At 72.9% G+C, this 111028-nt stretch carries 111 protein-coding genes, 1 tRNA gene, 2 pseudogenes and 1 riboswitch (2 of these 115 only partly in view); of the genes and pseudogenes, 46 read left to right on the top strand and 68 right to left on the bottom strand.

Annotated elements, in window-relative coordinates; genetic code table 11:
- Both GQ466_RS14310 and GQ466_RS14305 read left to right on the top strand, forming a co-directional pair.
- A protein-coding gene (locus GQ466_RS14310) for a hypothetical protein (protein WP_202420427.1) crosses the window boundary here: on the top strand, positions 1 to 647 show its 3' portion. Its footprint begins 40 nt before the window's first position; only the last 647 of its 687 coding nucleotides appear in the window; the start codon falls outside the window, past its left edge; its stop codon occupies positions 645 to 647.
- A gap of 139 nt (positions 648 to 786) precedes the next feature.
- On the top strand, positions 787 to 2100 hold the full coding sequence (locus tag GQ466_RS14305) for an esterase-like activity of phytase family protein (protein WP_161103333.1): 1314 nt from the start codon (positions 787 to 789) through the stop codon (positions 2098 to 2100).
- A gap of 183 nt (positions 2101 to 2283) precedes the next feature.
- On the opposite strand, the pseudogene GQ466_RS31580 reads toward GQ466_RS14305, so the two are convergent.
- The 3 genes and pseudogenes from GQ466_RS31580 to GQ466_RS14290 form a co-directional block, all read right to left on the bottom strand.
- Positions 2284 to 2463, bottom strand: a pseudogene (locus tag GQ466_RS31580) (helix-turn-helix domain-containing protein); the annotation flags it as partial.
- Between the two features lie 172 nt (positions 2464 to 2635).
- Positions 2636 to 3034, bottom strand: coding sequence for a hypothetical protein (locus GQ466_RS14295; RefSeq protein ID WP_161103331.1), 399 nt, complete (start codon positions 3032 to 3034; stop codon positions 2636 to 2638).
- 5 nt (positions 3035 to 3039) lie between these two features.
- Positions 3040 to 3390 (bottom strand): hypothetical protein, encoded by a 351-nt coding sequence (locus GQ466_RS14290; protein WP_161103330.1) that lies wholly within the window; start codon positions 3388 to 3390, stop codon positions 3040 to 3042.
- 151 nt (positions 3391 to 3541) lie between these two features.
- Between GQ466_RS14290 and GQ466_RS14285 the strand changes: the two genes are divergently transcribed.
- From GQ466_RS14285 to GQ466_RS14275, 3 genes are all read left to right on the top strand, one after another.
- A complete protein-coding gene (locus GQ466_RS14285; RefSeq protein WP_337193467.1) occupies positions 3542 to 4360 on the top strand; it encodes a helix-turn-helix domain-containing protein in 819 nt (272 codons plus the stop codon).
- Positions 4357 to 4557 carry a DUF397 domain-containing protein gene (locus GQ466_RS14280; protein WP_161103329.1) on the top strand — a complete coding sequence of 67 codons (201 nt, stop codon included), beginning with the start codon at positions 4357 to 4359 and terminating at the stop codon, positions 4555 to 4557. Before GQ466_RS14285 ends, GQ466_RS14280 begins: the two co-directional genes overlap by 4 nt.
- A gap of 85 nt (positions 4558 to 4642) precedes the next feature.
- Positions 4643 to 4831, top strand: coding sequence for a DUF397 domain-containing protein (locus GQ466_RS14275; protein ID WP_161103328.1), 189 nt, complete (start codon positions 4643 to 4645; stop codon positions 4829 to 4831).
- 12 nt (positions 4832 to 4843) lie between these two features.
- Here the strand turns inward: GQ466_RS14275 and GQ466_RS14270 are convergent, their stop codons facing one another.
- The 3 genes from GQ466_RS14270 to sigE form a co-directional block, all read right to left on the bottom strand.
- A complete protein-coding gene (locus GQ466_RS14270; protein ID WP_161103327.1) occupies positions 4844 to 5989 on the bottom strand; it encodes a methyltransferase domain-containing protein in 1146 nt (381 codons plus the stop codon).
- Positions 5990 to 6190: 201 nt separating this feature from the next.
- Positions 6191 to 7048 carry a Scr1 family TA system antitoxin-like transcriptional regulator gene (locus GQ466_RS14265; protein WP_337193466.1) on the bottom strand — a complete coding sequence of 286 codons (858 nt, stop codon included), beginning with the start codon at positions 7046 to 7048 and terminating at the stop codon, positions 6191 to 6193.
- Positions 7049 to 7316: 268 nt separating this feature from the next.
- Positions 7317 to 7850 (bottom strand): RNA polymerase sigma factor SigE, encoded by a 534-nt coding sequence (sigE, locus tag GQ466_RS14260; protein ID WP_161103902.1) that lies wholly within the window; start codon positions 7848 to 7850, stop codon positions 7317 to 7319.
- Positions 7851 to 8091: 241 nt separating this feature from the next.
- Here sigE and GQ466_RS14255 point away from each other — a divergent pair, with 241 nt between their 5' ends.
- Both GQ466_RS14255 and GQ466_RS14250 read left to right on the top strand, forming a co-directional pair.
- A complete protein-coding gene (locus tag GQ466_RS14255) occupies positions 8092 to 9669 on the top strand; it encodes an acyl-CoA synthetase (RefSeq protein ID WP_161103325.1) in 1578 nt (525 codons plus the stop codon).
- Between the two features lie 64 nt (positions 9670 to 9733).
- On the top strand, positions 9734 to 11176 hold the full coding sequence (locus GQ466_RS14250; RefSeq protein ID WP_272917985.1) for a serine/threonine-protein kinase: 1443 nt from the start codon (positions 9734 to 9736) through the stop codon (positions 11174 to 11176).
- A 4-nt stretch (positions 11177 to 11180) separates the two neighbouring features.
- On the opposite strand, the pseudogene rho reads toward GQ466_RS14250, so the two are convergent.
- A pseudogene (rho, locus tag GQ466_RS14245) lies at positions 11181 to 12353 on the bottom strand (transcription termination factor Rho); the annotation flags it as partial.
- 435 nt (positions 12354 to 12788) lie between these two features.
- On the opposite strand from rho, the gene GQ466_RS14240 reads away from it, so the two are divergent.
- Complete coding sequence (locus GQ466_RS14240) at positions 12789 to 13565, top strand: enoyl-CoA hydratase/isomerase family protein (RefSeq protein WP_161103323.1); 777 nt, start codon at positions 12789 to 12791, stop codon at positions 13563 to 13565.
- Positions 13566 to 13610: 45 nt separating this feature from the next.
- Here the strand turns inward: GQ466_RS14240 and GQ466_RS14235 are convergent, their stop codons facing one another.
- The 4 genes from GQ466_RS14235 to GQ466_RS14220 form a co-directional block, all read right to left on the bottom strand.
- A complete protein-coding gene (locus GQ466_RS14235; protein WP_161103322.1) occupies positions 13611 to 14480 on the bottom strand; it encodes a hypothetical protein in 870 nt (289 codons plus the stop codon).
- Positions 14481 to 14615: 135 nt separating this feature from the next.
- The gene (locus GQ466_RS14230; protein ID WP_161103321.1) at positions 14616 to 15260 is read right to left on the bottom strand and encodes a response regulator transcription factor; all 645 of its coding nucleotides are present in this window, start codon (positions 15258 to 15260) and stop codon (positions 14616 to 14618) included.
- Positions 15261 to 15264: 4 nt separating this feature from the next.
- Positions 15265 to 16596: a sensor histidine kinase gene (locus GQ466_RS14225; RefSeq protein ID WP_337193465.1), complete on the bottom strand. Its 1332-nt coding sequence runs from the start codon at positions 16594 to 16596 to the stop codon at positions 15265 to 15267.
- Positions 16597 to 16641: 45 nt separating this feature from the next.
- The gene (locus GQ466_RS14220) at positions 16642 to 17481 is read right to left on the bottom strand and encodes a polysaccharide deacetylase family protein (protein WP_337193464.1); all 840 of its coding nucleotides are present in this window, start codon (positions 17479 to 17481) and stop codon (positions 16642 to 16644) included.
- A 141-nt stretch (positions 17482 to 17622) separates the two neighbouring features.
- On the opposite strand from GQ466_RS14220, the gene GQ466_RS14215 reads away from it, so the two are divergent.
- Positions 17623 to 18324, top strand: coding sequence for an SDR family oxidoreductase (locus GQ466_RS14215; protein ID WP_161103319.1), 702 nt, complete (start codon positions 17623 to 17625; stop codon positions 18322 to 18324).
- A gap of 97 nt (positions 18325 to 18421) precedes the next feature.
- On the opposite strand, the gene GQ466_RS14210 is transcribed toward GQ466_RS14215, so the two are convergent.
- The gene (locus GQ466_RS14210) at positions 18422 to 19039 is read right to left on the bottom strand and encodes a TetR family transcriptional regulator (RefSeq protein WP_161103318.1); all 618 of its coding nucleotides are present in this window, start codon (positions 19037 to 19039) and stop codon (positions 18422 to 18424) included.
- Between the two features lie 199 nt (positions 19040 to 19238).
- A complete protein-coding gene (locus GQ466_RS14205; protein ID WP_161103317.1) occupies positions 19239 to 19955 on the bottom strand; it encodes a TetR/AcrR family transcriptional regulator in 717 nt (238 codons plus the stop codon).
- Positions 19956 to 20060: 105 nt separating this feature from the next.
- On the opposite strand from GQ466_RS14205, the gene GQ466_RS14200 reads away from it, so the two are divergent.
- Positions 20061 to 20801 (top strand): SDR family oxidoreductase, encoded by a 741-nt coding sequence (locus GQ466_RS14200; protein ID WP_337193463.1) that lies wholly within the window; start codon positions 20061 to 20063, stop codon positions 20799 to 20801.
- Between the two features lie 61 nt (positions 20802 to 20862).
- Here GQ466_RS14200 and GQ466_RS14195 read toward each other — a convergent pair whose 3' ends face one another.
- The 5 genes from GQ466_RS14195 to GQ466_RS14175 all read right to left on the bottom strand — a co-directional run bounded on the left by GQ466_RS14195 (position 20863) and on the right by GQ466_RS14175 (position 24474).
- The gene (locus tag GQ466_RS14195) at positions 20863 to 21336 is read right to left on the bottom strand and encodes an NUDIX domain-containing protein (RefSeq protein ID WP_202420425.1); all 474 of its coding nucleotides are present in this window, start codon (positions 21334 to 21336) and stop codon (positions 20863 to 20865) included.
- A 134-nt stretch (positions 21337 to 21470) separates the two neighbouring features.
- On the bottom strand, positions 21471 to 22382 hold the full coding sequence (locus GQ466_RS14190; protein ID WP_337193462.1) for an SGNH/GDSL hydrolase family protein: 912 nt from the start codon (positions 22380 to 22382) through the stop codon (positions 21471 to 21473).
- Between the two features lie 245 nt (positions 22383 to 22627).
- Positions 22628 to 23149 carry a copper resistance CopC family protein gene (locus GQ466_RS14185; RefSeq protein WP_161103316.1) on the bottom strand — a complete coding sequence of 174 codons (522 nt, stop codon included), beginning with the start codon at positions 23147 to 23149 and terminating at the stop codon, positions 22628 to 22630.
- A complete protein-coding gene (locus tag GQ466_RS14180) occupies positions 23146 to 23826 on the bottom strand; it encodes a YcnI family copper-binding membrane protein (RefSeq protein ID WP_161103315.1) in 681 nt (226 codons plus the stop codon). The genes GQ466_RS14185 and GQ466_RS14180 overlap by 4 nt, the downstream gene beginning before the upstream one ends.
- A 72-nt stretch (positions 23827 to 23898) precedes the next feature.
- On the bottom strand, positions 23899 to 24474 hold the full coding sequence (locus GQ466_RS14175; protein WP_161103314.1) for a hypothetical protein: 576 nt from the start codon (positions 24472 to 24474) through the stop codon (positions 23899 to 23901).
- A 97-nt stretch (positions 24475 to 24571) separates the two neighbouring features.
- Positions 24572 to 24792, top strand: a riboswitch (cobalamin riboswitch).
- A gap of 70 nt (positions 24793 to 24862) precedes the next feature.
- Between GQ466_RS14175 and GQ466_RS14170 the strand changes: the two genes are divergently transcribed.
- Together GQ466_RS14170 and GQ466_RS14165 are read left to right on the top strand one after the other, a co-directional pair.
- Positions 24863 to 27112 carry a ribonucleoside-diphosphate reductase subunit alpha gene (locus tag GQ466_RS14170; RefSeq protein WP_161103313.1) on the top strand — a complete coding sequence of 750 codons (2250 nt, stop codon included), beginning with the start codon at positions 24863 to 24865 and terminating at the stop codon, positions 27110 to 27112.
- Complete coding sequence (locus GQ466_RS14165; protein ID WP_337193461.1) at positions 27109 to 28119, top strand: ribonucleotide-diphosphate reductase subunit beta; 1011 nt, start codon at positions 27109 to 27111, stop codon at positions 28117 to 28119. The genes GQ466_RS14170 and GQ466_RS14165 overlap by 4 nt, the downstream gene beginning before the upstream one ends.
- On the opposite strand, the gene GQ466_RS14160 is transcribed toward GQ466_RS14165, so the two are convergent.
- From GQ466_RS14160 to GQ466_RS14130, 7 genes are read right to left on the bottom strand one after another with little or no spacing between them, the layout of a single operon-like run.
- Complete coding sequence (locus tag GQ466_RS14160) at positions 28116 to 28940, bottom strand: patatin-like phospholipase family protein (RefSeq protein WP_161103312.1); 825 nt, start codon at positions 28938 to 28940, stop codon at positions 28116 to 28118. The genes GQ466_RS14165 and GQ466_RS14160 overlap by 4 nt on opposite strands.
- Positions 28940 to 29764: a patatin-like phospholipase family protein gene (locus tag GQ466_RS14155; protein ID WP_161103311.1), complete on the bottom strand. Its 825-nt coding sequence runs from the start codon at positions 29762 to 29764 to the stop codon at positions 28940 to 28942. Before GQ466_RS14155 ends, GQ466_RS14160 begins: the two co-directional genes overlap by 1 nt.
- Complete coding sequence (locus tag GQ466_RS14150) at positions 29764 to 30594, bottom strand: patatin-like phospholipase family protein (RefSeq protein ID WP_161103310.1); 831 nt, start codon at positions 30592 to 30594, stop codon at positions 29764 to 29766. Before GQ466_RS14150 ends, GQ466_RS14155 begins: the two co-directional genes overlap by 1 nt.
- On the bottom strand, positions 30591 to 31403 hold the full coding sequence (locus GQ466_RS31575; protein WP_161103309.1) for a patatin-like phospholipase family protein: 813 nt from the start codon (positions 31401 to 31403) through the stop codon (positions 30591 to 30593). Before GQ466_RS31575 ends, GQ466_RS14150 begins: the two co-directional genes overlap by 4 nt.
- Complete coding sequence (locus GQ466_RS31570) at positions 31400 to 32251, bottom strand: patatin-like phospholipase family protein (protein WP_161103308.1); 852 nt, start codon at positions 32249 to 32251, stop codon at positions 31400 to 31402. The genes GQ466_RS31575 and GQ466_RS31570 overlap by 4 nt, the downstream gene beginning before the upstream one ends.
- A gap of 17 nt (positions 32252 to 32268) precedes the next feature.
- Positions 32269 to 33099, bottom strand: coding sequence for a patatin-like phospholipase family protein (locus tag GQ466_RS14135; RefSeq protein ID WP_161103307.1), 831 nt, complete (start codon positions 33097 to 33099; stop codon positions 32269 to 32271).
- 33 nt (positions 33100 to 33132) lie between these two features.
- Complete coding sequence (locus GQ466_RS14130) at positions 33133 to 33963, bottom strand: patatin-like phospholipase family protein (protein ID WP_161103306.1); 831 nt, start codon at positions 33961 to 33963, stop codon at positions 33133 to 33135.
- A 107-nt stretch (positions 33964 to 34070) separates the two neighbouring features.
- On the opposite strand from GQ466_RS14130, the gene GQ466_RS14125 reads away from it, so the two are divergent.
- The 3 genes from GQ466_RS14125 (at position 34071) to GQ466_RS14115 (ending at position 36374) form a co-directional block, all read left to right on the top strand.
- Complete coding sequence (locus tag GQ466_RS14125) at positions 34071 to 34673, top strand: superoxide dismutase (RefSeq protein ID WP_161103305.1); 603 nt, start codon at positions 34071 to 34073, stop codon at positions 34671 to 34673.
- Positions 34674 to 34839: 166 nt separating this feature from the next.
- Positions 34840 to 35253 (top strand): acyl-CoA thioesterase, encoded by a 414-nt coding sequence (locus tag GQ466_RS14120; RefSeq protein WP_161103304.1) that lies wholly within the window; start codon positions 34840 to 34842, stop codon positions 35251 to 35253.
- Entirely contained in the window at positions 35250 to 36374 is a 1125-nt protein-coding gene (locus GQ466_RS14115; RefSeq protein WP_161103303.1) for a zinc-binding dehydrogenase, read from the top strand. The genes GQ466_RS14120 and GQ466_RS14115 overlap by 4 nt, the downstream gene beginning before the upstream one ends.
- On the opposite strand, the gene GQ466_RS14110 is transcribed toward GQ466_RS14115, so the two are convergent.
- The 3 genes from GQ466_RS14110 to GQ466_RS14100 form a co-directional block, all read right to left on the bottom strand.
- Entirely contained in the window at positions 36364 to 37809 is a 1446-nt protein-coding gene (locus GQ466_RS14110) for an amino acid permease (RefSeq protein WP_161103302.1), read from the bottom strand. The genes GQ466_RS14115 and GQ466_RS14110 overlap by 11 nt on opposite strands.
- A 131-nt stretch (positions 37810 to 37940) precedes the next feature.
- Entirely contained in the window at positions 37941 to 39062 is a 1122-nt protein-coding gene (locus GQ466_RS14105; RefSeq protein WP_161103301.1) for a CU044_5270 family protein, read from the bottom strand.
- Positions 39059 to 39589 (bottom strand): RNA polymerase sigma factor, encoded by a 531-nt coding sequence (locus GQ466_RS14100; RefSeq protein WP_337193460.1) that lies wholly within the window; start codon positions 39587 to 39589, stop codon positions 39059 to 39061. Before GQ466_RS14100 ends, GQ466_RS14105 begins: the two co-directional genes overlap by 4 nt.
- 421 nt (positions 39590 to 40010) lie before the next feature.
- Between GQ466_RS14100 and GQ466_RS14095 the strand changes: the two genes are divergently transcribed.
- The 5 genes from GQ466_RS14095 to GQ466_RS14075 all read left to right on the top strand — a co-directional run bounded on the left by GQ466_RS14095 (position 40011) and on the right by GQ466_RS14075 (position 44935).
- Positions 40011 to 41261: a cytochrome P450 gene (locus tag GQ466_RS14095; protein WP_161103300.1), complete on the top strand. Its 1251-nt coding sequence runs from the start codon at positions 40011 to 40013 to the stop codon at positions 41259 to 41261.
- 2 nt (positions 41262 to 41263) lie between these two features.
- Entirely contained in the window at positions 41264 to 42370 is a 1107-nt protein-coding gene (locus tag GQ466_RS14090) for an NAD(P)-dependent alcohol dehydrogenase (RefSeq protein ID WP_161103894.1), read from the top strand.
- Positions 42371 to 42488: 118 nt separating this feature from the next.
- Positions 42489 to 42920 carry a DUF4334 domain-containing protein gene (locus tag GQ466_RS14085; RefSeq protein ID WP_161103299.1) on the top strand — a complete coding sequence of 144 codons (432 nt, stop codon included), beginning with the start codon at positions 42489 to 42491 and terminating at the stop codon, positions 42918 to 42920.
- A 97-nt stretch (positions 42921 to 43017) separates the two neighbouring features.
- Entirely contained in the window at positions 43018 to 44022 is a 1005-nt protein-coding gene (locus GQ466_RS14080) for a nitronate monooxygenase (protein WP_337193459.1), read from the top strand.
- An 82-nt stretch (positions 44023 to 44104) separates the two neighbouring features.
- A complete protein-coding gene (locus tag GQ466_RS14075) occupies positions 44105 to 44935 on the top strand; it encodes a polysaccharide deacetylase family protein (protein WP_161103298.1) in 831 nt (276 codons plus the stop codon).
- Here the strand turns inward: GQ466_RS14075 and GQ466_RS14070 are convergent.
- Positions 44917 to 45834 (bottom strand): YihY/virulence factor BrkB family protein, encoded by a 918-nt coding sequence (locus tag GQ466_RS14070; RefSeq protein WP_161103297.1) that lies wholly within the window; start codon positions 45832 to 45834, stop codon positions 44917 to 44919. The genes GQ466_RS14075 and GQ466_RS14070 overlap by 19 nt on opposite strands.
- 141 nt (positions 45835 to 45975) lie before the next feature.
- Between GQ466_RS14070 and GQ466_RS14065 the strand changes: the two genes are divergently transcribed.
- Positions 45976 to 46734 carry an MgtC/SapB family protein gene (locus GQ466_RS14065; protein ID WP_161103296.1) on the top strand — a complete coding sequence of 253 codons (759 nt, stop codon included), beginning with the start codon at positions 45976 to 45978 and terminating at the stop codon, positions 46732 to 46734.
- Between the two features lie 31 nt (positions 46735 to 46765).
- On the top strand, positions 46766 to 47362 hold the full coding sequence (locus tag GQ466_RS14060) for an HD domain-containing protein (RefSeq protein ID WP_161103295.1): 597 nt from the start codon (positions 46766 to 46768) through the stop codon (positions 47360 to 47362).
- A 45-nt stretch (positions 47363 to 47407) separates the two neighbouring features.
- Here GQ466_RS14060 and GQ466_RS14055 read toward each other — a convergent pair whose 3' ends face one another.
- Positions 47408 to 48826, bottom strand: coding sequence for a sensor histidine kinase (locus GQ466_RS14055; RefSeq protein WP_161103294.1), 1419 nt, complete (start codon positions 48824 to 48826; stop codon positions 47408 to 47410).
- A gap of 105 nt (positions 48827 to 48931) precedes the next feature.
- Positions 48932 to 49372 (bottom strand): nitroreductase/quinone reductase family protein, encoded by a 441-nt coding sequence (locus GQ466_RS14050; RefSeq protein WP_161103293.1) that lies wholly within the window; start codon positions 49370 to 49372, stop codon positions 48932 to 48934.
- 123 nt (positions 49373 to 49495) lie between these two features.
- Between GQ466_RS14050 and GQ466_RS14045 the strand changes: the two genes are divergently transcribed.
- The 3 genes from GQ466_RS14045 to GQ466_RS14035 are packed head-to-tail and all read left to right on the top strand — an operon-like array spanning position 49496 to position 51500.
- A complete protein-coding gene (locus GQ466_RS14045; RefSeq protein WP_161103292.1) occupies positions 49496 to 50203 on the top strand; it encodes a TetR/AcrR family transcriptional regulator in 708 nt (235 codons plus the stop codon).
- A gap of 60 nt (positions 50204 to 50263) precedes the next feature.
- Entirely contained in the window at positions 50264 to 50977 is a 714-nt protein-coding gene (locus GQ466_RS14040; protein ID WP_161103291.1) for a DUF5995 family protein, read from the top strand.
- A gap of 22 nt (positions 50978 to 50999) precedes the next feature.
- On the top strand, positions 51000 to 51500 hold the full coding sequence (locus GQ466_RS14035; protein WP_161103290.1) for an ATP-binding protein: 501 nt from the start codon (positions 51000 to 51002) through the stop codon (positions 51498 to 51500).
- Here GQ466_RS14035 and GQ466_RS14030 read toward each other — a convergent pair.
- Positions 51484 to 51651, bottom strand: a complete 168-nt coding sequence (locus GQ466_RS14030; protein WP_161103289.1) for a hypothetical protein — start codon at positions 51649 to 51651, stop codon at positions 51484 to 51486. The genes GQ466_RS14035 and GQ466_RS14030 overlap by 17 nt on opposite strands.
- 129 nt (positions 51652 to 51780) lie before the next feature.
- Entirely contained in the window at positions 51781 to 52794 is a 1014-nt protein-coding gene (locus GQ466_RS14025) for a GlxA family transcriptional regulator (protein WP_237417868.1), read from the bottom strand.
- A gap of 89 nt (positions 52795 to 52883) precedes the next feature.
- Between GQ466_RS14025 and GQ466_RS14020 the strand changes: the two genes are divergently transcribed.
- Positions 52884 to 53639, top strand: a complete 756-nt coding sequence (locus GQ466_RS14020) for an NAD(P)H-dependent oxidoreductase (RefSeq protein WP_161103287.1) — start codon at positions 52884 to 52886, stop codon at positions 53637 to 53639.
- On the opposite strand, the gene def is transcribed toward GQ466_RS14020, so the two are convergent.
- Complete coding sequence (def, locus tag GQ466_RS14015) at positions 53640 to 54167, bottom strand: peptide deformylase (RefSeq protein ID WP_161103286.1); 528 nt, start codon at positions 54165 to 54167, stop codon at positions 53640 to 53642. It abuts the gene before it with no gap.
- 131 nt (positions 54168 to 54298) lie between these two features.
- On the opposite strand from def, the gene GQ466_RS14010 reads away from it, so the two are divergent.
- On the top strand, positions 54299 to 55330 hold the full coding sequence (locus tag GQ466_RS14010) for a cytochrome P450 (protein WP_161103285.1): 1032 nt from the start codon (positions 54299 to 54301) through the stop codon (positions 55328 to 55330).
- 115 nt (positions 55331 to 55445) lie between these two features.
- Here GQ466_RS14010 and GQ466_RS14005 read toward each other — a convergent pair whose 3' ends face one another.
- Both GQ466_RS14005 and GQ466_RS14000 read right to left on the bottom strand, forming a co-directional pair.
- On the bottom strand, positions 55446 to 56519 hold the full coding sequence (locus GQ466_RS14005) for an ImmA/IrrE family metallo-endopeptidase (protein WP_161103284.1): 1074 nt from the start codon (positions 56517 to 56519) through the stop codon (positions 55446 to 55448).
- Positions 56516 to 57181, bottom strand: coding sequence for a hypothetical protein (locus GQ466_RS14000; protein ID WP_161103283.1), 666 nt, complete (start codon positions 57179 to 57181; stop codon positions 56516 to 56518). Before GQ466_RS14000 ends, GQ466_RS14005 begins: the two co-directional genes overlap by 4 nt.
- Before the next feature lie 96 nt (positions 57182 to 57277).
- On the opposite strand from GQ466_RS14000, the gene GQ466_RS13995 reads away from it, so the two are divergent.
- Positions 57278 to 59740: a DUF2157 domain-containing protein gene (locus tag GQ466_RS13995; RefSeq protein ID WP_161103282.1), complete on the top strand. Its 2463-nt coding sequence runs from the start codon at positions 57278 to 57280 to the stop codon at positions 59738 to 59740.
- Here GQ466_RS13995 and GQ466_RS13990 read toward each other — a convergent pair.
- Complete coding sequence (locus GQ466_RS13990; RefSeq protein ID WP_161103281.1) at positions 59737 to 60150, bottom strand: hypothetical protein; 414 nt, start codon at positions 60148 to 60150, stop codon at positions 59737 to 59739. The two genes, GQ466_RS13995 and GQ466_RS13990, sit on opposite strands and share 4 nt — an antisense overlap.
- A gap of 63 nt (positions 60151 to 60213) precedes the next feature.
- Here GQ466_RS13990 and GQ466_RS13985 point away from each other — a divergent pair, with 63 nt between their 5' ends.
- From GQ466_RS13985 to GQ466_RS13970, 4 genes are all read left to right on the top strand, one after another.
- Positions 60214 to 60504 (top strand): hypothetical protein, encoded by a 291-nt coding sequence (locus GQ466_RS13985; RefSeq protein WP_161103280.1) that lies wholly within the window; start codon positions 60214 to 60216, stop codon positions 60502 to 60504.
- 80 nt (positions 60505 to 60584) lie between these two features.
- Positions 60585 to 61757 (top strand): DUF6745 domain-containing protein, encoded by a 1173-nt coding sequence (locus GQ466_RS13980; protein ID WP_202420424.1) that lies wholly within the window; start codon positions 60585 to 60587, stop codon positions 61755 to 61757.
- 18 nt (positions 61758 to 61775) lie between these two features.
- Positions 61776 to 62234, top strand: a complete 459-nt coding sequence (locus tag GQ466_RS13975; protein WP_237417867.1) for a hypothetical protein — start codon at positions 61776 to 61778, stop codon at positions 62232 to 62234.
- A gap of 78 nt (positions 62235 to 62312) precedes the next feature.
- On the top strand, positions 62313 to 62822 hold the full coding sequence (locus tag GQ466_RS13970; protein WP_161103278.1) for a DUF6985 domain-containing protein: 510 nt from the start codon (positions 62313 to 62315) through the stop codon (positions 62820 to 62822).
- Between the two features lie 4 nt (positions 62823 to 62826).
- Here GQ466_RS13970 and GQ466_RS13965 read toward each other — a convergent pair whose 3' ends face one another.
- The 3 genes from GQ466_RS13965 to GQ466_RS13955 all read right to left on the bottom strand — a co-directional run bounded on the left by GQ466_RS13965 (position 62827) and on the right by GQ466_RS13955 (position 64957).
- Positions 62827 to 62985, bottom strand: coding sequence for a hypothetical protein (locus tag GQ466_RS13965; RefSeq protein WP_161103277.1), 159 nt, complete (start codon positions 62983 to 62985; stop codon positions 62827 to 62829).
- A gap of 83 nt (positions 62986 to 63068) precedes the next feature.
- Positions 63069 to 64169: an o-succinylbenzoate synthase gene (menC, locus tag GQ466_RS13960; protein WP_161103276.1), complete on the bottom strand. Its 1101-nt coding sequence runs from the start codon at positions 64167 to 64169 to the stop codon at positions 63069 to 63071.
- Positions 64166 to 64957 carry a GNAT family N-acetyltransferase gene (locus tag GQ466_RS13955; RefSeq protein ID WP_337193458.1) on the bottom strand — a complete coding sequence of 264 codons (792 nt, stop codon included), beginning with the start codon at positions 64955 to 64957 and terminating at the stop codon, positions 64166 to 64168. Before GQ466_RS13955 ends, menC begins: the two co-directional genes overlap by 4 nt.
- Positions 64958 to 65020: 63 nt before the next feature.
- Here GQ466_RS13955 and GQ466_RS13950 point away from each other — a divergent pair, with 63 nt between their 5' ends.
- On the top strand, positions 65021 to 65866 hold the full coding sequence (locus tag GQ466_RS13950; RefSeq protein ID WP_161103275.1) for a 3-methyladenine DNA glycosylase: 846 nt from the start codon (positions 65021 to 65023) through the stop codon (positions 65864 to 65866).
- Here GQ466_RS13950 and GQ466_RS13945 read toward each other — a convergent pair.
- The 5 genes from GQ466_RS13945 to GQ466_RS13925 all read right to left on the bottom strand — a co-directional run bounded on the left by GQ466_RS13945 (position 65859) and on the right by GQ466_RS13925 (position 72083).
- Positions 65859 to 67037, bottom strand: coding sequence for an RNA polymerase sigma factor (locus GQ466_RS13945; protein WP_474078563.1), 1179 nt, complete (start codon positions 67035 to 67037; stop codon positions 65859 to 65861). The two genes, GQ466_RS13950 and GQ466_RS13945, sit on opposite strands and share 8 nt — an antisense overlap.
- A gap of 31 nt (positions 67038 to 67068) precedes the next feature.
- Entirely contained in the window at positions 67069 to 67464 is a 396-nt protein-coding gene (locus GQ466_RS13940) for a YciI family protein (protein WP_161103274.1), read from the bottom strand.
- 94 nt (positions 67465 to 67558) lie between these two features.
- Complete coding sequence (locus tag GQ466_RS13935) at positions 67559 to 68143, bottom strand: tetratricopeptide repeat protein (protein ID WP_235828242.1); 585 nt, start codon at positions 68141 to 68143, stop codon at positions 67559 to 67561.
- Between the two features lie 89 nt (positions 68144 to 68232).
- A complete protein-coding gene (locus GQ466_RS13930; RefSeq protein ID WP_161103273.1) occupies positions 68233 to 69486 on the bottom strand; it encodes an NYN domain-containing protein in 1254 nt (417 codons plus the stop codon).
- A 152-nt stretch (positions 69487 to 69638) separates the two neighbouring features.
- The gene (locus GQ466_RS13925; RefSeq protein ID WP_161103272.1) at positions 69639 to 72083 is read right to left on the bottom strand and encodes a sigma-70 family RNA polymerase sigma factor; all 2445 of its coding nucleotides are present in this window, start codon (positions 72081 to 72083) and stop codon (positions 69639 to 69641) included.
- A gap of 135 nt (positions 72084 to 72218) precedes the next feature.
- On the opposite strand from GQ466_RS13925, the gene GQ466_RS13920 reads away from it, so the two are divergent.
- Entirely contained in the window at positions 72219 to 73055 is an 837-nt protein-coding gene (locus GQ466_RS13920; protein ID WP_161103271.1) for a nucleotidyl cyclase domain-containing protein, read from the top strand.
- Between the two features lie 129 nt (positions 73056 to 73184).
- Here GQ466_RS13920 and GQ466_RS13915 read toward each other — a convergent pair whose 3' ends face one another.
- Both GQ466_RS13915 and GQ466_RS13910 read right to left on the bottom strand, forming a co-directional pair.
- Positions 73185 to 74801, bottom strand: a complete 1617-nt coding sequence (locus tag GQ466_RS13915; protein WP_161103270.1) for a DUF7800 domain-containing protein — start codon at positions 74799 to 74801, stop codon at positions 73185 to 73187.
- Between the two features lie 116 nt (positions 74802 to 74917).
- Positions 74918 to 75379, bottom strand: a complete 462-nt coding sequence (locus GQ466_RS13910; protein WP_161103269.1) for a patatin-like phospholipase family protein — start codon at positions 75377 to 75379, stop codon at positions 74918 to 74920.
- Positions 75380 to 75435: 56 nt separating this feature from the next.
- Here GQ466_RS13910 and GQ466_RS13905 point away from each other — a divergent pair, with 56 nt between their 5' ends.
- Positions 75436 to 75792, top strand: a complete 357-nt coding sequence (locus GQ466_RS13905) for a bleomycin resistance protein (RefSeq protein WP_161103268.1) — start codon at positions 75436 to 75438, stop codon at positions 75790 to 75792.
- Positions 75793 to 76160: 368 nt separating this feature from the next.
- On the opposite strand, the gene GQ466_RS32335 is transcribed toward GQ466_RS13905, so the two are convergent.
- The 4 genes from GQ466_RS32335 to GQ466_RS13890 all read right to left on the bottom strand — a co-directional run bounded on the left by GQ466_RS32335 (position 76161) and on the right by GQ466_RS13890 (position 77709).
- Positions 76161 to 76289 (bottom strand): hypothetical protein, encoded by a 129-nt coding sequence (locus GQ466_RS32335; RefSeq protein ID WP_272917984.1) that lies wholly within the window; start codon positions 76287 to 76289, stop codon positions 76161 to 76163.
- A gap of 167 nt (positions 76290 to 76456) precedes the next feature.
- Positions 76457 to 76714, bottom strand: a complete 258-nt coding sequence (locus GQ466_RS13900; RefSeq protein WP_161103267.1) for a DUF397 domain-containing protein — start codon at positions 76712 to 76714, stop codon at positions 76457 to 76459.
- Positions 76715 to 76747: 33 nt separating this feature from the next.
- Complete coding sequence (locus GQ466_RS13895; RefSeq protein WP_161103266.1) at positions 76748 to 76933, bottom strand: DUF397 domain-containing protein; 186 nt, start codon at positions 76931 to 76933, stop codon at positions 76748 to 76750.
- Positions 76924 to 77709, bottom strand: a complete 786-nt coding sequence (locus GQ466_RS13890; protein WP_161103265.1) for a helix-turn-helix domain-containing protein — start codon at positions 77707 to 77709, stop codon at positions 76924 to 76926. The genes GQ466_RS13895 and GQ466_RS13890 overlap by 10 nt, the downstream gene beginning before the upstream one ends.
- A gap of 284 nt (positions 77710 to 77993) precedes the next feature.
- Between GQ466_RS13890 and GQ466_RS13885 the strand changes: the two genes are divergently transcribed.
- The 4 genes from GQ466_RS13885 to GQ466_RS13870 all read left to right on the top strand — a co-directional run bounded on the left by GQ466_RS13885 (position 77994) and on the right by GQ466_RS13870 (position 83870).
- Positions 77994 to 78203 (top strand): methyltransferase domain-containing protein, encoded by a 210-nt coding sequence (locus GQ466_RS13885; protein ID WP_161103264.1) that lies wholly within the window; start codon positions 77994 to 77996, stop codon positions 78201 to 78203.
- A 424-nt stretch (positions 78204 to 78627) separates the two neighbouring features.
- Positions 78628 to 80214 carry a heparinase II/III domain-containing protein gene (locus GQ466_RS32770; RefSeq protein WP_161103263.1) on the top strand — a complete coding sequence of 529 codons (1587 nt, stop codon included), beginning with the start codon at positions 78628 to 78630 and terminating at the stop codon, positions 80212 to 80214.
- 147 nt (positions 80215 to 80361) lie between these two features.
- On the top strand, positions 80362 to 82137 hold the full coding sequence (locus GQ466_RS13875) for an ABC transporter ATP-binding protein (protein WP_337193457.1): 1776 nt from the start codon (positions 80362 to 80364) through the stop codon (positions 82135 to 82137).
- A complete protein-coding gene (locus tag GQ466_RS13870) occupies positions 82134 to 83870 on the top strand; it encodes an ABC transporter ATP-binding protein (protein WP_161103262.1) in 1737 nt (578 codons plus the stop codon). Before GQ466_RS13875 ends, GQ466_RS13870 begins: the two co-directional genes overlap by 4 nt.
- Before the next feature lie 59 nt (positions 83871 to 83929).
- On the opposite strand, the gene GQ466_RS13865 is transcribed toward GQ466_RS13870, so the two are convergent.
- Positions 83930 to 84343 carry a hypothetical protein gene (locus tag GQ466_RS13865; protein ID WP_161103261.1) on the bottom strand — a complete coding sequence of 138 codons (414 nt, stop codon included), beginning with the start codon at positions 84341 to 84343 and terminating at the stop codon, positions 83930 to 83932.
- 113 nt (positions 84344 to 84456) lie between these two features.
- Positions 84457 to 85083: a TetR/AcrR family transcriptional regulator gene (locus GQ466_RS13860; RefSeq protein WP_161103260.1), complete on the bottom strand. Its 627-nt coding sequence runs from the start codon at positions 85081 to 85083 to the stop codon at positions 84457 to 84459.
- Between the two features lie 150 nt (positions 85084 to 85233).
- On the opposite strand from GQ466_RS13860, the gene GQ466_RS32330 reads away from it, so the two are divergent.
- A complete protein-coding gene (locus GQ466_RS32330) occupies positions 85234 to 85356 on the top strand; it encodes a hypothetical protein (RefSeq protein WP_272917983.1) in 123 nt (40 codons plus the stop codon).
- Positions 85357 to 86156: 800 nt separating this feature from the next.
- Here the strand turns inward: GQ466_RS32330 and GQ466_RS13855 are convergent.
- From GQ466_RS13855 to GQ466_RS13820, 8 genes are all read right to left on the bottom strand, one after another.
- Positions 86157 to 86546 (bottom strand): VOC family protein, encoded by a 390-nt coding sequence (locus tag GQ466_RS13855; RefSeq protein WP_161103259.1) that lies wholly within the window; start codon positions 86544 to 86546, stop codon positions 86157 to 86159.
- A 106-nt stretch (positions 86547 to 86652) separates the two neighbouring features.
- Positions 86653 to 89247: an ATP-dependent chaperone ClpB gene (clpB, locus tag GQ466_RS13850; protein ID WP_161103258.1), complete on the bottom strand. Its 2595-nt coding sequence runs from the start codon at positions 89245 to 89247 to the stop codon at positions 86653 to 86655.
- A 12-nt stretch (positions 89248 to 89259) separates the two neighbouring features.
- The gene (locus GQ466_RS13845; protein WP_161103257.1) at positions 89260 to 89718 is read right to left on the bottom strand and encodes a heat shock protein transcriptional repressor HspR; all 459 of its coding nucleotides are present in this window, start codon (positions 89716 to 89718) and stop codon (positions 89260 to 89262) included.
- Between the two features lie 9 nt (positions 89719 to 89727).
- Positions 89728 to 90879: a molecular chaperone DnaJ gene (gene dnaJ, locus GQ466_RS13840; RefSeq protein WP_161103256.1), complete on the bottom strand. Its 1152-nt coding sequence runs from the start codon at positions 90877 to 90879 to the stop codon at positions 89728 to 89730.
- A gap of 78 nt (positions 90880 to 90957) precedes the next feature.
- The gene (grpE, locus tag GQ466_RS13835; protein WP_161103255.1) at positions 90958 to 91557 is read right to left on the bottom strand and encodes a nucleotide exchange factor GrpE; all 600 of its coding nucleotides are present in this window, start codon (positions 91555 to 91557) and stop codon (positions 90958 to 90960) included.
- Entirely contained in the window at positions 91554 to 93398 is a 1845-nt protein-coding gene (gene dnaK / locus GQ466_RS13830; protein WP_161103254.1) for a molecular chaperone DnaK, read from the bottom strand. Before dnaK ends, grpE begins: the two co-directional genes overlap by 4 nt.
- A gap of 309 nt (positions 93399 to 93707) precedes the next feature.
- A complete protein-coding gene (locus GQ466_RS13825; RefSeq protein WP_161103253.1) occupies positions 93708 to 95249 on the bottom strand; it encodes a 3-hydroxyacyl-CoA dehydrogenase in 1542 nt (513 codons plus the stop codon).
- 56 nt (positions 95250 to 95305) lie between these two features.
- Positions 95306 to 95863 carry a TIGR03086 family metal-binding protein gene (locus tag GQ466_RS13820; RefSeq protein ID WP_161103252.1) on the bottom strand — a complete coding sequence of 186 codons (558 nt, stop codon included), beginning with the start codon at positions 95861 to 95863 and terminating at the stop codon, positions 95306 to 95308.
- Between the two features lie 375 nt (positions 95864 to 96238).
- On the opposite strand from GQ466_RS13820, the gene GQ466_RS13815 reads away from it, so the two are divergent.
- Complete coding sequence (locus GQ466_RS13815; RefSeq protein WP_161103251.1) at positions 96239 to 98371, top strand: heterodisulfide reductase-related iron-sulfur binding cluster; 2133 nt, start codon at positions 96239 to 96241, stop codon at positions 98369 to 98371.
- A gap of 132 nt (positions 98372 to 98503) precedes the next feature.
- On the opposite strand, the gene GQ466_RS13810 is transcribed toward GQ466_RS13815, so the two are convergent.
- Entirely contained in the window at positions 98504 to 99541 is a 1038-nt protein-coding gene (locus GQ466_RS13810) for an aldo/keto reductase (protein WP_337193456.1), read from the bottom strand.
- Positions 99542 to 99652: 111 nt separating this feature from the next.
- Here GQ466_RS13810 and GQ466_RS13805 point away from each other — a divergent pair, with 111 nt between their 5' ends.
- Positions 99653 to 100492 carry a helix-turn-helix transcriptional regulator gene (locus GQ466_RS13805; protein WP_161103250.1) on the top strand — a complete coding sequence of 280 codons (840 nt, stop codon included), beginning with the start codon at positions 99653 to 99655 and terminating at the stop codon, positions 100490 to 100492.
- On the opposite strand, the gene GQ466_RS13800 is transcribed toward GQ466_RS13805, so the two are convergent.
- From GQ466_RS13800 to dcd, 3 genes are all read right to left on the bottom strand, one after another.
- Positions 100493 to 101293 (bottom strand): SAM-dependent methyltransferase, encoded by an 801-nt coding sequence (locus tag GQ466_RS13800; protein ID WP_161103249.1) that lies wholly within the window; start codon positions 101291 to 101293, stop codon positions 100493 to 100495. It abuts the gene before it with no gap.
- Positions 101274 to 101987, bottom strand: a complete 714-nt coding sequence (locus GQ466_RS13795) for a proline/glycine betaine ABC transporter permease (RefSeq protein WP_337193455.1) — start codon at positions 101985 to 101987, stop codon at positions 101274 to 101276. The genes GQ466_RS13800 and GQ466_RS13795 overlap by 20 nt, the downstream gene beginning before the upstream one ends.
- Before the next feature lie 173 nt (positions 101988 to 102160).
- The gene (gene dcd / locus GQ466_RS13790; protein WP_161103248.1) at positions 102161 to 102736 is read right to left on the bottom strand and encodes a dCTP deaminase; all 576 of its coding nucleotides are present in this window, start codon (positions 102734 to 102736) and stop codon (positions 102161 to 102163) included.
- A gap of 161 nt (positions 102737 to 102897) precedes the next feature.
- Between dcd and GQ466_RS13785 the strand changes: the two genes are divergently transcribed.
- Positions 102898 to 102971 (top strand) — tRNA-Gly (locus GQ466_RS13785).
- Between the two features lie 317 nt (positions 102972 to 103288).
- On the opposite strand, the gene GQ466_RS13780 is transcribed toward GQ466_RS13785, so the two are convergent.
- Positions 103289 to 103573, bottom strand: a complete 285-nt coding sequence (locus GQ466_RS13780; protein ID WP_161103247.1) for a hypothetical protein — start codon at positions 103571 to 103573, stop codon at positions 103289 to 103291.
- A gap of 2841 nt (positions 103574 to 106414) precedes the next feature.
- Complete coding sequence (locus GQ466_RS13770) at positions 106415 to 106762, bottom strand: hypothetical protein (protein WP_161103245.1); 348 nt, start codon at positions 106760 to 106762, stop codon at positions 106415 to 106417.
- A gap of 290 nt (positions 106763 to 107052) precedes the next feature.
- Between GQ466_RS13770 and GQ466_RS13765 the strand changes: the two genes are divergently transcribed.
- From GQ466_RS13765 to hisC, 3 genes are all read left to right on the top strand, one after another.
- A complete protein-coding gene (locus GQ466_RS13765) occupies positions 107053 to 107406 on the top strand; it encodes a hypothetical protein (RefSeq protein WP_161103244.1) in 354 nt (117 codons plus the stop codon).
- A 966-nt stretch (positions 107407 to 108372) separates the two neighbouring features.
- Positions 108373 to 108651, top strand: coding sequence for a DUF6401 family natural product biosynthesis protein (locus tag GQ466_RS13760; protein WP_161103243.1), 279 nt, complete (start codon positions 108373 to 108375; stop codon positions 108649 to 108651).
- Between the two features lie 87 nt (positions 108652 to 108738).
- Positions 108739 to 109818, top strand: a complete 1080-nt coding sequence (hisC, locus tag GQ466_RS13755; RefSeq protein ID WP_161103242.1) for a histidinol-phosphate transaminase — start codon at positions 108739 to 108741, stop codon at positions 109816 to 109818.
- A gap of 13 nt (positions 109819 to 109831) precedes the next feature.
- On the opposite strand, the gene GQ466_RS13750 is transcribed toward hisC, so the two are convergent.
- Positions 109832 to 111028, bottom strand: partial view of a transcriptional regulator gene (locus GQ466_RS13750; RefSeq protein ID WP_161103886.1) — the 3' portion only. Its footprint extends 60 nt past the window's final position; only the last 1197 of its 1257 coding nucleotides appear in the window; its start codon lies beyond the right edge, outside the window — the gene reads right to left on this strand; its stop codon occupies positions 109832 to 109834.

The following is a 111028-nucleotide window of genomic DNA, read 5'->3' as shown; positions in this document are numbered from 1 at the left end:
ACGCGCGGTCGTACGCGTACTACGACACGAACCCGTTGGAGCTGAACGGCGAAGGCTGGGACGTCCGGCTGCGCCACAAGTCGGGCAAGTCGTTCGAGGAGACGTACAAGAAGCGCTGGCCCATCACCGGCGGCGACATCAACGGCGCGCTGACGACCGCCAACAATGACGGTTTCGACAGCAGCGACACCAACTACGACTGCGAGGTCGACTGGGGCTACGCCAAGCAGACGCTGAGCTGCGCGACCGAAAAAAGCCACAGCTCCAGCGGCTACTCGGGCACCGCGCTGCCGACGAGCGACACCGGACGGACCTGGCTCGTCAACGACATTCCGGGCAAGCTGACGGACTGGTCGTCCACCGGCTGGGGCAAGACGATCCTCAAGGCGTCGCGGGCGCACGGCCCGGTCACGTCGAAGGTCTACGGCGGCGCGTGGGGCGCGTCCGACGACGCGAGCATCGAGGTCGTGCCGGTCGTCGGCGCGGACGGGACCGGCACCGAGTACATCGTCGAACTGTCCTTCAAGACGGACAACTACAACGACGCCGCCACCCTGCACAGCGACGCCATCGCCGTGGCGGACGCGCACGGCTGGCTCTACCACGGCGACATTCTGAAGACGCAGCTCGTCCTCGGCCGCTACTGACGACCTGCGGGGTTCCGGTCGCCGCCGACAGGTGTTCCGGACGCGGCGGATCAGGGTTCACGACGATGTCAGCGCCGGTTCACGCGTGCCGTGGACCGTCTCGGAAGAATCTTCACGTCTGGCCGAGGAGCACATCGTCATGGCACGACCCATCCGCCGCGGGATCACCGTCGCGGCGACCGCCGCCGCGCTGCTGGCCCCGGCCGCCGCCCACGCGGCGCCGCCCCCCGGGACCGTCACCGGCACGGCGACCCTCCCGGACATCCCCCTCGGCGAGTTCTCCAACGCGCTGCTCCCCGGGACCGTCGCCGACGACCGCGGCGTCGACCTCGGCGGCATCGGCAGCGACCTCTACCCGGCCGGACGCCCCGGCGAGTTCTGGACCGTCACCGACCGCGGCCCGAACGGCCAGATCAAGGTGGACGGCGACAACCGCCGCACGTTCCCCGTCCCCGGCTTCGACCCGGCGATCGTCAGGGTCCGCGTGCACGGCAAGCGCCTCGACGTCGTCAAGGCGATCCCGATCACGACCGCGCACGGCAAGCCGGTGACGGGCCTGTCCAACCAGCCGGTGCGCGACGAGACGCCGTACAACTACAACGCGACCGCCAAGCTGGACCTGAACCCGAACGGCCTGGACACCGAGGGCGTCGTCCCGGCGCACGACGGCACGTTCTGGCTGGTGGACGAGTACGGCCCGTCCCTGGTCCACGTCTCGGCGAAGGGCCGGGTGCTCGCCCGGTACGTCCCGAAGGGCCTGTCCCTGACCGGCGCGGACTACCCGGTGATCGAGGCGCTGCCGTCGATCTTCCTCACCCGCAAGGGCAACCGCGGCTTCGAGGGCCTGACGGCGCTGCCCGGCGGCGACCTGGTGATCGCGCTCCAGAGCCCGCTGCTCAACCCGACGAAGGCGGTCGGCAACGCGTCCCGCACGACGCGCCTGCTGCGCTTCTCGCCGCGCCTCAACAAGGTGACGGCCGAGTACGCCTACCGCTTCGACCCGGTGAACGTGGTGGACCCGTCCGCGACCGACACCAGCGACCTGAAGATCTCCGCACTGGCGGCGATCGGCCCGGAAACGCTGCTCGTCCAAGAGCGCACCGACAACACCTTCCGCCTGCACCGCGTAACCCTGACCCGCAAAGCGAACATCCTCAACACCCCCTGGAACGCGCCCACCACGACTCCGTCCCTGGAGGCCCTGCCCGACCCGGCCGCCGCCGGCGTCCCGGTCCTCTCCAAGCGCCTGGCGATCGACTTCACGAAGGTCCCCGGCACCCCGAAGAAGGTCGAGGGCATCGCCGTCCTCAACCCGTGGACGATCGCCCTCATCAACGACAACGACTTCGGCATGACCGACGGCCCCGCCGCCTTCGACGCGAACGGCCGCCTGGTCGACAGCGGCGTCCAGACCACCCTGGTCACCGTCCGCCTGACCACCCCCCTGCGCTGACCGCGAGAACACGGCCGGACGCCCGACGGCGTCCGGCCGTGCCCCGGTTCAGGACTTCCGCAGGAACCGCACCACGGCGGCGGGGTCGCCGCCGAAGTAGTCGCGGATCACGCCGTGCAGGACGGCCAGCGCACGCGCGCTCGGCTCCGGCTCCGGCTCGGGCTGCTCGTCGACCGGGACGTTGAGCAGCCGGTGGATCTCGTCCGCGCGGTACCGGCGGTGGCCGGACGGCAGCATGACCGGGGTCAGCGTGCCCGTCCTGGCCCACCGGGTGACGGTCTTGGGATCGACGCGGAAGAAGTTCGCGACCTCGGCCGGCGTGTAGAGGGTCTGCCGCTGCGGCTCTTCGGGCTTCTTGGTCATCATCGTGGATTCTGTGCGGGACGGCGGAGCGCCGTCGGTCGGGCGGTGGAACCTCCGGGCCGCGCGGGGCTGATCGCCGGGCGCCGTGCGCACGACACTCGCGCGGCCCGGAGGGCTTCGCGGGACGCGCCGCTCGGGGCGGCGCGCCTGGGGCCGCGCCGGTTCCGGTCCGTCAGGCGGGACGGAACCGGCGCGACCGCCGCCACAGCCGCGCCCGGGCGCGCTGGCGGCGGTGGCCGGGCCGGTGCGCTCCCCTCCTGGACGCGGTCGTGGCGGGTTCGGACTGCGGTCCCGTGCCCGTGGCCGCGGGGTGATCCACGGGCACGGGACCCTCGCCCGGCGGCACGGCACGGCCCGCCGCCGGGACGTTCATCGCATCCGCCGCAGGGAGGACGGGGGAGCGTTCGGCCGCGCGGATCGCGGCCGAGAGGGCGGCGACGGTGGCGGCCTCCACGAGCAGCGGCGCGGGCGACCAGGCCGCCCAGGCGGTGTAGGCGCGGCGGTAGGCGCCCCACACCACGACCCAGCCCGGGTGCCGGGCCTCGGCCCGGCGCGCGAGTTCCGTCGCCATCGCCGTCACATCCGGGGGTCGAGGACGCGGGCGACCGCGCGGGCCGCCGCACCGGCGTCGCCGCGCCCGGCGATGTCGTCGCCCCAGGACCAGACGAAGGCGATCGTCCCGTCGTCGGCGACGCGGGCGCGGACGGTCTCGCTGAGATTGGCCCGCCCTTCCCCGACTCCGGTGACGACGAGGAACGGCATTCCCGTGGCGTGCGGAGCGGACATCTTCCAACGCATTCCGCCGAGCCCGCCGAGGGCGTCGGCGAGACGGTTCAGCGCGACGCGCAGCCGCGCATTACGGACGCCGTCCAGTGCCGGGGATTCGGCGGACGTACCACTGCGGTGATCAGTGGATGAGATTCTCACCGGGCCGCGCCCGGGCGGGGTCGATTTCACCGATCACTCGCCTTCGTCCTCGATCTCCGCCCTTTCTCGGGAGATCCGTCACGGACAAGCGTGTCCGATGTACCCTCCCGTCAGGAAGGCCGAAGACGTGCCGCGAGACAGGAGCAAAAACGTGGCCCGCCCCCCGAAGAAGCTCAGCCCGAACAGGACATATGCCGAACACTACGGGGCTAAGATCCGGACAAACAGGGAGAAAAAAGGCTGGATTCAAGAGGAGCTCGCGCAAAAACTCATCTGCGATACCGCCCAGGTCAGCCGCTACGAGCACGGTCGGCTGATCCCCGACGAGAAGACCGCGAAGATCATCGACATGCTCTTCGAGACGGACTACTTCACCGAGCACCGCGAGGTCGCCGCCGCCAGCCGCATCCCGCCGAACGCCCTGGAACTCGCGAAGTACGAGGCTGAAGCCGGGATGATCCGGGCTTTCTCGCCCTCGGCCGTCATCGGCCTGCTCCAGACTCCGGCCTATGTCAGGGCGCTGGCGAAGGATGCCCTGACCCCGCAGCTCGCCGACGAGGTCGTCGAGGAGCGCGACCGGCGGCAGGAGATTCTCGACGGCGATAATGCCGTCAAGCTCCAGGCGATCATGAGCGAGAGCCTCATTCGCAACCTCGCCCGCGACCCGGATCTGGGTCCGGTACAGATCCAGATGATCCTCGATCGCGCGGATCAGTGGAATGTGCAAGTGCAGCTCGTGGAGCAGTCCAACATCACTTACATCGGACTTGAGTGCGGAATCCACCTCATCGAGCCTCGGAAAAAGGGACCGCTCGTCGCCTGGCAAGACGGAATCGGCAAGTCGGGTCGGATCATCGAGGACGAGGCCGTGATCAAAGATCTGGTCGACGGCTATGATCTCGTCAGGTCAGCGGCGATGCCCGTGACCGACAGCTATCAACTGCTGAAGAAGATCCAGGAGTCCGCGTGACCGAGATCAACCCCCGCAACTGGCGCAAGTCCACCCGCTCCGGCGGCCAGCACGGCAACTGCGTGGAAGCCGGGTCCGACAGCGGCAAGGTGGCGATCCGCGACACGGCCGCCCGCGAAGCAGGCGCGATCACCCTCCCGGCAGCCCACTTCGCCACCCTCCTGGCAGCGGCCCGCACCGGCGCCCTCACCCTCTGACCCCCGGAACACGAACCCCCGCCCCGGCGGGGGTTTCCCCATTCCACCCCCCGGGCACGCCCACCACGACCCGAGGGGAGCCCCCATGCCCACCAACTGGCGCAAATCCACCCACTCCGGCACCGAACACCTCAACTGCGTAGAAGCGGCCTCAATCCCCGGCAAGGTCCACATCCGAGACACCGCAGCCCGCGAAGCAGGCACCATCACCCTCCCCAAAGCCCACTTCGCCACCCTCCTGGCAGCCGCCCGCACCAACGCCCTGACCCCCTGACCGCAATCGGCGCTAGTCGATGGGGTTGCTCTCGTCATCGAGCCAGACGTGTTGTCCTTCGCGGGACACGGTCAGGCCCCAGCGGTCGGCGGTCGGCCGGTCAAGGCGGTCCCACCAGCGATAGGCGGCCTCCACCTCGTCCCACAGGTCCCGGTCGCCCTGCTGGCGGACCTCGAACTTCGCGGCACCGGCCTCGTGGGCGAGGCCGGCCCACGAACCCGACCACGGGTCGATCAGCCACACCGTGTACGAGCCTTCGGCACGGTGCTCGATCACCGGCTTGCACCGGGCCACCCGCAAGCCGACCGCCAGGGACGCGTCGTACTCGCCCATCACGTCATAGGGATGCAGGTCGGTGAACGTGCGACGCGCCCCCGCCGCGTCCCGCACGTCCCGGGCAAGCGACGCCCGTATTCCGCGCTGCTCACGCAACCGCATGAACGCCACGTTCCCGACGATGCGACCCCGCATGACGCCGCCGTGCGCGACCGTGAACGCGACGAGCGCGCCGTTGTGGAAGTCGGTCGCCCACGGCACCAGCACCCGCCCGCCCGGCCGCGTCTGCTCCGCCCAGGCGCACGGCACCTGCTGGGCCGCGACGGTGGCGATCACCCGGTCATAGGGCGCACTCGGCGGATGCCCCGACGCGCCGTCGCCGGTGACCACCGCAACGGGGTGTCCGGTGGCCTCGAGCACCGCACGCGCGCGGTCGGCGACCGCCGGGTCCACCTCCACGCTGGTGACGTTCGCAGCCCCGAGACGTTCGGCCAGCAGCGCGGCGTTCCATCCCGTCCCGGTGCCGATCTCCAGCACCCGCATCCCCGGTTCGGCCTCCAGCCGAGCCAGCATCGACGTCACCACGCCCGGGCGGCTCGCCGAACTGGTGATCTCGTGGCCCACCAGCCCGGGTCCGTCCGGATCGCCGTCGTCCACCTGAGTGATGACCGGCTCGTTGGCATAGCACAGACCCAACCAGGCGTCCTCATCGTCGGCACGGTGGACCGGGACGAGCCGATCGCCGTCCTCCTTCCACACCGTGTCCGGGATGAACAGGTGCCGGGGCACGGCGGACACCGCACCCTGCCATCCAGGTGACAGATCACCGACGCGGACCAGCTCGTCCACCAGACCCGCAAGCCGAGCGGACGCGCTGATCATTCCTTGTCGCCCTTCTCGTGCCGACCGCCGCCGGGCGGGTTCTCGGGGTTCTTGGGCGGGACCGGCCGATCCCACTGCCCGTCACTTTCCTTCTTCTCATCGTGCTTGCCCATGCGACCCTCTCTCCGCCGGAACGACCCGCGACGCGGTGACGGTATGAACGTCCCGGGCCGCGACGGAAGGGAACTTGCTCGAACTTGCTCACGCGTCCAGGGTGGTGAGCGCGTCGGCGATCAGGGCGCGGGCCTCGGCTCCGAACGCCGCGATGGCGGCCAGTTCCTCGAAGGTCTGCACATAAAGCCGCACTTCGTGGAAATCCACGATGTTGAGCTGCGCGGACACCGTCTCGACGAGCACCTCGGCGTCGTCGTAGATCCAGAAGCCTTCGACGGGGTAGAGCGGGCGCTCGGCGTTCATGGGAATGACGCCGAACGTGATGTTGGGCTGGACGGCGATGGTCAGGAGGTGCCCCAGTTGCTCGGCCATCATCTCCGGGGCGCCGATACGCGACCGAAGCGCCGTTTCCTCGACCAGGAACGCGAACCGGCGACCGTGCTCGGCGAGCAGGCGTGTCCGCTCCGCGCGAGCGGCGGCGGCCTCCTCGACGTCCGCGGCGAGCCGGTAGAAGCGGGCCACCACGTCCAAGATCGCTTTTCCGTACGCCGCGGTCTGGCACAGGCCGGGGATGACGCCGGGTTCGTAGACCTTGAAGTGCCGCGTGCGCGACCACAACGGCGTGAAGGAGTCCTGCACGTTGGTCAGGCCGCCGCGCATGGCCCGGCGCCACTCGACGTAGGACTTGTCGGCGCGACGGTTCAGCCGGATCACGCCGTCGGCCTGTTCCTCCGTCCCGCACACGCGGCACCAGGCGCGGATGTCGTCGTCGGAGACGCCCTGCTTCCCTGCTTCGATCTTGGAGACCTTGGACTCGTGCCAGCCGCAGGCCGAGGCGAGCGCGCGTGCGGTCAGCCGGGGAACGACATCGAGCCGCATGTCGCGCAGCCGTCCGGCGACGGCCTCACGCGCCGCCTGAACCGACGATGATGGATGGGCGGCCACTTAGACGTGGTCAGGTGGAACGAGCCCGGACGACATCGATCGCCTCCATGATCTTCGCCATGAGGTGCGGAGTCACCCGCACGGACCCGATGAAGATTAGGCCCACGGCGGCCACTTCCGCGTCGAGTGTGCGCGAACATGCGCACACGGGCGTCACCTCGCTCGCTCCCACCGAACGGCGGCCGGATCGTCGTGTCACCTCGACCGGCCAAAGAGTCGCGTTCGAGGCGTGACGTCGTCCCTCTGCCCGGCGCTTCCGCGCGGTCGGTTAGGGGAGGGGGGCGGGTTCTTGAGGGCGGCGGTGTTCTAGGGCCTCGCGGAGGTGGGCGCGGCCTCGGTGGATGCGGGAGCGGACGGTGCCCATTTTGACGCCGAGGGTTGCCGCGATCTCTTCGTAGGAGAGGCCCTCGATGTCGCAGAGGACGACGGCGGCGCGGTATTCGGGGGCGAGGGAGGCGAGGGCGCGTTCGATGTCGGCGTCTAGGTGGGTCTCGTCGTAGACCTGGGCGGGGGACGGTTCGCGTCCGCGCAGGCGGTCGTCGGCGTCCTCGGCGAGGGCGTCGAAGCGGATCCGCTGGCGGCGGCGGGCGCGGTCGAGGAAGAGGTTCGTGGTGATGCGGTGCAGCCAGCCCTCGAAGGTGCCGGGGGAGTAGGACGCGAGCGAGCGGAAGACCCGGATGAAGACGTCCTGGGTCAGGTCCTCGGCGTCGTGCCGGTCGCCGGTCAGGCGGTACGCCAGCCGGAACACCCGTGTGGAGTGCTCGCGGACGATCTCCTCCCAGGAAGGAGGCGTCCACGCCATCGCGCCTGCGCTCACCGCTACCCCCGTCTGATGCCGAATCGTTACCGCACAGCATGGCGTCTCGTGGATAAGACCGGTGTAAGCGTCCCGGGTTTCCCGGGCATCCCGACGGTTCACGTGGGGTAGTCGAGCTGTGACCCATCTCACGAAGTTGAACTGGACGAGTAATTGAATACATACCGACCGGTATGGATGAATCGGGGGAATCTCGTACTCCACCCCAGATCGCGAGGGCGTTGGCATGGCGTTCAGTTACAACCTGGCCGACCTTCTGGAGATCCTGGCCCACGCGGGTCCCGAGCGTCCGGCACTGGTGGCCGGGAAGGAGCGCCGCACCTACCGCGAGCTGGACGAGCGCGCGAGCCGCGTCGGCCACCACCTGGCGGAGGCCGGGGTGGCGCCGGGCGAGCACGTCGCGATCCTGTCCTACAACCGGGCGGAGTGGCTGGAGGCGATGATCGGGATCTTCAAGATCCGCGCCGTCCCGATCCCGGTGAACTACCGCTACGTGGCGGCCGAGCTGCACCACGTCCTGTCCGACTCGGACGCGGTGGCGCTCGTCGGCGAGCGCTCGCTCCTGGCCCGCGTCGAAGAGATCCGGGACGACCTGCCGAAGCTGCGGCACGTCGTGGTCGTCGAGGACGGCGACAAAACCGACATCGAAGGCGCCGTGGAGTACGAGGCGGCCCTCGCCCAAGCCTCCCCCGAGAACGACTTCCCGCAGCGGTCCAGCGACGACCGCTACATCATGTACACCGGCGGTACGACCGGCTACCCCAAGGGCGTCGAGTGGCGCTGCGAGGACATCTTCTTCGGCGCGCTCGGCGGCGGGAACGTCCTCGGCGACCCGATCGGCAGCCCCGAGGAGATCGCGAAGAACGCCGAGCAGCCCGCGATGGCCGTCCTGGACTGCGCGCCGGTCATGCACGGCGCGGGCCAGTGGGTCGCGTTCATGGGCCTGCTCAGCGGCGCGAAGGTCGTCCTGTACACCGAGCACGCGTTCGACCCGAAAGTGGCGCTGGACCTGCTGGCGCAAGAGCAGGCGAACGTCCTGATGGTCGTCGGGGACGTCATGGCGCGCCCGATCGCCAAGGAACTGGCGAAGGGCGGATACGACACGTCGTCGCTGTTCGCGATCGCGTCCGGCGGCGCCCCGCTCACCGCCGCCGCGAAGGACGCGCTGCAGGCCCACCTGCCGAACGTGATGTTCCTCGACAACTACGGCGCGTCCGAGACGGGCACGACCGGCCCGTCCGTCGGCGGCGCGGAAGGAACCGCCCGGTTCCAGATGAAGCCGGACACGACCGTCCTGGACGACGACCTCAACGCCGTCAAGCCCGGCGAGATCGGCAAACTCGCCCGCAGCGGACACATCCCGCTCGGCTACTACAACGACCCGGTCAAGACGGCGTCAACGTTCTTCACGGACGCCTCCGGCAAGCGCTGGTCGATCCCCGGCGACTTCGCCACGCTGGAGGCGGACGGCACGATCACCCTCCTCGGCCGCGGCTCCCTGATGATCAACACCGGCGGCGAGAAGGTCTACCCCGAAGAGGTCGAGGTCGCGCTGAAGGACCACCCGGACGTCTACGACGCCGTGGTCGTCGGCCTCCCCGACGAGCGGTTCGGGCAGCGCGTCGCGGCCGTCGTCGCGCCCCGCCCCGGCACCAGCCCGACCTTGGACGAGCTGACCGAGCACTGCCGCGGCAGGCTCGCCGGCTACAAACTGCCCCGCCAGATCGTCCTGGTGGACGAGGTGCAGCGCACGGCCGTGGGCAAGTCCGACTACAAATGGGCGCGATCGGTGTTCGCCGGATAGACCGTCAAAAAAGGATTACGCCGGTCAGGACATCCGCCGCCCCCAAGTCGTGCATATAAGGCTCATGGGGGATGAAGGGTCGATACCGCTCGCCCGGCGGTATCGCCTGCTCTCCGTGGTCGGACGCGGAGGCATGGGCACGGTCTGGCGTGCGCACGACGAGATGCTGGACCGCGAGGTCGCCCTCAAAGAGGTGCGGCTGCCCGGCAGGCTCACCGCGGGCGAACGCCGGCTGCTGTGCCGCCGGCTGCTCGGCGAGGCGCGCGCGACGGCGGCGCTCCGCCATCCCGGCGTGGTCGCGATCCACGACGTCGTCATCGAGGACGGACGGCCGTGGATCGTCATGGAGTTCGTCCACGCCCGGTCCCTGCACGAGATCGTCCGGACGGAGGGGCCGCTCCACCCCGTCCGCGCGGCGAAGATCGGCCGGGCCGTCCTGTCGGTGCTGCGCGCCGCGCACGGGGCGGGCATCCTGCACCGCGACGTGAAGCCGAGCAACGTCCTCGTCGGCGACGACGGCCGCGTCTACCTCACCGACTTCGGCCTGGCCACCGACGCGCGCGGCGGCCCGAGCACCGACGAGACGATCGTCGCCGGCATCGAGGGGTCGCCCGCGTTCCTCGCCCCCGAGCGGATCCGCGGCGAGGACGCCGGGGCGGCGGCGGACCTGTGGTCGCTCGGGGTCATGCTCTACACGGCGGTCGAGGGCGTCTCGCCGTACGCACGGCCGCACGCGCTCGCGACGATGGTCGCGGTCCTGCTCGGCGAGCACGCGCCGCCGCGCCGCGCGGGCGCGCTCACCCCGGTGCTCGCGGCGCTCATGTGCCAGGACCCCGCCGACCGGCTGCCCGCGCACGACGTCGACCGGCTGCTCGCGGACGTGGCCCGTCCGCCGCGCCTGGACCCACCCGTCTCGTGGCAGCAGCGGATGCACGTCGGGCTGTCGGCGCGGCGCCCGAGGGCCGGCGCGCTCGCGACCGTCGCAATGTTCGCGGTGCTGGCCGTCGTGCTCGGCGCGTGGACGGCGCGGTGGGACGCGGTGGGGCAGGGCGACGCGGCGCTTCAGTCCGTCCCGGGCGTGACGGGACGCGCGGCGACCTACCACGAGGACGCCGGGTACACGATCGACGTCCCGGCGGGCTGGGAACGGCGCGTGTCCGGCGGCGCGGTCGAGTGGACGGACCGGGCGCACGCGCGGACGCTGCGGATCGTCCCGGCGCGCGGCGACGCCCTCGCGGGACTGCGCCGGGCCGAGCATGCGGCGCTGGCGTCGGGCGGGCTGCCCGGCTACCGGCGGCTGCGCATGACGGCCGTCCCCGGCCTCGGCGGCGCGGCGGCGGCCTGGGAGTTCACCTGGCGCGGACGCGCCGGCGGCACTCCGCCGCTGCACAGCCTGCACAGCCGGATGCCGGGCTACGAGTTCGCCTTCACCGCGCCGGACGACCGGTGGACGCCGGGTCAGCGCGTGTACGACGGGATCCTGCGGACGTTCCGCGCCCGGAACTGAACGGTCAGGTCGTCTGCTGCACGCGCAGCAGGAACTCGGCGTTGGACTTCGTGCCCTTCATCTTCTCCAGGAGCTGCTCGACGGCCTGCTGCCGGTCCAGCCCGGACAGCGCGCGGCGCAGCCGCCAGTTCAGCGCCAGTTCCTCGGGCGTCATGAGCAGTTCCTCGCGGCGGGTGCCGGACGCCTCCAGGTCCACGGCGGGGAACACGCGGCGGTCGGCGAGGCTCCGGTCGAGCTTCAGCTCCATGTTGCCGGTGCCCTTGAACTCCTCGAAGAACACCTCGTCCATGCGGGAGCCGGTCTCGACCAGCGCGGTCGCGAGGATCGTGAGGGAGCCGCCGTTCTCGATGTTGCGGGCGGCGCCGAAGAACTTCTTCGGCGGGTACAGCGCGGTCGTCGCGACGCCGCCCGCGAGGATGCGGCTGCTGGACGGCGCGGCGAGGTTGTACGCGCGGCCGAGCCGGGTGATCGAGTCGAGCAGCATGACCACGTCGTGGCCCTGCTCCACGAGCCGCTTGGCGCGCTCGACGGCCAGCTCGGCGAGGGCGGTGTGCTCCTCGGCCGGACGGTCGAACGTGGAGTGGATGACCTCGCCGTCCACCGTGCGGCGCATGTCGGTGACCTCTTCGGGCCGCTCGTCGATGAGCACGACCATGAGGTGGACGTCCGGCTCGGCCAGCGTGATCGCGGCGGCGAGGGACTGGAGGATCATCGTCTTGCCGACCTTGGGCGGCGACACGATGAGGCCGCGCTGGCCCTTGCCGATCGGCGCCATGAGGTCGATGACGCGGGTCGCGAGCGGCCCGGTGTCCAGGCGCAGCCGCTCGTTGGGGAACAGCGGCGTCAGCGACCCGAACTCGGGACGGTTGGCGGCCTCGCGGGCGGGCAGCCCGTTGACGGTCGTGACGTCGACGAGCGCGTTGACCTTCTCGCGGTTGCCGCGCGGCGGCCGGGCCGTGCCCGCGACGGCGTCGCCGGGACGCAGGTGCGCGGCCTTGACCTGGGCGAGGGAGACGTACACGTCGTCGGGTCCGGGCAGGTAGCCGGACGTCCGGACGAACGCGTGCTTGTCGTGGACGGACAGGATCCCGGTGAACGGGACGACCGGATCGGCGTCGCCGGACGACGCGGCGGGGCGGGCGGTCTGCCGGGGCACCTGCGCGGGCAGGTCCCGCCGGGCGGACACGGTGCGTTCGGGGGAGATGGTGCTGGGCAATGAAGGTCCCTTCTCGGGCGGGAACGGCGTTTCACGTCCCTCCCGGATTCCTTCCCGGATACGGCCGGGTGACCCCCGGCTGTCGGTGGGATGACGATGCGTTGCGCGGCCCGCCGGGTGCGCGGGCGAGCGATGGGGCCGGGTACGCGGATCGCGCGTCGACCGGTACGGGCGCGCAAGGAGAACGGTTCACCGGGCGCTCAGATGGCCCGGACGGGGAAGACGCCTGCGCCGCGCATCCGCGGAAGAACGAAGGCGTCACCTTGACAGTACAGCACGGAACCGGCCCGGTGCATTCCCCGCGCGGTGTGAGATGACCGTCCCGGGGCGGGCGGCGGACGGGCCGGGGCCGCGATCTACGATGGCCGCGAGGGCGTCGTGCACAAGGGGGCGGACATGACCGGTGGGCTGCTGCGCTGTGCCGTGGCCGACGGCGTCGCGACGATCACGATCGACCGGCCGGACAAGCGCAACGCGATGACCGCCGCGATGTGGCGCGAGCTGCCGGGTCTGCTCGCGGTGCTCGCCGCCGACCCCGACGTCCGGGTGCTCGTGCTCACCGGCGCGGGCGGGAACTTCTGCGCGGGCGCCGACATCGCCGAGCTGCCCACGATCAACAAGGGCGAGGGCGCGCACCTGTCCACCCGGGCCGAAGAGGCGCTGGCGGCGTTCCCGAAGCCGACGATCGCCGCGATCGACGGGTACTGCGTGGGCGGCGGCTGCCAGCTCGCCGCGGCCTGCGACCTGCGGTTCGGCACCGGCGACGCCCGGTTCGGCATCACGCCCGCGCGCCTCGGGATCGTCTACCCGGGGACGGCGACGGCGCGGATCGTCCGGCTCATCGGCCCGTCCGCGGCCAAGTACCTGCTCTACTCGGCCGACCTCGTCGACGCCCGGCACGCCCTGCGGATCGGGCTGCTGGACGAGATCGTCCCGGCCGAGGGCCTGACGGCGCGGATCACGGCGTTCGCCGGCACGCTGACGACCCGCTCCCTGCTCACCCAGCGGGCCACGAAGGAGATCGTGGACGCCGTCGCCGCCGGCGAGCCGTTCGGCGACCGCGTCGCGTACTGGCACGACGAGGCCCAGGCGGGCGCCGACGCCCCCGAGGGCGTCGCGGCCTTCCTCGACCGCCGCGCGCCCCGCTTCACCTGGACGTCCCCCCGCGCCTGACCCCCGCCCTCGCGTCCCGCGCCGGGACTGCTGTGCGGGCCGGTGTCAGGCGCGGTCGGCGGCGAGGCCGGGCGCGGCGTCGATGTCCTCGTCCGGCTCGGCGCCGGGGTCCGGGACGGGCCCGGGCGGCAGGTCGCGGAAGCGGGCGGCGGGCAGGCGGTGCAGCCGGGCCGCCGCGTCCTTGGGGTCGGCGAGCGGGTCGGCGGCGTCGTCGCGGCTCAGCTCGGCCAGCGGCAGGACGCCCGCGACGAACTCCTCCGGCGTCCGCGCGACGAGGAACGGGCCGATCTGCGCGCCGCCGGGACCGGCGTCGCGCAGCAGCGCGAGCAGTTCGTGGACCGGGTCGTCGGCGTCGGCGGCGTTCAGCGCGCCGAGCAGCTCGATGAACTCGGCCTCCAGCGCGCGCGGGCTGCGGCCGACCAGGTAGCTGCGGACGTGCCACACGCCGTCCCCGGCCGTGTCGACGGGCGGCAGCGTCAGCTCGGCGCGCAGCCCGTGCCGCAGCGCCAGCCGGTCGAACGCGCGGGTCAGCGCGGGCCGCGCCGGGCCGTCGCCGGACGCGAGCCCGCCCGCGACCGTGTCCGGGGCGTCCGCGCCGAGCGACGCGGCGACCGCGAGGTCCAGGCGCCGCGCCAGGTGCTCGCGGACGGCCGCCATCTCGTCGGTCAGCACGTCCAGCCGCTGTTCGGCCACGACCAGCCGCGCCTCGTCGCTCGCCCGGACGGCCGCGCGCCCGTTGAGGTCGTCGGCGTGGAAGCGCCGCAGCTCGGCGATCTCCTCGGTCGCGAGCGTGAGCCGGCGGCCCAGCTCGGCGACCTCGGGACCGGCCGGGCCGCGCGCCTGCTTCCGGTCGAACGCCAGGTACAGCTCCCTGCCCGCGATGGCCAGGCAGAGCAAAGCCAGGATCACCGTCATCGTGCGCCCTCCCCTGGGCCGCCTCGCCGAACACGGCCCGTTCCCATCGTGCGCCCTCAGCAGCGGAAAGTGGCCCCGAAGCGAGGTGTTGATGTCCTTCGCCGAGCCCCCCGCGCCCGTCGATCCTTGACCGGCTCAGCGGTTCAGGTAGGCGAGCACCGCGAGCACACGGCGGTTGTCGTCGTCCGACACCGCGAGACCCAGCTTGCCGAAGATGTTCGCCGTGTGCTTGGCGACGGCCCGTTCGGTCACGACGAGTTGCTGCGCGATGGCCGCGTTGGAGCGTCCCTGCGCCATCAGCTCCAGCACCTCCAGCTCGCGCGGGGTGAGCCGCGCGACGGGCGTGTCGCGGGTGCCGCGGGCGACGAGCCGGGCGATGACCTCGGGGTCCATCGCGGTGCCGCCGCCCGCGACGCGCCGGACGGCGTCCACGAACTGCGCGGCGTCGAACACGCGGTCCTTGAGGAGGTAGCCGACGGCCCCGGTGCCGTCGGCGAGCAGTTCGCGGGCGTACAGCTGCTCGACGTACTGGGACAGGACGAGCACGGGCAGCCCCGGAATCCGCCGCCGCGCCTCCAGGGCGGCCTGGAGGCCCTCGTCGGTGAAGGACGGCGGCAGCCGCACGTCCACCACCGCGACGTCCGGACGGTGCTCGACCAGCGCCTTCAGCAGCGACGGCCCGTTGTCCACGGCGGCGAGGATCGTGCAGCCGTGCGCTTCGAGCAGGCTGACCAGGCCCTCCCGCAGGAGGGCCAGGTCTTCGGCGAGGACGACGCGCATCAGGTCAGGCGAGGGTGCTCAGGCCGCACGGCAGCTCCAGGGTGACGACGGTCGGACCGCCGGGCGGGGAGTTCAGGGCGAGCACGCCGTCGAAGGCGCCGATGCGGCGCTCGATGCCGCGCAGCCCGGTCCCGCCGTCGAGGGACGCGCCGCCGTGCCCGTCGTCGGTCACCGAGATCCGCAGCGCGCCGCCGGTGTGCCGCAGGTCGATCCAGACGCGGGACGCGCCGGAGTGCTTGGCGGCGTTCGTCAGGATCTCCGCGACGGCGAAGTACGCGGCCGACTCGACCGGCGCGTCGGGCCGTCCGGGCAGGTCGGCGGTCACCTCCACGCTCAGCGGGTGGTCCAGGGCGAGGGCGCGGACGGCGTCGGCGACGCCCCGGTCGGCGAGCACCGGCGGGTGGATGCCGCGCACGAGGTCGCGCAGCTCGGCGAGCGCCTGCGCCGAGGACTCGCGGGTGCGGGCCAGCAGCTGCCGCGCCTTTTCCGGGTCCCGGTCGAGCAGGTGCTCGATCGCGCCGAGGCTCATGCCCATCGCGACGAGCCGGGCCTGCGCGCCGTCGTGCAGGTCGCGCTCGATGCGGCGGAGTTCGGCGGCGGACGCGTCCACGGCGTCCGACCGGGTCTCGGTGAGCTGCTTGACGCGGAGCTTGAGCTTCGACGCCTCGGTCGGGCCGAGCAGCGCGGCGCCCCAGCGGCCGTAGGCGCGCAGCAGTGCCGGACCGAACGCGAAGCCGAGCACGATGAGGACGGTACCGAGCGTGGCCGTACCGATCCGCAGCGCCGAGTCGTCGCCGAACCCGTCGGTGACGTGGATGAACAGGTACCAGTCGTTGCCGCCGTACCGGGTGAGGAGGTCCCCGGCGAAGCCCGCGAGCAGCCAGCCCCAGACGCCCTCGATGATCAGCAGGCCGGGGAGCCCGGCGGTGAAGATGGCCACGATCGGGTCGGCGGCCATCCACAGCACGTCCCGCCACGTCGCCGGGTCCTGGAGCAGACGGAGGAAACGCCGGGGGATCGGTTCACCGGGCGCGTCCGGCAGGTACGGACGTTCGATGGCGGTGCCCGTGACGGCGGAGATCCGACGTCGGTACACGTCCATCAGGCCGCGCACCGCGATCGTCAGCGGCGGGACGAGCAGCACGCCGAGCCCGAGGCCCGTGAGCCCGAGCGCCGTCAGGTACGCGCAGTAGAGCAGGCACGTCGGCACGCCCAGGAGCAGGAACCCGAGCCCCTGCCAGGGCGCGCGCAGCCGGGTGAGCGGGCGCTCGATGTCCACTTCGTCCTCCTGGAGCTTGACTATAGGTCCAGTTTTGAGGACGTCGACGGAACGCACAGTGCGCCCGCACCCCGAACCGGGGGTGTACCTAGATGCACCCTTCTAGAGGGTGGTGAACACGAGCCCGCGCTTCTTCAGCTTGGGGATGACCGTCTTCAGCGCGGACAGCGTCTGCGAGCGGTCGCCGCCGCCGTCGTGGCAGAGCAGGATGCTGTTCGCCTTGGCGCTGAGCAGCGTCCTGCGGATGTGCCCGACGCCCGGACGGGACCAGTCGCGCGGGTCCACCGACCAGTCGAGCGGCAGCATGTCGTACTCGGCGATCATCTCGTAGACCGCCTTGGACCAGCCGCCGCCGGGCGCGCGGAACACCGTCGGCACGATCCCGGCGACCTGCGCGATCTTGTCGTGCGTGTGGGCGATCTCCCGGCGGAGCCGCTTCTCCGGCAGGCCGGGAAGGTTGGGGTGCGTCCAGGTGTGGTTGCAGATCTGGTGCCCGGCCGCCGCGACCCGCTGGACGATCTTCGGGTACTCGTCCACCTGCTCGCCGATCATGCAGAAGCTCGCCTTGACGTCGTGCTCGGCGAGCAGGTCGAGCACGCGCGGCGTCCAGGACGGGTGCGGGCCGTCGTCGATCGACAGCGCGATCGAGTTGGGCGGCGGCGCCGGGGTGAGCTGGTTCAGGTAGTAGACCGGGCGCTGCGTCGTGGTGAGGGGTGTGGACGTCCACGACGCCGGACGCGGCTTCGGCACCGGTTTGGGCTTGGGCGTCGAGGACGGGTGCAGGACCGGACGCGGACGCGGTCCCGGCACGAGCGGCGGCGCGGCGATGCGCCCGGCGTTCACGCGCGCGGCGTCGGCGCCGAAGGCGGCCAGCCCCGCGGCGCCGCCCAGCAGCAGCAGCGCGCGGCGCCGGGTCGGACGGTTGTGCTCACTTTCCCCCACAGCCCCCACGGTAGTGGGGTTCGCCGGGGTTGCGGAGCCTAAAACCCGCCCCATTCGACATGTGTGCAGGTTGAAGGCCCTCGATAGCCATAAATATGACGACTTGACCTGGAGTCGGCTCCAGCTCCTACCGTGGGACGGATGAGCGAAGCACCCGTCACCCTCATCACCGGCGGCTCGGCCGGCATCGGCGCGAGCATCGCCCGGAGCCTGCTGGACCGCGGCCACCGCGTCGCCGTCACGGGGCGCGGCGCCGAGCGCCTGGAGCGGTTCGCGAAGGACGCCGGGTCGCCGGACGCGCTGCTGACCCTCCCGGGCGACGCCGCCGACCACACCGCCGTCCGCGCGGCCGTCGACACGACTCTTGAACGGTTCGGACGGCTCGACAACGCCGTCGCGAACGCCGGGTTCTCCGTCGAGGGGAACCTCGCGACCGGCGATCCGGCCACCTGGGAGGCGATGGTCCTGACCAACGTCCTCGGCCCGATGCTGCTGGTCAACGCGGCCCTGCCCGCGCTTAAGTCCACGCGCGGCCGGATCGTGCTCGTGGGGAGCGTCGCCGGGTACACGAATCGTCCGGGCAATGTGTACGGCGCCACCAAGTGGGCGATCACCGGGCTGGCCGAGAACACGCGCCGCCTGGTCACCGGCGACGGCGTCGGCGTCACGCACATCGCGCCCGGCCGCGTGGACACCGACTTCTGGACGGCCGCCGGCGGCGCCCCCGAAGGCGCGTACCTGTCCGCGCAGCAGATCGCGGACGCCGTCGTGTGGGCGCTCGCGCAGCCCGCGGGCGTGGACGTCAACACGGTCGTGATCCGCCCGATCGGCCAGGACGTCTAGCCCCGCGCGCGCCGACCGGCCGGACGCCCGCGCCGCCGGGCGGTGACCGGGCGCCCGCGCCGCAGGGCGGTGACCGGACGCCCGCGCGGACGGCCGTCTAGCCGTGGACCAGCGAGCGGACGTGCGCGGTGATCGGCCGGTGCAGTTCGGGGAGGGCGGCGTACCGGCCGGTCGCGACGCGGGCGCTGACCAGGCTCGCGATGCCGCCGATCAGCATCCGGCACGCGAACGCCGGGTCGGGCAGGCCGCGCCACCGCTCGTCGGCGAGCAAGACCGGCGACACCAGCGCCACGAACTGGCCCTGCACCACCGACCGGCGCGCGGCGGCGGCCGGCCCGGCGGCCTGCACTTCCACCAGGTAGACGCGGGCGCGCGGCCCGTCCTCGGCCAGTTCCGCCAGGTACGCGGCGAGCGCGCGGTCGAAGCGGTCGAGCGGGGGGCCGTCGGCGGCGACGGCGTGGGCGACGACGTCCAGGATCCGGTCGGCGGCCCGCTGGTAGGCGGCCAGGAAGCACGCCTGCTTGTCGGCGAAGTGCTCGTAGAACGTCTCGCGCGACACGCGGGCGCGCTTCAGCACCTCGGCGACCGAGCACGCCGCGTACCCCTTCTCGGCGACGATCTCCGTCATGCCCTGGAAGAGGCGTTCGCGCTGGGACTCCGCGACCTGCGCACGGGTCAGGTGGTGCCGCCCGCGCGGCAGCGGCCCGTAGTCCACGGCGCACAACGTACCAACCGGCGGGTGCCGTCTCCCACATTGCGAACACCGATGTACGCAGAAGTGTTACGGTCGACGCGCGCGGACGGGCCCGGCGCGGCGGGCGAGCGGTCCGGCGGTACGCCACGGGGGCCGAGCCGTCCGGCGACTCGCGCGCCGACCCCGCCGCCGGGCCACATCCCCCGGCGCGCCGGTCATGTCATGACTTCTCCGGCGGGTGCCCGCGCCGTTCGGCGAGCGCGTCCAGCCACTGCTGGAGCAGCGCCGTCTCGGCCGAGCTGAGGGCGCCGGACGGTTCGGCGCGGAGCAGGGCGCCGAGCGTCGTCGCGACGGACGGCACCGGGGATTCGGGCGCGTCGTGCACCGGCGCGTCCGCCGGCCGGGTGACGGCGTCGATGACGGCGTCGCGGACGAGGTCGGAGAACGCCGGGTCGGGATAGAACGCGGGCCGGGCGATCAACGACAGCGCGACCCCGGTGTTCGCCGACATGATCACCTGGGTGGCCGTCGCGGGGGCGACGCGGAGCCGTCCGGCCGCCGCGCAGCGCTCGACCGTCGCGCGGAGCAGCCCGAACGCCTCGGCGGCGGCTCCGGGCGGCACGGTCAGGCCGGGCGAGTACATCAGCCGGTACTGGTTGGGGTTCTCCAGCGCGTACTGGACGTGGTTCGTCCATCCGTCGCGCAGGTCCTGCACGGGGTCGTCGCTCGGCCGCGTCGCGCGCTTGGCGGCGAGGTAGTCCTCGAACCCGTGGTCCACGACGGCGGCCAGGAGGCCGGCCTTGTCGCCGAACAGCCGGTACAGCATGGGCGCGCCGACGCCGGCCGCCTCGCAGACGGCGCGGGTGGACACGTCCGCGTCCGGCGACGCGACGAGCAGGTCCGTCGCCGCCTGCAAGATCCGTTCCCGCACGTCCATGCCCCCATCGTAGCGATGTTCCCGATCGTCCGCTAGCGATGCTACGGTTTCGGTGTTACTCTCGCTTACATCAGAGTGTTAGCGGCGATTTCGAAGGAGATCATCGTGGCTGTGGAGACCACGCGCGCGGCCGTCGTCACCGGCGGATCGCGCGGCATCGGGCGCGCCGTGGCGCGGCGGCTCGCGGCGGACGGCCTCGCGGTCGCCGTCGGCTACACGAGCCGGGAGGACGCGGCGGCGTCGGCGGTCGCGGAGATCCGCGCGGCCGGGGGCGCGGCGGTCGCCGTCCGCGCCGACGTGGCCGAAGAAGAGCAGGTCGCGGCGCTGTTCGACACGGCCGAGCGCGAGTTCGGGGGCGTGGACGTCGTCGTCAACGCGGCGGGCCGGATGGTCCTGGCGCCCGTCGCCGAACTGGACCTCGACGCGCTCGACGCCCTGCACCGGACCAACATCCGCGGCGCGTTCGTCGTGAGTCAACAGGGGGCGCGCCGCGTCCGGACGGGCGGGACGATCGTCAACTTCTCGACGTCCGTGCTCGGCCTCTCGACACCGGGCTACGGCGCCTACGCGGCGAGCAAGGGCGCCGTCGAGGCGCTGACGCTGATCCTCGCCCGCGAACTGCGCGGACGCGACGTGACCGTCAACACGGTCGCGCCCGGCCCGACCGCCACCGACCTGTTCCTCGACGGCAAGGACGACAGGACGATCGCCGCACTCGCGGCCCTGTCCCCGCAGGACCGCCTGGGAACACCGGAGGACATCGCCGCGGTGGTCGCCTTCCTGGCCGGTCCCGACGGCCGCTGGGTGAACGGCCAGGTGCTCCGCGCCAACGGCGCCGTCGTCTGACCGGCCGCGGACACCGGCCTCTCGACCCCCGGAAGGTTCGACCGTCCAGAAAGGAGGTCCGCTACGGGCGCGGAAGGTAGGCGGTGCGCCGGTGGGCGCGTGCTGCCATCAGGTGGGGCAGCCGGTGGGCGTGGCGGGGGTGCATGCGGCGTTCGGCCTCGGCGGCGTTCAGGAAGGAGTAGTCGGCGATCTCGTCGGCCTGCGGGGTGATGGAGTCCGGGTCGAGGACGGTGCCGCCGTCGAAGACCAGGTAGAGCATGGTGCGCAGCCGAGTCTCGTCGGCGGGGACGAAGTCGAGCAGCAGCAGGTCCCCGGCGCGGCGGTCCAGGCCCAGTTCCTCGGCGATCTCGCGTTCGCACGTCCGGTGCGGAGGTTCGCCCTCCTCGGCGACGCCGCCCGGCAGGCCCCAGTCGGCGCGGTAGTGCGTCTTGACCAGCAGGATCCGGTCGCGGGCGTCGGTGAGGAGCATCCCGGCCGCCAGATAACAGTTCGGCAGTTCGGCGTACCACTGGGCGGGATCGACCCAGGCGCTCATGCGAGTGGTCCGTGGAGCGGGGCTGCCGGCTGCGGCGTGAGATCGGCGCGGTGATCGACCATGTCCTCTGTCTTAGAACAGAACCCGCTCCGGCGGGGTGGTACCGGAGCGGGTGGTCGGGGTGCGGCGGGGACTCAGCGGTTCTTGGCGGCGGTGGTCGTCAGTTTCGGGAGGAAGGTGTTCGCGATGACCTGGTGACCGGCCGGGTTGGCGTGGATGTCGCGGTAGCTCGTGCACATCCACGTCCACTGGCAGATCCGCGCGACGTTGCGCGGCACCGTGCCGAGGCCCGGGAGCGCCACGGCGTCGCCGAAGTCGTTGTTGGCGAAGGCCGTCGCGACGTCGGCCGTCGCGAAGCCCGTCGCGTCGTCGTCTCCGGTGATCACGGCGCTGAGGACGTTGTTGAGCACGGCCGATCCGGCGGCGACGGCCTGCGTCGTCCCGCCCTGGAGCCAGCCCGCCAGCATCGGGTCGTAGTAGGTCATGCCGACGTAGCGCGGCGCGGCGCCGCCCGCGTCGTGCAGCGCGCGGTTGATCGTCAGGATGTCCGAGCCGAGGGAGAAGATGCCCGAGACCAGGCACATGAGGTCCAGGCCGCCGGACGGCAGGCACCTGTCGACATTGTTGGCGCCGATGTCCTCGGTGACGTACCTGACCTGGCCGGGGTGGGCGCGCAGGAACTTCACGGCCGCGTCGAGCTGGGACGTCGCGCCGTCGTAGGCGCAGATCCCGCCCTTGATCATGCTCTGCGTGGTCTCGCCGCTGCACCCCAGCCGGATGTGCTGCAGGTTCGGGTCGGACTTCTTGAGCGTCGCGTACAGCAGGTCGGTGTAGGAGACGTTCACGTCCGTGCGGACGTCCGGCTGGTAGCCCGCCGCGAGCGAGTCGCCGAGCGACACGTAGTACGTCGGCTCGGCCGCCGACGCAGCCGAGGCGCCGGCGGTGACCAGCGTGCACGCGGTGAGCGCGGCCCCGGCGGCGCGCGTCAGACGGCGGAGGACCGAAGGCCCGACGCGGTCTGAAGGGGAACGCTGGAGACGCGGCACGCGGGTCCCTTTCGGTCAAACGTGAAGGTGTTGCACGTTGTCTTGTACTCTCCCGCCCGCTCCCCGGCAACCCCCCGTGCACGGTTGCGCCACATTTCTGTCACCTTGGTCGCTCTCCGTCACGGCGGTGACGAGAACGAGTGGTCGCCGCACGCCCGGCCAGCTCATCCGCGCGTCCCGCGTGCGTCCGCCGGAGTGATGTCGGGGTCGGCGGCGGAGTCGAGGCTCCGCCGCCGACCCCCTTTTCAGGCGCGGCGGGAGCGGCGTAGGTAGGTCGCGCCTGCGGCGAGGGCCGCGAGGACGGCTGCGCCGAGGCCGATCCAGAGCCAGCCGGCCGAACTCGTCCCCTGCCGCGCGGCCGTGGACGGCGTCGCGGCGGGGGCGGAGGTCGGCGCCGCGCCGGAACCGCTCACCCGGAACGTGAAGGAGCCGCTGATCGGGTGGCCGTCGGGAGAGACGACGCGCCAGCCGACCGTGTAGACCCCGCCGGGCAGTCCGGTGCGGACCGCCTGCGTGACCGTCGCGTCGACGGCGTGCGGCGGCCCCACCTGGACGCGGACGCCGTCCGGGCCGGTCACGACCACGCGCGGGACCAGGATCGGGTCCGCGTAGGTGAGGGTGACCCGGCCCGGGTCGGCGACGGTCGCGCCGGCGCGCGGGCTCGTCGACCGCAGCGCCGTGTGCGCCGACGCGGGGGTCGCCGGAACCGCGAGCAGCACGCCGCCCGCCGCGACCAACGCGGCGATCCGTGAGCGGACGGTCGTCATGCCCGGCTCCGCGACCGGGTCAGCGCGAACACGCCCGTGCCGACGCCGAGCACCCCGGCGACGAGCCCGAGGCCGCCGAGCAGACGCGCCGTGTCATCGTCCGTCCCGTCGTCGGAGTCGGACGGCGTCGCGGCGGCGGCGGGCGTCGCCGAGCCCTGGGCGACGAGCGTCACCGAGGGCGCCGGATGCTCGGGCTCGGCGGCCCCGCCGGGCGTCTGGTCCCACTTCACGACCTCGCCGCCCGTGTACGTCTGCTCGGACGGGAACAGCAGGCGGTCGGTGTCGGTGGGCAGCGGCCCGAGCGAGACGTCGAACTCCTCGAACTGCCCGGGGTCGATCTTGCCGCCCGTCCAGGTGATGGTCGAGGGAGCCTTCGTGAGCTGCGTCCCCTCGACGGTGACGGGCTTGGGCAGCGGGGCCTCCTCGACCTTCGCCGTCCAGCCCGGGACGGGACGCACCGACACCGACGTGATCGGGTGGTCCTGCGGCAGGTGGACGACGAGCTTGACGGTCGACGCGTCGTCCCGCTCGTTCGGCACCCGGAAGCTGATCTTGGTGTAGCCGCCCTTGTCGGCGGTGCGGGGGTTGGCGGTGACGTGCGCGGACGCGGCCGGGCCGAGGCCGAGCACGGCGACGGCGGCGAGCCCCGCCACAAGGGTGATCCGGCGAACCGGCATGGTGTTGCTCCGTTTCGAGACGTGCGAAGAAAGCCCGGCGCCGAAAGCGGCCCCGGGTGACGTGAACGGCGCTCAGCCGAGCGCCCTCGAAACGGACGGCGGTCCCCGCCGGACCACCTCGTGCCGCAGCACGTGCACCGCCGGACGCGGCCGGACGGCCGGAACCGGACGCGCGACCACCGGACCCACCGGGCGCGGAAGCACGAGGAGCAGCCGCGCGGGCCGTCCCGCGAGCCGCCGCGCGAGGCCCCACACGGCGCGTTCGCCCCGCCGCAGCCACCACGCCGCCACGAGCGCCGCGCCGACGTGCGCGAACGTCATCCACGAACCGGAGTGGTGCTCGACGGGAACCGGGACGGTCGCCGGATGATGCATCAGCATTCCCGGCTGCGACGACCCGCTGAACAGGCAGTGCAGCAAGTACTGCCCGCCGAGCAGCACGCCGGTGATCGTCACGAGCGACCGCTCGCGTCCGGCCAGCGCGAACCCGAGCAGCAGCGACCCGCCGAACCCCGCCAGGACCGCCGCGACGGGCACCGCGCACGCCGACGCGAGCGCGTGCCCGCAGACCGCGAGCGCCGTGCACACGGTCGCGAAGACGACCGCGCGGGCGGCGCGCGACGACGGGACGGCGGCGGACGGACTCATCTCGCCGACCATCGTAGAGCCGCCGCCCACGACGTGACGCACCCCCCAACACTCCCTACATGTGGGACGTATGCAAAGCCGATCAACTAGATGTAGGGTCGTGGCCCGTGCTGGTTCGTCCCCGGCCGGAAACGGCCGGGGACGTCGCAAGAGGGAACCCGGTGTGATTCCGGGACTGCCCCGCAGCGGTGAGCGGGAACGACCGCCGTCACAGAGCACTGGACCCCGCTCGGGGGCCGGGAAGCGACGGCCACTAGGCCGCACCGAACAGGTGCGACGCCCGCGAGTCCGAAGACCTGCCAGTACGACGGGAACGTCCAGGCTTCGCGGGAGGGCCGGGCGCGGCGACGCCGCGTGCCCTTCCGCGTCCGCGAGGGGAAGAGGGCACGTGACACAGGAACTCATCGCGCCGCCGGGGCCGGCCGCCGAGGTGGAGCGCGCGTGCGCCGGGCTGGACGGCGTCGACCCGGCCCGGGTGCTCGCCAACGGCGACGACCGCGAGCAGGCGGTCCGCGAGGCCGCCGCGCTGGTCGCGGTGGAGCCCGCGTACTCGCGCGTCGCGGCGCGGCTGCTGGCCGGGCTGATCGCGGACGAGGCCGCCGCCGAGGGCGTCACGACGTTCGCCGGCTCGGTGGCCGCCGCGCACGCGCAGGGCCTGCTCAACGAGCGCACCGCCACGTTCGTCGCCCGCAACGCCGCCGCCCTCGACGCGCTGATCGACGACGCGAACGACGAGAGGTTCGAGTACTTCGGCCTGCGGACCCTCTACGACCGGTACCTGCTGCGGCACCCGTCCACGCGCCGCGTCCTGGAGCGTCCGCAGCACTTCTGGCTGCGCGTCGCGGCGGGCCTGGCCGACACGGTCGAAGAGGCCGCCGAGCTGTACGCGCTGCTCGGCAGGCTCGCCTACCTGCCCAGCTCGCCGACGCTGTTCAACTCCGGCGCGCGCCGCCCGCAGCTCTCGTCCTGCTTCCTGCTGGACGCGCCGCGCGACGAGCTGGAGTCCATCTACGAGCGGTACGCGCAGGTCGCGCGGCTCAGCAAGTACGCGGGCGGCATCGGGATCTCGTGGACGCGCGTCCGGTCGCGCGGCTCGCTGATCCGGGGGACGAACGGGCACTCCAACGGCATCGTCCCGTGGCTGCGGACGCTGGACAGCTCCGTCGCGGCCGTCAACCAGGGCGGACGCCGCAAGGGCGCGGCCTGCGTCTACCTGGAGCCGTGGCACGCCGACGTCGAGGAGTTCCTGGAGCTGCGCGACAACACCGGCGAGGACGCGCGCCGCACCCACAACCTCAACCTCGCCAACTGGATCCCGGACGAGTTCATGCGCCGGGTCGAGGCCGACGAGGACTGGTCGCTGTTCGACCCCAAAGAGGTCCCCGAGCTGACGGACCTGTGGGGCGACGCGTTCGACACGGCCTACCGGGCGGCCGAGCAGGCGGGACGGTTCGTCCGGCAGATCCCGGCGCGCCGCCTGTACGGCCGGATGATGCGGACGCTCGCCGAGACGGGCAACGGGTGGATGACGTTCAAGGACGCCGCCAACCGCGCCTGCAACCAGACCGCCGAGCCGGGCAACGTCGTCCACCTGTCCAACCTGTGCACGGAGATCCTGGAGGTCACGTCCGACGGCGAGACGGCCGTCTGCAACCTCGGCTCGGTCAACCTCGCGGAGCACACGAACGACGACGGCGTCGACTGGGAGCGGCTGCGCGCGACCGTCCGGACCGCCGTCCGCTTCCTGGACCGGACGATCGACCGCGGCTTCTACCCCACCGAGGAGGCCGCCGCCGCGAACCGCAAGTGGCGGCCGATGGGCCTCGGCGTGATGGGCCTCGCGGACGTGTTCTTCAAGCTCCGCCTCCCGTTCGACTCAGGCGAGGCCCGCGCGCTGTCCACCCGGATCGCCGAGGAGATCGCGCTCGCGGCCTACCACGCGTCCGCCGACCTGGCCGAACTGCACGGCCCGCTGCCCGCCTACGCGCAGACGCGGACGGCGCGCGGCCAGCTCCACCCGGACCACTTCCCGCACGCGACGCCCGCCGCCGAGTGGGAGAAGCTGCGCGAGCGCGTCAAAACGGTCGGCCTGCGCAACTCGCTGCTGATCGCCATCGCGCCGACCGCGACGATCGCGTCCATCGCGGGCTGCTACGAGTGCGTCGAGCCGCAGGTGTCCAACCTGTTCAAGCGCGAGACGCTGTCGGGCGAGTTCCTGCAGATCAACGGCTACCTCGTCGCGGACCTCAAGCGCCTCGGGCTGTGGACGCCGGCCGTCCGCGACGCGATCAAGCGGGCGAACGGCTCCGTCCAGGGCATCACCGACCTGCCGGACGAGCTGCGCGCGCTCTACCGGACCGCCTGGGAACTCCCGCAGCGCGCGCTGATCGACCTGGCCGCCGCCCGCACCCCGTACATCGACCAGGCGCACTCGCTGAACCTGTTCCTGGAGACGCCGACGATCGGGAAGCTGTCCTCGATGTACCTGTACGCGTGGAAGCAGGGCCTGAAGACGACGTACTACCTGCGCTCGCGCCCCGCGACCCGCATCGCGCAGACGACCGTGACCGCGACCCCCGACCCGGACGCCGTCGCCTGCTCCCTGGAGAACCCCGAGGCCTGCGAGGCGTGCCAGTGACCCACAAGCCGACGCTGCTCGACCCCGGCATGGACCTCACGCTGCGGCCGATGCGCTACCCCGACTTCTACGAGCGCTACCGCGCCGCGATCCGCAACACCTGGACGGTCGAGGAGGTCGATCTCGGCTCCGACCTGCCCGACCTCGCCCGCCTGACGCCCGAGGAACGGCATCTGGTGAACCGGCTGGTGGCGTTCTTCGCCACCGGCGACTCGATCGTGGCGAACAACCTGGTGCTGAACCTCTACAAGCACCTGAACGCGCCCGAGGCGCGGCTGTACCTGTCGCGGCAGCTGTTCGAGGAGGCCGTCCACGTCCAGTTCTATCTGACGCTGCTCGACACCTACCTGCCCGACGCCGACGAGCGCGCCCGCGCCTTCGCGGCGATCGAGCACATCCCGTCGATCCGCGCGAAGGCCGAGTTCTGCTTCCGGTGGATCGGTTCCATCGACACGCTCGACCGGCTGGACGGCCCGAAGGACCGGCGCGCGTTCCTGCTCAACCTCATCTGCTTCGCGGCGTGCATCGAGGGCCTGTTCTTCTACGGCGCCTTCGCGTACGTGTACTGGTTGCGGTCGCGCGGGCTGCTGAACGGGCTCGCGTCCGGCACCAACTGGGTCTTCCGCGACGAGTCCATGCACATGAGCTTCGCCTTCGCCGTCGTCGACACCGTCCGCGAAGAGGAGCCCGAACTCTTCGACGCCGACCTCGCGCACGACGTCACGCGGATGTTGGAAGAGGCCGTCGACGTCGAGCTGGCGTTCGCCCGCGACCTGTGCGGCGACGGCCTGCCCGGCATGAGCGCGGACGCGATGCGCCGCTACCTGGAGTACGTCGCCGACCAGCGGCTCGCGCGGCTCGGGATGCCCGTCCGGTACGGCGCGGAGAACCCGTTCGCGTTCATGGACCTCCAGGACGTCCAGGAACTGTCGAACTTCTTCGAGCGCCGCGTGTCGGCGTACCAGATCGGCGTCGCGGGCAGCGTCGCGTTCGACGAGGCGTTCTAGTCGTTCCAGGCCCCGGCCAGCGCCGGGGCCTGCTCGGCGGCCTGCCGCAGCCCGGCCTCGAACGTCGAGTTCGGCAGGTCGGGGTCGAAGGTGGTCAGCGCGAACAGCTCGCCGGTGGCGGCGTCCGGCGCGACCACCTCGACCCGCTCCGGGCCGAGCGCGGCCAGCTCGCGCTCCAGCGTCGGGACGAACGCCAGCTCCAGCAGCGGCGCGATGACGACGACCCGGTCGCAGCCGACGGCGAGGTCGGCGTTCGTGGTCGAGTAGAGGCCGCCGTCCATGTACCGGTTCCCGGCGATCTCGACCGGCGGGTCCAGCGTCGGCGCGGCGAGCGACGCCCGGACGGCCTGGTCGAGCGTCGCGTCCCCGCCGCGCTCGAACACGACGCGCGCGCCGGTGGCCGCGTCCACGACGGGGATCCGCAGTTGCCGCTCGGGCCACTCCGGGGACCGCAGGCCGCACAGCCGGACGATGTCCGTGGACGTGTGGGGCCGGGCCTCCAGCGCCATCCGGCCGAGGCGCCGCCGCCGCTCGTCCGGCGGGACGGACGTGTCCGACAGCACCTCCAGGATCCGCTGGTACCCCTCCGGGATCACCCCGGCGGCCCGCAGCCGCTGGTCCTCGGCGGCCATGTCCGGCACGGCGTCCGCCGGGTCGCCGCCGCCGGCCAGCAGCGCCGCGAAAATCGCGCCGGTCGCGGTGCCGACGAACACGTCGGCTTCACCGAGGTCCGTCCCGGCGCGGCGCAGCCCCACGATGATCCCGGCCTGCCACGGCGCGCGGATGAGTCCGCCGAGGCCCAGCACCAGTGCGCGCGCCATCAGTCCTCCCAGGTCGCGTTGATCTTCTCCGCCTCGTCGGCGGCCTGCCGCAGGCCCGCCTCGAACGTCGAGTTCGGCAGGTCGGGGTCGAAGGTGGTCAGCGCGAACAGCTCGTTGGTGGCGGCGTCCGGTGCGACCACCTCGACCCGCTGCCGGCCGAGCGCGGCCAGTTCGCGTTCCAGCGTCGGGACGAACGCCAGCTCCAGCAGCGGCGCGATGAGGACGACCCGGTCGCAGCCGGCGGCGAGGTCGGCGTTCGTGGGAGAGTAGTTTCCGCCGTTCATGTACTGGTTCCCGGCGATCTCGACCGGCGGGTCGAGCGTCGGCGCGGCGAGCGACGCCCGGACGGCCTGGTCGAGCGTCGCGTCGCCGCCGCGCTCGAACACGACGCGCGCGCCGGTGGCGGTGTCCACCGCGGGGATCCGCAGCTGCCGCTCGGGCCAGTCCGGTGACCGCAGGCCGCACAGCAGGGCCACGTTCACGGACTCGGCGGGCCGGGCCTCCAGCGCCATCCGGCCGAGGCGCCGCCGCCGCTCGTCCAGCGGAACGGACGGGTCCGACAGCACCGCCAGAACCCTCTGGTACCCCTGCGGGATCACCCCGGCGGCCCGCAGCCGCTCGTCCTCGGCGACGATGTCCGGGACGGCGTCCGCCGGGTCGCCGCCGCCGGCCAGCAGCGCCGCGAAGATCGCGCCGGTGCCGGTGCCGACGAACACGTCGGCGTCGCCGAGGTCCGTCCCGGCGTGGCGCAGCCCCGCGATGATCCCGGCCTGCCACGGCGCGCGGATGTGTCCGCCGAGGCCCAGCACCAGTGCGCGCGCCATCAGTCCTCCCAGGTCGCGTTGATCTTCTCGGCCTCGTCGGCGGCCTGCCGCAGCCCCGCCTCGTACGCGCTCTCGGGGATGTTCGGCTCGCTCAGCGTGAGCGTGAACAGGTCGACGGTGATCTGGTCGGGCCCGATGACGGTGACGTCGACGTCGCCGAGGGACGCGAGCTCCCGGTCCAGCGTCCGGGCCGGGACGACGTGCCGCATCGGCGACAGCACGACCAGCCGGTCGCAGCCGTGCGCGAGGTCGGCGTTGGTCGCCGAGAACATGCCGCCGTCCATGTACCGGCGGCCGTCGATCTCGGTGGGCGGGAACTCGCTCGGCCACGACGCCGACGCCCGGACGGCCGGCGCCAGCGGCACCCCGCTGTGGCGGTCCCACACGACGCGGTCGCCGCTGTCGGCGTCCACCGCCGCGAGGCGCAGCGGACGGACCGGCCACTCCCGGACGGGCAGGCAGTCGATGATCAGGTCGAGCCGGTGCGCCCTGGCGACGACCTCGGGCCGCCTGGTGATCTCCCCGATGCGCTGGCGGCGCGTCCGGCGCGGGACGGACCGGTCCGACAGCAGCCGCAGCACCTTGTCCAGCAGCAGGTCGTTCCCGGCGGGCCCGCGTTGCGCGCGGTCGGCGGCGAAGACGTCGTCCATCGCGCGGTTCAGGTCGGCGCCGGCGGCGAGGCAGGCGCCGACGAACGAGCCCCAGGCCGTCCCGACGATGAGGTCGGCGGTGCCGAGGTCGGTCCCGGCCCGCCGGAACCCCTCGATCAGGCCCGCTTCCCAGGGCGCGGCGATGCCCGCGCCGCCGCCCAGCACCAGCGCCCGCGTCATGACCCGCTCCAGGCGCGCGCGACGGCGGGGGCCTGGACGGCGGCCTGCCGCAGGCCCGCCTCGTAGGAGGCCATCCCGGGGAACTGGTCGAACAGTTCGATGTCGAAGACCTCGGCGGCCTCGGCGTCCGGGCCGACGACGGTCGCCGCGGCGCTCCCGGCGTCGGACTGGAGCTGCCGCATCGGCGCGAGGACGACCACGCGCTCGTGCCCGGCGGCGAGGTCGGCGTGGGTGTGCGAGTAGACGGCGCCGTCCATGTAGCGGCGTCCGGCGATCTCGACCGGCGGGAACATGGTCGGCGTGGCGACGGCCGCGCGGAGGGCCGGCTCGAACGGCGCCGCCCCGCCGCGCCGCCAGACGACCCGGTCGCCGCTCGCCACGTCGACCGCGGGGAGCAGCAGCGGCCGGTCCGGCCAGTCGCGGGCGGGCAGCCGGTCGATCAGGCCGTTGATCCGGGCGGTCCCGTCGGCGGTGTCGGCGCGCACGGCCGCCGCCCCGACGCGTCGCCGCCGCTCCCCGGGCGGGAAGGAGTCGTCGGCGAGGACGCCGAGCGTGTCGTAGAGCCGGGCGAGCCGGTCCACCTGGCCGGAGTCCTCGTGCGGCGGGCGCGCGGCGGCGAGGTCGGCGACGACGCGCGGCAGGTCGGCGCCGTGGGCGAGCAGCGCGGCGACATAGGCGCCCGCCGAGCAGCCGGTGACGAGGTCGGCGGCGCCGAGGTCGGTCCCGGCGCGGCGCAGTCCCTCGACCATGCCCGCCTGCCACAGCGCGCCCGCGACGGCGCCGGAGCCGAGGACGAGCGCGCGCCTCACGACCACACCTCCGCGACGTCGGCCGCGTACGCTTCGGCGTCGCGCAGCCCGGCGTGGAACGGCGCGGTGCCGGTCACGGTGTCGATGACGCCGACGGCGAAGATCTCGCGGCTCGCGCCGCCGGGACCGACCACCAGGCTGCGCGCCGCGCCCAGCCCGCCGATCTCCTCGGCGAGCAGGGCGCCGCCCAGCACGTGCCGCAGCGGCGCGAGGACGACCACGCGGTCGTGCCCGGCGGCGAGGTCGGCGTGGGTCTGCGAGTAGACGATGCCGTTCATGTGGTGGCGTCCGCCGATCTCGACGGGCGGGAAGACGGTCGGCAGCGCGTCGGACGCCCGGAACGCCTCGGCGAGCGTGGCCGCGCCGTCGCGTCCCCACACGGCGCGTGCGCCGCTCTCGACGTCGACGGTCGGGACGAGCAGCCGGTCCGGCCAGTCGCCGGACGGGAGCACCGCGAGGACGTCGTCCATCCGGTGGGCCGCCGCCGTGTGCGAGCCCCGCGCCATCCGGCCGACGCGCTGCCGCCGCTCGTCCGCCGGGACGGACGGGTCGGCGAGCACGTCGATCACGTGGAGCAGCCGGTCGGCCTCGACGTCGGCGGACGGGCCCGCCAGCAGCACCGCGACGACCTCTCTGATGGAACGTTCCAAGTCAAGGTCGGACAGCACCAGCGCCCCGGTCACCGGGCTCGCGCCCGTGGCGACGACCAGGTCGGCGTCGCCGAGGTCGGTCCCGGCCCGCCGGAACCCCTCGACCAGCCCCGCCTGCCACAGGGCGCCCGCGGTGCCGCCCGCACCCAGGATCAGTGCCCGTGCCATGCGGACGACGTACCCCGTCACGTCCGTCATGACACGGAATCCGCAGGTCAGCCGGTCCAGACCGCCGCGACCTCGGCCGCGTGCTCGGCCGCGCGCGCCAGCCCCGCCGCGTACGCGGGCCGGACCATGTGCGGGTCGAACAGCAGCAGATCGAACATCTCGCTCGCCGCCGGGCCGGCGTCGACCACGGCCGTCCGGCGCGGGGCGACGGCGGCGAGGTCGGCCGCCAGCTCGTCCCGGCCCGCCAGGGGGTGCAGCGGCGCGATGACCACGACCCGGTCGCAGCCGGCGGCGAGGTCGGCGTGCGCGATCGAGTACGTCATCCCGCCCATGTAGGACCGGCCGCCGATCTCCATGGCCGGGAAGAGGCCGGGCCACGCGCAGGACGCCCGGACGGCCTGCTCCAGCGTCGCCGCCCCGCCCCGCCGCCACACCGCGCGCTCGCCCGTCTCGACGTCGACCGCCGGGATGAGCAGCGTCCGGTCCGGCCACGCGCGCCCGGCCAGCAGGCCGAAGGTCTTGTCGGCGCGGTGGCGGGTCGCGGACGTGTCGGCGGTGCGCGCGACGCGTCCGGCGCGCCGCCGCCGCTCGTCCGCCGGGACCGACGGATCGGCCAGCAGGTCGTAGATGCGGGTGGCCGGGTCGGGCTCGACGGACGGCATCGGCTCGGCGCTCCGTCCGGCCGCCACGGCGTCGATGAAGCCGGGCAGGCCGGCGTCCAGGGCGATCACGGCGGCGGTCATCGAGCCCGCCGACGTGCCGACGATCAGGTCGGCGTCGCCGAGGTCGGTCCCGGCCCGTCGCAGGCCCTCGACCAGCCCGGCCTGCCAGAATCCGCCCACGGAGGCGCCCGCGGCGAGGACCAGTGCTCGCGTCATGCCGGGGCGCCTACCCGTGCAGAAACGGCCGGGTCAGGCGGTCCAGACGTCGGCGATCTCGGCGGCGTGCGCCGCCGCCTGGCGCAGGCCCGTCGCGTACGCCGTCGTCCACAGCTTCGGGTTGAGCAGGTCGATCGCGAACAGCTCGGCCGTCTCGGCGTCGGGGCCGACGGTCGCGATCCGCGCGGAGCCGAGCGTCGCCAGCTCGCGCGCGAGGACGTCCCGGCGCGTCATGTGCGCCATCGGCTCCAGCACGACCACCCGGTCATGGCCCGCCGCGAGGTCGGCGCTGCAGGCCGAGTAGACGCCGCCGTCCATGTAGCGGCGGCCCGCGATCTCCACCGGCCGGAACACGCCCGGCAGCGCGCACGACGAGCGCACCGCCTGCTCCAGCGTCGCCGCGCCGCCCGCGCGCCAGACGGTGAACGCGCCGCTGTCGACCTCCACGGCGGTGAGGAGCAGCGGCGTCGCGGGCCACTCCGGCGACGGCAGGTGCTCGGCGACGGCGTCGAGCCGTTCGTCGGACGCGGCGGTGTCGGCCTGGAGCGCCAGCACGCCCGCCCGGCGGCGTCCCTCGACGCCGTTGGTGGCCGCGTCGGTGAGCGCCTCGAAGATCGCCAGCAGCAGCCCGGGGTCGAAGTCGGCGGCGCCCGTCTCGCGCGGGTCGGCGGCGACGTCCGCCAGCAGGGTGGAGAAGTCGGCGCCGTGGGCCAGGAAGGCGCCCACGGCCGCGCCCGCGGACGTCCCGACGATCAGGTCGGCGTCCCCGAGGTCGGTTCCGGCGCGGCGGAACCCGTCGATCAGCCCGGCCTCCCAGGCGATCCCGGCGATCCCGCCGCCGCCCAGCACCAGCGCGCGTCCCATCCGTGGCTCCTTTCCCGTTTCTTGACGTCCCCATTGGATCACCTCGCCCGGGATGGTTCTTCTCGCTAGCTGGACGCAGTTGCAACTAGTTTGCAATAGTGGCCGTCATGTCGACCTACACGCTGCCGGACCTGCCGTACGACTACGGGGCGCTGGAGCCCGCGATCACCGGCGAGATCCTCGAACTGCATCACGCCAAGCACCACGCCGCCTACGTCAAGGGCGCGAACGACACGCTCGACCGACTGGCGGAGGCGCGGGACGAGCGGGAGTTCGGCGGGATCGTCGGGTTGGAGAAGACCTACGCGTTCAACCTGTCCGGGCACGTCCTGCACTCGATCTTCTGGGAGAACCTGTCCCCGGACGGCGGCGACCGCCCGGACGGCGCCCTCGCCGACGCCCTGACGGAACATTTCGGCTCGTTCGAGGCGTTCCAGCAGCAGCTCACGGCGGCGACGACCCTGGTCCAGGGCTCGGGCTGGGGCGTGCTGGCGTGGGAGCCCCTGGGCCGCCGCCTGGTCGTCGAGCAGGTCTACGACCACCACGGCAACGTCGGCGCGAACACGACGCCGCTGCTCGTCTTCGACGCCTGGGAGCACGCCTACTACCTGCAGTACCGCAACGTGCGCCCGGACTACGTCGAGCGCCTGTGGTCCCTCGTGAACTGGACCGACGTGGCCCGCCGTTACACCGCCGCGGCGGCCTCCTAGAACGTGCGGCGTCCGCCCGGCCGGGATCGTGCTCAGAACCTTTCCTTGCGGCCGGGCGGGCGCCGCACCCTGCGCGCTCACGCCCGCGCCGCGCGAACGCCACCGCCTCGGCGCGCAGGTGGTCGCGGGGGACGCCCGCCCGGCACCGGAACGTAAGGTGACCGGCATGACCGGCGATTACCCGTATTGGGAGACCGTCCCCACGCGGTGGAAGGACAACGACGTGTACGGGCACGTCAACAACGTCGTCCATTACTCGCTGATGGACACCGTCATCAACGCGTGGATGATCCGGACGGCGGGCTTCGACCCCCTGCGCTCGCCGTCGATCGCGCTGTGCGTGGAGTCGCACTGCCAGTACAAGGCCGAGGTGTCCTTCCCCGACGAGATCCGGGTCGGGCTGCGGGTCGGGAAGCTCGGCCGGTCGAGCGTCCGCTGGGAGATCGGGATGGTCCGGTCGGACGGGACGCTCATCGCCGAGGGCCATTTCGTCCACGTCTTCGTGGGCCGGGACGACCGCCGTCCGAGAGAGATCGTGGATCCCGTCCGCGCCGAGATGCAGAAGCTGGTGATGTCATGACCGTGACGCGTGCGGCCGTCCTGGTCGAGTCCGGCCGCGAGGCCCCCTACGCCAGGTCCAGGCCGCTGGAGATCGCCGAGCTGACGCTGGACCCGCCGGGGCCGGGCGAGCTGCTGATCCGGGTCGGCGCGGCGGGGCTGTGCCACTCGGACCTGTCGGTGATCAACGGCTCGCGGGTGCGTCCGCTGCCGATGGCGCTCGGGCACGAGGCGGCGGGCGAGGTCGTCGCGGTCGGCGAGGGGACGGACTTCGCGCCCGGCGACCACGTCGTGCTGGCGTTCGTCCCGGCGTGCGGGACGTGCGAGCGGTGCGTCGGCGGACGTCCGGCGCTGTGCGGGCCGGGCGCGCAGGCCAACGGCGCGGGCACGCTGCTCGGCGGCGGGCGGCGGTTCGTCGCGGCGGACGGCTCGCGTCCGCACCACCACCTCGGCGTGTCCGCGTTCTCGGAGTACACGGTCGTGTCGGCGAAGTCGGCGGTGAAGGTGGACGACGACCTCCCGCACGAGATCGCCGCGCTGTTCGGCTGCGCCGTCCTGACGGGCGCGGGCGCCGCGTTCTACAGCGCGCGGATCCAGCCGGGCGACACGGTCGCGGTGTTCGGGCTCGGCGGCGTCGGGCTGGCGGCGCTGCTGGCGGCCAAGGCGGCGGGCGCGGCCGAGGTCGTCGCGGTGGACGTCGTCGACCACAAGCGCTACCTGGCCGAACGGCTCGGCGCGACGGCCACGGTCGCGGGCGGTTCGGAGGCGGTCGAGGCCATCCGGGACCTGACGGGCGGCGGCGTCGAGAAGGTCATCGACACGACCGGCGTGGTCGCGGTGCTGGAGCAGGCGTACGCGGCGACCCGTCCGGGCGGGACGACGGTGACGGTCGGGCTGCCCGCGCCGGGCGTCCCGCTGACGCTGCCCGCGCTGAGCCTGGTCGCCGAGGAGCGCACCTTGCGCGGCAGCTACCTCGGGTCGTGCGTGCCCGCCCGCGACGTCCCGCGTTTCATCGGCCTGTACCGATCGGGCCTGCTGCCGGTGGACGCGCTGCTGTCGCACCGGCTGCGGCTGGACGACGTCAACGCGGGCTTCGACCGGCTGCACACCGGCGAGGCCGTCCGGCAGGTCGTCACGTTCTGATCTCGTGCTCGCCGTCGCCGGTCCGCGCGAGCGCCGACCGGCGGCGGCCGTAGCCGAAGTACACGACGCAGCCGATCGCGAACCAGATCGCGAACCGCAGCCACGTCTGCCACTGCAGGAACGTGATCAGCCAGGCGGAGAACAGGACGCCGATGATCGGCACGACCGGCATCCCCGGCACCTTGAACTGGCGCGGCAGCTCCGGATGCCGGTACCGCAGGACGATCACCGCGATGCTGACGACGATGAACGCCAGCAGGATCCCGATGTTCGTCAGCTCGGCCGCCTCGGCGATCGGCAGGAACGCGGCGATGACCGCCGAGCCGACGCCGAGGATCCACGTGATGCGGGTCGGCGCGTGCCGGGTGGGGTGCGTCTTGGCGAACCAGGCGGGGAGCAGGCCGTCGCGGCTCATCGCGAACCAGACCCGTCCGGCGCCCATCATGAACGTGAACAGGACGGTCAGCACGCCGAGGATCGCCCCGACCGCGATGATCGCGCCGACCGTCTTCATCCCGGCGGACTCGAACGCCGACGAGAACGCGGCGTTGGGGTTGATGTCGCGGTAGTCGACCATGCCGGTGAGGACGAGGCACGCCAGCACGTACAGCACCATCGAGATCGCGAGCGAGTAGAGGATGGCCTTCGGCATGTGCCGCGTCGCGTCCCGGGACTCCTCGGCCGCCGTGGACATCGCGTCGTAGCCGAAGACCGCGAAGAAGACCGTCGCGGCGCCGGTGAACGCGCCCGACCAGCCGAACGGGAAGAACGGCGTGTAGTTGCCCGCGTGCAGGTGGAACGCCCCGACGACGATCACCAGCAGGACGATCGCGACCTTGAGGTAGACGAGCGCGGACTCGAACCGCGCCGCGTCCTTCATCCCGAGGTTGAGGATGTAGGCGATGAGCAGGCACAGCAGCGCCGCGAACAGGTTGATCTTGTAGCTGCCGGACGCGACGCCGTCCGGTTCGGTGCCGGGCGCGCCCATCATCCACAGGGGGAGCTGGACGTCCAGGAACCCGAGCAAGTCGTCGAAGTAGCCCGAGATGCCGATCGCGACGACGGAGACGATCGCGGTGTACTCCAGCAGCAGGTCCCAGCCGATCGCCCAGCCGGGGAACTCGCCGAGCACCGCGTAGCCGTAGGTGTAGGCCGATCCGGCGCGCGGGATGAGGCCCGCGAACTCGGCGTAGGAGAACGCGGCGGCGGCGCTCGCGATCCCCGCGATCAGGAACGAGACGAGCACGGCGGGCCCGGCGGTCTCGTTGGCGACCGCGCCCGCCAGGGAGAAGATCCCGGCGCCGATGATGCCGCCGACCCCGATCGCGGTGAGCTGCCACAGGCCGAGGGTGCGCCGCAGTCCGCGTCCCCCCGTGTCCTCGCTGATCTGGTCGATCGGCTTGCGGCGGGTGATGTCCCGCAGCAGACGGCCCATAGGAAAAACCTCCGAGATGGTCTCCTATGCGGCTGTTCCCCCGGATGGGTCGGAATACCGACACCTGTTGATCACTTTTGGGTCAGGCCCGGGTGACGCGGGGTGAGGCGCGCCACCCGGGGCCGTCTCGGTCAGCGGGGGCTCGCGTCCGTCCACGCGGAGGTCAGGACGGTCGTGGCGCTGAGCGTCGTGCCCGCCGGCAGGACCGCGTTGACGCCGCTCGGCTTGCGGATCACCAGGACTTCGGCGAGGGCGTTCCCGGTCGCCTTGTCGATGACGAGCCGGTGCTCCAGGACGCCGTTCGGGGTGCGCTCGGTGAACGCGATGGCGACGCCGGGCCGTCCGGCCGGGTCCTTGACCGCGCCGAGCGACCGGACGGACGGCAGCGCCGACAGCATCCGGTACGCCGCCGCCCGGACCTGCGGCGTCACCGGCATCACGCCGTTGACGAGGGCGGTGGCGACGGTGAACAGCCAGGTGTCCGACGCCATCTTCGTGCCGGCCGACTCGGTGCCGTGCCCGTCGTACCAGCGCAGCAGGGACGCGCGCAGCTTCGCCGGGTCGCCGGGCAGGCCCAGCAGATCGGCCACGCTCACGTTGCGGCCGAGCCAGAAGACCTTGTCGCCGTCGGTCAGGGGGGACGACGACCGCTGCGGCGGCTTGGCGGCGGTGCTCAGGGTGCCGCCCTTGAGCTTGCGGGTGCCCGTCTGGAACCGGACGGTCGCGGGCGAGCCCGCGCGGCGCCACGCCTTCTCGTCCTGCGGCGTGGCCGGGCGCGCGCCGAGGACGGTCGTCTCGGTGACGATCTTCCGGTGGACGTCGAAGGGCGTCCAGACGTCCTCGCGCTGGTCCTGGACGAACGTGTAGCCGCCCTCCACGCGGTACGCCGTGCGGTGGACCATCGACGTGCGCCAGTACGCCAGGTGGCGCGGCTTCGCGTCCCGCGTGACCGTGTTCGCGGCGGCCAGCAGGACGGTCTTCGCGTCCAGGCGCTCCGGCGCGGACGGGGTCGCGGTGGGCGGCGGGCCCGGGTCGTCGGGCAGCGCCACGAACGCGGCGGTCGCGACGACGGCCGTCGCGGCGGCGGCCAGGCCCCAGACCGGGCGGAACCGCCGCCGTCGGCGGGGGGCGGGCGCGCCGCGCATCGCCCGCGCGAGTTCGGCGTCGCGGGTGGCGGGGTCGACTTCGGTGTCCAGTTCGTCCGGGCGGGCCTGCGCGAGGACGCGCAGCAGGTCGTGCGGGTCACGGGTCATGACAGCTTCTCCTTCAGGATCGGGATCGCGGGCGGCCGGGGATCGGCCTCGACGGCGCGGGCCAGCCGCTTGCGGGCGCGGTGCAGCCGCACCCGGAACGCGGCGGGCGACGCGCCGACGACGCGGGCGGCGTCGCGCGGGGCGAGGCCCTGCCAGGCGACGAGCAGGAGGATCTCCCGGTCGTCCTCGGGCAGGGTCGCGAGGGCGCGCAGCACGGCGAGGCGTTCGGCGACGCGGTCGGCCACGTCCGCCTCCGGCTCCGCCCAGCGGCGCAGCTCGGCCGCCGACGCCTCCCGGCGCGCCCGGGCGCGGTGGTCGGCGAGCAGCAGGTTCCGGGCGACGCCGAGCAGCCACGGCAGCGCCGGGTCGGGGACGTCGTCGAACCGCCGCCACGCCACCGCGAACGTCTCGCTCACGATCTCGTCGGCGACCTGCCGTCCGGCGCGGGCCGTCGCGTAGGCCCAGACACGCTGCCGGCAGGCGTCGTACATCGCGGTGAAGCGTCTTTCGCGCGGGTCGTCCGCCACACCTGTTCCTCCGTTCGTGCGCCGTGTTCATGAGGCTGTGTTCACCAGGAAGTGCCGGGACGGCGCCCATCGTTACCGACGATCTGCGGTGTTCTGTCCGCTCGTCCGGGCTGGCGGACGGGTAAGGGACGCCTCACCGCACGGCTGGACACGGCCCGCCGGGCGGCAGGGCGCCTTCTTTGCGCTCTGCGGCGTCCGGCGCGGACGGTCGGGAGACGGAACGCGCCGCGCGAGGACGGATCGGCGGCGCGCATCGTTCCCGGGCCGTCCGGGCGGCGGTCCTTTCCGGGGCCGTGGCGACCGGACATTTTCTCCTTTCACGACAAATGGTCAAAGTGATCGGTGATCAAGACTTGACCGAATGAGATTCGGCTCTTAGGTTCCTACGGGTGCGGTCCCCCCGAACGTCCGAGGAGCCGACTTGAGCCTCACCCTGGAGGACGCGGGCCGCGCGCTCGCCGACCCCGCCGTCTACGCCGACGACCGACGGCTGCACGAGGCGCTCACGCTGCTGCGTCACGAGGACCCCGTCCACCGCGTCGAGGCGCCGGGCTACAACCCGTTCTGGGCCGTCACCCGGCACGCCGACATCATGGAGGTCGAGCGGCAGCACGGGCTGTTCGTCAACGCGCCGCGTCCGCTGCTCGCCACGGCCGAACTGGACGAGGTCAACCGGCTCCGCCAGGAGCAGGGGATGGCGCTGCGCACGCTCGTCCACATCGACGACCCCGACCACCGGGTGCTGCGCGCGATCGGCGCCGACTGGTTCCGGCCGCGCGCGATGCGGGCGCTGGAGTCGCGCGTCCGCGAACTCGCCCGCCGCTACGTGGACCGGATGGCCGAACTCGGCGGCGAATGCGAGTTCGTCCAGCAGATCGCCGTGAAATTCCCGCTGTACGTGATCCTGTCGCTGCTCGGCCTGCCGGAATCGGATTTCGACCGGATGCTGCGGCTCACCCAGGAACTGTTCGGCGGGGACGACGACGAACGTCAGCGCGGCGCCAGCCCCGAAGAGAAACTGCAGGTGCTGTTCGACTTCTTCGCCTATTTCCAGGAACTGACGGCCGCGCGGCGCGCCCGGCCCACCGACGACCTGGCGTCCACGATCGCGAACGCGCGGGTGGACGGCGAGCCGCTGAACGACCTCGACACCGCGTCCTACTACGTCATCATCGCGACGGCGGGCCACGACACGACCAGCTCCACGATCTCGGGCGGGCTGCACGCGCTCGTCGAGAACCCCGGCGAGCTGGCGCGGCTGCGCGCCGACCCCGGGCTCATGCCGCTCGCGGTGGACGAGATGATCCGCTGGACGACGCCCGTCAAGGAGTTCATGCGGACGGCCACCGACGATTACGAGCTGCGGGGCGTGCCGATCAGGAAGGGCGACGCGCTGCTGCTGTCCTATCCGTCGGCGAACCGCGACGAGGACGTCTTCGCCGACCCGTTCTGCTTCGACGTCGGACGCGATCCGAACAAGCACCTGGCGTTCGGATTCGGCGTCCACTACTGCCTCGGCGCGGCGCTCGCGCGCATCGAGGTCCGCGCGTTCTTCGAGGAACTGCTGCCCCGGCTCGGGTCCGTCGAACTGGCCGGGGAGCCGCGCGGGATCGCGACCACGTTCGTCGGCGGGCTGAAGCGGCTGCCCGTCCGTTACACGCTGCGAGGGTGAGCATGGGCAGACGGATCGAGGCCGCCGTCCTGCGGGCGGTGGACGCCCCCTACGCGATCGAACCGCTCGACCTGGCCGATCCCGGGCCGGGCGAGCTGATCGTGCGGATCGCCGGCGCCGGGATGTGCCACACGGACCTGCTGGGCCGCGCGCCCGGCGACCTGGTGGCCAAGCCCGTCGTGCTCGGGCACGAGGGGTCGGGCGTGGTCGAGGCGGTGGGGCCCGGCGTCGCGCTCGCGCCGGGCACGCCGGTGGTGCTGTCGTTCGACTCGTGCGGCGACTGCGCGAACTGCCGCGCGTCGCGGCCGGGCAACTGCGCGTCGATGGCGGCGCTCAACATGTTCTCCGCGCCGCCGGACGGCCTGCCGCGCGCGACGGACGCGACCGGCACCGCGATCAACAACCGCTGGTTCGGCCAGTCGTCGTTCGCCACGCACGCCCTGACGACCATCCGAAACACGGTTCCGGTTCCGGCGGACGTCCCGCTGGAACTGCTCGGCCCGCTCGGCTGCGGAATGCAGACCGGCGCCGGGTCGGTGCTCGTCTCGCTGGGCGTCGGCGCGGGCGACTCGATCGCGGTCTTCGGGACGGGCGCCGTCGGCCTCGCCGCCGTGATGGCCGCCCGCATCGCCGGCGCCACGACGATCATCGGCGTCGACACCAACCAGGCGCGCCTGGACCTGGCCAGGGAACTGGGCGCGACGCACGTCCTGCACGGCGGCGAGGAGGACGTCCCCGGCCGGATCCGCGCGATCACCGGCCCGGAAGGCGTCCAGTACGCCCTGGACACGACGGCCGTCCCCGAAGTCGTGACGGCGGCGGTGGCGTCCCTGCGGACGACCGGCGTCTGCGGCCTCGTGGGCATCGGCACCGCCGAACTGCGCCTGGACCCGACGCTGCTCCTGATGGGCCGCACGCTGCGCGGAATCATCGAGGGCGACGTCGTCCCGCACCTCTTCATCCCCCGCATGGTCGACCTGTGGCGCCAGGACCGGTTCCCCTTCGATCGCTTGATCGAGACCTATCCGCTCGCCGCGATCGACCAGGCCGAGGCCGACACCCGCTCCGGCAAGGTCGTCAAGCCCGTCCTGCTCCCGCCCGCCCCATGACCCCCGCGCCCCGGACCCGCGCGCCGTCCGCCCGTGGCCTGGGCGGACGAGCCGGGGTGCGGCGCGTGGACGTGCCGGAATCAACGATCGTCTGAACGAGCCCGACCCTGGAGGCATTGTGACCGCGCTGGACCTCATCACCGCCGGCGAGCCCGATCTGGACGCGGTCGCCGCCGCGTTCGACGCGTGCGGCGCGGTGGCGCCGGCCGCGCTGCGCGGGACCTGGCGCGGCGGCCTGTTCTCCTCCGGCGGCGGTCTCGCCGCACGGCTGACCAGGCTCAACTGGTACGGCAAGCGCTTCCACGACGACGAGGACGTCGACCCGCTGCTGTGCCGCAGCGCCGACGGCGGCCTCTACTCCTACGACGGCATGGGCCTGGCGCGCCTGCGCGAGGTGACCTACCGCGGCGTCCCGTCCGCCGCGATGATCTACGACACGCAGCCGATCATCGACCACTTCCGCCGCGTGACCGACGACGTGGTCCTCGGCGCGATGGACGCCAAGGGCCAACCCCACGTCCTCTACTTCCACCTGACCCGCGTCGAGTGACGGCCCGCGTCGAGTGACGGCCCGCGTCGCGTGACGGACCGGGCGGGGTGAAGGGCGTGCGGGGAGTCACTAGGGTCGGGCGCTGGAGGTGGTGCGTGTGTCCGGATGGCTCCCCGAACGACCGATCGTGCAGGCTCCGATGGCGGGCGGCGCGTCCACGCCGGAACTCGTCGCCGCGTGCGCGGCGGCGGGGGCGCTCGGGTTCCTCGGCGCGGGGTATCAGACGGCCGCGCGGATGCGGGCGGACGTGGAGGCGGTGCGGGCGCTGACGGCGCGGCCGTTCGGCGTGAACCTGTTCCTGCCGTCGCCGGACGACCCCGATCCGGCTGACATCGCCGCGTACCGGACGCGGCTGCTGCCGGACGCCGCGCGGCTCGACACCGAGCCGGGCGTGCCGCGCGCCCGCGACGACGACTTCGACGCCAAGGTGGAGACGCTGCTCGCCGGGCCGCCGGTCGCGGTGGTGAGCTTCACGTTCGGCCGGCCGTCGCCCGACGTCGTCCGGGCGTTCCAGGACGCGGGGACGGCCGTCGTCATGACCGTCACGTCGCCGGACGAGGCGCGGCAGTGCCCGGACGCCGACGCGCTGTGCGTCCAGGGCATCGAGGCGGGCGCGCACCAGGGGACGTTCACCAACGCCGAGAGCGCGGGGTTCGGCGTGCGGGAGCTGGTGAGCGCCGTCCGGGACGTGACGCGACAGCCGCTCCTCGCGGCGGGCGGGCTCGGGACGCGTGCGCACGTCGCGGAGGTGCTGGCCCTCGGCGCGGTCGCGGCGCAGGCGGGGACGGCCTTCCTGCGCAGTCCCGAGTCGGGCGCGAGCGCCGTCCACAAGGCGGCGCTCGGCGATCCGCGCTTCACCGAGACCACGCTGACCCGCGCGTTCAGCGGACGGTTCGCGCGGGGCCTGACGAACCGGTTCATCCTGCGCCATTCGGACGCCGTCCCGGCCGCGTACCCGGACGTCCACTACCTGACGAGCCCGCTGCGCCGCGCCGCCGCCGCGCGCGGTGACGCCGACGGGCTCAACCTGTGGGCGGGGACGTCCTGGCGCAGCGCCGCGCCCATCCCGGCCCCGGAGATCGTCGCCGCCCTGACGCCCTGAAGATCCGTGTGACCCCGGATGCCCGAGTTGGGGGTGAGTCGCTAGGTTTGCCCTGTTGGCCGGGGGTTCGGGGGGAGCGGCGATGCGGGGCGTGCGGTTCGGTGCGGTGATCGGAGGTCTCGCGCTGCTCGCGGGATGCGCGGCGCACGTCCGGTCGCCGGAGCGGGACGGGATCGTCCCGGCCGCACCGCCCGCGCCGACCGCCGCGCCGTCGACCGACCCGGCGCAGGCGTGGGCGCGCTGGGACCTCAAGCCGCTGCCGCCCGCGCCGCCCGCCCCGGCGGCGCCCGCGATCGCGCTGAAGGCGACGGGCCCGGTGCCGGTGTTCTCGTCCGTCCCGACGAAGGACCGCGTCGTCTTCGTCACGCTGGACGACGGCAACGAGAAGGACCCGAGGTTCGTCGACATGCTCGCGGACCTGCGGGTCCCGGTGACGCTGTTCCTCACCGACACCGCGATCCAGAACGACTACGGATATTTCCGGAAACTTCAGTCGTCGGGCGCGGTGATCGAGAACCACACCGTCACCCATCCGCAACTCCCGCTGCTCGGTGTGGACGGCCAGCGCCGCGAACTCTGCGACGACCAGAAGATCCTGCGGCGCGAGTACGGCCGGCGGCCCGTCCTGCTCCGTCCGCCCTACGGCCAGTGGAACTCGGTCACGCAGCAGGCCGCCGCCGAGTGCGGGCTCCGCGCGATCGTCCTGTGGCGCGCGTCGATGCAGATCCACGACTTCCAGTACGACGATCCGGAGCGCAAGCTGCGTCCCGGCGACATCCTGCTCGCCCACTTCCGCGGCCCGAAGGAGCTGAAGGGCGAGACGATGACCGAGATGTTCGCCGAGCTGCTGCGCCGCGTCCACCGGCAGGGCTTCGCGGTCGCGCGGCTGGAGGACTACGTCCGCGCGCCCTGAACCATCGTCTCGACGGGCTTGTCCGGCGCCTCGTCGGGGACCACGGCGCGTCCGCGCACCCGCGCCAGCTCCGCGTCGAACTCCGCGCCGATGAGGATCGCGACGTTCGACACCCACATCCACACCAGGAAGATCACGACCGCGGCGAGCGCGCCGTACGTGCGGTTGTAGGAGCCGAAGTTCGCCGCGTACACCGCGAACCCGATGGACGCGACGATCCACGCACCGATCGCGACCGCACAGCCCGGCGTGATCCAGCGCGACTCCCGCACGTTCGGTCCGGCCCGGTACAGCGTCGCGATGGCCACCACCGCGACCGCGACGAGCACCGGCCACTTCGCGATGTTCCAGCCCGTCACGAACGCCGAGCTGAGTCCGAACACCCGGCCCGCCTGCACGGTGAGCCAGCCGGTGAACGTCACCGCGACCGCGCTCGCGCCGAGCAGCACGACGATCGCGAGCGTCAGCGCGAGCCGCAGCGGCGCGAGCTTCCACAGCGGACGCCCCTCGCCGATGTCGTGGACGGCGTTCAGCGCCCGGATCAGCGCGCCCACGTACCGCGACGCCGACCACAGCGCGAGGACCGTTCCGGCGGACGCGACCGTCCCGGCCGTCGCCCCCGCGCCGTGCAGGTCCGACAGCAGCGCGAGCGCCGTGTCGCGCGTCGGGCCGGGCGCGAACTGCCGGACGTTCTCGGTGAGCGTCCGCTCCCCGGACACGCCCGCCAGATCCACCAGCGACACCACCACGATCAACCCGGGGAACAACGACAGCACGCCGTAGTACGTCAGTGCCGCCGCCCAGTCCAGGAGACCGTCGTTGAGAACGCTGACGGCCGTCCGCCGCACCACGCGCCACCAACCCCGCAGACCCGGCCGGTCCGTCCCGTCGCCCGCCATGGCGCCACCTCCCGATCCGCGGTGGCGATACCCGCTCCGCGCCGCGCCATGCCCGCGCATGGTCCGGTAGGTCGAGGGTAGAGAAGCGACGCCGATTCGTCGCGAGTGGAGGCAGAACGTGACCGACCGGACGGTGCCCTGATGGACCTCGCCTACGGACAGGGCTGGACGCAGCTCGGCGAACTGCTGCTCGCGCTGGTGCTGTCGGCGACGATCGGGCTGGAGCGCGGCCTGCGCAACAAGGACGCGGGCCTGCGGACGCACACGCTCGTCGGCGTGGGCTCGGCGCTGTTCATGCTGGTCAGCAAGTACGGGTTCGGGGACGTGCCCGGCTCGGACGTCTCGCTGGACCCGTCCCGCGTCGCCGCGCAGATCGTCTCGGGCATCGGGTTCATCGGCGGCGGGCTGATCTTCGTCCGGCGGGACGCGGTGCGCGGCCTCACCACGGCCGCCGTCGTCTGGGTCGTCGCGGCGATCGGGATGGCGGCGGGCGGCGGGCTGCCCGTTCTCGCCGTCGCGGTGACGATCGGGCACTTCATCGTGATCTTCGGGCTGAGTTCGCTCGCGAAGCTGCTCCCCATCGAGCGCATCGGCCGTCCGCGCCGGATCCGCGTCCGCCTCGCCTACCGGGACGGGCGGGGCGTGCTGCGGCGCGCGCTGGCCGAGGCGACCGGACGCGGGTTCGTCGTCGCCGAGGTCCAGGTCGAACGCGAGTACGCCGACAGCGACGTCGGCCGCGACGAACGCCGGGACCGCGTCGACCCGGGGCGGCGCGGGTCCGCCGCCGTCGTCCTGCTGCTGGAGGGGAACGGGTCCGAGCCGGAGCTGGTCGCGGCGCTCGGCGAACTGCCGGACGTCGTCGGCGTGACGGCCGGCGAGGGGGCCGACGATGGCGACTGAGCGGCGCGCGGGCCTTCGCTACGATCGGCGCATGCGGGTTCCGGACGACGACGAGATCCGCGCCCTCCACGCACGGCACGCCCCCACCCCGGAGGCGTTCGACCTCGTCCACACCCACTGCCGCGTCATCTGGGACGTCGCCGCGCAGCTCATCGCCCGCTCCGGCCTGGACGTCGACGCCGACCTCGTCCGCGCCGGCTGCCTCCTGCACGACGTCGGCGTCTACCGCCTCTACGACGCCGACGGGCGGCCGGACTTCCGCCAATATGTGCGCCACGGCGTCCTCGGCCACGAGCTGCTGCGCGAGGAGGGCTACCCGGACGTGCTGTGCCGGTTCTGCTCGCACCACACCGGCGTCGGCCTGACCCGCGCCGACATCCTGGACCAGGACCTGCCGCTCCCCGTCGCCGACTACCTGGCGGAGTCCCCCGAAGAGGAACTGGTCATGTACGCGGACAAGTTCCACAGCAAGTCCACGCCGCCGGTCTTCCTCACGGCCGACACCTTCGCCGCCCGGATCGCCCGCTTCGGCCCGGACAAGACCGCCGCCTTCGCCCGCATGCGCCGGGACCTCGGCACCCCCGACCTGGCCCCGTTGGCAGCCGCCTACGGCCACGCCCTGACCTGACCCGGTTCACGAGGCGCGTGCCGGGATCTGGCGGAGGCGGCCGGGTCAGGGGGATGGCGCGGGCGCGGGCGCCGGACGGTGGGCGGCCAAGGGGAGGCGGAGGACGAAACGGGCGCCGCGCGGGCTGTCCTCGATGGCGAGCGAGCCGCCGTAGGTCTCGGCGATCTCGCGGGCGATGGGCAGGCCGAGGCCCGTCCCCGCGGGGTCGCGGCGGCGGCTCTCGGGCAGCCGCGCGAAGCGCTCGAAGACGCGTTCGCGGTTCTCCGGCGCCACGCCGGAGCCGTCGTCCAGGACCTCCATCGTGGCCGTCCCGTCCTCGGCCCGGACGGTCACCTCGATCGAGGACAGGGCGTGCCGCTCGGCGTTGGCCAGCAGGTTCCCGAGGACGCGCGCGAGCCGCAGCCCGTTGGCCACCACGATCGCGCCCTCGTCCAGCCGGGTCGTGATCGGGACGCGCGCGGGCCGCCGGTCGACCTCGCGGCGGACCATCGCGGCCAGGTCGACGTCCTCCTCGGGCGCGGGGGAGCGGCCGTCGAGCCGGGACAGTTCCAGCAGGTCGTTGACGATGTCGTTCAGCCGTTCGGTGTCGCTCACCGCCGCGCGGACCATCGCCCGCCAGTCGAAGTCGTCGTCCTCGTCGAGCGCGGCCTCCAGCCGGGTGTGCAGGCCCGCGATCGGGTTGCGCAGGTCGTGCGAGGCGTCGGAGATGAACCGGCGCTCGCGGCTCGCGGACTCGTCCAGCCGCCCCAGCGTCTCGTTGACCGTCTCGGCGAGCCGCTGGATCTCGCCCCCGGTGTCGGGCACGGTGACGCGCGCGCCGAGCGCGGCGGCGTTGATCCGCGCGATCTGCCGCCGCATCGCCTCGACGGGCGCGAAGGACAGGCCGACGGCGCGCCACGTCCACCAGCCGATCGCCGTGACGACCAGCGCCAGCACCGCCGCCATCTCGACGGCCAGCAGCAGCCCGGTCAGCAGCGTCGGCGCGTGGGACGCCACGAGCGCCACGACCGGCCGCCCGAACGTGCCGTCGGTGATCCGGACGCCCGTCACCCACACGCATTCGCCGAGGGACGGCGGGCACGCGTCGTCGTCGACCAGGACGTCGTCCGCCGCGACGTTCGGGGCGATCAGCGGCGGTTTGCCGCGCAGTTCGGTGGACGCGTAGAGGATCCGCCCCGACCGGTCCACGATCTGCACCCGGTCGTCGCGGCCCTCGCCGAGGGACGGGTCCCGTCCGGCGTGGACGTTCGCGGCGAGCCGGTCCAGCGTGCGGCTCGCCTCGTCCAGCGAGAGCTGGAACGTGACCTCCCGCGCCAGCAGCAGCCCGAGCGCCATGCAGACCGCGCCGATCCCCACGGACACGAGCACGCTGATCAGCGTCGCGCGGCCCCGGGGCGTGTGCAGCGCCCGCGCGCGCAGATGCCGGAGTCTCGCCTCCCTGTGCTCGCGCCTGTCGTCGCGCATCGCGCCGGATCTCCCGCTTCGGTTCTGGCCGGACGATCGCCGCTCATCGCGGTGGTCTCATCGCTCAGCGTAATATCCGCAGGTCGGACGACGCGTGGTGGCCCCTCACCGGATCCGGAACACCGGGACGAGCGGCGCCAGCTCGGCGAGCCCCGCGTCGTCCAGGTTCTTGATCGGACGGTCGAAGAACCGCCCCACCTCCCAGCCCCAGCGCTTCAGGTAGCGGCGCAGCGCGGGGATCTTGTCCGCGTCGGACAGCTCGGTCGCGGTGAACGGCTCGGCGCGGCGCCCGAGCCGCAGCTCGCCGCCCCCGGCGACGCGCATGTTGCGCACCCACTGCGTGTGCCCGCGCGGCGCGACGAGGTACCGCTCGCCGTCGATCGTCAGCAGGTTGACGGGCGTCGTCCGCCACTCGCCGCTGGTGCGGCCCCGCACGGCGAGCAGGCGGCTGCCGAACAGGCTGAGCCCGCGCCGGGCCAGGAAGCCGACGGTCCTGTTGAAGTAGACCTCCATGCCCTTGGCCTGGACGTTGCGGCTGTCCGTCATCGTGTTCCTCCGAGTGTGAGCGGTGCTCTCGTTCGAGATCAGTATGCACGCGTCGTCGCGGCAAAAGCAAGAGCAGTGCTCTCGAATTTGTGCAGTGCTCTCGCCGATGGCAGACTGGACGGCATGAACGCCCGCCCCACCCCGCGCGAACGGCTCCGCGCCCAGCTGGTCCGGGAGATCAAGGAGAAGGCGCGCCGGCAGCTCTCCGAGGTCGGCCCGCAGGGCCTGTCGCTGCGGGCCGTCGCCCGGGACATGAACATGGTGTCCTCGGGTCTCTACCGCTACTTCGCCAGCCGGGACGAGCTGCTCACCGCGCTGATCGTCGACTCTTACAACACGCTCGGCACGTGGGCCGAACGCGCCCTGGACGCCGACGCGACACCGCCCAGCCACCGGGCGCGCTGGCACGCCGTCTGCGCCGCCGTCCGCGCGTGGGCGCTGAAGTACCCGCACGAGTACGCGCTGATCTTCGGGACGCCCGTCCCCGGCTACAGCGCGCCCGCCGGGACCGTCGAGGCCGCCGTCCGCGTGCCCACCGCGCTGTTCACGGTCGTCCGCGACGCGTGGGCGGACCGCGCGCTGACCCCGCCGCGGCCGGACCGTCCGCTCGGGTCCGAGCTGGCCGGGCAGGCGCGCTTCGTCACCGAGAGCATCGCCCCGGGCCTGCCGGAGCCGCTCGCCGTCCGGACCGCCGCCGCCTGGACGCAGCTGTTCGGCATGGTCGGTTTCGAGCTGTTCGGCCACCTCAAGGGCAGTTTCGACCCGGCCGACGCGTTCTTCGGCCACACCGTGGACCTCATGGCCGATCTCCTCGGTTTTCCCGTTTCCTGATCACGGAGCGTCACGATCGGTTACGCTCTCGGCTGTCCGGACGTCGATGACGGGAGCGGGATGCACACCACGGTGGTCCAGACGGTCGATCCGGTCCTCGACCGGATGCGCGCGATCGGCCGGGGGCTCGGCCCGCACGACGGCGTCGGCCGCTTCAACCGCGTCTACCTGCGGGTCACCGAACTGGTCGCCGCGGATCTGTCGGCGGGAGCGTTCCACGACCCGGACTTCGTCGCGCGGCTCGACCGGGTCTTCGCCGGGCTGTACTTCGACGCCGTCGCCGCGGACGAGGCGGGCCGCGCCCCCGGGCACGCCTGGCGGCCCCTGTTCGAGGCGCGGGGCGCGCGGGCCGTGTGCCCGTTGCAGCACGTCCTCGCGGGGATGAACGCGCACATCAGCCACGACCTGCCGCTCGCCGTCATCGAGACCTGCGCCGAGCGCGGCCTGACGCCGGGGCCGGCCGTCCACGCCGACTACCTGCGCGTCAACGACCTGCTCGCGCGCGCCGAGGCCGAGGCGCGCCGCGAGGTCGAGCCGTGGCTGCTGCGGCTGGCCACCCGCGACCTGGAGACGGTCAAGCACATCATCGGGACGTTCGGCGTCGCGCGGGCGCGGGACCTCGCGTGGTGCGCGGTCGAGGCGCTGTGGCCGCAGCGCGGGACGCCCCTGTTCGACGCCTCGGCGGACCTGCTCGCGCGGACCGTCGAGACGACCGGGCGGCTGCTCGTCACGCCGGTGGTCCCGCCGGTGTTCGCCGACGAGCCGTCCCGCTGAGCCGGCGGTGGGGGGAGCCGCGGTGCGGGAGACGGCGGACGGGCCGGTCGTCCTCGGGGTCGTGACGCTGCCGGGCGAGCGGTGCTCGGCGGCGCGGGCGCGCGCGTTCCTGCGCGACCTGCTGCCGCCCGACGACCCGGTCCTGGACGACCTGCTGACGGTCGGCAGCGAGACGGTCGGGAACGCGGTCGCGCACACCGCGTCCGGACGGCCGGGCGGCCGGGTCACGGTGGCGCTCACCGCGACCGCGCGCGGCTACCGGCTGGAGGTCGGCGACGACGGCGCGGACGGCGCGCGTCCGCACGTCCGGCCGGGCTCGGACGAGGACCTTGTGGACGATCCGCTCGCCGGAGCGGAGAACGGGCGCGGGATGCGGATCGTCGCGGCGCTCACGTCCGCGTGGGGCTACTGGGAGCGCGGCGACCGGACGGTCGTGTGGGCGGAGTTCGTCCCGGCCCGCGCGCGCGGTGGACGCCCGCGCGGGCCGGGACTGCGCACCGCCGGGGTCAGCGACCCCGGTTGAACTGCCGGACGGGCGTGCGGGGCAGGGTGCGCCGCGCGCCCGCCGACAACGCGGCGGTGCGGTGGTCGCGTGGGGTGCGACGGGCCTTTTTCTTGTCGTCCACTTCCGGCGGGGCCGAGAAGAGGACGGTCTCGGTATCGCGAATGCGCAAGGAGAGATCACCTCCGGGCAGGTTGAAAGACGGCCGCGAGGGGCCGTGAAAAGACCGGGGAAAGACGGGGAGCGGGCGCGCACGGGAGCGTGCGGCGGCTCGACCCGCGAGATCACAGAGAGAAGATCTTCATGTCCGGTAGCTTCCCCCGGCCCCGGGCGGACCGTCAACTTCTTTTTCGGCGGGCGCGCCGCGGAAAGCGCTCCGGTAAGCGCTCGGGGTCACGCCGAGTGCGGCGTGGAAATGGTTCCGCAGCGACACGGCCGTCCCGAATCCGGACGCGCGGGCGATCTGGTCCACCGGCAGAGCGGTGCTCTCCAGCAGGTGCCGGGCGCGTTCGACGCGTTGGCGCGTCAGCCATTCCCCGGCCGACAGTCCGGTCTCCTCGCGGAAGCGGCGGGTGAACGTCCGCACGCTCATCGCCGACCGCGCCGCAAGCTCGCGCAGCCCGATCGGACGGTCCAGCTCCGTCAGCGCCCACGCCCGCGCCGCCGCCGTGGACGCGTCGGCCTCGTCCGGCACCGGCCGCACCACGAACTGGGCCTGCCCGCCCGCGCGGTGCGGCGCGACGACGATCCTGCGCGCGGCGTCGTTGGCGACGGCCGCGCCGTGGTCGCGCCGGACGAGGTGCAGGCACAGGTCGATCCCGGCGGCCTCGCCGGCCGAGGTGAGCACGGTGTCCTCGTCCACGTAGAGCACGCCGTGGTCGACGTCCACGCCCGGATGCCGCGCGCGGAGCAGGTCGCCCGAGTGCCAGTGCGTGGTGGCGCGGCGCCCGTCGAGCAGGCCCGCCGCCGCGAGGACGAACGCGCCCGTGCAGACCGACGCGACGCGCGTGCCGTCGTCGGCGGCCTTCCGGACGGCGGCCGTCACCACCGGGTCCGGGCCGTCGGGGCGCTCGTCGTCGTCCTTGGCGGCCGGGACGACGACCGTGTCCGCGTCGGCCAGCGCGTCGAGTCCGTGCGGGGCGAACACGGTGAAGTCGGCGGACGTCCGGACCGGGCCGGGCGCGACCGCGGCCGTCAGGACGGTGTAGAGCGGCTGCCCGGACGCGTCGCGCGCCGCCTCGAACACCTGGTGGACGAGCCCGAGTTCCATCGGGAGCACGCCGTCCCTGATCACCACCGCCACTCGATGCGTCATGGCCCGATTCTTGCACTGATTGGCCATCGGGCCACTCACGGCCGTCCGTCCGGCCCGCGCACGATGGCGGGGACGGAAGGAGAACGATCATGCGCATCCTGTGGCTTTTCGCCCATCCCGAGCCGAAGTCCCTCAACGCCGCCCTGCGCGACGCGGGCCGCAAGGCGCTCGCCGACCTCGGGCACGAGCTGCGCGAGTCCGATCTGTACGCGATGGGGTGGAATCCGGTCGTCAGCGCGGCGGACTTCGGCGGTTCCGCCGATCGGCTCGCCGTCAGCCGCGACTCGGCCGCCGCGTACGCGTCCGGCGCGCTCGCCGCCGACATCCAGGAGGAACAGGACAAACTCCGGTGGGCGGACGCGGTCGTCGTCCAGTTCCCGCTGTGGTGGTTCGGCCCGCCCGCGATCCTGAAGGGCTGGTTCGACCGGGTGCTCGTGGAGGGCTTCGCGTACGGCGTGCCCGGCGCGGACGGCCGTCCGCTGCGCTACGGCGCCGGACCGCTGAGCGGAAAGCGCGCGTTCACGATCGTCTCGACGGGCTCGGCCGCGCCGGGCTTCACCCCGCGCGGCGTCCACGGCGCGCTGCGGGACGTCCTGTGGCCGCTGCTGCACGGCGTCTTCTTCTACACCGGCATGGACGTGCTGGCGCCGCTGGAGATCTCCGCCGCCAACCGAACCACGCCCGAGGACGCCGACCGGCACGCGGCGCGCCTGCGCGACCGGCTCGCCGGCCTGGCCGACGAGGCGCCGATCCCGTTCCGCGCCGAGCGCGCCGACTACGAGGGCCTGCTGCTACGCCCGGACGTCGCGCCCGGGCGCACCGGCCTCGACGCCCACCTGCGGTGACTACGACCGCGCGGCGCGCAACTCTTCCATCTCGTCCAGGACACGCTTGCGTTCCCGCTTGGACAGCCGGTCGATGTAGAGCTTCCCGTCCAGATGATCGGTCTCATGCTGGAGGCACCGCGCGAGAACTCCGGTCCCCTCCACCGTGACCGGCGCCCCCGTGACGTCGAAGCCGTGGCACGTCGCGCGGTCGGGCCGGGCGACGCGCGCGTGCGGCCCGGGCACCGACAGGCAGCCCTCCTCGCCGTCGTCCAGCCGCCGCGCGTCGCCCTCCGGCAGCACCAGCGTCGGATTCACGACGACGCCCTTCTGCGCCACGTCATCGCCATCAGGACAGTCATAAACGAAAACCCGCAGGTCAACACCGATCTGGTTGGCGGCGAGCCCCACGCCGTTCGCCTCGTACATGCTCGCGAACATGTCCTCGGTCAGCGCGGCGAGCGCGGCGTCGAACTCCGTCACCTCCCGGCACGGCCGGTGCAGAACGTCCGTCCCCACCAGCGTGATCGGTCGTGCACGCCCGCCCATCCGGCCCTCCTCGCCAAAAACCCGTCCCCCAAAGCGTATCGGCGGGTCAGGGCGTGGAGTCAAAGGTCACCCCTCGGGGGGACTTTCCTTCCGGGGGGCGCGGCTGCATGATCGGGGCCGGAGGCGATCGCATGGCGCTCGACGGTGTGGACTTCGGTGCGGATCCCGGCGCGGATCCGCACGGCCTGCTGGCCGCGGCGCGGGCGGCGGGGCGGGCCGTGCCCGTCCTGTTCCGCGGCGAGCCCGCGCGGCTCGTCGCGCGGTACGCGGACGTCGCGGCCGGGTTGGCGGCTCCGGAGCTGACCGCGCCGGACGCGCGTCCCGACGTCGGGCCGTACGCCGCGCCGCATCCGCTCGATCCGGTGCTCGCCGCGACGCCGCACGCGCTGGTCCGGTCGCTCGCGGACGGGCTCGTCGCGCATCTGGACGGCGCCGCCGATCTCGTCGCCGACTTCGCCGCCCGGTACCCGTCGCTGGTCGTCTCGCGGCTGCTCGGGCTGGGCGGGTCGGCGCTGCCGGAGCTGCGGTCGCTGGCCGCCGACCCGGCGGGCGCCGCGCGGTTCGCGCGGCGGCTCACCGGGCCGATCGCCGAGCGGCGCGGCGAGCCGCGCGACGACCTGCTGTCGCGGCTCGTCGCCACCGGCGCGGCGGACGAGGAGATCGTGGACTTCGTCCGGTTGCTGCTGCCCGTCGAGGCCGTCTGCCACGGCATCGGGAACCTGCTGCACGGCGTGCTGACGGCGCCGGACGGGTGGGCGCGGGTGCGCGCCGACGCCGCCTACCGGGCCGCCGCGCCGGGGGAGGCGCTGCGCTGGGAGCCGCCCGCGGCCGTCCGGCCGCGCCGGGCCGCCGGGCCGCTGACCTGGGGGGACGTGACGGTCGCGGCCGGTGATCTGGTCCTGCTGTCGCCCGCCGGGGCGAACCGTGACCCGGACGTGTTCCCCGACCCCGACCGGTTCGACCCGGATCGTCCGGCGACGTCCCCCGGCCTCGCCTTCCCCGAAGGCCCGCACGCCGACCTGGCCCGCGCGCAACTGGCCGCCGCCCTGGACGCCCTCGCCGCGCGGTTCACGAGCGTCGAGCTGGCCGTGCCGCCGGACGAGGTCGTCGTGTCGGGCACGCTCGTCCGGGGCCCGGAGTGGCTGCCCGTCAAGCTGGCCTAGGGCCCCGGCGGTTCGCCGCGCTCCTCCCCGGCGGACGTTCGACGGCAGCGGATCGCCGGGTCGGCGCGCGAGCATGTCGCCGATGTCGAAGGATCGCGTCGGCGTTACATCCGGCTCACCGTGGAGGGACGAGAAGGTCCAGGTCGGGGTGGGGGACTCCGGCGCGGCGCGCCAGCGCATCGCGGTCCAGACCGGACATCTCGATCGCCCGCGTCAGCATCGTCGGCCCCTCCAGCGGACGCGCCGGACCCGGCTCCCGGCGCCGCATCCCCTGCCGCGCCATCGCCGCCATCGCCGCGCGGTAGACGGGTTCGTGCATGACACCGAGCGTCCGCGCTCGGTACAGCAGTGCCGCGATGCTCACGCCCCAGCGGGCCTTCAGCACGGCGAGGCGGTCCCAGTCGGCGAACGCGGGCAGTTCGCCGGCGATCTCGTCGGCGGGCAGGAGGAACTCGGCCGCGAACCGCTGCGCCTGGTCCTCGACGATCTTCTCGCCGGGCTCGGCGTCCGCGTGCATGACGAGATGGCCCAGCTCGTGCGCGCCGTCGAACCGGTTGCGCCAGTAGTCGCCCTTGGCCGGGTTGAACAGCACCAGCGGACGCGGATGCGCTCCGACGCTGAACGCGTCCACCCGCTCGGCGACCGGCGGCAGCACCACGACGATCACGCCGGCCGCCTCCAGCAGCCGCACCACGTGCGGGACCGGTCCCGGGGACGGGCACAGCGCCGCGCGCGCCCGCCGCGCCGCGTCCGCCGGGCCCGGTCCGGCGATCTCGTCCGGCGGGACGGGACGTTCCGGCAGCGTCACCGGCGGGAACTCCACGACCTCCTCCAGCGCCGCCACGACGTCCGCCGCGATGCGGCCGTAGGCGAGGGCCTGGTCGCGCTCGATCTGCGTCGTCGCGCGCAGCGACCGGAAGTGCGCCGAGTCCAGCGCGCGCGGGGGGCCGGCCGCGCCGCCGAAGAACTCGGCCGGGACGCCGAGCGCCACCGCGAGCCGTGCCGGCACCGGGTCCGGGGGACACGCGATGCCCGCCTCGTAGCGGCCGATCGCGGCGGGCGTCGTGCCGACCGCCTGGGCGAGCTGGTTCTTGCGCAGGCCGCGCAGCCGCCGCGCCAGCGTCAGCCGTTCACCGTCGAACGGCCGGCGGGCGGCGGCGGGGCGGGACGTGGGAAAACGTTCGTTCACCAGGCCGTTTCGGTGCTCGTCGCGCGCCTTCGCCGCAGGACGACGTCCGCGGCGTCGTCCGTCCACAGCGGAAGGGTGGGCTCGACGAGCTTACGGCGCGGATCGGCGCCGAGCGACGCGTCGTCCAGCGCGCGGACCCAGTGCCACGCGCCGCCGCCGTCGTCGTTGAACCGGGGACGGCCCAGGTAGAGCTCCAGTTGCAGCGGCTCCTCCGTGGCGCTGTGGGCGAGGACGAGCGTGACGATCCCGGGCGTGTCGGCCGGGACGCCCGGGATCTCCAGGGCGAGCTGCGGGTCGTCGGCGAACTCCTGCCGGGCGACGGCCTGCTTGGTGCGGCTGTCGCGGTCCCAGCGGAGCGCGTTGACGGCCCCGAAGCGGTGTCGCTTCAACAGCACCCGGTACCGGCCGCAGCGCCAGCCCGGCGAGTTGTTGAGGTCGTCGCGGACGATCGGGCCCGGCTCGTCGTCGTCGATGCCGAACACGCGGTCGAGCCAGGACTCCAGCACGTCGAACGAGCTGGTCCCGAACGACCGCTCCTTGAACCCGGCGGACCTGCTCATGCCGCCGAACACGGCGAGCGTCGCCTCCCGATGGGCCTCCCGCGCGGCGTGCAGGAACCCGGCGGCGCGCAGCGTCGCCCACGCATCCCGCTTCTCGTCCATGCTCCGCAGCCTAAGCACCGGGTACGACATTTCCGGGGCGCGATCTGAGTACCTGAGCGGATGTCCGGGAGGTCCGGTCGGTCCGACGCTGGACGCATGTCGCTCCTCTGCCCGGGATGTCACGCGCCGCTGGCGTCCCCCACCGAGACCTGCCGCACGTGCGGGCTCGACCTCGGCCTGCCCGGCGCGGACGCCCTGTGGCGGATCGAGTACGCGCTCGCCGACCTCGTCCGGCAGCGCAACGGCCTCTTGACGACCCTCCACGCCCGCACGCACGCCGCCGCCCCCGGCGCACACGCGTCCGGTGGCTACGCACCGGGTGGCTACGCGCCCGGTGGGATGGCTCAGGGTGGGACGCGGCCCGAGGTGCCCCGGGTCGGGGTCCGCAACGTGCTGCTGGGACTCGGCGCGGTCACGTTGGGCATCGCGGCAGTGGTGTTCACCGCGCTGACGTGGGACGCCCTCGGGCTGTTCGGTCGGGCGGCGATCCTGTGCAGCCTGACGGGGATCGCGCTCGGGCTGGTGTGGCCGCTGGCGCGGCGGGGCCTCGCGGCGACGGCCGAGGCGGTCGCGTTCGTCGGCCTGGTGCTGCTCGGCGTCCTCGCGGCGACGGCCTACGGCTCGGACGTCGGCGGCCTGGGACATCTGCCGGTCGACCGATACGGCATCGGCGCGTCCGCCGTCATCGCCCTGCTCTGGACGGCCTACGCCCGCGTCGCACCCCTGCGGGCGACCGCGCCCACGGCCGTGGTCCTCGCGCAGATTCCCGCGCTGTTCGTCATCCTCGCGCTGGACGGCTCGTTCGTCGGTACGGTCACGACCCTGCTCGTCCTGTCCCTGGCGGACCTCGGGATCCGGACCGCGACCCGCAGCATCGCGCGGGGCGTCGCGACGGCGGCGGGCGCGTCCGCCGGGACGCTCGGGACGGCCGGCGCGCTCGCCGGCCTGCTCGTCGCCCTCGGCACCCCGTGGACCGACGCCGCCGGCGAGCACGCGGCGGTGATCGCCCTGGCGGGCCTCGTCGCGGCGGCCTGGGCCGTCCTGGTGGACCGCCGCGCGGCACTGGCGACCGGCGCTGCCCTCACGTCCCTGCTCACGGCCGTAGCGATCAACCCGCCGGGCGCCCCGGCGCGGCTGAACCCGCCGATCGCCTGGACACCCGTCGCCCTCCTGCTCGCCGCCATCGCGGTGGCATGCGCCGCCTTGATCTCCCACCGCTTCCGCAACACACACGCTGCGACGGACGGCACCACGCCGCCCTCGCCCCGCGCTTCCGCCGACGCGTTCGGTGGTGCGGGTGGACGTGGCTTGTTCGGTGGGCTGCCAGCGGGTGTGCGGTGGCTCATGGTCGGTGCGTTGGCGATGGGGGCCACAGGGCTGCCGTTCGCGCTCTACCTCGTGTTGGACGCCGCGGTACGGCCGCTGCGCGTTCTGGACGGTGGCGTGTGGCAGGGCGGTGACCTGTTCGCCACGTCCCTGACCGCAGGGCCGGTGACGTTCGTGATTCTCGCGGTCGTCGGGGCGCGGTTCCCGGCGGTCGCCGTCCCGGCGGTGGTGCTGGCCGCCGTCGGACTGCCGGGGACCGAACTCGGCCCGTTCGTAGCGGTGGCCGTGGCGGCCGGGCTCGCGGCGTGGGCCGTGCGGCGGGACGAGGCGCGCGTCGCGGCGGGGATCGGTGCCGTCGTACTCGGTGCGTGGACCGTGACGGCGTCGCTCGCCGGTGAGACGCGGACGGTCGGCGTTCTCGCGGCACTGACCGCAGCGGCGGCGGTCGTTGCGCTGGTGTCCGCCCCGCTGCGCCCGGCGGCGCAGGCGGTCGCGGTGCTGACGGCCGGAGGGTGCGCGGCGGCGCAGGGGCTCGCCGCGGGCCTTCCGGCGCACGGCGCGGCGTTCGCGGTCCTCGCGGCGGCGGCCGTGGGGACGGCGCTCGGCCGCGTCCCGGCCGAGATCGCCGCGGCCGCCACGGGCGCGGCGGCGCTCGCCATGACGGCGGACGACCCGGCGTGGCTGAGCTGCGCCCTCGCGACCGCCGGCGTCATCGCGACGGCGGCGGCGCTGCGTCCGTCCCGGCGCGACGCCGCGTACGCGGGCTCGGCGCTGCTGGCGCTGGCGTGGTGGGTGCGGCTCGGGGCGTCCGGCGTGACGGTCCCGGAGGCGTACACGGCGCCGGTCTCGCTCGCGCTGCTCGTCGTCGGGCACCTGCGGCGGCCGAAGCTGTCGTCCTGGGCCGCGTACGGCCCGGCGCTGGCCGGAACGCTCGTCCCGAGCCTGCTCGCCGCATGGTCCGGGGACGGCGCCGTCCGCCCCGCGCTCCTGGCCCTGGGCGCGACGGCGATCGTCCTCGCCGGGGCACGCCTCCGCCTCCAGGCCCCGCTGGCGCTCGGCGGCGCGATCCTCCTGCTGGACGCGCTCCGCTACCTGGCGCCGCTCCTCCAGGACCTGCCGGGCTGGATCCCGATCACGGTCGTGGGCCTGCTGCTGGTCGCCGTCGGTGCCACCTACGAACGCCGCCTCCGCGACCTGCGCCGCGCCCGCGCCGCCTTCGCCCGCCTCGGCTAGCGGGGGACGCGGCGGGCCACCTCGTCGGCCAGGCGGTCCAGGGAGCGGCGCAGCATGCGGTTGGTCCGGTCGACGGCGCGGGAGGCGCCGCGGGCCTCGGGGCGCTCGTCGCCGAGGAAGGACAGGTGGACGACGACCTCGCTCGCCCCGTCCGCCTGGTCGCTGACCTGGAGCCAGCCCGCGTAGTCGGGACGTTCGCGCAGACCCCACTCCAGGCGGAGCTGGTCGGGGACGCGGCGCAGGAGACCGGCGTGGGCGGCGTCCGCGCCGGTCTCGCGGCTGTGCGCCTCGACCAGGTCGTCGGCGATCTCGCGCGTCTCGATCTCCTCGGGCAGCCAGCCCAGCTCGGCGGCGACGTCGAACACGACCGCGCTGCCCGCCTGGATTCGGCGACTTTCCTCGTATTCCATACGGTTGCGCTACCCGAGCGCGCCGCGACGTTAACACCGCGTCGCGGGGGTAGGGGGCGGCGCATGAACGACAACCGCAGGACCGCCCGCGAGCTGGCCGAGGAACTGGCGAGCAATCCCGACGACCCCCGCTTCCGCAACCGCAGGCCCGGCATCCGCGCCACACGCCGCATCTCCCGCGAGGACGCCGACGCTGATACGGCCGGGATGGAAGGCGGCTTCGGCACGACCGGAGGCGGCAGCCCGGGAGGCAACGGCTTCGGTCGTACCCAGGGTCAAGCTGTGCCGGACACGCCGCCCGGCGACGAGCTGGGCGAGACGTCCACCGACGACGGCGACATTCCGCGCCCGTAATTCAGGGGTTGCGAATCGGCGCGGTGGGGCGTCACCATGATCCGCATGATCTCTGGAAAGGCGGACCGCGAAGTCCTCCGGTGAGCCCCGCTCACGACCGCCCGGCCGACCTGCTGGAGCAGGCGCTCGCCTTGCGCGACGACTGGCTGGGCCGCGCACTGTCCACGGAACCCGCCGACCGTCCCGCCGCCGAAGCGGCGATCACCGGCCTGTACCGGCTGGTCGGCGCCCCACCGCCCCGGTTCGTCTGGGTGCCGTCCCCCGGTGCCGCGATCGGGCACCTGGACGACGAGCGCATCGACGTCCGGAACCTCCCGCCGCGCGGAGAAGGCCCGCTGCCCGTCCGGCTCGCCGACCGGATGATGGAGCTGCGCCACCGGCTCCGGGGCCGTTTCACGCGGCGCATGTCGCTCGCCCCGCCCGGCACCGGGCGGCGTGAGGATCCGCGTGCGGCGCTGCGCCGGCGCGTCCCGCTCGACGACGTCCTCCATCCGGTGCTCGGCGAGGCCGTCCGCGCGACCGTCCACGAGAACGTCGGCGGGCCGCTGCGCGCCGAGTTCGCGCAGGCCGGGGGCGCGTTCACCTGGTACGGCCAGCACGATGCCGGGTGGCTGACGGCGTTCGACGTCCGGTGCCGCGTCGGGCTGCTGCGGACGTCGGACGCCGAGGACGCCGAACTCGGCCGCTGGGTCGCCGTCGCCCGCTCCTGCGGCTGGTGGTGGCCGAGGGACGGGACGTGCGTCGTCGCCGAACGCCCGGTCGAAGTCCACACCGAGCCCGTGCCGGGCTCCGCTCTCGGGGTCCGGCGCCTCCATCACGGCGACGGTCTCGCAGTGCGGTACTCCGACGGCTGGGGCGTCCACTCCTGGCACGGGACCCGCGTGCCCGACTGGGTGATGACCGATCCCACGCCCGAACGCATCAGGCAGACCGCCAACGTCGAGGTGCGCCGCTGCGCCATCGAACGCATCGGATGGGACGCCTATATCGACCAAGCGGGCCTGACGCTCGTCAACACGGCGTCCGATCCCGGCAACCCGGGTTGTGAGCTGCGGCTCTACAGCCTGCCGCCCTCGCTTCTCGCCGCGCCGGCGCGCGTGCTGCTCGCCGTCAACGGCTCCGTCGAACGGGACGGGCGCCGGCGCCGCTACGGACTCAGCGTCCCCGGTGACATCGACGACCCCGTCGCGGCGGCGGGCTGGTCGTACGGCCTCACCGCCGCCCAGTACGCGCGGCTCCAGCGCCGCACCTGAACCCCCGAGGTGATGCACATGAACCTGGCAGAACTCACCGCCCGCACCGGGCTCGACGTCCTCGACCACCTGGAGACGCAGGTGGCGATCCCCGTCCTGGACGGCCTCCAGGCGCAGGGCGACCTGCTCGTCATTCCGTTCGACATCGTTGCGGACGCGGTCATCCCGCCCTCCGACGACCGCTGGCGCCCCGTCCCGCGTGCGGGCATCGAGGTGCTGCGCGGGGCGGCCGGCGGTAACCCGCACACGCTGACGGCCGAGCACGGCACCTGCCGCTGGACGGACGACGCCGCCGATCGCGAACGCCTCACCCTCGGGATGCTGCGCGCGACCCGTCCCGTGTACCTGATCCATCCCGAGCACGGCGCGTCCGGCATCGCGCCCGGAACGTACGTGATCCGGCGGCAGCGCGAGCGCGCGATGGAGAACCGGCGGCGGCCCTTCTCCGTCGGCCCGGTCCGCTACATCGCCGACTGACGCGGCCCTCCCGGAAATGTCGGAGGCGCCTGGCAGGATGCGGGACGCCGACTGTCACCGTCGACGGGAGGGGCCGTCATGGACTTCGTCTGGCAGGACTTCTTCTGGACCACCACCCTGCGCGTCGCGGGGAAGGGCGGCTCGATCGTCCTGGACGGGATCGGGAACTCCGCCGACGCGCCGATCACGCTCGCCTACGCGCCCGAGGGCGGCCGGGACGACTCGCCGCTCACCCCGCAGGAGATCCGGACCGTCCGGGAGGCGATCGACGCGCTGCCGCGCATGTGGGAGGCCCTCCAGCCGGACCTGCTGACCGCGTACGAGGACGTCCGCGCCTACCCGCCGGGCGCGGGCGGCCTCCCCCCGCCCGACCCGGCGGCGGGCGTCCGGCCGCTGGTGGACCTGACGCACGTGACCGTCCATCCGCTCGCGCGCGACGGACGCCCGTACGTCGGGCTGGAGTTCGCCTGCCCGTGGGACGACGGGGACGGCGTCGGCGTCCTCATGAACGGCGACCGCGTCGTGGAGGTCGGTCCCGCCGACACGGCCGCGCTGCCGTGGCTCGCCCGGCACGACGCGGCGGGGTGACCGGTCAGGACGGCGGCGCGGGCAGGTCGCGCGCGGGGTCGGCCTCGGGGTCGTCGCGGTCGGGCTCCAGCCAGTCGTCGCGGTCGCCGCCCGGGACGAGCCAGCGCAGCAGCCGCCGCAGCGGCCCGGCGGGCCGGACGACGTCGTCCTCGCGTTCGGACACATTCCCCCCAAGGCGTCGGGACCGCCCGGCGGACGGCCCGGCGACAGCTTGCCCGATGGAAGGTTTCATCGACGTATGCCGCGCTACAACGGGATCCACTCGGAATCGGTGGTCACGTCGGCGAGCCGGTCCGGCCGGGGCGCGACGCCGATCCCGGGGCCCGTCGGGACGGTGAGGTGCCCGTCGTCCAGCACGAAAGGCTCGGTGATGTCCTCGGTGAAGTAGCGCGACGACGCCGACGTGTCGCCGGGCAGCGTGAAGCCGGGCAAAGCGGACAGGGCGAGGTTCGCGGCGCGCCCGATGCCCGTCTCCAACATGCCGCCGCACCAGACCGGCAGCCCGTGCGCGCGGCACAGGTCGTGGATCCGCCGCGCCTCCAGATAGCCGCCGACCCGGCCGGGCTTGACGTTGACGACCGCGCAGGAGCCGAGCGAGATCGCGGCGGCGGCGTGCGCGGCGGACTCGATGGCCTCGTCCAGGCAGAGCGGGGTGCGCAGCCGGCGGGCGAGGGCGGCGTGCTGGACGAGGTCGTCCTCGGCGAGCGGCTGTTCGATGAGCAGCAGGTCGAACGGGTCGAGGCGGGCGAGCAGCGGCGCGTCGGCGAGGGTGAACGCGGCGTTGGCGTCCACCTGGAGCAGCAGGTCGTCCCCGAACCGCTCCCGGACGGCCCGCACCGGCGCGACCTCCCAGCCCGGCTCGATCTTCAGCTTGACCCGGACGTAGCCCTCGGCGACGTACCCGGCGACGACGTCGAGCAGCGCGGGCACCGAGTCCATGATCCCGACGGAGACGCCGCACGGCACCCGGGACGCGGACGCGCCGAGGTAGGCGGCGAGGGACGTCCCGGCGGCGCGCAGTTCGGCGTCGAGCACGGCCGTCTCCAGCGCGGCCTTCGCCATCCGGTGGCCCTTGAACGGGAGCATCGCGCGCTCGGCGGCGTGGGCGTCGGCGATCCGGGGGAGCGCGGGGACGAGGAAGCGGCGCAGCACGTCCGCCGCGCCCTCCACGTACTCCGGCGAATAGAGCGGATCGGCCATCGCGACGCACTCGCCCCAGCCTTCGGCGTCGGAGGTGACGACGCGGACGAGCAGCACGTCCCGCGCGGTCTCGGTGCCGAACGACGTCCGGAACGGCAGGGCGAGCGGCAGCGCGACGCGGCGCAGCTCCACGCCCTCGATCTTCACCGGACCTCCCGCGAGGAGGGACGCTCCACAACATAGTGCGAACGGTGATGGATTCCCGCGACATGCCCGCCTTCGGCCAGCAGCCCGCCGAGCGTCTCGCGGAACATCCGCCGCCACGCGCGCGCGGCGAGCGGGTCGGTGCGGCGCAGCGCCTCGATGTCGTCGGGGATCGCGACGAGCATGACCGACGAGCCGTCCCGGCCGCGCGCGGGCAGCCCGACGCGCTCGCCGAGGACGACCGGCGTCCCGGGCGGCACCGGGCAGCCCGGCGGGCGACCGGCGACGGCGTCGGCGACGCGCGGGTCGCCGAGCGGCCACTCCACGAGCAGCCGGTCGGTCTCGTCGCCCCGGTTGATCGCGTCGCGCACCGGGCCGTAGAAGGACGGCAGGTACTCGGTCGCGCGCGCCCCGAGTTTCCCCAGGTTGAAGTAGGCGTTGCGACGGACGAGCGGGTCGAACGTCCAGGTGATCCGGGTCAGCCCGCGCTCCAGCGCCCACTCCCGCTGGTGGACTTTCAGCGCGAATCCGGCACCGGGCTCGATCGTCCCGGTGACGTGCGAGTGCAGCGTCGTGCCGGGCGGGTCCGCGAGGAACCCGGCGGACGCGCCGACGAGCCGTCCGTCCCGGTACGCGCCCGCGACGTAGTTGCCCGTGTGGGCGAGGGCCGCGAGCAGCTCGACGGGGGCGGGATCGCCGCCCGGATCGGGCTGCCAGATGGTCTCGAACAGGCGGCGGACGTCCGCGAACTCCGCCAGGCCGCGCAACATGCGCACTTCCACGCCGGTCACCCTCCCAGTGTGACCATGTGCGCTCCGTCAGCACGACACCGGGGTGCTGAGTAGCATGCACCGGTGGAGGCATGGGAGCCGGAGGTCTGGCGGGCGCGGGCGGCGGCCCACCGCGAGCGCGTCGAACGCTGGACCGTCCCCTACCTGCGGCGCCGGGAGCGCGGCGAGGCCCACCCCGTCGAGGACTTCCTCTTCACCTATTACTCGTACCGGCCGGGACGGCTCGTCCAGTGGCATCCGGGCGCGGACGTCGTCCTGCTCGGCGCGCGCGACTACGGCCGCGACTACCGCGACACCCCCGACGGCGCCGTCCTCGACACCGCCGCACTGCTGGAACGCCGCCGCGCCTCCGTGGAATGGATCGGCCGCCTGCTCGCCGCGACGGCGTCCCGCCCCGCCCACCTCGGCTGCTTCGGCCTGCACGAATGGGCGATGGTGTACCGAACGCCGCACGTCCGCCACGAGGCCTGGCCGCTGCGCCTGACCCCGGACGAGGTGGCCGCCGTGGTGGACGAACGCGGCGTGCGCTGCAGCCACTTCGACGCGTTCCGGTTCTTCACGGACGCGGCCCGTCCGCTCAACGTGCTCCAGCCGTCCCGCGACACCCAGTACGACCTGGAACAACCGGGCTGCCTGCACGCCAACATGGACCTCTACAAATGGGCGTACAAGCTGTCCCCGCTGATCCCGAGCGACCTCGTCGCGGACTGCTTCGCCCTCGCCCGCGACATCCGCGCCGTCGACATGCGCGCGAGCCCCTACGACCTCGCCGCCCTCGGCTACCCCCCGATCCGCATCGAGACCGCGTCCGGCCGCGCCGAGTACGCCGCCGAACAACGCGCCTTCACCGTCCGCGCCGCCCCCCTCCGCCAACGCCTCCAATCCGCCTGCGAAGCCCTGCTCAACTGAGGCGGGCGGCGCGGGCGGTGAGGTAGAGGCGTTCGGGGACGCTCGGGGTCAGGTCGGCGGCGCGGCGGTACTCGCGGATCGCGGCGGACGCGTCGCCGGACATCTCGTGCAGGTGCGCGCGGGCGGCGGCGAGGCGGTGGTTGTTCGGGAGGCGGTCGTCCAGGGTCGCCAGGAGGGCGAGGCCGGCGGACGGGCCGTGGGTCATCGCCGTCGCCACCGCGCGGTTCAGCGTGACGACCGGGTTGTCGGCCATGCGCTCCAGGACGTCGTAGAGGGCGAGGATCTGCGGCCAGTCGGTCGCGTCCGCGCTGGGTGCCTCGTCGTGGACCGCCGCTATCGCCGCCTGGACCTGGTAGGGACCGGGGGTGTTCCGGGGCAGGGTGCGGGTCAGCAGAGCGATGCCTTCGTCGATCGCCGCGCGGTCCCAGCGGGTGCGGTCCTGGTCGGCGAGCGGCACCGGGAGGCCGTCCGCGTCGGTGCGGGCGTCGCGGCGCGCGTCGGTGAGCAGCATCAGCGCGAGCAGGCCCGCCGCCTCGCCGTCGTCGGGCAGCAGGCGCGTGACGAGACGGGCCAGCCGGATCGCCTCGCGGGCCAGGTCGCGGCGTTGCAGCTCCACCCCGCCGGCCGTGTAGCCCTCGTTGAAGATCAGGTAGAGCACGTGCAGGACGGCCGCCAGCCGCGCCTCCCGCTCGGCGGGCTCGGGCAGCCGGAACGGGAGCCGCGACGCCGCGATGCGCGCCTTCGCCCGGCTGATCCGCTGCGCCATCGTCGCCTCCGGGACGAGGAACGCCCGCGCGATCTCCGCCGTCGTCAGGCCGCCGACCGACCGCAAAGTAAGAGCGATCGCCGACGGCGTCGTCAGCGACGGATGGCAGCACAGGAACAAAAGGACGAGCGTGTCGTCCCCCGCGACCGTCCCCGGCGGCGTCGCGGACCGGTCGGCGGCGGCCCGCTCCTCCCGCGCCCGCCGCGCCGCGTCCCCCCGGACCTGCTCCACGAGACGGCGGCTCGCGACCTGCACGAGCCAGCCGCGCGGGTTCGCCGGGACGCCCTCGCGCGGCCACTGGTCCAGCGCCGCGATCAGCGCCTCCTGCACCGCGTCCTCGGCCGCGCCGAAATCCCCGTACCGGCGGGTCAGCACGCCGACGACCTGCGGCGCGAGCGTGCGCAGCAGGTCGTCGGAGGCGAGGTCGCCCAGCGGGTCAGACCTCCGGCTCGGAGCCGATCGGACGGACCTCGATCGGCATGTTCAGCGGCTCGCCCTGCGGCCCGGGCGCGGCGGACGCGGCGGCGGCCAGCTCCAGCGCCCGCCGCTCGGTCTCCACGTCCACGATCCAGTAGCCCGCGAGCCACTCCTTGGTCTCGGGGAAGGGACCGTCGGTCACGACCGGCGCGCCGTCCGCCCCGGCCCGGACGATCCGGGCCGTCGCGGGCGAGGCGAGCCCCTGCGCGTCCACGAACTCGCCGTCGGCGACGAGCTTGGCGTTGTAGTCGCGCATGAACGCCACGTGCGCGCGCACCTCGTCCGCCGTCCACGACGCGATGTTCGGGAAGTCGGCACCGGCGGCGCTGTACTGCATGAGCATCATGTACTTCATATCGGGCTCCGTTCCCCGCGTCCCCCTGCGGGACGCTTTCACCCGGAGGTCGAAGCCGCCCGCCCCGTTCTCGACATCCGCCGCGAAAAAAATCTCAGGCGTTCTTGAGCAGGTCGTCCAGCATCGCGTCGTAGTGGTCCTCGGGACGTCCGAGGTCGATCCGGGCGCGGTAGCGCAGCCGCAGCAGCGCCTCCAGGCTGTCCTCGGCGAGCGCGGTCTCGTCCGCCGGGGCGCCCGCCGCCCGGACGGCCAGCACCACGTCGGCGCCGTTGGTCGCCCACTCGTGGCAGCCCGCCGTGTCGCCCTGCTCGTACAGCACCTCCGCCACCGCGCGGTACACCTCGGGGTCGCGCGGGGCGTCGGCGCGGATGTCGTCCACCAGCGCGCGGGCCTCGGGGATGCGGCCGAGCTTGAACAGCGCGTCGGCGAGGTAGGCGCGGGCGTCGCCGTAGGTCTCGCCGCCGTCCTCCAGCGCGGCGCGGTACAGCGCCGCCGCGGCCTCGTGGTCCCCCGCGTGCTGCCACTGCTCACCCGCGCGCAGCAGCACGTTGGCGCGCGACACCCCGCCGGACACCGCCTCGGCCAGCTCGGCCAGACGCCGTGCCGCCGCGATGTGATCGCCGGTGCGCAGGGTGTCGAACTCCAGATCGTCGAGATCGTCTTCCGTCACATGCGTCACGGTTCAACGCTACCCGCCGGTCGGCGACCGAAGCGGGCGAATTGCGTGATGATCGTGAATCGGCTACACGTCCGGGGGGCGACGAAGCCCTATCTGCGCGCGCGTTCGAGCGCGTCCCAGAATCCGCGCCGCAGGGCGTGTCGCACCTCGTCGTGCAGCAGGAAGTCGATCGGCAGCGACGACCCCTGGAGCAGCCGGGCCTCCAGGTCGGACGGCATGCGCGGCTTGCGGGCGAGCACCGCCTCCAGCCACAGCGCGGGCGCGTCGCGGGCGACGGACTCGCCGAAGTCCTGACCCTCCTGGTGCGCGGCCTTCACCGCGTCCGCGAGCGACGGCGCGGCCTGCTGGACGGGACGCGGCGCGATCTGCTGCGGCCCCGTGTACGGCCCGGGCTGCTGCGGCGGCGTCTGCGGCAGGTAGTTCGCCCCGCTGTTCTGCGGCGGCGCGGACGCCGGCGGCTGGTAGTTCGTTCCGCTGCTCTGCGGCGCGGCCGTCGGCGGCGTCGGGAACGGCGGCGGGGTCGCGGGCGGCGCGGGGAACGGCGGCGGCGTCGCGGCGGGCGGCGGCGTCAGCCCGGTCAGCCCGGACGCGCCGTACTCGGGCGCGGCCGACGCGTAGTCCCGCGCGACGTAGTCCTTGTCGCGCGCCGCGTACTCGGCGGCGGGCACCGGCTGCCCGGTGAGCGGCGTGGACGGCGGCGCGGACGACGCGCTGCGCGGCGCCGGGGCGAGCGCGGCGGGCGTGCCCGACCCGTTGGACGAGTGCGACGAGTGCCCGTTCGCCAGCGGCCCGGTCGACGCGTCGCCGCTGCTCAGCAGGTTCACGTACGGCCGTAGATGCCCCGAACCGATCTCGATGAGGTCGTCGCACTCCTGGCGCAGGCTGCGGGAGATCGTCCAGTTGCCGTCCACGGCGACGTGCAGGACCGTCACCCGGACGCCGAACTCCTGCGCGTCCGCGACGACCCGCGCGATGTCCTCGTCGCCGCTGACGACGACGGCGTCGGCGAGCGCGCCGTTGCGGGCCAGCGTCATGAGGTCGCGGTGGATCTCGGCGTCGACGCCCTCGCGCCGTCCGGGCCGGACCCTGCCGAGCCGCAGCTTGAGTCCGGGCAGGTCGGCGAGCGATTCGTGCTCGGGCGCGCGGCGTCCCTCGGCGGTCGCCTCGTACCAGTAGCAGCGCAGCAGCGGGCAGCCGGTGCGGTCGCGGGCGAGGCCGCCGAGCAGTTGCAGCAGACCGCCGAAGTCCCAGGACACGGCGTCGCGGTGTCGCGTTCCGTGCACCGCCATCGCGCCGTCGGCGAGGAGATAGCCGGCGTCCACGAACAGGGCGCAGCGATCCATGCGACACCGCCTTTCCTCAGCACGGACGGGCGTCAGTCAACCTCGTGAAGCCCAGGAGTCACGCAGGCCGTTACGGTGATTCGCCACTCTTTCACGACGATCGTCCGCGGCGCGACCCCCCGCACGCAGGTTTTCGCACGTCGTGGTGCGCGTCAGGTGCGCGTCGGTGCCGTGACGGTGACGACTCCCACGAGAACGGCGTCGCGTCCGGTGCTTAGGGTCAGGACCGGACGGTCGTTCAGGGTCGCCGAAAACCGATCCACGTCGACGCCGAAGGTGAGCCTCGTGCCGAGCGCGCCGGGGGTCGAGCCGTCAAGAACGTTGTTCGGTGAGCGGTCGCCGGTGAGCGGGGTGAGCGGGCGTCCGGCGAGGGAGAAGGCGTCGCCGGGGAGGTCCGCGTCGCCCTCCCACGCGATGAGCCCGATCGTCGCCGGGCGCGCCGCCGCGAGCAGCCCGTTCGGCCGGACGTCCAGCTTCGCGGCGGACTGCGGACCGAGCGCGGCCGTTCGGTCCAGGACCATCGCCTGCTGGAACGGCGCGTGCGCGTCGCGGACGACGACCACCAGAGCCCACCCGGCGTACTGCCCGAAGCCGGACTCCGCGGGAGCGTCCGCCCCCCACCAGACACCGCCGCCGTGCGCGCGGACCAGCGCGGTGACGTCGGCGAACGCCTGGTAGGCGGGACCGTTCGGCAGCTCCGCGGTGCCCGTCTCGGCGGCCCGGACGGTCGTGTACGCCGACGTCCCGGGCGCGCGGAGCCGCATCGTCGGCGCGCTCCCTGGGGACGTCGAGCCGGACCAGTACAGACCCGCCCACAGCACGTCGGACGGCGCGTCGAGGCGGGCGGCGCTGGACGTCCGGGTCGTCGGGTCGTCGTCGCGGTCGACCGGCCGCATCGAGTACAGGTCGTCGTCACGGTTCTCACCGCGCCGGTCCATGGCCTGGCGGCAGTCCGGACGGGCCTCGTCGCAGCCGAGCAGCGCGTTGCCGGTCTCGACCGTCCGCACGCGGCCCTCGGTGGCGAACCGCGCGGGCATCCCGTCGGCGGCGACGCCCTGCTCGGCGCGCGCGGACACGGCCGTCCCGCCGCCGCGCAGGGTGAGCCGCGCGGGCGTGCCGAGCGGGGCGTCGCGCGCGACCCGGACGTGCAGGTACGCCGACGTCGTCGTGCCCGCCGCGACCGGCGCGTGCGTGCAGACGACCCGCGCGGTGCCCTGCGGCCGGCACGCCCAGCCGCCGCCGGGGGCGCGGACGGGCGTGAACGCGAGCCCGAGCCGTCCGCTGCGGGCGCCCTCGAAGGCGACGCCGGGCGGGAGGTCCACGGCGGCGGTCAGGTCCTTGGTCGGGCCGCGTCCGTCGTTGCCGACCGTCATCGCGACGATGCCGGGACGGTCGCGGACGAGCGCGCCGACCGTCCCGATCCGCGCGGTGACGTGCGCGGGCGGCGTCGGGGACGGCGCCGGGGACGTGTTCGCGGCGGGCTCGGCGGGCGCGGGCTTCGCGGGCTTGGGCGCGGCGGCCGGGGGCTTGGCGGGCGGTGCGGCGGGGGGAGCGGCCGGGGGCGCCGCCGGTGGCGCGGCGGGCGGCGCGGCGACCTGGCGCGGCTGATCGGTCTGCGGACGTCCCGACGGGGACAGCGGCGTCGCGCCCGAGGCGAGCAGCAGCGCCAGCGCGGCGGCGGCAGCGGCGACGGCCGCCGCGACCCCGCCGCCGACCGCCTGCTGCTGCCGCTTGGGCAGCCGCCGGAACTTGGTGACGAGCCACAAGCCGCCCCAGCCGCCCTTCGCCAGGTACGCCAGGCCGGCGGCGCCGAGGATGATCGGCCCGAGGCCGTCGCGCAGCGCCGTGTTGACCTGCACCAGCTCGGCGTAGATCGCCGAGCAGCGGGCGCAGTCGCGCAGGTGGGCCTTGACGGTCTTGGTGTCGCGCTTGGCCAGGCCGTCCCGGACGTACGCGCCGAGCTTCTCCAGCACCGGACGGCACGCCTCGTCGGCGGGCGGCGGGTTCCCCGGCACGGGCGCGGCCGGATCGGCGAGGTGCATCTGCAAGTACGCCTGCCGCAGGCCCTCGCGGGCGCGGTAGGCGAGCGCGGCGACGCCGTTGGCCGTCAGCCCGAGCAGCGGTGCGACCTCGGCGGGCTTGGCGCCCTCGATCTCGGTGTGCCACAGGACGGCCCGCCACCGCTCCGGCAGCGACCGGTACGCCCGGACGATCATCGACCGCTCCAGCCCGTGCAGCGCCGGATCCTCGAACGGCAGGCCCGCGTCCAGGCGTTCCAGCTCGTCGGTGGCCTCGACGCGGCGCTCGTCGCGGTACCGGTCGTACACGGCGCGGCGCACGGACGTCAGCAGGTACGGCCGGAAGTCGGACTCGGGACCGCCGCCGCGCCCGATCGCGTCGAGGATGCGGGCGAAGGCGTCCTGGACGGCGTCCTCGGCGGCGTCCCCGTCGATGAGGTGCCGGGCCAGGCCGCGCGCCGCCGCGAGGTGCCGTTCGTACAGCGGCCCGTACGCGGCGAGGTCGCCGGCGCGGACGCGCGCGATCAGCGCCGCGTCGCTGGGCTCGGCGGGGGCCGGGCTCGGCGCGTTCTCGGCCACGGGGGTCTCCTTGCCGTTACTTCACCGGCGCATTGCCGGGCCTCCGGGGGATCGACCGCTCACTGTAGTTCCTTGACCACCCACTGTCGCAGTAAATGGTCGGGCAAACCGCCGTCATGAGACGCAGGCAACGCCGTGGGAGGGAGTGACGGCCGGGCGGACGAGGAGGAGGGCGACGGCGCGATGGTGCATCTCTGGGACGGGAGGCGCCCCGGGGAACGGCTGGTCCCGGGTCCGGGGGAGCTGCGCGAGCGGTGGCGCTGCCGGAGCGCGGAGACGGGCTGGGCGCTGACGGGCGACTGGTGGACGCCGGCGGTCGAGTCGGTCGTGTCGGCGGCGTGCGGCGAACCGGGCCTGGCGGCGGCGTGCAAGCGGCTCGGCGAGGCGCGCGGCCGGGCGGGCGTGGGCATCGGCGAGACGCTCGAAGACCTCGGCGCGCTGTTCGCCGAGCTGAACTGGCCGGACCCGCCGCTGTCCCTCGTCCGTTGCGCCGCCGAGGGCTGGGCGGACGGCGGCGCGCCCGAGCCCCCGGACGCCACCTGCGAGGACCCGCTCACCGGGCTGATGACCGCGTCCTACCTGCGCAGCCGTCTCACCGAGCTGTACCGGGAGGCGGGCGGCGCGCCGGACGGTCACGTCCTTCTCTTCGTCGACCTGCCCGCGGGCGACGAGCCCTGGCGCCGCCTGTCCCGCTCGCTCGTCGTGGCGCACGAACTGCGCGAGGTCTTCCGGCGCGGCGAGACGGTCGCCTTCACCGGCCCGTCGCGCGCGGCGGCCCTCGTCCCCGCAGGCCGCCGCGCCGAGGCGGACGCGGTGGTCCTGCGGCACCTCCTTGAGCAGGCGCTCGGCGAAAGCGACGAGGCCGAACTCTTCCACTCTCTCTTCGGGACGAACGGCTTCGGCGTCCGTCTCGTCCCGCTTCCCGAAGACCTGCGGTCGGCTCTGGCGCTGCTGGAGCCGTCCGCTTCCTGAGCCGTCCGTCCGGCCGCTGGGGCGCGGCCGGACGGACGGCCACCGGGCGCGTCCGTCCCGAGGAGGGGGCGGGACGGACGCGCCCGCGCTCATCTCCCCGCGCGGCCTTCCCCCCGCGCGGGGCACGCTTTACGGGGTGAGGGTCACGCGGGCGGTCGTCGTGAGGCGGTCGGGGGCTGCGGGGGAGTCCCAGCGGACGCGGGCCGTGCGGCCGTCCAGTTCGACGGTCGCGATCGCGTTCTCGAACCACGGGCCGTCGGTCAGACGCCAGCGGATCGGCGGCGTGGGGACGCGGGCTAGGCGGGCCAGCGCGCGGGGGCCGTTGCCGAGGACGCGCGAGATCCCCAGCCGTTGGGCGAAGCGGAACTTGGCGGGGAGCGGGTTGCGCAGCGGGGAGCAGACGAGCTGCGCGATCTGCGACGTCGTGTCGGGGGACGTCACGCGCGCCACGTAGGAGTAGTGGACGTCGCCGGACAGGAACGCGATGCTCGCGGGCGCCGGGCCCCGTTCGCCGCGCGCGACGGCCAGGACGTCCCGGGCGACTTCCCGGAACGACGTTCCGAATGCAGCCCAGTGCTCAAGGTCGGCCGCCTGGCGCAGCTTCTCGGCGAAGCGGGCCCCGGCGCGCCCCCAGGCGCCGTCGGCCAGCGCCTCGTTCCACGCCTCGGCGTGGTGGATGCCCGGGGCGAGCAGGTAGGGGAGCGAGCTGGCGATCAGGAGATGGTCCACGCCGCCCTGGAGCTGACTGTCGAGCCAGGCGAACTCCTCGTCGTCCAGCATGCCGCGCCGGTCCTCGGTGAGGAGGCGGGAGCAGCGGCTGTCCACGACGACGAGCCGCGTCCCGCCCCACTCGTGCGCGTAGCTCCACCGCATCGTGACGGGTTCGGCGTCGGCGCGCTCGGCGAAGGCGTCCAGGATCGCGCCGCCGTCGCCGCCGTCCTTGGACGCGTCGCGGACGGCCGCGAGCACCGGGTCGGCCGCGCGCTCGTCCGGCGCCAGGTTCCCGAGGTGCTGGTAGACCCAGTAGGAGCCGATGCCGCCGACGATCCGGTCCCGCCACCACGGCAGCTCGGCCATCTGGCGCCGCCAGGCCAGCGAGGTGTTCCAGTCGTCGCGGATGTCGTGGTCGTCGAAGATCGCGAACGTCGGGACGGTCGACAGCACCCACCGCACCGCCGCGTCCTCGCACCACGCGAGCTTGTACAGATGGGTGTAGTCCTCGTAGTCGGCGATCTCGTCCTTCGGCTCGGCGTCGGGGCCGCGCCGGGCGTGGACGAACGCGCGCATCTCGTCGCTCAGCTCGTCCGCGTACACCTGGTCGCCGACCATGAGAACGGCGTCGGGCCACTCGGCGTCCGGCTCGGCGAGCCGATGCGCGAGCGCGGTCAGCGCGTCCAGCCCGTGGACGCGGCGCGGATCGGGCGAACGCCGGCACGACCCGAACGAAAGCCGCAGCGACCCAGACGTATCCAGAGTGCGCAGCGAGGGCGCAGGAAACGGCGACCCGTCCTCGGGCCAAACGCGCTCACCGTCGATCAGCACTTCATAGGGCACGCGCGCGCCCGCCGAAAGCCCGACGACGTCCACGAGCGCGTAGTGGTGGCCATGAACGGTGAACGTCGCCGCCGTCGCGGCGGCTTCACCCGCCCGGACGGCCACCTCGGCGGGACGCGCGGTCTCCACCCAGAGCGTCGCGGTGTGTTCGCCGACATGACGGAGCAGGGGGCCGAGCACCAGTGCGGTCATGCCGCTTCTCTAGCGGATCCCCGCCGATTCGTCCACGCAACACCAAAATGTGCGGGTTGATCCGCGAACGGCACCATGCCTACTGCCCCCGCCGAGGGCGACGGCCGTGGAGGTTGTCAGGGGTTCCAGGCTGCCGCGATCTCTTCGGCTTGGGCGGCGGCCTGGCGCTGGCCGGTGTGGAAGAAGGTGATCCAGATGCGCGGATCGAACAGTCCCGTTTTGAAGGCTTCGACCGTGTCGGTGTCCGGGCTGATCAGTGTGGTCCGGTGTGGGTCGAGGGCGGCGAGTTCGCGGTCCAGGGCCGTGTCCGACAGAAGAGACCGCAGCGGCATGAGGACGAGGACGTGGTCCAGTCCGGCGGCGAGGTCGGCGTTGGAGAACGAGTAGGCCGTGCCGTCCATGTAGTGACGTCCGCCGATGCCGACCGGTGGGAAGACGGTCGGCACGGCGGTCGCCGCCCGGACGGCGTCCGGGAACGTCGCCGCGCCCCCGCGACGCCACACGACCCGCTCTCCGCTCTCGACCTCCACCGTGGGAAGCAGGAGATCGAGGTCCGGCGGCCATTCCGTCGAGGGCATGCCGCCGACGACGGCGTCCCATCGCGGGATCGCGAGGGTCGGGTTAAGGTGACGGAATGGTCATGCGGGTGGCGGTTCCCGTGCTGCCGTGCCGAGATGTGCAGGCAGCGCGGTCGTACTTCACGGACGTGCTCGGATTCGACACCATATTCACCTGGGAGACCCCACCTAGCTACGCGGCCGTGATCCGCGACACCGCCGAGTTCCACCTGTACGCCGAAAGCAGCGTCGGCCCGGCCAGGGTGACGGTTATCGTCGACGACGTCGATTCCTGCCACGACGAGCTGCGCGCCCGCGGCGCCGACATCGTCGAGCCGCTGGCTGACCGGCCCTACGGGATGCGCGACTTCAACGTACGGACACCCGATGGGCACTTGTTGATCTTTAGCCAGCCGCTTACCGAGTACGGGTGACCACCAGCGGACCAGCCGGAAGAATGACCGGACCTCGTCGACGAACAACGCCGGCTGCTCGAACGCCGCGAAGTGGCCGCCCTTGTCGGGCTCGTTCCAGTACTGGATGTTCGGGAACCGGCGCTCCGCCCACCGCCGAGGTCAATGAATAGATCTCCGGGTCGGCCGGCGCGCCGGTGACCGTACCCACCGGCTGTTCGGTCTTCCCCAAGGAGCTGCAGCGCCCGTCTCGCCGGAGGCTTTCCCAGTATGGATGCCGGCGACCCGATCGGGTTGCCGTTGACCGATGCTCGTGGCGATGCTGGTGCCCCAGTCGCTGCCCTGGGCGCCGAACCGCCGGTAGCCGAGCCGGGCCATCAGCTCGCACCCTACCCAAGATCAGCGATCTTGAGCCAAGTCAGGAGATCCACGCCCGCCCGGCGCAGGCCGATGATCAGACCCGACACCCAGGCGTAGCCCGCGTGCGCGCCCGCGCCCAGGACCAGCCCTCGCGACATCGGGACGACACCTCCTCGGCCGTCCCGTACCCGGGGCCGCCGCGAGAAAGCCCGCCGGGCGCTTGTGAGAGGTCAAGAACCGGTCACCGAACCGGGTCCTCACCATGAACGCAAAATGCCCCCTGGTTCCCGCCGGGGGCGGGGTTCAGGGGGCACCGGGTGCGGTCTTACAGGCTCTTGATGGCGTCCGCGAAGCGGTGGAAGTCGGCGCGGCCGACGAGGATCTTCGGGCCGTCGGGGTCGACGCTGTCGCGGACGGCGACCGTGCCGGGCACGTTCGCGACTTCGACGCAGAGGTCGCCCTTTTCGCTGCTGCGGGACGCCTTGCGCCACTGGGCGGCGACGAGGCCGGGGACGTCCGCCACTTCGACGCAGAGGTCGCCCTGTTCGCTGCTCCGGCTCGCCTTACGCCATTGGACGTCCATCGGCCTTGCTCCTTCGCGCCGGGGGTTTGTTGCTCAGATACCCCGGACGGCGTTCGCGAAGCGGCGGAAGTCGGCGCGTGCGAGAAGGATCTTCGGCCCCTCGGGGTCCACGCTGTCGCGGACGGCGACCGTGCCGGGCACGGTCGCCATTTCCACGCACGCGTCGCCCTTTTCGGTGCTGCGGCTCGCCTTCCGCCACCGGGCGTCAGTCAGGTCCACTTCTCCTCCAACACCTTCCTCAGGAACGCCCGCGAGTCCTCGACGTTGAGGGCGCGGGCCTGGAGCGTCAGGAACGCCTGGTTCATCCTCGTCAGGGCCTTCGCCTCCGTCGAGGTGACACCCTCGATCGCCTTGTTCTCGTACAGCACTTCTTTGCGGTTGGGCTGCGTCGCGATGTGGAACGAGCTGGTCACATCGGGGTAGTGGGCGACCGGGGCGATCTGGATGTGGATCCTATCGCGGTGGGACAGCTCGATGAGGTGCTCGATCTGGGCGCGCATCACCTCGCGGGAGCCGACCTGCCGGTAGAGGACGATCTCGTCCAGGATGACGCACACCAGCGGCGCGTCCTTGCGATCGAGGATCTTCTGCCGCGCGAGGCGGGCGCGGACCGCATCCTCGTCGTTGCCGAGCAGGACGCGGGCGTAGGCCTCAGTCTGGAAGAGACCGTAGATCCGGTCCGCCTCCCAGACGCGGAGTTCCGTCGCGGCGGCCTCGGCCTTCGCGAAGTCGACGAAGTAGCGGGGGTATGCGGCGTCGCGGAGAAGTTCGTCCCACTTCTTCAGGACTGCGCCTTTCGCGTCGAGGGCCTTGTCCAGCCGCTCGGCGAACTCCTCGTTGCACCGGGTCGTGCCGGCGATGACCTGGCTGACGTAGCTCGGGGTGACGTTGACCAGCGTCGCGGTCTTGCTGATGCTGAGCTGCTTGCTGTGGAGAATCTCCCCGATGAAGACGCCGAAGACCTTGAGCGCCGGGACGGTATTGCGTGCGGCCACGGATTACCTCCTTGGTGCTTGCGTAACTGGTTAACCGGCAAATGTTAACTACCGGCTCAGTTACGCCCTGACTGTGCGTTCTGTTCTCCGCACGATAGGTGATCGGGAGGCGAGAAGGGGTGCGATCCGAAAAATACCTCGCTCCCGGCAATGGCTTTTTCAAGATCGCGACTGCGTCCGCCGAAAAACGCTGCACCCTTGAGTTCGCCTATATTGCACGCACGTAATATGCACCCATGCTTTCCCCGCACGCCGCGCCGCCGTGAGCGTGGACCGCCCGCGCGATGCTCGACGCGCTCGCGGTCGAGTCCGGGATGCGCGTGCTGGAGATCGGCACCGGCACGGGCTGCAACGCCGCCCTCATGGCCGATGTCGGAGCGCAGGTCGTCTCCGTCGAGATCGACGCCGAGGTGGCCGCCGCCGCGCAGGACCGTCCCGCACGACGCGGACGGCGGCCGGGCCGCGGGACGTCTGCGCCGATCGCGCCACCGTGATCACGGCGGGTACGTCCGCCAGGCCGGCGCGACGCACGCCGACTGAGATTTTCATATTTCTCAGTGTCTCATTAACATTAAGTGGTGTGTTTTATACATTGTGCTACCGACTTGCGGGAAGTTCGGTAAATATGATGCGCAGAAGATCGGCCGGGGCGTTGATCGCCGCCGGCGGTGCCGCACTGGGGCTGGGTTGATGTTTTCCTCGTCCTCCGCCAGGCGATTGGCCCTTCTGGTCGTACTGGGTTCTTTCGCCGCCGGTAGTGCTTCGGGCGCTCGCGGCGGGTCTTCCGGAGCAGGCGAGATCGGAAAGGTCACTTTCCGACCCATCGATGTCGCGTGTCTCGGGTATAACGGCCTACCCCCCTATAACCCGGCCGACCGTGTTGCGGCGGGCTGGTTCCGTGCGCCTTCGAACAAAGCGGTGCACGTGGCCAAGGGTGCTGACGTCGATTGGGGACTGGACCCTTACAAAGACTCGACATGGCAGTTGTGGCTGCATTCGCTGGAGTGGCTCGGCGCCTTGATCCGGCGGTACGATAAAACGGGGAACCGGGCGGACATCGAGCTCGTGGCGGCGATCACCAGGGACTGGCTGAACAAGAATTCCGATACCCGGAAACTTGATCCGCGGCGGAGCGCCGCCGTCACCGAAGGGACCAAGTTCCGGCTGATCCTGATGACATGTCTGCGGGGTCGTTACCAGGCCACCTGGTTGGACCGTGCGATGGCGCGCCATGCGGCATGGTTGGCCGACCCCAGGAATTACTCCGGGCCGTGGAACCACGGCACCGACGAGTCGATGACACTACTCGCCGCCGCTTGCGCGATGGCTGACGACAAGTACGCACGTGTGGGCTATGGGCGCCTGATGGATTCAGTCTTCCATCCACCGAAAGGAGTTCTTCCGGCGATTGACGCCGATGGTGCGAACAATGAGCAGTCGGCCAGCTATGCAGCTTACAACCGGTCACGCTGGGCCAAGGTGGTCGAGGTGATCCGCACCTGTGGCCGGCCCGTGCCGTCCGAGCTGTTGCGACGCCTCCGTCGGCTCGATGAATTCATCGCCTATCAGACGACGCCCGCCGGAGGTCTCATTCCGATCGGGGAGTCCTTCCCGGGAAAGGCGCCGCCCCTGCGGCCGCCGGTTCGGCGAGCGCGCGTCTATCGAGCAGGTTATGTGATGGGCCGGTCATCGTGGGGTGACCGCACTTCCTCCGGCCCGTCCGGCCGCCGCGCCGCCGCCTACACGGCGCGTTTCGGCTCCGGACGGTACTCGCACGGCCAGAATGATCACATGGCCCTCACCTGGTACGCCCAGGGACGGAACATCATCGTCCCCAGCGGCCACATCGGCTATAACGCCCCGAGCTGGCGCCGGTGGCTGGCATCTCCCCAGGCGCACAACACCTTGGTGGTGGACGGCACGCCGTTCCGCCCGAACGTCCCCACTGCACTGACCGGGCATCGGTTCCACCGAACGGGCGATTGGATGGCGTTCGCCGACGCCTCTTTCGAAGGTGTCCGCCGGTCGCGCTCGGCGCTGTTCACCTTCGGGCCGGATGCCTTGGCCGTCTACGATCAGACGGTCTCTGACACCGCGCGCGCCGTTCACCAACTGTGGCATCTTCCGGCCGAGTTCACTGCGGTGTCCACCTCTTATGGCGCTGTCGCTTCCAGCGGTGGCAGCCACGTGCACTTTTTGCAGATTCAGCTCCCGTATGCCCGTCCCCCCGGCCCCGGCAGGGTTGTTCGCGGAGCCGTGCACCCCGCCCAGGGCTGGACCGTCGTTCAGCCGGGCCGCCGTGCGCCGTCTCCCACCGTCGCCCTTTCCGCGCAGGGCGGAAGAACGCGCATGCTGACCCTCATCGTCCCCACGTCCGGCCGAACGCCGCCCACGGTGCGCGCGGTTCCCTCGACAGGCGACGCCCTCACGGTGACGGCGGCCTGGGCAGGCCATCAGCTCACGATCCGGCTCTCGTCCGACGGCGCCCTCACCCGCCTCGCCTGACGGCGGCGAGCCAACCGGCGGACGGCACCAGCACCAGGCGGATCCCCGCCGATTCGTCCACGCAACACCGAGATCGACCGGCCTGGTCGCTTTCGCCGTGGTGTCGTGAGTTAGGTTAGCCTTTCCAAACTTAACGGGGAGGCGTGGGTGACGGGCGGGGACGTGTTGCGGCGCGCGGTGGCGGCCGACCGGTGGGCCGTGTTGGGCGCCGCCGGCCTGCTCATGGCCTGGCAGGTGTGCGAGGCGCTGGTCCCGGTCGTCTTCGGCGCGGCGATCGACCGGGCCGTCGCGCCGCAGGACGGGCGCGCGATCCTGCTCTGGCTCGGCGTGCTCGGGGTGCTGTTCCTTGTTTTGTCGCTGTCGTTCCGGTTCGGCGCCCGGACGGCGAAGGCCGCGGCCGAACGCGCGGCGCACCGGACGCGCCTCGCGGTCGCCGGGGCGGCGCTCGACCCCCGCACCCGGCCCGACCCCGAACGGCGGACCGGGACGCTCGTCTCCATCGCGTCCGGCGACGCCGACCGGGTGGGCGAGTTCCTGAGCGTCGTCCCGCGGACGTGTTCGGCGCTGGCGTCGGTGCTGGTCGTGGCGGTCGCGCTGCTGCGGATCTCGGTTCCGCTCGGGCTGCTCGTCCTGCTCGGGGCGCCGCCGCTGCTGTTCGTCGTCCAGCGGCTCGGCGGCGAGCTGGAACGCCGGTCCGGCGCCGAGCAGGCCCGCGCCGCCGAGGCCGCCGACCTCGCGACCGACCTCGTCACCGGGCTGCGCGTGCTCAAGGGCGTCGGCGGGGAGCGCGCCGCCGCCGATCGGTACCGGGCCGCTAGCCGTCGGTCGCTGCGCGCCACCCTGCGCGCGGCCCGCGCCGAGGCCGTCTACTCCGCCGCGACGCTGCTGCTCACGCTGTGCTTCGTCGCGCTGGTCGCGCTCGTCGGCGGACGGTTCGCCGCGCAGCACCGCATCACCGTCGGGGACCTCGTCGCGGCGGTCGGGCTGGCGCAGTTCCTGCTCGGGCCGCTGTCGGCGTTCACGATGGCGGGGGCGCGGCTGGCGCAGGGACGGGCGTCGGCGGCGCGCGTCGCGGCCGTCCTGGACGCGCCCCGGCACGCGGGTTCGGACGACGCGCCCACGTTCAGGGGCGCGCTTGAGGTGCCCGCCGTTGCGCCCGCGTCCCGGGACGGGCTGGACGTGCCCGGCGCGCCCGCCTCCCAGGGCACGCCGGAGGTGCCCGTCGCGCGCGCCGCCCGAGACGCGCCGGAGGCGCCCGTCGCGCCCGCGGCCCGGGGGGCGCGGGAGGTGCCCGGGTTCACCGTCGCGCCGGGCGAGACGCTTGGGATCGCGGCCGACGGCGCGTCGGCGCTCGCGCTCGCGGACCTGCTCGCGTCCGCGCCCTACGACGGCGGCGTCCTCGTGGACGGAGCCACGATCAGCGACCTCACGCCGGACGCGGCCCGCCGCGCGCTGCTCGTCGCCCGGCATGACGCGCCGCTGTTCGCCGCGAGCGTCCACGCCAACGTCGCCGCGTCGGCCGCCGCGCCCGACCGCGTTGCGCCCGCGCTGGACGCCGCCGACGCGGGCCAGGTCGCCGCGACGCTGCCGGACGGGCTCGCGACCGTCCTCACCGAGCGCGGCGCCTCGCTGTCGGGCGGGCAGCGGCAGCGGGTCGCGCTGGCCCGCGCGCTCGCGGCGGACCCGGCCGTGCTCGTCCTGCACGACCCGACCACCGCCGTGGACGCGGCCACCGAGGCGCGCATGGCGGCCGGGCTGCGGGACGTCCGCGCCGACCGCACCACCGTGATCATCGCGACGAGCCCGGCGCTGCTCGCCGCGTGCGACCGGGTCCTGCTCGTCCGCGACGGCGCCGTGCGCGCCGAAGGCACCCACGCCGAGCTGGCCGCCGACCCCGCCTACCGTGACCTGGTGCTCGCATGACGCTCCCCACCGCAGGCCCCGCCGCGACCCGCCGCGCGCTGCTCGCCCTCTCCCGTCCGCACCGGGGCGCGGCCGTCGCGGCCGTGCTGACGCTCGTCGTGGCGACCGCGTGCGGGCTCGTCGTCCCGCCCGTCCTCGGGCACCTCGTGGACGTCGTGCTGGACGGGCGGGGCGCCGGAGCCGTCACCGCGCCCGTCCTGCTGCTCCTCGCGGCGGCCGTCGGGCAGGCGGTTTTGACCGGTGTCGGGAACGCGCTCGTCGCCCGGTTCGGCGAGACGCTGCTCGCCGGGCTGCGGGAGAAGGTCGTCGGCCGGGCGCTGCGGCTGCCGTCCGACCAGGTGGAACGCGCCGGACGCGGCGAGCTGGTCGCCCGGGTGAGCGGGGACGTCGCGGTGATCGCCGGGGCCGTCCGGACCGCGCTGCCCGCCCTCGCCGGGTCCGGGCTGACCGTCCTGCTCACCGTCGCGGGCCTCGCCGCGCTGGACTGGCGGTTCGCGCTCGCCGGACTCCTCGCCGCGCCGCTCCAGGTCGCCGCGCTGCGCTGGTACCTGCGCCGCTCCACGCCGGTGTTCGCGGCCGAGCGCGCGGCGGCGGGCGACCGGACGCGCCAGATCCTCGACTCGATCGGCGGCGCCGACGCCCTGCGCGCCTACGGGCTCGGCGACGCGCACCGCGCCGCCGTCGCGGACCGGTCGTCCGCCGCGCTCTCCCAGGCGCTCACCGCCAGCCGCCTCGCGACGCGCTTCTTCGGTCGGCTCAACCTCGCCGAGTTCGTCGGGCTCGGCGCGATCCTCGGCACCGGGTACCTGCTCGTCGGCGCGGGCAGCGCCACGGTCGGCGCGACGGCCGCCGCCGCGCTCTACTTCCACCGCGTCTTCGACCCGGTCAACACGCTGCTCGGCGAGTTCGGGACGGCGCAGGAGGCGGCGGCCGGGCTCGCGCGGCTCGTCGGCGTCGCGGACGCGCCCCTCCCGCCCGGCCCCGGCGACGCCGTCCCGCGCGACGGCAGCGTGACGGCCTCAGACATCACGTTCGCCTACACGCCGTCGCACCCGGTGCTGCACGAGGTCGCGTTCTCCGCTGCGCCCGGCGAGCACGTGGCGCTCGTCGGCACGAGCGGAGCCGGAAAGACGACGCTCGCCAAGGTCGTTGCAGGCATTCACCCGCCAGACGCCGGGACCGTCCTGCTAGGCGGGACGCCGGTGAACGCGCTCGCCTCCCTGCGCCGCCACATCGCGCTGGTGACGCAGGAGGTCCACGTCTTCGCCGGCCCGCTCGCCGCCGACCTGCGGCTGGCCGCGTCGGACGCCTCCGACGCCGACCTGCGCGCCGCACTCGCCGCCGTCGACGCGCTGACCTGGGTGGACGCTCTGCCGGACGGCCTGGCGACCGTCGTCGGCGAAGGCGGCCACCGACTCACCACGACCGAGGCACAGCAGCTCGCGCTGGCCCGGGTGCTGCTCGCGGACCCGGCCGTGGTCGTTCTGGACGAGGCCACCGCCGATGCGGGCAGCGCGGGGGCGCGCCTGCTCGACCGGGCCGCCGACCGCGTCCTCTCCGGCCGGACGGCCCTGATCGTCGCGCACCGCCTCAACCAGGCCGCCACAGCCGACCGGATCGTCGTCCTGGAAGCGGGCCGAATCGTGGAGACCGGCACACACGACGCCCTGGTCGCGTCCGGTGGCCGCTACGCGACACTCTGGGCCGCCTGGTCCGGCGCCCGAACGACTTGAGCATCCGCTCAAACCACCAGCACAAGCCCGAGCCGGGACGCTGCACCAGCAGCGTCCGCTCAAACGAGGAGGACGGCGAGCACCAGCCCGATCCGGGCCGCGCCCGCGATGCGCGGGACGCGGCTCAGCGCCCCGGCGGTGAGGACGGTGACGACCGCGCCGGTGACGAGCCAGCCGCCGGTCGTGGGCGTCCGTGCCGCGACCGGCAGCCACGCGCCCGCCGCGACGAACTGCACGAGCAGCGCCCACTGGAACGGCGGCGCCACGACGCGCGGCAGCTCTGCGGCGACCAGGCCGAGCAGCGCCGCGCTCATCCCGACCAGCGCCGCGCAGGTCACGACGCCCGGCAGGACGAGCCACCCGGCGGACGGCACCAGCACCAGGCAGGAGCCGAGCGCGGGCGTCAGGAAAAGACCCGTCCCGGCGGCCAGCACGCCGACCGCGAGCAGGCGCCGGACGTCGGCCGGGCTCATCGGCCGGCCCTGCGGGGGACCGGCGCGTTTACCCGCGCAGACGCGTCCGGGCGGGGGACCGGCGCGTTCACCCGTCCGGACGCGTCCGTACGGCGCCGCAGGGGCCGGCGGGTTCATCGGCCGGCGCGGCGGAGGCGGGTGCGGACGGCGCGGCGGACGACCGGGCCGAGGTCGTCCAGCGCCGACATCAGCACGGCGAACTGCTCCAGCGCGGCCGTCGCGCGGCGGGCGGACGCCTCGTCCACGCCCCCGTAGAGGTCGAGCCCGAGGAACGACGCGGCGAGCGCGCGGGCGAGGCCGTCGGTGTCGACGAACTCGGCGAGCGGCGTCCCGGTGAGGACGCGCCGCAGGACCGTCCGCAGCTCGGCCACCCACAGGTCGAGACCGCGCGCGGTCGCCGCCGCGAGCTTGGGATTGGCCCGGCCGCCCGCCAGGAGCTGCGCGATGACGGTCATGTTCCGCTCGGCCTCTTCGTCGGCGCGCAGCGCGCGGCTCAGCTCGACCAGCCCGCCGATCGAGGACACCCGCTCGAACCGGCCGCGGTACCGCGCGACCTGCTCCTCGGCGCCGTGCTCCAGGGCGGCGACGAGCAGGTCGTCCATGCTGCCGAAGTGGTAGAAGACGAGCGCTTGGTTGACCCCGGCCGCGCTCGCGACGGCCCGCGCGGACGTGCCCGCGATCCCGCGCGTCCGCAACGTCTCCAGCGCGCCGACCAGCAGTTTCCCCCGCGTGTCCGGCATGGCAACCTCCCTGTTGAGCACTCGCTCAACGAGCACCCTAGTGCGAGCTTGAGCGTCCGCTCAACCAGAACGACCGGGGGGCTGCCCCCACCCCCGATCGGGTGGCTGGGCCGATGGTGACCGAGTCCCGCGCTTCCTAGCGTGGAAACCATGCACCGGAGATGCCGCAAGACGCTCATCGCCGCGTTCGTCGCGGCGGCGGTCCTGCTGACGACGGCGGCCCACCCGCCCGCCCACACGCTCGGCGGCCACCACTCCGCCGCCCACCGCTGACGCCCGCCCGCACGCTCGGCGGTCGTCACGCCGCGCCACCAGCCACGGCTTCCGCCCACACGCTCGGCGTCCTCACGCTTGGCGGGCTTCAGGCCCGTCGTCCGCCGCCGTCGGGCCCTGACGTCGGCCCCTGACGTCCGCCGCTGGTGGCCGCCCGCACGCTTGGCGGGGCTCACGCCGCCATCCGCCAGGCAGGCAGGCCGCCCCGCGACTGCGTCGCGACTGCGTCCGCTGGCACGCTCGGCAGGCCTGGCGCCGCCGCCCGTTACTGCGCCGACCCGCCTGCTCGGCGGGCCTCGCGCTCGGCGGGCCTCACCCGTCGTTCGCCGTCGTGCGCCGCTGGCGTCCGCCGCTGGTGGCCGCCCGCACGCATGGCGGGGCTCATGCCGCCACTCGCCAGGCAGGCAAGCCACCCGCGACTGCGTCCGCTGGCACGCTCGGGAGGTCTCGCGCCGCCGCCCGTTGCTGCGCTCGCCCGCATGCTCGGCGGGCCTCGCGCTCGGCGGGCCTCACCCGTCGTTCGCCGTCGTGCGCCGCCGTCGTGCGCCGCCGTCGTGCGCCGCCGTCGTGCGCCGCCGTCGTGCGCCGCCGTCGTGCGCCGCCGTCGTGCGCCGCCGTCGTGCGCCGCGGGCGTCCGCCGCGGGCGTCCGCCGCGGGCGTCCGCCGCGGGTGTCCGCCGCTCGTGGCCGCGCGCGCGTTCGGCGGGGCTCGCGCCGTCGTCTGCCGCTGACGTATGTCCGTGGTGCTCGCGCTCGCCTGGAAGCCGTAGGCGGGCGCCCGGGCGTGCGACCGGGGTGCGGTCAGGTGTTCTCGTGGGTGATCTGGAGCAGGTTGCCGCAGGTGTCGTCGAAGACGGCCGTGGTCACCGGGCCCATTTCGGTCGGTTCCTGCGTGAAGCGGACGCCGAGCGCGCGCAGCCGTTCGTACTCCGCCCGCACGTCGTCCACGGCGAACGACGTGTACGGGATTCCGTCCGCGACCAGCGCCGCCTTGAACGGCCTGGCGGCGGGGTGCGCGTCGGGTTCCAGCAGGAGCTCGGTGCCGTCCGGGTCGTCGGGCGAGACGAGCGTGATCCAGAAGTCCGCGCCCACCGGCACGTTCGTCTTCTCCCGGAAGCCCAGCACCTCGGTGTAGAACCGCAGCGCCTTGCTCTGGTCGTCCACGAGCACGCTGGTCAGATGGATTCTCACGGTGATCCCTCCGGTGCGGGCGCCGGGCGCGGCGCCGATGCCGAACCCGTACCCAAACGGCGAAGGCCCCCGGCACCGCGCGGTACCGGGGGCCTTCGAGAGAGGGCTACTTCACCAGGGACGGCCGGGACGCGGACACCGACAGCTTGTCGGCGGCCTCGTCCAGGTCCACGACCACCTCGTCGCCGTCGCGGACGGACCCCGACAGCAGCTCGCGCGCGAGCTGGTCGCCGATCGCCGTCTGCACCAGGCGGCGCAGCGGACGCGCCCCGTACAGCGGGTCGTAACCGGTCAGCGCCAGCCACTCCCGCGCGGCGGGCGTGACGGTCAGCGTGAGCTGACGGTCCGCCAGCCGCGAAGCCAGCCGGTCCACCTGGAGGTCCACGATGCGGGTCAGCTCGTCCGTGGACAGCGCCTCGAACAGGATCACGTCGTCCAGCCGGTTCAGGAACTCCGGCTTGAACGCCGTCCGCACGGCCGTCAGCACCGACTCGCGCCGCGCCGAAGCGTCCAGCGTCGGGTCCACGAGGAACTGTGAGCCCAGGTTGGACGTCAGGATCAGGATCGTGTTCCGGAAGTCGACCGTGCGGCCCTGCCCGTCGGTGAGGCGCCCGTCGTCCAGCACCTGGAGCAGGATGTCGAAGACCTCCGGGTGCGCCTTCTCCACCTCGTCCAGCAGCACCACCGAGTACGGACGCCGCCGCACCGTCTCGGTGAGCTGCCCGCCCTCCTCGTACCCGACGTAGCCGGGCGGCGCCCCGACGAGCCGCGCCACCGCGTGCTTCTCGGAGTACTCGGACATGTCGATCCGCGTCATCGCCCGCTCGTCGTCGAACAGGAACTCCGCGAGCGCCTTGGCCAGCTCGGTCTTCCCGACGCCGGTCGGCCCGAGGAACAGGAACGACCCGGTCGGACGGTCGGGGTCGGCGATCCCGGCGCGCGCCCGGCGCACCGCGTCCGACACGGCCTGGACGGCGGCGGACTGCCCGATCAGCCGGCGGCCCAGCTCGTCCTCCATCCGCAGCAGCTTGGCGGTCTCGCCTTCGAGCAGCCGCCCGGCGGGGATGCCGGTCCACGAGCCGACGACGTCCGCGACGTCGTCCGGGCCGACCTCCTCCTTGACCATCGCGTCCCGGTCGTCGGCCTGCGCCGCCGCCTCCGAGAGCTGCTTCTCCAACGCCGGGATCTCGCCGTACGTCAGCCGCGCCGAGGTCTCCAGGTCCCCGTCGCGCTGCGCCCGCTCGGCCTCGCCGCGCAGCTGGTCGATGCGCTCCTTGATCTCGCCGACGCGGTTCAGCCCGGCCTTCTCCCGGTCCCACCGGGCGACGAGCGCGTTCAGCGACTCCTGCCGGTCGGCGAGGTCGCGCCGCAGCCGCTCCAGCCGCTGCTTGGACGCCTCGTCGGTCTCCTTCGCCAGCGCCAGCTCCTCCATCCGGAGCCGGTCCACCTGCCGTTGCAGCTCGTCGATCTCGACGGGCCGCGAGTCGATCTCCATCCGGAGCCGGGACGCGGCCTCGTCCACCAGGTCGATCGCCTTGTCCGGCAGGAACCGCGCCGTGATGTACCGGTCGGACAGCGTCGCCGCCGCCACCAGCGCCGAGTCGTTGATCTGCACCTTGTGGTGCGCCTCGTACCGGCCCTTCAGCCCGCGCAGGATCGCGATCGTGTCCTCGACGGTCGGCTCGCCGACGAACACCTGCTGGAAGCGCCGCTCCAGCGCCGGGTCCTTCTCGATGCGCTCGCGGTACTCGTCCAGCGTGGTCGCGCCGATCAGCCGCAGCTCGCCGCGCGCCAGCATCGGCTTGAGCATGTTGCCGGCGTCCATCGACCCCTCGGCCGCGCCCGCGCCGACGACCGTGTGCAGCTCGTCGATGAACGTGACGATCTGCCCGTCGCTCTGCTTGATCTCGTTGAGGACGGCCTTCAGCCGCTCCTCGAACTCGCCCCGGTACTTCGCCCCCGCGACCATCGCGCCGAGGTCCAGCGAAACCAAGCGCTTGTTACGCAACGACTCCGGGACGTCCCCGGCGATGATCCGCTGCGCCAGCCCCTCGACCACGGCGGTCTTCCCGACGCCGGGCTCGCCGATGAGCACCGGGTTGTTCTTCGTCCGCCGCGACAGCACCTGGACGACCCGGCGGATCTCCGAGTCCCGTCCGATGACCGGGTCCAGGCCGCCTTCGCGGGCCCGCGCCGTCAGGTCGACGCCGTACTTCTCCAGTGACTGGTAGGTGTCCTCAGGGTTCTCACTCGTCACCCGCTGGTGACCGCGCACCTTGCCGAACGCCTCCAGCAGCGCCTGCGGCGTTGCCCCGGCGCCCTTGAGCAGGTCCGCGATCGGCCCGCCGTCGGCGGCGAGCCCGACGAGCAGGTGCTCGGTCGAGACGTACTCGTCCTGCAACTCCTCCGCGCGGTGCTGCGCGGTGGCCAGCACCCGCTGGAGCTGGCCCGAAATGCGCGGCTCGGGCACCGTCGACCCGCTGGCCTTCGGCTGCCGCGCGAGCAGTTCCTCGGTCCGCCGCCGGACGGCCGCCGGGTCCGCCCCGACCGCCTCCAGCAGCGGGACGGTCGTCCCCTCCGGCTGGGCCAGCAGCCCCGCCAGCAGGTGCGCGGGCAGGATCTCGGGGTGTCCTTCGGCGGCGGCGCGCCGGATCGCCACCGACATCGCCTCGCGACTCTTCAACGTCAGATTGTTGTCCATGGTCTTTTCCCCTTACTCGCGCCCGCGCTCGTGCCACAGGACGACCCGCGTCCGATGGATCGGCACCAGATCCCCGCCGCCCGACGACGGCGCGCCCGCGCCGCCCTGCCGGGCCTGCTGCGCCAGCCGCGCCGCCACCGCCCGCGTCGACTCCAGCTCGCCCGCGAGCTGGTTCAGCGACGCGTGCGCCCGCTCCAGCTCCTCCCGGAGCCGGACGTTCTCCCGCTGCAGTTCCAGGATGTGCTTGATCCCGGCGAGGTTGATGCCCTCCTCCTGGGACAGCCGCTGGATCTCCCGCAACATCACGATGTCGCGCATCGAGTACCGGCGGCCCCGCCCGGTCGTCCGGCCGGGCGAGACCAGGCCCATCCGGTCGTAGGTGCGGAGCGTCTGCGGATGCAGCCCGGACAGCTCCGCCGCCACGGAGATCACGTAGACCGGCGTGTCGTCTCCGAACGGGTCCCTGGTCACCGCGTCACCTCACTCCCTGGCCCGCGCGGCCAGCTCGCCGCGCAGCTCCTCGCCCTCGCCCGCCGCGCGCAGCCGCTCCAGCGCCTCGCGCGTCGTGTCGTCCACCTTCTGCGGCACGTGGACGTCCACCGTGACCAGCAGATCGCCCTTGGTGCCGTCGCGGCGGGGGGCGCCGCGCCCCTTCACCCGGAACGTCCGGCCGTTCGGCGTGCCCTCCGGCAGCCGCAGCGTCACCGGCTGCCCCTGGAACGTCGGGACGCGGATCTCCGCGCCGAGCGCCGCCTCCGGATATGTCACCGGGACCGTCAGTGTCAGGTTGTCGCCCGCCCGGCCGAACACCGGATGCGGCGTCACCTTGATGTTCACGTACAGATCGCCCGCCGGGCCGCCGTTCTCGCCCGGGGCGCCCTTGCCCTTCAGCCGGATCCGCTGGCCGTCGCCGACGCCCGCCGGGATCCGCGCCTGGATCGTCCGCGTGCCGGTCGCCCGGCCGCTGCCGTGGCAGGTGACGCACGGGTCGTCCACGACGAGCCCGCGCCCGTGGCACTCGTGGCACGGCTCCTGCACGCCGAAGCTGCCGAGGTTGCGGGTCTCCTGCCCGGTGCCCTCGCAGTTCGGGCACACGCGCGGGACGGTCCCCGCCTTGGCGCCGGTGCCCCGGCACGTCGGGCACGCCTTCTCGCTCGTCAGCTTGATCGGGACGGTCACGCCGTTGATCGCGCGGTCGAACGTCAGCGACACGTCCGTCTCCACGTCCGCGCCGCGCCGCGCCCGCCGCGACCCCGCCCGCGTGCCGCCGCCCCGGTTGAACAGCCCGCCGAACAGGTCGCCGAACCGGTCCCCGGCGCCCGCGCCGCCGGCCCCGCCGCCCTGCTGCCCGAAGAGGTCCCCGAAGTCGAACCCGAAGCCGCCCTGCTGGCCGCCGCGCGGCATCGCGCGCACCGCGTCGTACTCCTTGCGGCGCTTCTCGTCGGACAGGACGTCGTACGCCTCGGACACCTCCTTGAAGCGCTCCTCGGCGTCGGCGTCACCGCGGTTGGCGTCCGGGTGGTACTGCCGGGCCAGCTTGCGGTACGACTTCTTGATCTCTTCCTGGGAGGCCGTCTTCGCGACACCGAGGACCTTGTAGTAGTCCTTCTCCAAATAGTCCCTGGTGCTCACGCCGCCCCGCTCTCTGCTCTCGCCACTGCACGCCCGCCGGCCCGGACGGTCCCGTCGCCGGGACCGTCCGGGGCCGGATCACTCGTCGTCCTCGGAGGCCGCCCCGGCGGGCTCGGCCTCCGGCTCGACGACCGCGACCCGCGCGGGGCGCAGGATCCGGTCGCCGATGCGGTATCCGGGTTCGAGGACGGTCTGCACGCTCGTCTCGGTCGCGTCCGCCGAGTACGAGTGCAGCAGCGCCTCGTGGACGTTCGGGTCGAACGGCTCGCCGACCTCCCCGAACTTCTCCAGGCCGAGCTTGGCGACCGTCGCCTCCAGACCCTCGCCCACCGACTTGAACCCGCCGGTCAGCTCGTTGTGCTGCCGGGCGCGGCCCACGTCGTCCAGGATCGGGAGCAGCTCGGCGAGGACGTTCCCCACCGCGATCTGGCGGAGCGCGCTCTTGTCGCGCTCGACCCGCTTGCGGTAGTTCGCGTACTCCGCCTGGAGCCGCTGGAGGTCGGCGGTCCGCTCGTCGAGCTGGGCCTTCAGCTCGGCGGCCTCGGTGTTCTCTTCCTTCTTCTCCTCGGGCTCCGGAGCCGGGGCGGCCTCGCGGACCCGCCCCGTCTCCGGGTCGATGCGCCGCCGGTCGCGGATCACCGGGCCGTCGTGCTCCTCACCCGTGTCGGGAGCGGTCACGACGCACCGCCCTTGGGCTTGTCGTCGTCCACGATCTCGGCGTCGACGACCTCGTCGTCCTGCGGCTCGGCCGTCGGGCCGCCGTCCGCCGCCTGCGCGCCCTCGGGGTTCTGGGCGTACAGCGCCGCGCCCATCTTCTGGCTGACCTGGCCGAGCTTGTCGGTCGCGGTCTTGATGGCGTCGACGTCGGTGCCGTCCAGGGCCTGCTTGACCTCGGCGATCGCGGCCTCCACCTCGGTCTTGAGGTCGCCCGCGACCTTGTCCTCGTTGTCCTTGAGGAACTTCTCGGTCGAGTAGGCGAGGGTGTCGGCCTGGTTGCGGGCCTCGGCCTCCTCCTTGCGGCGGCGGTCCTCCTCGGCGTACTGCTCGGCCTCGCGGACCATCTTGTCGATGTCGTCCTTCGGCAGCGCCGAGCCGCCGGTGATCGTCATCGACTGCTCCCGGCCGGTGCCCTGGTCCTTCGCGCTGACGTTCACGATGCCGTTGGCGTCGATGTCGAAGGTGACCTCGATCTGCGGGACGCCGCGCGGCGCCGGGGGCAGACCGGTGAGCTGGAACGTGCCGAGCTTCTTGTTCTGCGCCGCCATCGGACGCTCGCCCTGGTAGACCTGGATCTCCACGGACGGCTGGTTGTCGTCGGCGGTGCTGAACACCTCGGACCGCTTGGTCGGGATCGTGGTGTTCCGCTCGATGATCTTGGTGAAGACGCCGCCCTTGGTCTCGATGCCGAGGCTGAGCGGGGTGACGTCCAGCAGCAGGACGTCCTTCACCTCGCCCTTCAGGACGCCCGCCTGGAGCGCCGCGCCGATCGCGACGACCTCGTCGGGGTTGACGCCCTTGTTGGGCTCCTTGCCGGTCAGCTCCTTCACCAGCTCGGACACGGCGGGCATACGGGTCGAACCGCCGACCAGGACGACCTGGTCGATCTGCGACATCGTGACGCCGCCGTCCTTGAGGACCTGGTTCAGCGGAGCCTTCGTCCGCTCCAGCAGGTCCGCGGTGAGGCGCTGGAACTCGGCGCGCGTCAGCTTCTCGTCCAGGTGCAGCGGCCCGTCGGCGGACGCCGTGATGTAGGGCAGGTTGACCTGGGTCTCCGAGGAGCTGGACAGCTCGATCTTCGCCCGCTCGGCCGCGTCGCGCAGCCGCTGGAGCGCCATCTTGTCCTTGGTGAGGTCCACGCCGGTCTCGTTCTTGAACCGGCTCGCGAGCCACTCGACGACCTTGTCGTCCCAGTCGTCGCCGCCGAGGTGGTTGTCGCCGCTGGTGGCCTTCACCTCGACCACGCCGTCGCCGACCTCCAGCAGGGACACGTCGAACGTGCCGCCGCCGAGGTCGAAGACGAGGATCGTCGCCTCGTTCTCCTTCTCCAGGTGGTACGCCAGCGCGGCCGAGGTCGGCTCGTTGATGATGCGCAGGACGTTCAGCCCCGCGATCGTCCCGGCCTCCTTGGTGGCCTGGCGCTGGTGGTCGGAGAAGTACGCGGGCACCGTGATGACCGCGTCGGTCACCGGCTCGCCGAGGTAGGACTCGGCGTCGCGCTTGAGCTTCTGCAGCACGAACGCGCTGATCTGCTGCGGCGTGAAGTCCTTGCCGTCGATGGACTGCTTCCAGTCCGTGCCGATCTCGCGCTTGACCGACCGGATGGTCCGGTCCACGTTCGTCACCGCCTGGCGCTTGGCCGGGGCGCCGACGATGGCCTCGCCCTCCTTCTTGCCGAAGGCGACGACGGACGGGGTCGTCCGGTCGCCCTCGGAGTTGGCGATGACGGTGGGCTCGCCGCCCTCCAGGACCGCGACGACCGAGTTGGTCGTCCCGAGGTCGATGCCGACCGCACGTGCCATGTCTTCGTCCTCCGTGTCACTGAGTCGCGGGCCGTGTGAGCCGCCCCGCTCGCGTCCCCCGCGCTGCGGCGGCCCGCCTTCGTCTGCTGCTGTCCAGAGTGCCGTGCCCGGCGCCCTGCTGTCAAATGAGTTGAGCCTTAGCGACTCAACTTTGCTGACGCCTTCTCTAACAGGACGCTTGAGCCGCCTATTCCGGTTCCCCCTGTGCCCCAAGTTCCGTCCTCCGAACGACCCCCCTCCACCTCCCGGACGACCCCGGACATGACGAAGCACGCCGACCCGTTGGATCGACGTGCTTCGGAAGTGGGGTCAGTCCAGGTCGGACGGTGCGGTGCCGGGGTCGGTGAGCGGCAGGTTCAGGGCGGCGCGTTCGGTCAGCCAGCGGCTCGGGCGGTAGCGCGGGTCGCCGGTGCGGGTCAGCAGGCCCGTGAGGACGGCGTGGATTCGTTGCGCGCCTTCCGCGTCGCCCCATTCCAGCGGGCCGCGCGGGTAGCCGAGGCCGAGGCGGACGGCGGCGTCGATGTCGGCCGGGGTCGCGAGGCGCTGGGCGGCGATCTCGGCGGCCACGTTGACGATGGACGCGAGCAGCCGTGCCGCGACCGGGGCGGGGGCGTCGCGGACGACGGTGACGGGCCGTCCGGTCGCGGCCAGCGCCGCCCGGGCCGCGCGGCCCGCCGCCGGGTCCACGCCGGGGTGGACGGCCAGGGTGAGGCGGGTGAAGAAGCCGCCGAACGGGTCCACGCCTAGCGTGCGCTCGGGGGGCAGGCCGGCTTCCAGCGCCACGTCCAGCGCGGCTCGGTCGTCGGGGGCGACGAGGATCACGGCTTCGGCGGACGGCGTCTCGCCCGTCTCGACCGCGATGTCCGCCGTGCCGAGCAGGGCGCCCAGCTTCTCGCGCGTGCCGGGCGTCGTGTCGTGGATCCAGACCGGGCGCGGCGCGGCGTCCGGGGCGGTTTCGGGCGGTTCTTCCTGCACGCCGTCGGTGTAGCGGTAGAAGCCTTCGCAGGTCTTGCGTCCGAGCAGGCCCGCTTCGTAGCGCTGCCGTGTGATCCGGGACGGACGCAGCCGCGGTTCGCCGTGGAAGCCCGTCCAGATCGTCTCCAGGACGGGGTGCGACACGTCCAGCCCGGTCAGGTCCATCAGCTCGAACGGCCCCATCTTGAGGCCGAGGACGTCCCGGGCGATCCGGTCGACGTCCACCGGCTCCGCCACGGCCTCGGCGAGGATCTGGAGCGCCTCGGTGGCGAGCCCCCGGCCCGCGTGGTTGACGAGGAAGCCGGGCGTGTCGGGCGCGATCACCGGCGTGTGGCCGAGGCGCCGCACAAGAGAAGCGAACCCGTCCGGGATCCACCCGGCGGTGCGCGCCCCCGGAACCACCTCGACGACCTTCATGAGCGGCACCGGGTTGAAGAAGTGGAGGCCCGCCAGCCGCGACGGATCCACCAGCGCCGCACCGATCGCCGTCACGGACAGAGAGCTGGTGTTCGTGGCGAAGACCGTCTCTTCGGGCGCGTACTTCTCCAGCTCGGCGAACAGCTCGCGCTTGACGGCCAGGTCCTCCCGGACGGCCTCCACCACGAGGTCGCAGCCCGCCAGCGGCGTCAGCGGATCGCCCACGGGACGCAGCCGGGCGCGCGCGGCGTCCGCTTCGTCCGGCTTCATCCGGCCCTTGGCGGCGAGCCGCGCGAACATCGCGCCCACCTGCTCGACGGCCCCGGCGACCGCTTCGGGACGCGCGTCGGCCAGCTCGACCGTCACGCCGCCCGCCGCCGCCCACTGCGCGATGCCGCGTCCCATCGCGCCGGTACCGATCACGCGGATGACCTGCACCCGCTCCGCCCAGTCGGCCATGGCCGCCTCCCTCGCCGTCCTCCGGCGGACGGTACCCGAGGCGGCGCAGCGCATCCCTAGGCGGGCGGCGTCCAGGACGGATCGCGGCCGGACAGCGCGACGAGCCGGTCCAGCTCGGGGGCGTCCGGCGGGACGGGCACGGGCGCCGCGTACACGCCGAGCGCGCGGAACTCGTCCGGCAGCTTCTCCAGCAGGCCGATGCAGGCGGCGACGTCCTCGGCGTCGGCGGAGTAGGGGAGCCGGACGGCGCGCGCGAGGTCCCAGCCGTGCAGGACCAGCTCGTTCAGCGTGTGCGTCCCGGCGAAGGCGGCGGGGACCTCGCGTCCGGCGAGGGACGTGACGCCCTCCCACGCCGCCGGGTCCGCCCACGCCTCGGCGAGCGTCTTCAGCCGGGCGGGGACGCCGCCGCGCCAGTCGGGCCGCAGTCCCGTGCCGGACGGGTCCGGACGCGGTCCCTTCCCGGCCGTCGCGGTCAGCCGCAGCGCCAGCGCGTCGAAATGCTCGATGAGCCCGGCGACGCTCAGGCCCGCGCAGGGCGTCGGGGCGGTGAGCAGGGCGTCGGGCACCTCGGCGAGCAGCGTCGCGGCGCGGGCCGCGGCGGTGTCGAGGGTCATGGGGGCTCCCTCCGGACGGATGGACGGACGAGAACCGGTCTACCCGCGTGCCGAAGATCATCCCGAAAATGTCGGTGGCGTCTGCGAGAGTGACGGCATGGAAGCGGAACGTGACGTCGGGCAGGTGGCGGGCCCGCGTTGTCACTGTCTGACAAGGGTCCGATCCGGATCGTGTCCGCAGGTGAGGGGGTGATTGCGGGCATGGAACGCGCCGCTATATAAAGCGGGCTCATGTAGCTCGCGTTCCGTGTCGGGCCGGAGCCTGGGGCGACACATAAGCTACTGGCGAGTAGTATCCAGGGACCCGGATGAAGTCCAGTCTGTCCGCGAGCCCTACGCTGACAGCCAACGCCCGTACCGCAGGAGGACGGAACAGTGTTCTGGGTCACATTGATAATCGGGATCGTCGGTGCGGCGATCACGCTGGCGCTCGCCGGGCGCCGGGTCCTGTTCCTCTGGAAGCTGTTCAAGAGCGGTCAGCCCGACCCCGAGCGCGTCCTCCAGGTCAAGCGCGACCCGAAGGCCGACATCGAGGGCCAGGTCGTCGAGGTCATGGGGCAGCGCAAGCTGCTCAAGTGGACCATCGCCGGAATGGCGCACTTCGCGGTCATGTGGGCGTTCATCCTGCTGGCGACCGTCTACCTGGAGGCGGCCGTCGCGCTGCTGTTCGGGCTGGACGCCAAGATCCCCGGGCTGCAGACCTGGGCGCCGATCGGGTTCGTCCAGGACACGATCGCCCTCGCCTGCACCCTCGGCCTGGTCGTCTTCGCGGCCATCCGGATCAAGAACTCGCCGAAGAAGCTGGACCGCAAGTCCCGGTTCAAGGGCTCGCACACCGGCGGCGCGTGGGTCATCCTCTTCATGATCTTCAACGTCGTCTGGACGATGTTCTTCTTCCGGGGCGTCGAGTGGGCGAACGGCAACCTCGACTACGGCAAGGGCGCGTACTTCTCCTGGCTCGTCGGGCAGCCCTTCAAGGGCATGAGCCACGACACGCTGGAGGTCCTGGAGTCGATCGGCCTGCTCCTGCACATCGGCGTCGCGCTGGTCTTCCTCGTCATCGTCGTCAACTCCAAGCACCTGCACATCTTCATCGCGCCGCTGAACGTCATGTTCAAGCGCCGTCCCGACGGCCTCGGCCCGGCGCAGCCGATGATGAGCAAGGGCAAGCCCCTCGACTTCGAGGAGGCCGACCCCGACGAGGACACCTTCGGCCGCGGCAAGATCGAGGACTTCACCTGGAAGGGCTACCTCGACATGGCGACCTGCACCGAGTGCGGTCGCTGCCAGTCCCAGTGCCCCGCGTGGAACACCGGCAAGCCGCTGTCGCCGAAGATGGTCATCCTCGAACTGCGCGACCACGCCTTCGCCAAGGCCCCGTACATGCTCGCCTCCGAGGAGGAGCGCGAGAAGTTCACCGACGAGCAGAAGACCGCCATGCAGGTGGACAAGGAGCTCGTCGGCGAGGACGGCGTCATCCACCCGGACGTCCTGTGGTCCTGCACCAACTGCGGCGCCTGCGTCGAGCAGTGCCCGGTCGACATCGAGCACATCGACCACATCCTCGACATGCGCCGCTTCCAGGTGATGATCGAGTCCTCGTTCCCCAGCGAGGCCGGCGTCATGCTGAAGAACCTGGAGAACAAGGGCAACCCGTGGGGCATGTCCGAGATGAAGCGCCTCGAGTGGATCGAGGAGCTGGACTTCGAGGTCGAGGTCGTCGACGAGAAGCTCCCCGAGGACACCGAGTACCTCTTCTGGGTCGGCTGCGCCGGCGCCCTGGAGGACCGCGCGAAGAAGACCACCAAGGCCGTCGCGGAGCTGCTGCACATCGCGGGCGTCAAGTTCGCCGTGCTCGGCCCGATGGAGGCGTGCACCGGTGACCCGGCCCGCCGCCTCGGCATGGAGTTCGTCTTCCAGATGCTCGGCCAGCAGAACGTCGAGACGCTGAACGAGGCGGGCGCCAAGAAGATCGTCGCGACCTGCCCGCACTGCTTCAACACGCTCGCCAACGAGTACCCGCAGATCGGCGGGAACTACGAGGTCGTCCACCACACCCAGCTGCTCGCGCACCTGGTCGAGGAGGGCAAGCTCACCCCGGTCACGCCGATCGAGGAGAACATCACCTACCACGACCCCTGCTTCCTCGGCCGGCACAACAAGGTCTACAAGCAGCCGCGCGACATCATGGCGACCGTCCCGGGCGTCAAGACGCAGGAGATGCACCGCCACAAGGACCGCGGCTTCTGCTGCGGCGCCGGCGGCGCGCGGATGTGGATGGAAGAGCGCATCGGCAAGCGCATCAACACCGAGCGCGTGGACGAGGCGCTGGAGACCAACCCCGACACCGTCTCGACCGCCTGCCCGTTCTGCCTCGTGATGCTCGGCGACGCCATCAACGAGAAGAAGAACGAGGGCCTGGCGAAGGAGTCGCTGGAAGTCGTGGACGTCTCCCAGCTCCTGATCCGCTCCATCAAGGGCGAAAAGGAGCCGGCCGCGGCCGAATAACTCTCCCTCGGACGGCCCCGGTTCCCTCCACGGAACCGGGGCCGTCCCCTTTTCTCGGCCCGCATCGCGTGTGCTGCGCCCCTGATCCGGGAGGCACCGGAGCGGGCTCGTCCCGGGCGGGCCCCAAGCCCTTCAGGGGCGGACGGGGCCGGAGCCGGTGCGGGCGGCGGCTGCGGCGATCTCGTCCAGGTCGGCGGGGGTCAGGGTGAGCGCGGACGCGCCGATCCAGCCGTCCACCTGCGCGGGACGGCGCGCGCCCACGATCGCGCCGGTGATCCCCGGCCACGCCAGAACCCACGCGAGCGCCACCTCCGCGACGGACGCGCCGTGGCGGGCCGCGATCGGGCGCAGCGCGTCCGCCACGCGCAGGTTCGCGGCCAGGCCGGACGTGAAGTCCGGGTGCGACCTGCGCCAGTCGTCGGCGGGCAGCGCGGCGACCCGGTCGGCGGAGAACGTCCCGGTGAGCAGCCCGGACACCAGCGGCGAGTAGGCGATCACGCCCGTACCGTGCGCGCGCGCCCACGCGATCTCGGGCGCGGCGGACCGGTGGACGGCCGAGAACGGCGGCTGGATCGCGTCCACGTGCGCGACGCGCTCGGCCGCGTCCAACTGCTCGACGGAGTGGTTGGACAGCCCGATCGCGCGAACCTTGCCCTCGGCCTTCAGGTCCGCCATGACCTGCCAGTACTCCTCCAGCGGCGTCGCGTCCGGGCTGACGCCGCCGGCCGCACTCCCGGCCGTCGCGATCGGAGTCCCGGTGTCCGGCCAGTGGACCTGGTAGAGGTCGATGCGCTCCACGCCGAGCCGCCGCAGCGAGTCCTCCACCTCCCGCCGCACGCTCGCCGGCCGCATGCAGCGGCGGGGCGGCGCCTGCGGGTCGGTGTCGTCCCAGACGAGCCCGGCCTTGGTGAACAGCAGCGGCCGGTCGGCCTCGGGCAGGCCCGCGACGGCCTTCCCGACGATCTCCTCGGCGTGCCCGAGCCCGTAGACGGCGGCCGTGTCGATCCAGTTCACCCCCGACTCGACCGCGTGCCGGATCGTCGCGACGGACTCGGCGTCGTCGGTGGGGCCCCACCCGAACCGCCAGCCCGTCCCCGCGACCGCCCACGAGCCGAAGCCGAGCCGGCTGACGGTCATGTCGGTCGTTCCCAGTTGTGCAGTGCTGACCACGGAATCTCCCTTGCCGAAACGAACCCCCTCAGCGTGCTGCGGACGGGACCGTCCGGCCCAGTGGCGGCCCGTGCCTGGGCACCGCGTGACCACCTTCGCGATACTGGCCGCATGGCACTGGACAGACGGGCGGAACTCGGCGCGTTCCTCCGGTCCCGCCGCGCGCGGCTCCGTCCGGACGACCTCGGCCTGCCCGACCACGGCGGGCGCCGCCGCGTCCCGGGCCTGCGGCGCGAGGAGCTGGCACTGCTGGCCGGGGTGAGCGTGGACCACTATGTCCGGCTTGAGCAGGGACGGACGCTGCACTTCTCCGACGCCGTCCTCGACGCGGTCGCCCGCGCGCTGCGCCTGGACCCGACCGAGCGCGCCCATCTGCACCGGCTGGCGCGGCCGTCGTCCGGCACGGCCCCGGCATCGCCGCAGGAGGTGCGGCCGGGGCTGCGGCGCCTGCTGGACCAGGCGGGGGACGTCCCCGGCTACATCCTCGGGCGCAACCTCGACGTCCTCGCCTGGAACCCGGCGGCGTCCGCGCTGCTCACCGACTTCGGCGCGCTGCCGCCGCGCGAGCGCAACCTCGCCCGGCTGATCTTCCTGGACCCGCGGCTGCGCGACCTCTACGTCGACTGGCGCGGCAAGGCCGGGGACGTGGTGGCGTTCCTGCGGCTGGACGCGTCCCGCCGTCCGGACGACCCGGCGACGACCGCGCTGGTCGAGGAACTGTCCGCGCTCAGCGCCGACTTCCGGACGCTCTGGGCCGAACACCGCCTCAAGGACAAGACGCACGGCCGGTACATCTACCGGCATCCCGTCGTCGGCGACCTGGAGCTGGGCTTCGAGACGCTGCGGCTGCCGGACGACCCGGACCAGGTCTTCATCGCGCACACCGTCGAACCGGGCTCGCCGTCCGAGACCGCGCTGCGCCGTCTCGCGTCGACCGCGGCGGGCCGCTGATCAGGGCTTGCGGGCGACGGCGCCGTACTGGGCGACGAGCGGGGGCTCGGTGCCGTCCCGGCGCTTCGGGGCGCGCCAGCGCGAGCAGGACACCAGGCCCGGTTTCTCCAGGTTCAGGCCGTGCAGGAAGCCGGCGATCTGGGCTCCCGTCCGGGCGCGGAGCGGCGGCTCGGCGTTGCTGTTGAAGAACTCCATCGCCTCGGTGTTGGCGTCGCCGCCGAGTTCCAGCGTCGGGTGCGTGATCGCGACATAGGAGCCGGACGGGACCGCCGCGACGAGGTCGTCCACCACCGCCTGCGCCTCGTCGTCGTCCAGCAGGAAGTTGAGGATGCCGAGCATCATGATCGCGACGGGCTCGTTCAGCTCCAGCGTGCGGCGGGCGCGGGCGAGGACGGCCTCGGTGTCGCGGACGTCGGCCTCCATGTAGTCGGTCGCGCCCTCGGGCGTGCTGGTCAGCAGCGTCCGCGCCTGCCGCAGGACGAGCGGATCGTTGTCCACGTACAGGACGCGGGCGGTGGGCGCGACGCGCTGCGCGACCTCGTGGGTGTTGTCGGCGGTCGGCAGGCCGGTCCCGAGGTCGAGGAACTGCCGGACGCCGCGCTCCCCGGCGAGGAACCGCACCGCGCGGCCGAGGAACGCCCGGTCCGCGCGGGCGACCTGGACGATGCTCGGATACATGCGGTAGACGCGGTCGCCGACCAGCCGGTCGGCGGTGAAGTTGTCCTTACCGCCGAGCCAGTAGTTCCAGACCCGGGCGTTCTGCGCGGTCTCCGTGCGCAGGTCAGGCTGCTCGTTCGCCATGCCGCTCATCATTCCCCGCGAACGCCGCCTCCACCGGCCGCGCGCCGACGCGCGTGACCCGATCGAGAAAAACGGCGAGCACCACGATCGCAAGAGCGCCCTCGAACCCGGTGGCGGCACTGACACGGTCCAGCCCGGTCAGGACGACGCCACCGAGCCCACCCGCACCGACCAGTCCGGCCGTGACGACCATCCCCAAAGCCGGAACAACGATCCGGTTCGCCTCCCCGGGATCCGGCCGATCCCGCAGCCCCGACTCGACGAGCCTTACTGCGGCCGGAAGCGCGACTGCGGCCGTAGCGACAACACCGGGCGCCGTCCCGATGCCGAACAGGAACGCAGCCGGGACGAGATAGACGAACACCGGCACCGAAGGCACGGCGTCCAGGACGGGCCGCACGACCCGCTTCACCACCGCGTACCGCACGACGAACCCGACCGGCACCGCGACAACCAGCGCGACGACAGCCGACGCCGTGACCAGCGACAACGAGTCCATAGCGGGCCGCCACAACCGCATCCCATCGATCAGCGCGAACCCGGCGAACGTGAACAACCCAAACTGCCACCCGCGCGCCGCGTACGCTCCCGCGGCGAGCAACGCGGCTAGGACGAGCGGTGGAAAAAACGTAAGTATGCCGGACAGGCCGTCCACCAGGTCCGTCACGACGGTCGCAACCCCGTCGAAGAACACGCCTCCATGAGCGACGGACCAGGAAGCCCCTTCGGCGAACCAGCGACCGACCGGGACGCGAGGAACATCCCAGTTCAGAACCACCGGACTCTCCAGCCCGGCAGCGAAGCGACAGTAAGGCGGGGGGCTGCGTTACGCATCGCTCGAAACTACCCGCCCCGAAGAAGCGGCGGTCAAATCTCCGTGCGGTGGAAGTTCAGATACGACCGCGACGGCGTCGGCCCGCGCTGGTCCTGATATCGCGACCCGTACTTGGGTGACCCGTACGGATACTCGGCGGGCGAACTCGTCCGGAACAGGCACATCTGCCCGATCTTCATGCCCGGCCAGAGCTTGATCGGCAACGTGGCGACGTTCGACAGCTCCAACGTCACATGCCCGTTGAACCCCGGATCGATCCACCCGGCCGTTGAGTGCGTGAGCAGCCCGAGCCGCCCCAGCGAACTCTTCCCCTCGAGCCGCGCAGCAAGATCGTCCGGCAACGCGAACACCTCGTATGTGGACGCGAGAACGAACTCACCCGGATGCAACACGAACGCCTCGTCCGGCTTCACGTCGACCAGACGTGTGAGGTCGGGCTGCTCGATCGCCGGATCAATATGCGGATATCGGTGGTTCTCGAACACCCGGAAGTACCGGTCGAGCCGGACGTCCACACTGGACGGCTGGACCATCTCGGGCCCGAACGGATCGATCTTGACCCGTCCGGCGTCGATCTCGGCCCTGATGTCGCGATCGGAAAGCAGCACGCGCCAAAAACTACAGCCTCCACCATGCTCACACACGGCGGGGGCCCGACCGGCACGCGACGGGGCTAACCCGACCCGGCACACGACGGGGCTGACCCGTCTGCGCAACCCACGACTTTCCGGTAAGCTGACCGGGCAGGCGGGACCTCGAGCCTCGTCGTGCGGGTGTGGTTCAATGGTAGAACTTCAGCTTCCCAAGCTGACGACGCGGGTTCGATTCCCGTCGCCCGCTCCACACAGAAGGCCCAGTTCAGAGAACACGTCTCCGAACCTGGGCCTTGATCATTTCTGGCCTTCCGTGCCCGTCCTGCAACAAACGGGCAACCAGCAACCCTGCCGCGCCGTCATCGCGCTCGGCTTCCGCCAGCACGGTCCTACCGGAACGACGACTGGCCACTCGGCCGCACCGCGAAGGCTCAGCGCCGGACGAGAACCTTCTCTACGTGTTCAGGGGCGACCCGCTACGCGGTCCGCCGCCGGCCGTCCGGGCCGGGCGTGCGGCCTCTCCGGGCCGGTCCCGCCCCGGCCGACCGGCCTTGTCACGCGCTGGGCCTACTGAAGCCACTGAGGAGGATCCCCACCCGCGATTTGACGCCAAGTAGCGGTGACCGCATCGGCATCCTGCACATGGGCGTGCCGGAGGAATTCGACGCAGGCGCGTGCCAGTTCTTGTAGATCACGGTCCGCAGCTATCGCAAGTCCCTCAATGAGGTGCCGCGTTCCTTCCTGGACTCGATCGAGGTCAACCAATGCCCTCCCCATCACAACAAGACTCATGGCCAGGTCGGGCAGGAAGGCGTCGGGGCGGGCCTCGGCGAGCGTGCGGCGAATCTGCACCGCCTCGGTGATGGCCTCCAGCGCCTCCTCTCGTAGCCCCAGATCCGCCAGGTGATTGGACTGGTTGTTCAGCGACANNNNGCCACCGCCTCGGTGATGGCCTCCAGCGCCTCCTCTCGTAGCCCCAGATCCGCCAGGTGATTGGACTGGTTGTTCAGCGACATGGCCAGGTTGGGCAGGAAGGCGTCGGGGCGGGCCTCGGCGAGCGTGCGATAGACCGCGACCGCCTCGGTGATGGCCTCCAGCGCCTCCTCCCGCTGGCCCAACTGGGCCAGGACGACTGCGAGTTGTCCACTCCAGCGGGCGAGGTCCGCGGGGTCGGCGTCGGCAGGCAGCAGCTCCCGCACCCGGCGGGTGACCGCCGCATCTGCGGCGGCCAACGCCACCGTGGGATAAGGGATCTGCTCGGCGATGTGCCCAAGATCTTCCACCCGGGCTGGGACATCCTCCAACACACTGGCCAGCAGATCACCCAGCCGGGTACCGGTCTGGACGGCGACCACGATCGCCGCATCGGCCAGCCCTATCAGGTTCTCCCGCAACACCTGGTCAAGCAGCTCAGGGGCACGGTCATGATGGGCGCAGGCGCGAGTTAGCACCGTCAACGCCTGCACCGCCTGGGACAGCTCCAGGCCGGTGAAACAGGCCCGCCGCAACAACTGGTGCCCGGCGAGTTGGTCGCTGGCATGCCGCTCGGCCAACAGGTCCGGCCGCAACACATCCACCCGCCCGCCTTCGCCGGGATACAGCTGCCGCAGCCACCGCGCCAGCGCTCCCACCCGCTCCTCATCGGCACCCGCCAGGTCCGGGATGCGCCGGATCATCCGCCGGACGGTGGCCTCTTCGCCCTCTTGCACGTCCAGCAGCAGCACCGCCGCCGCGATCACCTGTTGCAACACCGGTAGAGCAACCGTCAGCCCGGCCTTGCGGGCGGTCTTGTCCCACAGCCGGCGCTCATGCCCCAACAGCCGATCCAGGACCCCCAGATCCGCCGCCGCTCGCCCCCCGCTGCTGCCCGCCTCCTCGTCCAGCACCGCCACCAGCGCCGCCGCATGCAACACCAGCACCGGCAGCCGCACCGCCGAGTCGACCGTGAACCTGATCTGCGGGACCGGCCGCCCCCGCGCCGCCGCATAAAACGGCAACGCCTCCTCGATCACCTGCGCGTCGTCACGCTGATCGTCCAGCGCCGCCACCAACTCCAGTACCGGGGTCCGCGCCGCCAGCGCCCGCGTCACGTCCGACTCGACATCAAGTGCGGTCCACCACTCCCCGGCTTGGCGGGCCAGCAGCAGCACCCGCAACCCGCGCGCATCCCCCGCCGCCTCACGCGCCGCGACCTCGGTCAGCATCGCAGCCAGCTCCGGGCGGGTCTCGGCGTAGTCGACCAGCAGCAACACCCGCTGCCCCACCTGGCTGGCGGCCTTCACCGCCGCGACCTCATCCCCCGGTCTGACCGTCTGGCACTCCCACTGCTCAAACGGCAGCGACTCGGCCAACTGCAGCCCCAGCCGGGTCTTGCCCACCCCGCCCCGCCCGGTCACCAGCCACACCGGACACGCCGCCTCATCGGCACACCACGCCCGCAACCGCGCCAGCTCATCCTCACGCCCAACGAAATCCACAACCGCGCGCTCAGGCCGCAGCAATCCCGCCACACTCACGTCATCGGACGCAACCGGCTCCCGGGTCGCCACCAACGCGCCCCGCCGCGCCTCCAACTCCGCCACCGCCGCCCGACGATCCTCCATGATCGTGCGGCGGGCAGTGATCACTTCACTGACATACGAGCCCGCAGCCCCCGCCGCGATCGCCCCCAACACCCCCAGCAGCGCCCGCACCGCCAACGGCCACGACTCCGGCAGCATCGGCACCACCGCCGCCACCACACCCGTCGCCACAAGCAGCAGCGCAAACCAGATCAGTCGCCTACGACCCGGGCCGTCCATGACCACAGCATCACCGGTAACCAAGACCAACGCGCCCGAACCACGCCAACACACCGGAGCATGGCCCAACATGGCCGGATCAGACTCGGTGAAGAGGTGGCGCGTAGGCGGTCAGGCGGGTGGAACGAGCCCCAAACGAGAGGCTTCGCAGCCCCAGCCCCAGCCCCGGCGCCCCGGAGCACTTGTTCGCGCGAAACTGCCTGTCACACCTTGCTCGCCGTTCGCGCGAACAAGCCCTCCGGATCGTGGCGAAGGCAGGCGGAAGCGCTAACACTGGTGCCAACCACAGTCCTGGACGAACCTGGACACGGGTGGAGCCACAAGACGCGTCGGAGGACTCCAGAGCACGCCAGGAGACGGATCTGCACGGGTATGGCTCTCGTTCGGCAGGCTCGTAATGAATCGCTCGTAACCTCAGCCCTACGATCGCCATAGCGTGGCTGAGGTGGGTTGCGTGGTCGGGGCGATCGCCGCCGCGGGGCTTCCGGTGCTCGGGCCGTGGACGGCCCTGCGCTCTGGGTCCCCTTGCCCTCGGCTGTGGTGGTGCGGCTTCGTGTACGAGCGGCCTGCCGGTCGGTGGGCCACGATGGTGGAAGACTTCCCAAGGTCAGCCGTGGGGGGACCGGGCCATTAGCAGACCATTAACCGAGGTGATCAAGGAGTAATCGCGGTCACTTGCAATACGGGGCAGCGCCAGGTCAGCGATCCTGATCTGCAAGATCCAAGCTCTTTCCAAGCTGACGACGCGGGTTCGATTCCCGTCGCCCGCTCCACACAGAAGGCCCAGGCTAGAGACACAAGTCTCCGACCCTGGGCCTTGGTTGTTTTCAGGCTCCCGTGCCGGTCCCGTGAACGTGTGGGTGAACAGGCGCGCAGTTTTCTGAGTCAGCGGTTACCTCTGCTCGGCGGGTGGAGCCTCACTGTCCCTGCCCCGCTCCCGGTACATGCGCAGCAGCGTCACCACTCCGCCGCCGAAACCGATGAGGAGAGCCGCGCCGGCGATCCAGAAGGCGAGAGTTCCGGAGTCGAAGCCGGTGGCCGAGGCGACGGCGACCGCGAGTGCCCACGTGCCGAAGGCGGCGATGGTCAACGCTGCCGCACACCGATCACCTTGCCGCCGCCACTGGTAGAACGTCACTATCATTCCCCCGGCGCCCATGAAGAAGGCGATGCTCTCTAGTGCAGCGGACCGACTTCCTCCAGAGAGCAGGATGACCGCCACGGCGGAGCTGATCACCATCGCGGCGACCTGAAGGGACGCGGCGTTCGGCCTGTACGACAACCTGCACCTCACAACGGGGGAAGAGCGCGCCTCGTCCTCGGATGGCCTGCCTTCTGGCGCGGGCCGAGCGCGGTCACGTGTGCTGGGCCTTGATTATTTTCGGACTATTTCACCTGTCGCGCAATTATGGACTGTCCCCCAACTGCTGGCCAGGGCATGAAAATGCATAGCCGACGAGTTCGCGCGTCGGTATCGTCCGGGTTCCCGGTCTGCCGTGCCGGCGGGCCACGTTCAGAGAGCGATGCCAGATGACCAGCCGGCGAGCGACGACGACCCTGTGGCGCCCTACCGGGCCGAGGGAGCTGGAGCTGGTTCGGGAGTTGGACTGGCGTGCGTGGCCGCCGCGGCTGCCCGAGCAGCCGATCTTCTACCCGGTTCTCAATGAGGACTACGCGGTCAGGATCGCGCGGGACTGGAACGTGAAGCACGACGGCGCCGGGTTCGTCACTCGTTTCGAGGTCGAGTCGGAGTTCTTGAGCCGGTATCCCGTCCGGCAGGCCGGCGGAAAGACGATCCTCGAGCTGTGGGTTCCGGCCGAGGAGCTGGACGACTTCAACGCCCACATCGTCGGCGAGATCCAGGTGGTCCACGAGTTCCGCTGATGCGGCGCGGCGTGCCGGCGGGGCACGCCATGGGGCGATGAGTCCAGAGCGGCGGTGTGGTCGCGCGGTGGCCGCCGGACGTGCAGGCCGCCGGACCACTGTGCGGAATGCCTGCTCGCCCGTCCGGTTAGGGCAAACCCGTGACGCACCCGCTTTGCGCATGCCAAGGTGCGGGCCATGCAGAGAACGCGGACGGTCGTGACGAGGCTGAGCATCGTCGGAGGTGTGCTGCTTGTCATCGGAGTGTTCCTCGGGTGCAGGCCGATTCACCGCGACGGTTACTCGTGCGGCACGGTTTTCTTCGGGAACTCAGACGCGAGCACGTACGACGTCACGTCTTTTCTAGCCCCCCCTGACTGTGACGGCGCACGGGCTTCCAGCCGACCTTTCGTCCTGCTCTCGCTGGGACTTGGTGGAGGCGCCCTGGCCACCGCTTGGGTGGTCGCCGGTTTGACCAGGCCGGCTCGCGGAGGCTTCCGTACCGAGAGATACTTCCTGGGGCGCAGGATCGATTCTGATGATGGGTCGTCAGAGGGCCCAGATCGAACGTGATTGACGGAAGCAGACGGTCTAGAGCCACGTGAGTTCGCCTTCTGTCGCCCCTCCGTACCCGAAGACCGGGCGAGAGATACGCGTCTCACCGCTCGGTCCTTGATCCCTCATGCCCCGGGTCGGCTCGCGCTGCCCTACACCCGGCCGGGTCCAGGGAGCGTTTCCTCTTGTCTTCGCTCGGGGTCTCTCTGCACTACCGGTGTGATCAGGGTCGGTGATGCGGCGGCGGTCGCCGCAGTGGCCGGACGGGGGAGGTCGGCGGTGGGGTGCGGGGGTGGACGTTTGGAAGATCTTTTTTGGGTGGGGTGTGGGGGAAAGGGGGTTTGACCTGGGGTTTTGTCGGGTGGGGGTGGGTGGGCGGTGGGTGCTGGCACGGGGTGGGCGTTGCTAGCTTTGGGGGCCATGGATGGGGATATGTCTGGTGAGCTGGCGGTGCTCGTCCGGGACATCGGGGACGCCGGTGTCGCGGAGATGTCGACCGTGCCGGGGCTCGCCGCCGCCGTGGACCAGCACGTGGCCGAGATCCGGGCCACGCTCGGGGTGACGGGGCACGACGAGTTGATGGCGTATCTCTGCCGGTTCGCCGAGGACGCGTTCAATCGCGGGTGGTGGCCGGAGAGCACGCGGGACTTCGAGTTCGTGCGGATCGTCGCCGTGTGCTGGCTGCTCAGCCGGGACGAACACGCTGCGTGACCGCCCGGAATAGGCGTGGTGCGCGGTAAGGGGCGGTCCTAAGCTGGTCGGCGCGCCCATCCATCCACCACCCCACGGGAGCCCACGGTGTCCGAGGCCATCACGCCCCGTTTCCGTTCCGTCCTCGACCGGTTCGCGGCCTACAAGCCGGGCAAGGTCGCCCTGTCGCCGGACGGACGGTCCTTCAAGCTCTCGTCCAACGAGTCGCCGCACGAGCCGCTGCCGTCCGTCCAGAAGGCGATCATGGAGGCGGCGCGGGACGTCAACCGGTACCCCGACAACAGCGCCACCGCGTTGATCGACGCCATCGCGGAGCGGTACGGGGTCGCGGCGGAGCGGGTCGCGGTCGGGTGCGGGTCGGTGGGCGTCGCGCAGATGCTGCTGGAGGCCGTGGCCGAGGAAGGCGCGGAGATTCTGTACGCGTGGCGGAGCTTCGAGGCGTATCCGCTGCTCGTCGCGCTTTCGGGGGCGACCAGCGTGCAGGTCCCGCTAAGAGACGAGGTCCACGATCTTGAGGCGATGGCCGCGGCGATCACCCCGCGCACTCGCCTGATTTTCGTCTGCAATCCGAACAACCCGACGGGCACGGTCGTCGGACGCGACGCGCTGACGACCTTCCTGGACCGGGTGCCCGCCGACTGCCTCGTCGTCCTGGACGAGGCCTACCGCGAGTACGTCCGCGACGAGAGCGTCCCCGACGCCCTGGACCTCGCCGAGGGCCGCCCGAACGTCGTGGTGCTCCGCACGTTCTCCAAGGCGTACGGGCTGGCGGGCCTGCGCATCGGGTTCCTCGTCGCGCACCCCGAGGTGGCCGCCGCGATCCGCAAGACCTACCTGCCGTTCAGCGTCAACTCGATCGCGCAGGCCGCCGCCGTCGCCTCGCTCGGCGCCACGGACGAGCTGGTCGCCCGCGTCGAGGCGACGGTCGCCGAGCGCACCCGCGTCGTCGACGAGCTGCGCAAAGACGGCTGGACGATCCCGCCCACCCAGGCCAACTTCCTCTGGCTCGCCCTCGGCGACCGCACGCAGGAGTTCTCCGCCACATGCGACGCGAGCGGCGTGAGCGTCCGGCCGTTCGCGCCGGACGGCGTCCGGGTCTCGATCGGCTCGCCGGAGGAGAACGACGCGTTCCTGGCCGTCGCCCGCGCCTACCCGCACCGGGTGTGACGCGGGCGACGGATCACGCGCGCGGCCCGAGCTTCTCCACGATCAGCCGGTAGAGCTGGCGCGGACGCCCGGGCTGCGGCGTCCGGTTCGGCGGCAGCGGCCAGGCGAGCCCCTCCTCCACGAGCGTGCGCAGCAGGCGGCGGGCGGTGCGCGGCGTGACGCCGAGCATCCGGCCGGCGTTCTCGGCGTCCACGATCAGCGGCTGCTCCTGGTCGCCGAGCTTGTCGGCGAGCCGGGCGAGGATCTCCAGGCCCTTGGGCTTGGCCTGCGGCGGCGTGCGGGGCGGGGTGCGCGGCGCCGGGACGAGCGCGCGCCCGTCGCGGTCCAGCGTGAAGCCCTGCGCCCGCTGCGAGCTCTGCGACCGGGCCAGCGCCGCGCGGGCGTGCGACTCGGCCTCGTGCGCCGTCCGGCCCATGCCGATGCCGACCTCGATGGCGAGGCCCAGCTCCTCGCGGACGCGTTCCACGAACGGCGGCGTCCGGAACCCCTCCGTCCCGGCCGTCACCGACCCGCGCGTCGCGATGACGAGGTAGCTGTGGTCGTCCAGCGGCCACACCGAGGCGTTCATCCGGTGCGCCTCCTGGAGCAGGACGCGGTGCAGCGCGAGCTTCAGCTCGTCCCGCCAGTAGCGCGGGGTGACGCGGCGGGGCGTCTCGCGCAGCGTCGGGACGTCCACGAGGACGGTCACGAGCTGCGACTCCTCCAGCCGGTGGTGCGCGCCGAGCAGCGCGGCCGTCTGGAGCGAGCTGCGGATCGCGGCGCCGGTCGGGCGGACGCGGATCGTCGGCACCCCGGCCAGCTCCATCCGCTCCGCCGTCGCGTGGACGCACGTCATCGCGACCGTCGTGGCCCCGCGCCGCCACAGCCGCTCGTGGAACGCGGCGAGCGTGCCCGGCCCGGCGGCCTCCTCGCGCAGGTGGACCTGCTCGGTGCCGAGGCTGATCTCGGCGTACGCCTCCTCGACCTCCGCGCGGCCGAGGACGTCGATGCTGACCCGCGTGGGGTCGAAGCGCTCGTCCAGCGAGGCGCGCAGCAGGGCGCCCTGGAGCGCGGCGCCGTTCAGCGGGACGTAGGTCGCGGGCATGGTCAGCACCCCGGCCTTGCGCGCGAAGTCGTAGGGGACGGGACTGGCGAACAGGCAGACGTCCACGCCGGTGCCGAGCCGGACGACCTTGTCGGCGGCCTCCTGCTCGTCCCGGTACGCGGCGGC

Source organism: Actinomadura rayongensis, from assembly GCF_009831215.1.
Taxonomy (GTDB): domain Bacteria; phylum Actinomycetota; class Actinomycetes; order Streptosporangiales; family Streptosporangiaceae; genus Spirillospora; species Spirillospora rayongensis.
The sequence above is the reverse complement of the archived record's forward strand: the minus strand, read 5'-3'. Positions and strand labels throughout refer to the sequence as shown.

Coding starts and splice junctions, on each gene's coding strand:
- GQ466_RS14250 (WP_272917985.1), top strand. CDS start 9,734: ATGGGGGATGAAGGGTCGATACCGCTCGCCCGGCGGTATCGCCTGCTC.
- GQ466_RS14195 (WP_202420425.1), bottom strand. CDS start 21,336: ATGAGCGCCTGGGTCGATCCCGCCCAGTGGTACGCCGAACTGCCGAAC.
- GQ466_RS14135 (WP_161103307.1), bottom strand. CDS start 33,099: ATGACGCGAGCACTGGTCCTCGCCGCGGGCGCCTCCGTGGGCGGATTC.
- GQ466_RS14050 (WP_161103293.1), bottom strand. CDS start 49,372: ATGACGGACAGCCGCAACGTCCAGGCCAAGGGCATGGAGGTCTACTTC.
- GQ466_RS14040 (WP_161103291.1), top strand. CDS start 50,264: ATGCACACCACGGTGGTCCAGACGGTCGATCCGGTCCTCGACCGGATG.
- GQ466_RS14160 (WP_161103312.1), bottom strand. CDS start 28,940: ATGGCGCGCGCACTGGTGCTGGGCCTCGGCGGACTCATCCGCGCGCCG.
- GQ466_RS13820 (WP_161103252.1), bottom strand. CDS start 95,863: ATGACCCTCGACACCGCCGCGGCCCGCGCCGCGACGCTGCTCGCCGAG.
- GQ466_RS13905 (WP_161103268.1), top strand. CDS start 75,436: ATGGTCATGCGGGTGGCGGTTCCCGTGCTGCCGTGCCGAGATGTGCAG.
- GQ466_RS13770 (WP_161103245.1), bottom strand. CDS start 106,762: ATGGTGATCAGCTCCGCCGTGGCGGTCATCCTGCTCTCTGGAGGAAGT.
- GQ466_RS14065 (WP_161103296.1), top strand. CDS start 45,976: ATGGACCTCGCCTACGGACAGGGCTGGACGCAGCTCGGCGAACTGCTG.
- GQ466_RS13900 (WP_161103267.1), bottom strand. CDS start 76,714: ATGGACGTCCAATGGCGTAAGGCGAGCCGGAGCAGCGAACAGGGCGAC.
- GQ466_RS31570 (WP_161103308.1), bottom strand. CDS start 32,251: ATGACGGACGTGACGGGGTACGTCGTCCGCATGGCACGGGCACTGATC.
- GQ466_RS32330 (WP_272917983.1), top strand. CDS start 85,234: ATGCACCGGAGATGCCGCAAGACGCTCATCGCCGCGTTCGTCGCGGCG.
- GQ466_RS14230 (WP_161103321.1), bottom strand. CDS start 15,260: ATGCGCGTCGTCCTCGCCGAAGACCTGGCCCTCCTGCGGGAGGGCCTG.
- GQ466_RS13805 (WP_161103250.1), top strand. CDS start 99,653: ATGGCACTGGACAGACGGGCGGAACTCGGCGCGTTCCTCCGGTCCCGC.
- dnaK (WP_161103254.1), bottom strand. CDS start 93,398: ATGGCACGTGCGGTCGGCATCGACCTCGGGACGACCAACTCGGTCGTC.
- GQ466_RS14125 (WP_161103305.1), top strand. CDS start 34,071: ATGTCGACCTACACGCTGCCGGACCTGCCGTACGACTACGGGGCGCTG.
- GQ466_RS14020 (WP_161103287.1), top strand. CDS start 52,884: ATGCGCATCCTGTGGCTTTTCGCCCATCCCGAGCCGAAGTCCCTCAAC.
- GQ466_RS14075 (WP_161103298.1), top strand. CDS start 44,105: ATGCGGGGCGTGCGGTTCGGTGCGGTGATCGGAGGTCTCGCGCTGCTC.
- GQ466_RS14055 (WP_161103294.1), bottom strand. CDS start 48,826: ATGCGCGACGACAGGCGCGAGCACAGGGAGGCGAGACTCCGGCATCTG.
- GQ466_RS14025 (WP_237417868.1), bottom strand. CDS start 52,794: ATGACGCATCGAGTGGCGGTGGTGATCAGGGACGGCGTGCTCCCGATG.
- sigE (WP_161103902.1), bottom strand. CDS start 7,850: ATGGCGTGGACGCCTCCTTCCTGGGAGGAGATCGTCCGCGAGCACTCC.
- GQ466_RS14155 (WP_161103311.1), bottom strand. CDS start 29,764: ATGGCGCGCGCACTGGTGCTGGGCCTCGGCGGACACATCCGCGCGCCG.
- GQ466_RS14215 (WP_161103319.1), top strand. CDS start 17,623: ATGAGCGAAGCACCCGTCACCCTCATCACCGGCGGCTCGGCCGGCATC.
- clpB (WP_161103258.1), bottom strand. CDS start 89,247: ATGGACAACAATCTGACGTTGAAGAGTCGCGAGGCGATGTCGGTGGCG.
- GQ466_RS14275 (WP_161103328.1), top strand. CDS start 4,643: ATGCCCACCAACTGGCGCAAATCCACCCACTCCGGCACCGAACACCTC.
- GQ466_RS13970 (WP_161103278.1), top strand. CDS start 62,313: ATGGACTTCGTCTGGCAGGACTTCTTCTGGACCACCACCCTGCGCGTC.
- GQ466_RS13760 (WP_161103243.1), top strand. CDS start 108,373: ATGTCTGGTGAGCTGGCGGTGCTCGTCCGGGACATCGGGGACGCCGGT.
- GQ466_RS14295 (WP_161103331.1), bottom strand. CDS start 3,034: ATGGCGACGGAACTCGCGCGCCGGGCCGAGGCCCGGCACCCGGGCTGG.
- GQ466_RS13930 (WP_161103273.1), bottom strand. CDS start 69,486: ATGGATCGCTGCGCCCTGTTCGTGGACGCCGGCTATCTCCTCGCCGAC.
- GQ466_RS13765 (WP_161103244.1), top strand. CDS start 107,053: ATGACCAGCCGGCGAGCGACGACGACCCTGTGGCGCCCTACCGGGCCG.
- GQ466_RS14235 (WP_161103322.1), bottom strand. CDS start 14,480: ATGACGGTGATCCTGGCTTTGCTCTGCCTGGCCATCGCGGGCAGGGAG.
- GQ466_RS14105 (WP_161103301.1), bottom strand. CDS start 39,062: ATGACCCGTGACCCGCACGACCTGCTGCGCGTCCTCGCGCAGGCCCGC.
- GQ466_RS13975 (WP_237417867.1), top strand. CDS start 61,776: ATGAACCTGGCAGAACTCACCGCCCGCACCGGGCTCGACGTCCTCGAC.
- GQ466_RS14060 (WP_161103295.1), top strand. CDS start 46,766: ATGCGGGTTCCGGACGACGACGAGATCCGCGCCCTCCACGCACGGCAC.
- def (WP_161103286.1), bottom strand. CDS start 54,167: ATGGGCGGGCGTGCACGACCGATCACGCTGGTGGGGACGGACGTTCTG.
- GQ466_RS14305 (WP_161103333.1), top strand. CDS start 787: ATGGCACGACCCATCCGCCGCGGGATCACCGTCGCGGCGACCGCCGCC.
- GQ466_RS14180 (WP_161103315.1), bottom strand. CDS start 23,826: ATGCCGGTTCGCCGGATCACCCTTGTGGCGGGGCTCGCCGCCGTCGCC.
- GQ466_RS14185 (WP_161103316.1), bottom strand. CDS start 23,149: ATGACGACCGTCCGCTCACGGATCGCCGCGTTGGTCGCGGCGGGCGGC.
- GQ466_RS13940 (WP_161103274.1), bottom strand. CDS start 67,464: ATGAAGTACATGATGCTCATGCAGTACAGCGCCGCCGGTGCCGACTTC.
- GQ466_RS14205 (WP_161103317.1), bottom strand. CDS start 19,955: ATGGACGTGCGGGAACGGATCTTGCAGGCGGCGACGGACCTGCTCGTC.
- GQ466_RS13990 (WP_161103281.1), bottom strand. CDS start 60,150: ATGGAATACGAGGAAAGTCGCCGAATCCAGGCGGGCAGCGCGGTCGTG.
- GQ466_RS14175 (WP_161103314.1), bottom strand. CDS start 24,474: ATGAGTCCGTCCGCCGCCGTCCCGTCGTCGCGCGCCGCCCGCGCGGTC.
- GQ466_RS13825 (WP_161103253.1), bottom strand. CDS start 95,249: ATGGCCGACTGGGCGGAGCGGGTGCAGGTCATCCGCGTGATCGGTACC.
- GQ466_RS13995 (WP_161103282.1), top strand. CDS start 57,278: ATGTCGCTCCTCTGCCCGGGATGTCACGCGCCGCTGGCGTCCCCCACC.
- GQ466_RS13985 (WP_161103280.1), top strand. CDS start 60,214: ATGAACGACAACCGCAGGACCGCCCGCGAGCTGGCCGAGGAACTGGCG.
- GQ466_RS14010 (WP_161103285.1), top strand. CDS start 54,299: ATGGCGCTCGACGGTGTGGACTTCGGTGCGGATCCCGGCGCGGATCCG.
- GQ466_RS13860 (WP_161103260.1), bottom strand. CDS start 85,083: ATGCCGGACACGCGGGGGAAACTGCTGGTCGGCGCGCTGGAGACGTTG.
- GQ466_RS14120 (WP_161103304.1), top strand. CDS start 34,840: ATGACCGGCGATTACCCGTATTGGGAGACCGTCCCCACGCGGTGGAAG.
- GQ466_RS14130 (WP_161103306.1), bottom strand. CDS start 33,963: ATGGGACGCGCGCTGGTGCTGGGCGGCGGCGGGATCGCCGGGATCGCC.
- GQ466_RS14110 (WP_161103302.1), bottom strand. CDS start 37,809: ATGGGCCGTCTGCTGCGGGACATCACCCGCCGCAAGCCGATCGACCAG.
- GQ466_RS13865 (WP_161103261.1), bottom strand. CDS start 84,343: ATGAGCCCGGCCGACGTCCGGCGCCTGCTCGCGGTCGGCGTGCTGGCC.
- GQ466_RS13800 (WP_161103249.1), bottom strand. CDS start 101,293: ATGGCGAACGAGCAGCCTGACCTGCGCACGGAGACCGCGCAGAACGCC.
- GQ466_RS14000 (WP_161103283.1), bottom strand. CDS start 57,181: ATGGACGAGAAGCGGGATGCGTGGGCGACGCTGCGCGCCGCCGGGTTC.
- GQ466_RS13910 (WP_161103269.1), bottom strand. CDS start 75,379: ATGCCCTCGACGGAATGGCCGCCGGACCTCGATCTCCTGCTTCCCACG.
- GQ466_RS14255 (WP_161103325.1), top strand. CDS start 8,092: ATGGCGTTCAGTTACAACCTGGCCGACCTTCTGGAGATCCTGGCCCAC.
- GQ466_RS14150 (WP_161103310.1), bottom strand. CDS start 30,594: ATGACGCGGGCGCTGGTGCTGGGCGGCGGCGCGGGCATCGCCGCGCCC.
- GQ466_RS14090 (WP_161103894.1), top strand. CDS start 41,264: ATGGGCAGACGGATCGAGGCCGCCGTCCTGCGGGCGGTGGACGCCCCC.
- GQ466_RS14045 (WP_161103292.1), top strand. CDS start 49,496: ATGAACGCCCGCCCCACCCCGCGCGAACGGCTCCGCGCCCAGCTGGTC.
- GQ466_RS13870 (WP_161103262.1), top strand. CDS start 82,134: ATGACGCTCCCCACCGCAGGCCCCGCCGCGACCCGCCGCGCGCTGCTC.
- GQ466_RS14115 (WP_161103303.1), top strand. CDS start 35,250: ATGACCGTGACGCGTGCGGCCGTCCTGGTCGAGTCCGGCCGCGAGGCC.
- GQ466_RS14270 (WP_161103327.1), bottom strand. CDS start 5,989: ATGATCAGCGCGTCCGCTCGGCTTGCGGGTCTGGTGGACGAGCTGGTC.
- GQ466_RS14070 (WP_161103297.1), bottom strand. CDS start 45,834: ATGGCGGGCGACGGGACGGACCGGCCGGGTCTGCGGGGTTGGTGGCGC.
- GQ466_RS13885 (WP_161103264.1), top strand. CDS start 77,994: ATGCTCGACGCGCTCGCGGTCGAGTCCGGGATGCGCGTGCTGGAGATC.
- GQ466_RS13915 (WP_161103270.1), bottom strand. CDS start 74,801: ATGACCGCACTGGTGCTCGGCCCCCTGCTCCGTCATGTCGGCGAACAC.
- GQ466_RS14240 (WP_161103323.1), top strand. CDS start 12,789: ATGACCGGTGGGCTGCTGCGCTGTGCCGTGGCCGACGGCGTCGCGACG.
- GQ466_RS32335 (WP_272917984.1), bottom strand. CDS start 76,289: ATGTCGCGAGGGCTGGTCCTGGGCGCGGGCGCGCACGCGGGCTACGCC.